General features: G+C 64.5%; 116 protein-coding genes and 2 tRNA genes (1 of these 118 only partly in view). 52 read left to right on the top strand and 66 right to left on the bottom strand.

Annotated features, from left to right (window positions below):
• The 11 genes in view from ACWPXE_RS32975 to ACWPXE_RS32925 are tightly spaced (at most 32 nt apart) and all read left to right on the top strand, a layout consistent with a single transcriptional unit that may run on beyond the window.
• Positions 1–43 carry the 3' portion of a hypothetical protein gene (locus ACWPXE_RS32975; RefSeq protein ID WP_454021245.1) on the top strand. Its footprint begins 365 nt before the window's first position, so the window shows 43 of its 408 coding nt (coding positions 366–408); its start codon lies beyond the left edge, outside the window; the stop codon is at positions 41–43.
• Positions 36–392 carry a hypothetical protein gene (locus tag ACWPXE_RS32970; RefSeq protein WP_454021244.1) on the top strand — a complete coding sequence of 119 codons (357 nt, stop codon included), beginning with the start codon at positions 36–38 and terminating at the stop codon, positions 390–392. Before ACWPXE_RS32975 ends, ACWPXE_RS32970 begins: the two co-directional genes overlap by 8 nt.
• Positions 389–916 carry a hypothetical protein gene (locus ACWPXE_RS32965; RefSeq protein ID WP_454021243.1) on the top strand — a complete coding sequence of 176 codons (528 nt, stop codon included), beginning with the start codon at positions 389–391 and terminating at the stop codon, positions 914–916. The genes ACWPXE_RS32970 and ACWPXE_RS32965 overlap by 4 nt, the downstream gene beginning before the upstream one ends.
• Positions 913–1,410: a hypothetical protein gene (locus ACWPXE_RS32960; protein WP_454021242.1), complete on the top strand. Its 498-nt coding sequence runs from the start codon at positions 913–915 to the stop codon at positions 1,408–1,410. The genes ACWPXE_RS32965 and ACWPXE_RS32960 overlap by 4 nt, the downstream gene beginning before the upstream one ends.
• Complete coding sequence (locus tag ACWPXE_RS32955) at positions 1,398–1,586, top strand: hypothetical protein (RefSeq protein ID WP_454021241.1); 189 nt, start codon at positions 1,398–1,400, stop codon at positions 1,584–1,586. Before ACWPXE_RS32960 ends, ACWPXE_RS32955 begins: the two co-directional genes overlap by 13 nt.
• 1 nt (position 1,587) lies before the next feature.
• Positions 1,588–1,812, top strand: coding sequence for a hypothetical protein (locus ACWPXE_RS32950; protein ID WP_454021240.1), 225 nt, complete (start codon positions 1,588–1,590; stop codon positions 1,810–1,812).
• Complete coding sequence (locus tag ACWPXE_RS32945) at positions 1,805–1,993, top strand: hypothetical protein (protein WP_454021239.1); 189 nt, start codon at positions 1,805–1,807, stop codon at positions 1,991–1,993. The genes ACWPXE_RS32950 and ACWPXE_RS32945 overlap by 8 nt, the downstream gene beginning before the upstream one ends.
• On the top strand, positions 1,990–2,271 hold the full coding sequence (locus ACWPXE_RS32940) for a hypothetical protein (protein WP_454021238.1): 282 nt from the start codon (positions 1,990–1,992) through the stop codon (positions 2,269–2,271). The genes ACWPXE_RS32945 and ACWPXE_RS32940 overlap by 4 nt, the downstream gene beginning before the upstream one ends.
• A 3-nt stretch (positions 2,272–2,274) precedes the next feature.
• Positions 2,275–4,491, top strand: a complete 2,217-nt coding sequence (locus tag ACWPXE_RS32935; protein WP_454021237.1) for a DNA cytosine methyltransferase — start codon at positions 2,275–2,277, stop codon at positions 4,489–4,491.
• Between the two features lie 6 nt (positions 4,492–4,497).
• Entirely contained in the window at positions 4,498–4,785 is a 288-nt protein-coding gene (locus ACWPXE_RS32930) for a hypothetical protein (RefSeq protein WP_454021236.1), read from the top strand.
• Positions 4,786–4,817: 32 nt separating this feature from the next.
• Positions 4,818–5,465, top strand: coding sequence for a hypothetical protein (locus ACWPXE_RS32925; protein WP_454021235.1), 648 nt, complete (start codon positions 4,818–4,820; stop codon positions 5,463–5,465).
• A 92-nt stretch (positions 5,466–5,557) separates the two neighbouring features.
• Here the strand turns inward: ACWPXE_RS32925 and ACWPXE_RS32920 are convergent, their stop codons facing one another.
• The 5 genes from ACWPXE_RS32920 to ACWPXE_RS32900 all read right to left on the bottom strand — a co-directional run bounded on the left by ACWPXE_RS32920 (position 5,558) and on the right by ACWPXE_RS32900 (position 10,645).
• The gene (locus tag ACWPXE_RS32920) at positions 5,558–6,241 is read right to left on the bottom strand and encodes a hypothetical protein (RefSeq protein ID WP_454021234.1); all 684 of its coding nucleotides are present in this window, start codon (positions 6,239–6,241) and stop codon (positions 5,558–5,560) included.
• Complete coding sequence (locus tag ACWPXE_RS32915) at positions 6,234–6,878, bottom strand: ParA family protein (RefSeq protein ID WP_454021233.1); 645 nt, start codon at positions 6,876–6,878, stop codon at positions 6,234–6,236. Before ACWPXE_RS32915 ends, ACWPXE_RS32920 begins: the two co-directional genes overlap by 8 nt.
• 147 nt (positions 6,879–7,025) lie before the next feature.
• Positions 7,026–7,946, bottom strand: coding sequence for a replication protein RepA (locus ACWPXE_RS32910; protein WP_454021232.1), 921 nt, complete (start codon positions 7,944–7,946; stop codon positions 7,026–7,028).
• Positions 7,947–8,936: 990 nt separating this feature from the next.
• Entirely contained in the window at positions 8,937–10,211 is a 1,275-nt protein-coding gene (locus tag ACWPXE_RS32905; RefSeq protein WP_454021231.1) for a Y-family DNA polymerase, read from the bottom strand.
• A 5-nt stretch (positions 10,212–10,216) separates the two neighbouring features.
• Positions 10,217–10,645, bottom strand: coding sequence for a LexA family protein (locus ACWPXE_RS32900; RefSeq protein WP_454021230.1), 429 nt, complete (start codon positions 10,643–10,645; stop codon positions 10,217–10,219).
• A 316-nt stretch (positions 10,646–10,961) separates the two neighbouring features.
• Here ACWPXE_RS32900 and ACWPXE_RS32895 point away from each other — a divergent pair, with 316 nt between their 5' ends.
• Together ACWPXE_RS32895 and ACWPXE_RS32890 are read left to right on the top strand one after the other, a co-directional pair.
• Complete coding sequence (locus ACWPXE_RS32895) at positions 10,962–11,594, top strand: recombinase family protein (protein ID WP_454021229.1); 633 nt, start codon at positions 10,962–10,964, stop codon at positions 11,592–11,594.
• Positions 11,595–11,941: 347 nt separating this feature from the next.
• A complete protein-coding gene (locus ACWPXE_RS32890; RefSeq protein ID WP_454021228.1) occupies positions 11,942–14,314 on the top strand; it encodes an SIR2 family protein in 2,373 nt (790 codons plus the stop codon).
• Positions 14,315–14,698: 384 nt separating this feature from the next.
• Here ACWPXE_RS32890 and fabF read toward each other — a convergent pair whose 3' ends face one another.
• Complete coding sequence (gene fabF, locus ACWPXE_RS32885) at positions 14,699–15,955, bottom strand: beta-ketoacyl-ACP synthase II (protein WP_454021227.1); 1,257 nt, start codon at positions 15,953–15,955, stop codon at positions 14,699–14,701.
• Positions 15,952–16,410, bottom strand: coding sequence for a winged helix-turn-helix transcriptional regulator (locus ACWPXE_RS32880; RefSeq protein WP_454021226.1), 459 nt, complete (start codon positions 16,408–16,410; stop codon positions 15,952–15,954). The genes fabF and ACWPXE_RS32880 overlap by 4 nt, the downstream gene beginning before the upstream one ends.
• 329 nt (positions 16,411–16,739) lie before the next feature.
• On the opposite strand from ACWPXE_RS32880, the gene aac(6') reads away from it, so the two are divergent.
• Positions 16,740–17,183 (top strand): aminoglycoside 6'-N-acetyltransferase, encoded by a 444-nt coding sequence (gene aac(6'), locus ACWPXE_RS32875; RefSeq protein ID WP_454021225.1) that lies wholly within the window; start codon positions 16,740–16,742, stop codon positions 17,181–17,183.
• Between the two features lie 116 nt (positions 17,184–17,299).
• On the opposite strand, the gene ACWPXE_RS32870 is transcribed toward aac(6'), so the two are convergent.
• Both ACWPXE_RS32870 and ACWPXE_RS32865 read right to left on the bottom strand, forming a co-directional pair.
• Entirely contained in the window at positions 17,300–17,833 is a 534-nt protein-coding gene (locus tag ACWPXE_RS32870) for a hypothetical protein (protein WP_454021224.1), read from the bottom strand.
• Positions 17,834–18,051: 218 nt separating this feature from the next.
• A complete protein-coding gene (locus ACWPXE_RS32865) occupies positions 18,052–18,846 on the bottom strand; it encodes a tellurite resistance TerB family protein (RefSeq protein WP_454021223.1) in 795 nt (264 codons plus the stop codon).
• 757 nt (positions 18,847–19,603) lie between these two features.
• Here ACWPXE_RS32865 and ACWPXE_RS32860 point away from each other — a divergent pair.
• Complete coding sequence (locus ACWPXE_RS32860) at positions 19,604–19,873, top strand: ribbon-helix-helix domain-containing protein (RefSeq protein WP_454021222.1); 270 nt, start codon at positions 19,604–19,606, stop codon at positions 19,871–19,873.
• Positions 19,874–19,899: 26 nt separating this feature from the next.
• Here the strand turns inward: ACWPXE_RS32860 and ACWPXE_RS32855 are convergent, their stop codons facing one another.
• From ACWPXE_RS32855 to ACWPXE_RS32795, 13 genes are all read right to left on the bottom strand, one after another.
• A complete protein-coding gene (locus ACWPXE_RS32855) occupies positions 19,900–20,205 on the bottom strand; it encodes a hypothetical protein (protein WP_454021221.1) in 306 nt (101 codons plus the stop codon).
• 468 nt (positions 20,206–20,673) lie between these two features.
• Positions 20,674–20,847 carry a hypothetical protein gene (locus tag ACWPXE_RS32850; protein WP_454021220.1) on the bottom strand — a complete coding sequence of 58 codons (174 nt, stop codon included), beginning with the start codon at positions 20,845–20,847 and terminating at the stop codon, positions 20,674–20,676.
• Between the two features lie 526 nt (positions 20,848–21,373).
• Positions 21,374–21,916, bottom strand: a complete 543-nt coding sequence (locus ACWPXE_RS32845; RefSeq protein ID WP_376998730.1) for a Panacea domain-containing protein — start codon at positions 21,914–21,916, stop codon at positions 21,374–21,376.
• A 244-nt stretch (positions 21,917–22,160) separates the two neighbouring features.
• Positions 22,161–23,006: an N-acetylmuramidase domain-containing protein gene (locus tag ACWPXE_RS32840; RefSeq protein WP_454021219.1), complete on the bottom strand. Its 846-nt coding sequence runs from the start codon at positions 23,004–23,006 to the stop codon at positions 22,161–22,163.
• A gap of 173 nt (positions 23,007–23,179) precedes the next feature.
• Positions 23,180–23,359, bottom strand: coding sequence for a hypothetical protein (locus ACWPXE_RS32835; protein WP_454021218.1), 180 nt, complete (start codon positions 23,357–23,359; stop codon positions 23,180–23,182).
• Positions 23,347–23,841, bottom strand: coding sequence for a hypothetical protein (locus ACWPXE_RS32830; protein ID WP_454021217.1), 495 nt, complete (start codon positions 23,839–23,841; stop codon positions 23,347–23,349). Before ACWPXE_RS32830 ends, ACWPXE_RS32835 begins: the two co-directional genes overlap by 13 nt.
• Before the next feature lie 97 nt (positions 23,842–23,938).
• Positions 23,939–24,628 (bottom strand): hypothetical protein, encoded by a 690-nt coding sequence (locus ACWPXE_RS32825; protein WP_454021216.1) that lies wholly within the window; start codon positions 24,626–24,628, stop codon positions 23,939–23,941.
• On the bottom strand, positions 24,618–27,578 hold the full coding sequence (locus ACWPXE_RS32820) for a hypothetical protein (protein ID WP_454021215.1): 2,961 nt from the start codon (positions 27,576–27,578) through the stop codon (positions 24,618–24,620). Before ACWPXE_RS32820 ends, ACWPXE_RS32825 begins: the two co-directional genes overlap by 11 nt.
• Entirely contained in the window at positions 27,575–28,465 is an 891-nt protein-coding gene (locus tag ACWPXE_RS32815) for a hypothetical protein (protein ID WP_454021214.1), read from the bottom strand. The genes ACWPXE_RS32820 and ACWPXE_RS32815 overlap by 4 nt, the downstream gene beginning before the upstream one ends.
• Before the next feature lie 6 nt (positions 28,466–28,471).
• Positions 28,472–30,046, bottom strand: a complete 1,575-nt coding sequence (locus tag ACWPXE_RS32810) for a hypothetical protein (RefSeq protein ID WP_454021213.1) — start codon at positions 30,044–30,046, stop codon at positions 28,472–28,474.
• Positions 30,046–38,481, bottom strand: a complete 8,436-nt coding sequence (locus ACWPXE_RS32805) for a phage tail length tape measure family protein (RefSeq protein WP_454021212.1) — start codon at positions 38,479–38,481, stop codon at positions 30,046–30,048. Before ACWPXE_RS32805 ends, ACWPXE_RS32810 begins: the two co-directional genes overlap by 1 nt.
• Before the next feature lie 124 nt (positions 38,482–38,605).
• Positions 38,606–39,367: a Rha family transcriptional regulator gene (locus ACWPXE_RS32800; protein WP_454021211.1), complete on the bottom strand. Its 762-nt coding sequence runs from the start codon at positions 39,365–39,367 to the stop codon at positions 38,606–38,608.
• A 271-nt stretch (positions 39,368–39,638) separates the two neighbouring features.
• A complete protein-coding gene (locus ACWPXE_RS32795) occupies positions 39,639–39,842 on the bottom strand; it encodes a hypothetical protein (protein WP_454021210.1) in 204 nt (67 codons plus the stop codon).
• A 593-nt stretch (positions 39,843–40,435) separates the two neighbouring features.
• Between ACWPXE_RS32795 and ACWPXE_RS32790 the strand changes: the two genes are divergently transcribed.
• A complete protein-coding gene (locus tag ACWPXE_RS32790) occupies positions 40,436–40,816 on the top strand; it encodes a hypothetical protein (protein WP_454021209.1) in 381 nt (126 codons plus the stop codon).
• A gap of 165 nt (positions 40,817–40,981) precedes the next feature.
• Here ACWPXE_RS32790 and ACWPXE_RS32785 read toward each other — a convergent pair whose 3' ends face one another.
• The 19 genes from ACWPXE_RS32785 to ACWPXE_RS32695 all read right to left on the bottom strand — a co-directional run bounded on the left by ACWPXE_RS32785 (position 40,982) and on the right by ACWPXE_RS32695 (position 54,902).
• Positions 40,982–41,251 carry a phage tail assembly chaperone gene (locus tag ACWPXE_RS32785; RefSeq protein ID WP_454021299.1) on the bottom strand — a complete coding sequence of 90 codons (270 nt, stop codon included), beginning with the start codon at positions 41,249–41,251 and terminating at the stop codon, positions 40,982–40,984.
• A 44-nt stretch (positions 41,252–41,295) separates the two neighbouring features.
• A complete protein-coding gene (locus tag ACWPXE_RS32780; RefSeq protein ID WP_454021208.1) occupies positions 41,296–41,784 on the bottom strand; it encodes a hypothetical protein in 489 nt (162 codons plus the stop codon).
• 165 nt (positions 41,785–41,949) lie between these two features.
• Positions 41,950–42,339 carry a hypothetical protein gene (locus tag ACWPXE_RS32775; protein WP_454021207.1) on the bottom strand — a complete coding sequence of 130 codons (390 nt, stop codon included), beginning with the start codon at positions 42,337–42,339 and terminating at the stop codon, positions 41,950–41,952.
• 11 nt (positions 42,340–42,350) lie between these two features.
• A complete protein-coding gene (locus ACWPXE_RS32770) occupies positions 42,351–43,553 on the bottom strand; it encodes a phage tail tube protein (RefSeq protein ID WP_454021206.1) in 1,203 nt (400 codons plus the stop codon).
• Between the two features lie 95 nt (positions 43,554–43,648).
• Positions 43,649–44,101 carry a hypothetical protein gene (locus ACWPXE_RS32765; protein ID WP_454021205.1) on the bottom strand — a complete coding sequence of 151 codons (453 nt, stop codon included), beginning with the start codon at positions 44,099–44,101 and terminating at the stop codon, positions 43,649–43,651.
• A gap of 2 nt (positions 44,102–44,103) precedes the next feature.
• Entirely contained in the window at positions 44,104–44,553 is a 450-nt protein-coding gene (locus ACWPXE_RS32760; RefSeq protein ID WP_454021204.1) for a hypothetical protein, read from the bottom strand.
• An 83-nt stretch (positions 44,554–44,636) separates the two neighbouring features.
• Positions 44,637–44,921 carry an HU family DNA-binding protein gene (locus tag ACWPXE_RS32755; protein ID WP_454021203.1) on the bottom strand — a complete coding sequence of 95 codons (285 nt, stop codon included), beginning with the start codon at positions 44,919–44,921 and terminating at the stop codon, positions 44,637–44,639.
• A gap of 14 nt (positions 44,922–44,935) precedes the next feature.
• On the bottom strand, positions 44,936–45,346 hold the full coding sequence (locus ACWPXE_RS32750) for a MucR family transcriptional regulator (RefSeq protein WP_454021202.1): 411 nt from the start codon (positions 45,344–45,346) through the stop codon (positions 44,936–44,938).
• Between the two features lie 171 nt (positions 45,347–45,517).
• Positions 45,518–45,766, bottom strand: coding sequence for a hypothetical protein (locus ACWPXE_RS32745; RefSeq protein ID WP_454021201.1), 249 nt, complete (start codon positions 45,764–45,766; stop codon positions 45,518–45,520).
• Between the two features lie 64 nt (positions 45,767–45,830).
• A complete protein-coding gene (locus tag ACWPXE_RS32740) occupies positions 45,831–46,424 on the bottom strand; it encodes a hypothetical protein (protein WP_454021200.1) in 594 nt (197 codons plus the stop codon).
• 68 nt (positions 46,425–46,492) lie between these two features.
• Positions 46,493–46,846, bottom strand: a complete 354-nt coding sequence (locus ACWPXE_RS32735) for a hypothetical protein (RefSeq protein WP_454021199.1) — start codon at positions 46,844–46,846, stop codon at positions 46,493–46,495.
• Between the two features lie 2 nt (positions 46,847–46,848).
• Positions 46,849–47,370, bottom strand: a complete 522-nt coding sequence (locus ACWPXE_RS32730) for a hypothetical protein (protein WP_454021198.1) — start codon at positions 47,368–47,370, stop codon at positions 46,849–46,851.
• Between the two features lie 6 nt (positions 47,371–47,376).
• Positions 47,377–48,333 carry a hypothetical protein gene (locus ACWPXE_RS32725; RefSeq protein ID WP_454021197.1) on the bottom strand — a complete coding sequence of 319 codons (957 nt, stop codon included), beginning with the start codon at positions 48,331–48,333 and terminating at the stop codon, positions 47,377–47,379.
• Between the two features lie 77 nt (positions 48,334–48,410).
• Positions 48,411–48,800 (bottom strand): hypothetical protein, encoded by a 390-nt coding sequence (locus tag ACWPXE_RS32720; protein ID WP_454021196.1) that lies wholly within the window; start codon positions 48,798–48,800, stop codon positions 48,411–48,413.
• Positions 48,801–48,841: 41 nt separating this feature from the next.
• Positions 48,842–50,311: a hypothetical protein gene (locus tag ACWPXE_RS32715; RefSeq protein WP_454021195.1), complete on the bottom strand. Its 1,470-nt coding sequence runs from the start codon at positions 50,309–50,311 to the stop codon at positions 48,842–48,844.
• Positions 50,312–50,412: 101 nt separating this feature from the next.
• Positions 50,413–52,221, bottom strand: coding sequence for an XkdF-like putative serine protease domain-containing protein (locus ACWPXE_RS32710; RefSeq protein ID WP_454021194.1), 1,809 nt, complete (start codon positions 52,219–52,221; stop codon positions 50,413–50,415).
• Positions 52,222–52,234: 13 nt separating this feature from the next.
• Positions 52,235–52,756, bottom strand: a complete 522-nt coding sequence (locus ACWPXE_RS32705; protein ID WP_454021193.1) for a DnaT-like ssDNA-binding protein — start codon at positions 52,754–52,756, stop codon at positions 52,235–52,237.
• 398 nt (positions 52,757–53,154) lie between these two features.
• Positions 53,155–54,297, bottom strand: coding sequence for a hypothetical protein (locus tag ACWPXE_RS32700; RefSeq protein WP_454021192.1), 1,143 nt, complete (start codon positions 54,295–54,297; stop codon positions 53,155–53,157).
• Between the two features lie 50 nt (positions 54,298–54,347).
• Positions 54,348–54,902 carry a phage antirepressor N-terminal domain-containing protein gene (locus ACWPXE_RS32695; RefSeq protein ID WP_454021191.1) on the bottom strand — a complete coding sequence of 185 codons (555 nt, stop codon included), beginning with the start codon at positions 54,900–54,902 and terminating at the stop codon, positions 54,348–54,350.
• 223 nt (positions 54,903–55,125) lie between these two features.
• Here ACWPXE_RS32695 and ACWPXE_RS32690 point away from each other — a divergent pair, with 223 nt between their 5' ends.
• Complete coding sequence (locus ACWPXE_RS32690; protein ID WP_454021190.1) at positions 55,126–55,338, top strand: hypothetical protein; 213 nt, start codon at positions 55,126–55,128, stop codon at positions 55,336–55,338.
• 29 nt (positions 55,339–55,367) lie between these two features.
• On the opposite strand, the gene ACWPXE_RS32685 is transcribed toward ACWPXE_RS32690, so the two are convergent.
• From ACWPXE_RS32685 to ACWPXE_RS32675, 3 genes are all read right to left on the bottom strand, one after another.
• Positions 55,368–55,958 (bottom strand): hypothetical protein, encoded by a 591-nt coding sequence (locus ACWPXE_RS32685; protein WP_454021189.1) that lies wholly within the window; start codon positions 55,956–55,958, stop codon positions 55,368–55,370.
• 74 nt (positions 55,959–56,032) lie between these two features.
• Positions 56,033–57,127 (bottom strand): hypothetical protein, encoded by a 1,095-nt coding sequence (locus ACWPXE_RS32680; RefSeq protein ID WP_454021188.1) that lies wholly within the window; start codon positions 57,125–57,127, stop codon positions 56,033–56,035.
• Positions 57,128–57,578: 451 nt separating this feature from the next.
• Positions 57,579–57,656: transfer RNA gene (locus tag ACWPXE_RS32675), tRNA-Pro, on the bottom strand.
• Positions 57,657–57,983: 327 nt separating this feature from the next.
• Between ACWPXE_RS32675 and ACWPXE_RS32670 the strand changes: the two genes are divergently transcribed.
• Together ACWPXE_RS32670 and ACWPXE_RS32665 are read left to right on the top strand one after the other, a co-directional pair.
• On the top strand, positions 57,984–58,886 hold the full coding sequence (locus ACWPXE_RS32670; RefSeq protein ID WP_454021187.1) for a hypothetical protein: 903 nt from the start codon (positions 57,984–57,986) through the stop codon (positions 58,884–58,886).
• A gap of 241 nt (positions 58,887–59,127) precedes the next feature.
• Entirely contained in the window at positions 59,128–59,412 is a 285-nt protein-coding gene (locus tag ACWPXE_RS32665) for a helix-turn-helix domain-containing protein (RefSeq protein ID WP_454021186.1), read from the top strand.
• A 325-nt stretch (positions 59,413–59,737) separates the two neighbouring features.
• Here ACWPXE_RS32665 and ACWPXE_RS32660 read toward each other — a convergent pair whose 3' ends face one another.
• The 4 genes from ACWPXE_RS32660 to ACWPXE_RS32645 all read right to left on the bottom strand — a co-directional run bounded on the left by ACWPXE_RS32660 (position 59,738) and on the right by ACWPXE_RS32645 (position 65,173).
• Positions 59,738–61,855, bottom strand: coding sequence for a phage portal protein family protein (locus ACWPXE_RS32660; protein ID WP_454021185.1), 2,118 nt, complete (start codon positions 61,853–61,855; stop codon positions 59,738–59,740).
• 31 nt (positions 61,856–61,886) lie between these two features.
• Positions 61,887–63,416: a hypothetical protein gene (locus ACWPXE_RS32655; RefSeq protein ID WP_454021184.1), complete on the bottom strand. Its 1,530-nt coding sequence runs from the start codon at positions 63,414–63,416 to the stop codon at positions 61,887–61,889.
• Positions 63,388–64,287: a hypothetical protein gene (locus tag ACWPXE_RS32650; protein ID WP_454021183.1), complete on the bottom strand. Its 900-nt coding sequence runs from the start codon at positions 64,285–64,287 to the stop codon at positions 63,388–63,390. The genes ACWPXE_RS32655 and ACWPXE_RS32650 overlap by 29 nt, the downstream gene beginning before the upstream one ends.
• A gap of 157 nt (positions 64,288–64,444) precedes the next feature.
• A complete protein-coding gene (locus ACWPXE_RS32645; RefSeq protein ID WP_454021182.1) occupies positions 64,445–65,173 on the bottom strand; it encodes a class I SAM-dependent methyltransferase in 729 nt (242 codons plus the stop codon).
• Between the two features lie 199 nt (positions 65,174–65,372).
• Between ACWPXE_RS32645 and ACWPXE_RS32640 the strand changes: the two genes are divergently transcribed.
• Positions 65,373–65,966 (top strand): hypothetical protein, encoded by a 594-nt coding sequence (locus ACWPXE_RS32640; RefSeq protein WP_454021181.1) that lies wholly within the window; start codon positions 65,373–65,375, stop codon positions 65,964–65,966.
• Positions 65,967–65,988: 22 nt separating this feature from the next.
• Here ACWPXE_RS32640 and ACWPXE_RS32635 read toward each other — a convergent pair whose 3' ends face one another.
• From ACWPXE_RS32635 to ACWPXE_RS32625, 3 genes are all read right to left on the bottom strand, one after another.
• Entirely contained in the window at positions 65,989–67,179 is a 1,191-nt protein-coding gene (locus ACWPXE_RS32635; RefSeq protein WP_454021180.1) for a DNA cytosine methyltransferase, read from the bottom strand.
• Entirely contained in the window at positions 67,163–67,756 is a 594-nt protein-coding gene (locus ACWPXE_RS32630; protein ID WP_454021179.1) for a hypothetical protein, read from the bottom strand. Before ACWPXE_RS32630 ends, ACWPXE_RS32635 begins: the two co-directional genes overlap by 17 nt.
• Positions 67,757–68,345: 589 nt before the next feature.
• Positions 68,346–68,570 carry a hypothetical protein gene (locus ACWPXE_RS32625; protein ID WP_454021178.1) on the bottom strand — a complete coding sequence of 75 codons (225 nt, stop codon included), beginning with the start codon at positions 68,568–68,570 and terminating at the stop codon, positions 68,346–68,348.
• A 142-nt stretch (positions 68,571–68,712) separates the two neighbouring features.
• On the opposite strand from ACWPXE_RS32625, the gene ACWPXE_RS32620 reads away from it, so the two are divergent.
• Entirely contained in the window at positions 68,713–69,318 is a 606-nt protein-coding gene (locus tag ACWPXE_RS32620; RefSeq protein WP_454021177.1) for a hypothetical protein, read from the top strand.
• A gap of 140 nt (positions 69,319–69,458) precedes the next feature.
• Entirely contained in the window at positions 69,459–69,614 is a 156-nt protein-coding gene (locus ACWPXE_RS32615; RefSeq protein WP_200529404.1) for a hypothetical protein, read from the top strand.
• A 205-nt stretch (positions 69,615–69,819) separates the two neighbouring features.
• On the opposite strand, the gene ACWPXE_RS32610 is transcribed toward ACWPXE_RS32615, so the two are convergent.
• Both ACWPXE_RS32610 and ACWPXE_RS32605 read right to left on the bottom strand, forming a co-directional pair.
• Entirely contained in the window at positions 69,820–71,472 is a 1,653-nt protein-coding gene (locus ACWPXE_RS32610; RefSeq protein ID WP_454021176.1) for a diguanylate cyclase domain-containing protein, read from the bottom strand.
• A 308-nt stretch (positions 71,473–71,780) separates the two neighbouring features.
• Entirely contained in the window at positions 71,781–72,152 is a 372-nt protein-coding gene (locus ACWPXE_RS32605) for a response regulator (protein ID WP_454021175.1), read from the bottom strand.
• Between the two features lie 78 nt (positions 72,153–72,230).
• On the opposite strand from ACWPXE_RS32605, the gene ACWPXE_RS32600 reads away from it, so the two are divergent.
• Positions 72,231–73,553, top strand: coding sequence for an MEDS domain-containing protein (locus tag ACWPXE_RS32600; protein WP_454021174.1), 1,323 nt, complete (start codon positions 72,231–72,233; stop codon positions 73,551–73,553).
• Here the strand turns inward: ACWPXE_RS32600 and ACWPXE_RS32595 are convergent.
• Entirely contained in the window at positions 73,536–75,254 is a 1,719-nt protein-coding gene (locus ACWPXE_RS32595; RefSeq protein WP_454021173.1) for a hypothetical protein, read from the bottom strand. The two genes, ACWPXE_RS32600 and ACWPXE_RS32595, sit on opposite strands and share 18 nt — an antisense overlap.
• Before the next feature lie 589 nt (positions 75,255–75,843).
• On the opposite strand from ACWPXE_RS32595, the gene ACWPXE_RS32590 reads away from it, so the two are divergent.
• Entirely contained in the window at positions 75,844–76,791 is a 948-nt protein-coding gene (locus ACWPXE_RS32590) for a hypothetical protein (protein ID WP_454021172.1), read from the top strand.
• 179 nt (positions 76,792–76,970) lie between these two features.
• On the opposite strand, the gene ACWPXE_RS32585 is transcribed toward ACWPXE_RS32590, so the two are convergent.
• Both ACWPXE_RS32585 and ACWPXE_RS32580 read right to left on the bottom strand, forming a co-directional pair.
• Positions 76,971–77,219 carry a DUF4167 domain-containing protein gene (locus ACWPXE_RS32585; protein ID WP_454021171.1) on the bottom strand — a complete coding sequence of 83 codons (249 nt, stop codon included), beginning with the start codon at positions 77,217–77,219 and terminating at the stop codon, positions 76,971–76,973.
• Entirely contained in the window at positions 77,216–77,497 is a 282-nt protein-coding gene (locus ACWPXE_RS32580; RefSeq protein ID WP_174450779.1) for a helix-turn-helix domain-containing protein, read from the bottom strand. Before ACWPXE_RS32580 ends, ACWPXE_RS32585 begins: the two co-directional genes overlap by 4 nt.
• Positions 77,498–77,762: 265 nt before the next feature.
• On the opposite strand from ACWPXE_RS32580, the gene ACWPXE_RS32575 reads away from it, so the two are divergent.
• The 6 genes from ACWPXE_RS32575 to ACWPXE_RS32550 all read left to right on the top strand — a co-directional run bounded on the left by ACWPXE_RS32575 (position 77,763) and on the right by ACWPXE_RS32550 (position 81,976).
• Positions 77,763–78,062, top strand: a complete 300-nt coding sequence (locus tag ACWPXE_RS32575; RefSeq protein ID WP_454021170.1) for an HNH endonuclease — start codon at positions 77,763–77,765, stop codon at positions 78,060–78,062.
• Positions 78,063–78,384: 322 nt separating this feature from the next.
• Positions 78,385–78,678, top strand: a complete 294-nt coding sequence (locus tag ACWPXE_RS32570) for a hypothetical protein (RefSeq protein WP_454021169.1) — start codon at positions 78,385–78,387, stop codon at positions 78,676–78,678.
• Between the two features lie 4 nt (positions 78,679–78,682).
• On the top strand, positions 78,683–79,546 hold the full coding sequence (locus ACWPXE_RS32565) for a hypothetical protein (RefSeq protein WP_454021168.1): 864 nt from the start codon (positions 78,683–78,685) through the stop codon (positions 79,544–79,546).
• Positions 79,546–80,127 carry a hypothetical protein gene (locus ACWPXE_RS32560; RefSeq protein ID WP_454021167.1) on the top strand — a complete coding sequence of 194 codons (582 nt, stop codon included), beginning with the start codon at positions 79,546–79,548 and terminating at the stop codon, positions 80,125–80,127. Before ACWPXE_RS32565 ends, ACWPXE_RS32560 begins: the two co-directional genes overlap by 1 nt.
• A 4-nt stretch (positions 80,128–80,131) precedes the next feature.
• Positions 80,132–80,653, top strand: a complete 522-nt coding sequence (locus tag ACWPXE_RS32555; RefSeq protein WP_454021166.1) for a hypothetical protein — start codon at positions 80,132–80,134, stop codon at positions 80,651–80,653.
• A gap of 261 nt (positions 80,654–80,914) precedes the next feature.
• Positions 80,915–81,976: a hypothetical protein gene (locus ACWPXE_RS32550; protein WP_454021165.1), complete on the top strand. Its 1,062-nt coding sequence runs from the start codon at positions 80,915–80,917 to the stop codon at positions 81,974–81,976.
• On the opposite strand, the gene ACWPXE_RS32545 is transcribed toward ACWPXE_RS32550, so the two are convergent.
• Positions 81,924–82,718 carry a hypothetical protein gene (locus tag ACWPXE_RS32545; protein ID WP_454021164.1) on the bottom strand — a complete coding sequence of 265 codons (795 nt, stop codon included), beginning with the start codon at positions 82,716–82,718 and terminating at the stop codon, positions 81,924–81,926. The genes ACWPXE_RS32550 and ACWPXE_RS32545 overlap by 53 nt on opposite strands.
• Before the next feature lie 204 nt (positions 82,719–82,922).
• Here ACWPXE_RS32545 and ACWPXE_RS32540 point away from each other — a divergent pair, with 204 nt between their 5' ends.
• The 3 genes from ACWPXE_RS32540 to ACWPXE_RS32530 are packed head-to-tail and all read left to right on the top strand — an operon-like array spanning position 82,923 to position 84,505.
• Entirely contained in the window at positions 82,923–83,129 is a 207-nt protein-coding gene (locus ACWPXE_RS32540) for a hypothetical protein (protein WP_454021163.1), read from the top strand.
• A 32-nt stretch (positions 83,130–83,161) separates the two neighbouring features.
• On the top strand, positions 83,162–83,407 hold the full coding sequence (locus tag ACWPXE_RS32535) for a hypothetical protein (RefSeq protein WP_454021162.1): 246 nt from the start codon (positions 83,162–83,164) through the stop codon (positions 83,405–83,407).
• A 33-nt stretch (positions 83,408–83,440) separates the two neighbouring features.
• Positions 83,441–84,505, top strand: coding sequence for a DUF5131 family protein (locus tag ACWPXE_RS32530; protein ID WP_454021161.1), 1,065 nt, complete (start codon positions 83,441–83,443; stop codon positions 84,503–84,505).
• Here the strand turns inward: ACWPXE_RS32530 and ACWPXE_RS32525 are convergent.
• Both ACWPXE_RS32525 and ACWPXE_RS32520 read right to left on the bottom strand, forming a co-directional pair.
• Positions 84,463–84,852, bottom strand: coding sequence for a hypothetical protein (locus ACWPXE_RS32525; RefSeq protein WP_454021160.1), 390 nt, complete (start codon positions 84,850–84,852; stop codon positions 84,463–84,465). The genes ACWPXE_RS32530 and ACWPXE_RS32525 overlap by 43 nt on opposite strands.
• A 104-nt stretch (positions 84,853–84,956) precedes the next feature.
• Complete coding sequence (locus tag ACWPXE_RS32520) at positions 84,957–85,268, bottom strand: hypothetical protein (RefSeq protein WP_454021159.1); 312 nt, start codon at positions 85,266–85,268, stop codon at positions 84,957–84,959.
• 257 nt (positions 85,269–85,525) lie between these two features.
• On the opposite strand from ACWPXE_RS32520, the gene ACWPXE_RS32515 reads away from it, so the two are divergent.
• From ACWPXE_RS32515 to qatD, 4 genes are all read left to right on the top strand, one after another.
• On the top strand, positions 85,526–87,328 hold the full coding sequence (locus ACWPXE_RS32515) for a P-loop NTPase fold protein (protein WP_454021158.1): 1,803 nt from the start codon (positions 85,526–85,528) through the stop codon (positions 87,326–87,328).
• A 239-nt stretch (positions 87,329–87,567) separates the two neighbouring features.
• The gene (locus ACWPXE_RS32510) at positions 87,568–88,083 is read left to right on the top strand and encodes a hypothetical protein (protein WP_454021157.1); all 516 of its coding nucleotides are present in this window, start codon (positions 87,568–87,570) and stop codon (positions 88,081–88,083) included.
• Positions 88,080–89,390 carry a Qat anti-phage system QueC-like protein QatC gene (gene qatC, locus ACWPXE_RS32505; protein ID WP_454021156.1) on the top strand — a complete coding sequence of 437 codons (1,311 nt, stop codon included), beginning with the start codon at positions 88,080–88,082 and terminating at the stop codon, positions 89,388–89,390. The genes ACWPXE_RS32510 and qatC overlap by 4 nt, the downstream gene beginning before the upstream one ends.
• A complete protein-coding gene (qatD, locus tag ACWPXE_RS32500) occupies positions 89,390–90,193 on the top strand; it encodes a Qat anti-phage system TatD family nuclease QatD (protein WP_454021155.1) in 804 nt (267 codons plus the stop codon). Before qatC ends, qatD begins: the two co-directional genes overlap by 1 nt.
• Before the next feature lie 438 nt (positions 90,194–90,631).
• On the opposite strand, the gene ACWPXE_RS32495 is transcribed toward qatD, so the two are convergent.
• Positions 90,632–90,706 (bottom strand) — tRNA-Met (locus tag ACWPXE_RS32495).
• A gap of 286 nt (positions 90,707–90,992) precedes the next feature.
• Positions 90,993–91,175, bottom strand: coding sequence for a hypothetical protein (locus ACWPXE_RS32490; RefSeq protein ID WP_454021154.1), 183 nt, complete (start codon positions 91,173–91,175; stop codon positions 90,993–90,995).
• A 236-nt stretch (positions 91,176–91,411) separates the two neighbouring features.
• Here ACWPXE_RS32490 and ACWPXE_RS32485 point away from each other — a divergent pair, with 236 nt between their 5' ends.
• The 10 genes from ACWPXE_RS32485 to ACWPXE_RS32440 are packed head-to-tail and all read left to right on the top strand — an operon-like array spanning position 91,412 to position 97,504.
• Positions 91,412–92,125 (top strand): hypothetical protein, encoded by a 714-nt coding sequence (locus tag ACWPXE_RS32485; RefSeq protein WP_454021153.1) that lies wholly within the window; start codon positions 91,412–91,414, stop codon positions 92,123–92,125.
• Positions 92,126–92,131: 6 nt separating this feature from the next.
• Entirely contained in the window at positions 92,132–92,728 is a 597-nt protein-coding gene (locus tag ACWPXE_RS32480) for a hypothetical protein (RefSeq protein ID WP_454021152.1), read from the top strand.
• Positions 92,715–93,146 carry a hypothetical protein gene (locus ACWPXE_RS32475; RefSeq protein WP_454021151.1) on the top strand — a complete coding sequence of 144 codons (432 nt, stop codon included), beginning with the start codon at positions 92,715–92,717 and terminating at the stop codon, positions 93,144–93,146. The genes ACWPXE_RS32480 and ACWPXE_RS32475 overlap by 14 nt, the downstream gene beginning before the upstream one ends.
• A 2-nt stretch (positions 93,147–93,148) precedes the next feature.
• Complete coding sequence (locus tag ACWPXE_RS32470; RefSeq protein ID WP_454021150.1) at positions 93,149–93,676, top strand: hypothetical protein; 528 nt, start codon at positions 93,149–93,151, stop codon at positions 93,674–93,676.
• A gap of 10 nt (positions 93,677–93,686) precedes the next feature.
• Positions 93,687–95,351, top strand: coding sequence for a hypothetical protein (locus tag ACWPXE_RS32465; RefSeq protein ID WP_454021149.1), 1,665 nt, complete (start codon positions 93,687–93,689; stop codon positions 95,349–95,351).
• Positions 95,348–95,848: a hypothetical protein gene (locus ACWPXE_RS32460; RefSeq protein ID WP_454021148.1), complete on the top strand. Its 501-nt coding sequence runs from the start codon at positions 95,348–95,350 to the stop codon at positions 95,846–95,848. The genes ACWPXE_RS32465 and ACWPXE_RS32460 overlap by 4 nt, the downstream gene beginning before the upstream one ends.
• Positions 95,845–96,072 (top strand): hypothetical protein, encoded by a 228-nt coding sequence (locus tag ACWPXE_RS32455; RefSeq protein ID WP_454021147.1) that lies wholly within the window; start codon positions 95,845–95,847, stop codon positions 96,070–96,072. The genes ACWPXE_RS32460 and ACWPXE_RS32455 overlap by 4 nt, the downstream gene beginning before the upstream one ends.
• The gene (locus ACWPXE_RS32450) at positions 96,065–96,355 is read left to right on the top strand and encodes a hypothetical protein (protein WP_454021146.1); all 291 of its coding nucleotides are present in this window, start codon (positions 96,065–96,067) and stop codon (positions 96,353–96,355) included. Before ACWPXE_RS32455 ends, ACWPXE_RS32450 begins: the two co-directional genes overlap by 8 nt.
• A 4-nt stretch (positions 96,356–96,359) precedes the next feature.
• A complete protein-coding gene (locus ACWPXE_RS32445; protein ID WP_454021145.1) occupies positions 96,360–96,566 on the top strand; it encodes a hypothetical protein in 207 nt (68 codons plus the stop codon).
• A gap of 11 nt (positions 96,567–96,577) precedes the next feature.
• On the top strand, positions 96,578–97,504 hold the full coding sequence (locus ACWPXE_RS32440; protein ID WP_454021144.1) for an Nmad3 family putative nucleotide modification protein: 927 nt from the start codon (positions 96,578–96,580) through the stop codon (positions 97,502–97,504).
• Here the strand turns inward: ACWPXE_RS32440 and ACWPXE_RS32435 are convergent.
• Positions 97,416–98,168, bottom strand: coding sequence for an alpha/beta hydrolase family protein (locus tag ACWPXE_RS32435; RefSeq protein WP_454021143.1), 753 nt, complete (start codon positions 98,166–98,168; stop codon positions 97,416–97,418). The genes ACWPXE_RS32440 and ACWPXE_RS32435 overlap by 89 nt on opposite strands.
• Before the next feature lie 483 nt (positions 98,169–98,651).
• On the opposite strand from ACWPXE_RS32435, the gene ACWPXE_RS32430 reads away from it, so the two are divergent.
• From ACWPXE_RS32430 to ACWPXE_RS32420, 3 genes are all read left to right on the top strand, one after another.
• Complete coding sequence (locus ACWPXE_RS32430) at positions 98,652–99,512, top strand: aldo/keto reductase (protein ID WP_454021142.1); 861 nt, start codon at positions 98,652–98,654, stop codon at positions 99,510–99,512.
• Entirely contained in the window at positions 99,512–100,192 is a 681-nt protein-coding gene (locus ACWPXE_RS32425; protein ID WP_454021141.1) for a DUF6064 family protein, read from the top strand. The genes ACWPXE_RS32430 and ACWPXE_RS32425 overlap by 1 nt, the downstream gene beginning before the upstream one ends.
• Positions 100,193–100,611: 419 nt before the next feature.
• Positions 100,612–104,892 (top strand): strawberry notch-like NTP hydrolase domain-containing protein, encoded by a 4,281-nt coding sequence (locus tag ACWPXE_RS32420; protein ID WP_454021140.1) that lies wholly within the window; start codon positions 100,612–100,614, stop codon positions 104,890–104,892.
• A gap of 10 nt (positions 104,893–104,902) precedes the next feature.
• On the opposite strand, the gene ACWPXE_RS32415 is transcribed toward ACWPXE_RS32420, so the two are convergent.
• On the bottom strand, positions 104,903–105,676 hold the full coding sequence (locus ACWPXE_RS32415; RefSeq protein WP_454021139.1) for an IS5 family transposase: 774 nt from the start codon (positions 105,674–105,676) through the stop codon (positions 104,903–104,905).
• A 230-nt stretch (positions 105,677–105,906) separates the two neighbouring features.
• Here ACWPXE_RS32415 and ACWPXE_RS32410 point away from each other — a divergent pair, with 230 nt between their 5' ends.
• Positions 105,907–106,398: an RNA polymerase sigma factor gene (locus tag ACWPXE_RS32410; protein WP_454021138.1), complete on the top strand. Its 492-nt coding sequence runs from the start codon at positions 105,907–105,909 to the stop codon at positions 106,396–106,398.
• Positions 106,395–106,655 (top strand): hypothetical protein, encoded by a 261-nt coding sequence (locus tag ACWPXE_RS32405; protein ID WP_454021137.1) that lies wholly within the window; start codon positions 106,395–106,397, stop codon positions 106,653–106,655. Before ACWPXE_RS32410 ends, ACWPXE_RS32405 begins: the two co-directional genes overlap by 4 nt.
• A 41-nt stretch (positions 106,656–106,696) precedes the next feature.
• On the opposite strand, the gene ACWPXE_RS32400 is transcribed toward ACWPXE_RS32405, so the two are convergent.
• From ACWPXE_RS32400 to ACWPXE_RS32390, 3 genes are all read right to left on the bottom strand, one after another.
• Entirely contained in the window at positions 106,697–106,927 is a 231-nt protein-coding gene (locus tag ACWPXE_RS32400; protein WP_454021136.1) for a hypothetical protein, read from the bottom strand.
• A gap of 343 nt (positions 106,928–107,270) precedes the next feature.
• Complete coding sequence (locus tag ACWPXE_RS32395; RefSeq protein ID WP_454021135.1) at positions 107,271–108,350, bottom strand: hemerythrin domain-containing protein; 1,080 nt, start codon at positions 108,348–108,350, stop codon at positions 107,271–107,273.
• A 227-nt stretch (positions 108,351–108,577) separates the two neighbouring features.
• Positions 108,578–109,027: a hypothetical protein gene (locus ACWPXE_RS32390; protein ID WP_454021134.1), complete on the bottom strand. Its 450-nt coding sequence runs from the start codon at positions 109,025–109,027 to the stop codon at positions 108,578–108,580.
• Positions 109,028–109,125 lie beyond the last annotated feature (98 nt).

Raw genomic sequence — 109,125 nt, 5'->3', positions numbered from 1 at the left:
CGCAACGCGGCGCACCAGCTCCAGGAGTCTGGCCCATGCATGAACCGGTTCTCGCCCTGCCCTATTACGGCCCCTCCCACCACTTGGACGTTCTGGAACGCCTCGTGACGCGGCAGACCTGCCGACTGGGCTGGCCTTGGCCGGACCTGCCGAACGATCACCGCAATGCACTCCTCGAGGAAGCCAACCACCGGCTGACCGGCGCGCTCCGGGAGCTTAACCGCGACCTGTTGGTGGCCGAACTGAAGATGTTCGGCTTCGACAGCGTGACCTCGATCTCGGAACTGAACAGTGTGGAATATTGGATCGGCGCTCTCCTGGAAGCCGCCCGCGAACAGGCATTCAAGCTGTCCGGCTATCAGCGTGATTTCGAGGGAAGGGAGAGCCGGTGACCGAGGCCGCCGCCCTGCCCCGCCGCCCGATCTCCGCCATTCCCACCATGCCGAACCGGGCGTCCCGCGCCTCCGTGGCTATGGAGTGCCGGCTCGCGCCTGAAGGCATCCGCCAGAACGGCGACGGCGGCTATCGTGTCGCGCTCGACTTCCACCCGCACGACCGGCCCGACCTGTTCTTGAACGCGTCGGCCGGCGCCTCGTTCATTCTGGTCGCCGTGGAGCTGGATGACGACGGCGAACCCAAACCGCCGGTCTTCCTCGGTCGCCCTGGTCAGAACTGGGACGAGATGAAGCCCGCGGCACAGGCAGCCATGCGGTGCCGCGATGCTGCATTCCGCCGCTTCCTCGCCCGCTGGGCCGGAGAGCCCATTGAGACGATAGAGGACGCCTCCGACACCGTCTGCCTGCACTGCGGCGTCAATCGCAAGCGGCAGATCACCCCCCGCTCACAGGCGGCCAGCCTGTGGGCCGAACTCGATTCCACCTTCCGTTATTGGCAACTCCGAGGAGACCTGCCGTGATCCCGATCACGTACGCCACCAACCCCAATCTCCAGGCCGTCAAGAAGGCTCTCGCCGCGGTGCGGGGAACCGAATTCAAGAGCCTGATGCTATCCCGGATCGTCGCCTATGCCCTGGGGGATGGTGACGCCACCAGCCGCAGTGTCTTTGAACGCTTCGGGCCGACCATGACGGAGCCGGGCGACAAAAGGCAGAAGTCGGGATGGCTGCCGACGGTTTGCTACGCCGAGCGTCTGGAAGGCGCGTCCGCCGCCCTGCCGAAGCCGAAGAGCAAGGAGGCCCCGGCTTCCGAGCGCTGGGCCATCATGAGCGGCGTCCGGCCCGATGGCCGGGCGTTCGCCAAGGCCTGGAAGGGGGATGGCGCCGATGCCGTGACGATCAACGTCACCAAGGCTCACAACGAGGTGCACGCCCGGCTGGACGCCGCGCTCCAGGCTCAGATCTGGGAGCTGGAGCGGCGCGCTGCGGCACAGGAGGCGACATGCGCCGCATAGCCGAGGCCGGCGAGCCGGGCAGGGCGGCGATGGGGCAGGCGCCCTATCCCCCCGTTGCCGGCGCAGTTCAAAACCCCGCCCAGATCCCGCGCCGCCGCACCCTCTTCGAGCGCCTTTACGCCCTACGGGAAATCCCCGGCCAAACCGAAATCACCCCGCTCTCCCTGGAGCACTGAAATGCGCTTTCCGATCCTATCGGCCCGCCCGGTGACGGCGGGCAACACCCGAGCTTTGCCCTTGATGGCCGACATGCTGCGCCAGCAGGCGGACCTTCTCGACCAGGACGGCGACCGCCGGACCGCCAATGCGGCCCCTGCCCGCGCCGGTCGGCTCACGCTTGAGGCGGCGGTGGCCAGCATTCGCTCCGGTGCCACCGTCATCGGGAGCGCCGGCCATGCGTGACGCCCTCGCCCGCCTGCCCCGCTTCCTGCTCGGCTGGCCGCTGTTCGCCGTCGGCTATCTGGCCTGCTGGCTCTCCCACCCCGTCAAGGCCGGCTACCGCACCGCCGAAGCCCACATCGCCGGCGCCGACGCCGATCGTGCGAGCCGGCTGGTCACCATCTCCGGAGAAATCGTCCCATGAGCCACCCGGCCCGCACCCTTCCGCCGCTTGCCTCTCCAGGCATCACGGCGCCGCCTCCGGTCCAGGTTGAGATCGCGCCGGCGGAGATCGCCAACGTGACCGTCTCGGATGCGCTGTCCGCCCTCGACCTCGTCATCCATGAGGCCCGCGTCGTCGCCAGCAACCCGACCCGGTACGAGGGAAGTGCCGAGCGGCAGCAGCGCCTTCACCAGCAGGATCGCCGCCATCTGGCGCGGCTTCTGGCCGTGCGTGACTTCATGGCCGGGCAGGGGGCGTGACCAATGCTGACCGAATATCGTGAGGTCCGCCATTTCCACGTCTGCGGCGGCATCGGCGGCGGTGTGAAGGGCTTCAACCGGGGCACGGCCCGCGTCGGCAACATGGAGGCTGTCTTCCGGTGCATCGGCTCGGTGGACGTCGATCCTGTCGCCACGGCTTCGCTGGAAAAGGTGACCGGTATCAAGGGCACCGTGCTGGACCTGTTCGACCGGCGCCAGTACGTCGCCTTCCATGGGAAGGGGCCGCCGGCAGATTGGCGCCCGGCGACGGCGGAGGACTTCCGCCGCGCCGCCGGCAACGAGCGCCCGCACATCGTCTTCATGTCCACCCCATGCAAGGGGAACTCGGGCCTGATCAGCACGAAGACGGCGCAGGCGCCGAAGTACATCGCGCTCAACGAACTGGCGCTACGCGCCGTCTTCCTGACGCTGGAAGCCTGGAGCGACGATCCGCCCGAACTGATCCTGTTCGAGAACGTGCCCCGCATCGCCCAGCGCAGCCGGGGCCTGCTCGACAAGATCATCAAGATGCTGCACCGCTACGGCTATGCCGTCGCCGAGACCGTCCACGACTGCGGTGAAATCGGCGGGCTGGCGCAGAGCCGCAAGCGGTTCCTCATGGTGGCCCGCCACATGGCGAAGGTGCCGCCGTTCCTCTACGAGCCGCCGAAGCGCCGCCTGCGCGGCGTCGGCGAGGTGCTGGAGCGCCTGCCCCTGCCCGGCGACCCGTTGGCCGGGCCGATGCATCGGGTGCCGTCCCTGCACTGGAAGACGTGGGTGCGGCTGGCCTTCGTGGAAGCCGGTTCGGACTGGCGGTCGCTGAACCGGCTGCGCGTCGAAGACGGCGTGCTGACCGATTATGGGATCGTGCCTGCCGGCCGGTGGCGGGACGACATCCTTGGTGTGCTGCCCTGGGAAGGGACGGCGCCGACCATCACGGGGAACGCCGGCACGACCACCGGACGATTCAGCGTGGCCGACCCGCGCGCCACCAGCACCCGCGAAGGCACCGGCTATCTCGGGGTTCAGGATTGGGCGCACCCGTCCGGCACGGTCACCGGCAATGCCCGCCCTGGCGCGGGCGCCTTCAGCGTGGCGGACCCTCGGCACCCCGAAGGCGCTGATCAGTATGGCCAGTACGGCGTCCGCACCTGGGACCAACCGACCGGCGCCATCATCAACGTGAAATCGCCCGGCCAGGGTCCGCATTCGGTCGCTGATCCGCGCTACAACGAGCGGGGGCGGTTTAACAACGTCTACCGCGTCGTCCGATTTGGTGAGCCCTGCGCAACGATAACAGCCGGGCAGGGGCCAACCTCTGGCGGCATGGCGGTTGCCGACCCCCGCGCGCCCGTCGGGAGCCATACCAGCAAGTATCGGGTGACCGGCTTTGATGAATACGCCGGGACTGTGATCGCGGCCAGCACTACCGGCCAGGGGGCTTTTTCTGTTGCCGACCCTCGGTGCCAGTGGAACCCGAACGCCCACACCAGCAAACTCCGCGTGATCCCCTACGGAGACCCGTCATCGACCATCACCGGGAGCGCATCGTCCTCCCACGGCTTCACCTCCGGTGCCCTGTCGGTGGCGGACCCACGCTGCTCGACCGACCGCCGGAACGGAGCGCTGGGGGTGCGGACCTGGGACGAGGCCGCCGGTGCCGTGGCGGGCGAGTCCCTGCCGCCCAACGGGGCCTTCTCGGTCGCCGATCCCCGGCCCGACTGCTTCCGGGATGGGAAGGAGGCCTACACGACGGGCGGGCATTACGGCGTGCTGGGATGGGATGAAACCAGCGGAGCCGTGACGGGCCACCCGAAGAACAACAACGGCCGCTGGTCCGTTGCTGACCCGCGGGAAGTCGCTGGCGAGCCGGTCAGCGGCCTGCCCGCCCCGGACCAGAAGATGGTGGCGGTCATCCAGGCCACCGATGGAACGTGGCACCGCCCATTCACGACGCTGGAACTGGCTGCGCTTCAGAGCCTCGTGGATCTCGACAATCCCTGCCTGACGCTGGCCGGCAGCAGTGATGCGGCATGGCGCGAGCACATCGGAAACATGGTTCCGCCCGATGCCGCCGCAGCCATGGCGTCGGTGATGGGCCGCACGCTCCTGCTCGCCTGGTCTGGTGAGAGCTTCATGCTCAGCAGCGACCCCATCTGGGTCCAGCCGCTGACCATCGCGCTCGCCGTCGACACCAGCAGCCAGATCGTGGCGGAGTGACCCGTCATGCCCAGCACCAACCCCGGCGCCACCCCGCCGCCGTATCATTACCAGCGCCTCGATGCCTATCAGAGCCGGTTCGCCGAGATCGAAGAGGATTTCCGGGCCGGACGCATCACCCCACAGGAGAGGCGGACCAGGATGGAGCAGGCTCGCGATCAATCCGGCATCACCAACGCGGCGCCACCTCCGGAATACAGGGTGCCGAAGGCGGCCCACCTCACCGAACTGGAGTACAGCAACAAGCGGCGATGCGAAGGGCTGCGATCCCGTTCCCGCCGGCAGGCTGCATGAGCCCACCACCCACATTGGAGAGGTCGAACGGCATGAGCATCAGCAGCTTGCACACCCCTGAGTTCATCACCTTCACCGGCCTGGACGCCAGAACGGACCTTGCCCGCGCGCTTCACATCGCCACGGTCTACCCGGTCGAGTTCGGCGTACTGTTCAGCGAGTCCCGGCAGGGCAGGGAGGCCCGGTATCCTGATCGAGGGACGATCACGCACATCGTGTGCGCGGGGTTCCCGCGGCTGGCCGCGCACCTCTGCGGAGCGCATGCCCGACGGATCATGGGCGGCACGCCAACCGGCCTCCACCTGACCCCGTTTCGGCGGGTGCAGGTCAACCACCCTTCACCAGACGCCGGGGCGATTGGGCGGGAGATGGAAGAGTGGGGTGGGCCACGTGGCATCGCCCAAACTCGTGACCTGGAGTTCCCAGCCGGCACGGCGGTGGACTGGCTGTTCGACCGCTCGGCCGGGGAGGGGAGGGCGCCGGACGAGTGGCCACAGCATCCCGGCGGAAACCGGTTGGTCGGCTATGCCGGTGGGATCGGCCCCGGCAACGTGACCGAGGTGCTGAGAAAGATCGCCGCCACGGGGCCGTATTGGATCGACATGGAAACCGCGGTCCGTCCCGACGACTGGCTTGACCTGGATAAAGTCGAAGCCGTGTGCCGGGCGGTTTACCGATAGGACAGGGCGGAAAGGGGAGGGGCTGGAGCATCACCAGTTGGATGCGCTCCAGCCCCACGGCTCCGGTTTAATCGATTAAACTCCGGCCCGGTTTAATTGATTAAACCGGCAAGCTCGTCGTCGATTTTCTGGATCTCCAGCAGCAGCTTCGCTCGACGCGCTTCCAGTTCCGCCCGGCGCGTGGCATTTGAAGGCGCCGGACCACGCAAGGCCTTCCAGAACTGCCGAACTTCGGACTGCCGAACATCCGGGCGCAGCAGGCCGCGCTCGGCCGCTTGCTGGCGCTCATCGTCGGACAGCCGGGCCAGCATGTAGACCGTGCCGTAACCCGCTGCAGCCACCTCGACCGGCACCACGTTGTCGCGGATTGCGCGATAGGCGCTCATGAGCTGGGAGCGGGCCGACTTCCCGAAGCGACGGTTCAGTCCATCGTACAGAGCCGCCCGGTCCTCCTCGCTCAGTCGGGTTTCCGCGATGGACAGCAGCTCTCCGATCCGAAGGAACCGCTGTTGGGCGTCTTCCCAGAGTTCCGAGATCCGGTTGATGAACTCATCAACGGTCTGGGGAATCCGTCCCTCCGGAAGGGGAGGGAAGACGTCGCCGTCCATCGCTTGGACCATCGGCGGGGGAGGGGGCTCAACCGGCGCGGCGACGGTGTTCATCACCGTTGTCAGGTAGGCCGATTGAGCCAGAGAGGGTGGGGCCTCCTTCGGCTTCCGAACTCGTGGCTTCCGCACCACCTCGAAGTCCTTCCCGGCAACCTTCTCTTTAGCCACGGAAGGTCTCCAGCAGGGCGAGGGCCTCGGCGCCGATGGCTTCAATGTCGTCGCCCATGGCGGAGTAGGGCGCCGGCTTCTGTGCGAAGCTGGCATGGTTGATTGAGGCCTTCAGCCCGAGATCCGCCTTCAGGGTCGGGATCGACAAGCCTTCGAGTTGCTTTCGGGCGATCTGATCCACCGAGGCCCGGCGGTCAACCTGCGACAGGACAGCGGCCGCGGGTATGTGCGCTTTCGGAGAGAACCGCCGCGCCTTCGTGATCGCGTTCACGACGTGCTGATAGGTGCGGAACGCCTCCACGACATCCTTCGCGTCGGCCTTGGTCGGGATCAGCACAAGCGACGAGATGTCGATCGCATTGACCAACGCCGTGCTGTTGGCGCCAGGCACGTCGACCAACACGAAGTCGTGGCTGGTGGAGACCTCATTCGCGACCTGGACCAGATCATCGGCCTGGACGATCCGGAACTCGACCATCGTGGTAGCGGCAAGCCACCCGCTCAGGTTCTTGTTCGGGTCGGCATCGATGCAGAAAACGGATGCGCCGCGGCGCTTGAGAAACTCGGCAAGCGCGTTGACGAGCGTGGTCTTGCCGACGCCGCCCTTGCTGCTGCCAACGGTGATGATTCGGCCCATTCCAACCTCTGCCGGTTTGGCCGGAGCGTCGCGTGAAAGGTCGCGAGCGGTACCGGTGAAATTCGGCTGAGGGTGCGCGATAGGGGAGGGCGGCGTCAAGAAGCGATGGGTGTGGGGTTAGGCGACCGGTCGCTTTACCCCACACCGTCATGCGGTCAGGCGGGCAATCGGAGGCCGGCTCGGATGCAGGATGAACCCTTCATCGGCCCCTTCGACTTTGGCGCCGGGGTAGGCCGCGAGGGCGTATTGCATGGCCTGGACGAAGCGCGGCTTGAAGTGCTTCATCTGGTCGTAACCGGCGCCGAATTGTCCGTAGAGGGACGCCCAGGTGATCGGCTGCGGCTTCTGGAGCGAATGCAGGCGGTAGGCGAGCCAGACATAGAGGTCCAGGCTCAGGCTACGATCTTTGAGCTGTCGAATAGCTTCTTCCAGCAATGGGACCGGATGATCTTGGAGAGCCTGGAAGAATGTCTCGTCGAGCTGGACCACATCTTCCCAGAGCGAGCCTTGACGTTCATCGGTGGCATTGTCGTGGAAAATCAGGCCGCGCTTTACGATGCCGCCCTTCTCGAAGGCATCAGCCTCAGCGCCGTCCCAGAAAAATTTCAGGCTGCACGCGGAGATGCGAAGCGACTGTTCCCGGAACCCTTTGAAGGTCTCCCCGCCGACGCTTATCCCCATGCGGGTCAGCCAGTCACGCATTGAGCGGCCGAGTTCGACTTCGCGGCGCCCGGTTCGAATCGCTTGCGTCTGAAGGTAGATCAGAATCATACGGGCGCGGGCACCGTAGGGTATGCCGAACAGCTTCATCTTGCCGTTGACCTTGAGGCGGCCTGGCTCGACAAGCAGAGTCACCTGATGGCCCCGCTTTTCCCACGGAGCATCGTCGGCGAGCTTTTTGTGTGGCAGGCTGGTAAGGCAGAAACCGGAGTAGGTGATGCCCAGGTTCTGGCGCTCATCGGCAAGGATTTCCGCAGCGATGTCGACCAGCGGTCGATCTTCCGGACGCACCATGGCCCGAGCGACTTCGCGCCCGTGCTTGATGACCAGTTCGTGTATATCGCCCATGACCATCCCTCACCATCTGGCAGCATGCTGCTGGGCGACTGTCCAAGAGTCAATGTGGGGATAAGCGACCATGCTATTTGTTGGTATTAGGATTCATAACTAGTTGATTCGTCGCTTTACCCCACGGGAAAAACCGAGTCGCGCCTCTTCTCCCCACAGTTTGGTCGCTTTACCCCATGGGACAATAGTACCTTGTCGTTCCCGTGGTCGCTTTACCCCACGGGATAACGGTGCTGGTCGCTTCTCCCCACGAGATGGAATTGGCGAATCGAGGGGCGAAGATCGGTCGCTTCTCCCCACACGTCGCGACTCGGCAACCAGGGTAGACGTTCATCCAATTAGAGATCAGTTGGAGAAATGCCTTATGAAATATGCAAGCGTTATGGGGCAAATGTTTAAGCATCATTAATGGGGAATCTTTACAATGTAAAATCCATATTGACCATAACAGCAATATGCTCCAACTTCGTTGGGTGAACTCTATTATAAATGTGAGCGATAACAATTATGATAAGAATAGTACTGTTGCTTGCATCGGCTGTGGGGCTGACTTTTTATGCCAGTTGTATATTAACGCCATTATCTGATGAATCACATACCACACAAAATGAATCAAAGGCGGGAGACGTTATAGATGAGGCAGGTAAAATTCGGTTAATATCTGCGAGGAAAGTTGGCAAACTTAATGATAATGATTTTAGGTCGGTAGTTTCGACATTATCCTCTAACCGAGTGCGAGGTTGTGGGGAAGTGTATGGAGTTCCCGCGAGCATAGATCGTTCAGAGTATCTTGTTTTTTGCGATGGCGGGCTGGCTGATTATATAAAAGAGGATTTTTCGCGCCCTGGATGGGATGTTTATACAGTCTATCCAATGGATAACAGGGTCATAACTGGCAACATGACAATGCACTGTAGCGTAGTGGAAAGCAAAATCTATGATTGTCCTTAAATACAGGATTGTCACAGATTCACACAATCTACTGCCGCCTTACGCTTGCACCACCGGCACGTCGTCCAGCTCCGTCGTGTAAGAGGGCGACCGGCTGTCCTGCCGCATCCGCCACGCCCGGCCCATGGTGGCCGCCGGCACCAGCGTGTCGCGGCCCATCCGGCTGTTGATCGCGTCCATCGCCGCCATGAGCCGCGCGCCGCGCGCCCGATCGGCAGCAGCCAGCAGGTCCGGCTGCACCTTGGATACGGGCACGAGCCCGGTCAGGATCACCCCGGCCTTGGACATGGCGAACCCATCGCGCCAGATCCTGCGGGCGCCGGCCGTCGCCGCGGCGATCAGCGTGAAGGTGTCGTCGGTCGCTGGTCGCAGTTCGACGGTCGCGACGTTGCTGTAGGCCGAGCCCGGCCGGAAGGGTGACGTGTGCATGAAGACCTGGAGGGCCTCCGCAGCCAGCCCTTCGGCGCGCAGTTTTTCCCCGGCCCTGGTCGCGTAGGCCGCCACCGCCTCCCGCATCGGCTCCCATTCTGTGACCGGCTGGCCGAAGCTTCGAGTGACCGCCGTCGTCTTGCGCGGCGCCGGCGCTTGATCGAGGGGCAGACAGGAGAGCCCGCGCAGCTCGTAGACGATTCGCTCCCCAACCACGGTCAGCACCTGACGGGCGCGCCGGGGCTCCATGTCGCGCAGGTCCGCCGCAGTCTTCACGCCGAGCATGCCCAGCTTCTCTGCCGAGCGCCGGCCGATGCCCCAGACGTCCTCGACCGGCACGACGCGCAGCACATGCTCACGCTCCGATTCGCCGCCCAGATCGCAGACACCGCTGTCGTCCAGCAGTGCCTTCTTCGCGGCATGATTGCTGACCTTGGCGAGCGTCTTGGTCGGCCCGATCCCCACGCAGGTCGGAATGCCGGTCCACCGGCGGACCGTCGCCCGGATCTCTGCGGCGTAGGCCAGCAGGTCCCGACCCTCAAAGCCGCTCAAGTCGAGAAACGACTCGTCGATGCTGTAGACCTCAAGGCGTGGGGTGAAGCCGCGGAGACAGTCGGTCACCCGGGCCGACAGGTCGCCATACAGAGAATAGTTGGAGGACAGCACCCGCACCCGGTGGCGCCGGACAAGATCGCGCACCTCGAACAGGGGCTGGCCCATCTTGACGCCCAGCGCCTTCAGCTCGGCGGAGCGGGCGACGAAGCAGCCGTCGTTGTTCGAAAGCACGCCGACCGGGACGCCTTCGAGCCGGGGATCAAAGACCCGCTCGCATGAGACGTAGAAGTTGTTGCAGTCCACCAGTCCGTAGACCCGCGGCGGCGCCATAACCATCACCGCCGATGCAGGCGGATGGTGCTCGTGATGACGCCCCAGATTTCAAAGTCGGGCCGGTCGGTGACCTCGACCGGACGGTATGCGGTGTCATCTGAATCCGGCACCAGCCACACGCGGGCGCCACGCTTCAGCAGTCGCTTGCACGTCAGTTCCCCATCCAACACTGCGACGATCACATCGTCGTGACGGGCGGTCAGCGATCGATCGACAATGGCAAGGTCGCCGTCATGGATGCCGGCCCGGACCATGGAATGACCGGAGACGCGCAAGGTGAAAGAGGCGGAAGGGTGGGGCACCAGCACCTCGGCGAGATCGATTCGTCCTTCTATGTAGTCGGCCGCGGGCGACGGGAATCCCGCCGGCACCACGGCCTCGACAGACACGACCGGGCATGACCGCATCACTATCGGCTCTGGCGCCTGCATGCTCCCCTCCACCCACCTGACCTTGTTGGGAGGATGGCGCGGGAAAAGAACTTTTCAAGAACAAAGAGTCGTTGACACCAAAGCTGGGATCACGGTGACCAGTTCCGCTGTCATGCCCATCCCAGCGCCGGGACCAGCGGGCTGGCGCTCAGCGACAAGGTCTCGAAGAGGCAGAAGTCGGACGCGACAGTGTGCGCCAGGAACATGGCGTTCATGGCATGTCTCCGTTGGGATTGGATGAAAAAGGAGCGGTTATGCGACAGGATCGGCGCAACCGGGAAGCTGTGTTGGCGCCTGTTGCAAAACCTGTCGCGGTATGCTGTCGTCAAAGGGCATGGACCAAACGCGACACAACAGCCCCGCGACGCATCTGATCGGTTACGCCCGCGTCTCGACCGAAGATCAGCGGCTCGATCTCCAGCTCGCCGCTCTGGCGGCCGCCGGGGTAGCCGAGGCCGACGTGTGGAGCGACAAGGCAAGCGGGGTGCGCTCCGACCGTCCCGGCTTGGCCGGCGCCCTGAAGGCATGCCGCCGCGGTGACGTACTGGTGGTGTGGCGCCTCGACCGCCTGGCGCGCAGCACCGCCGAGTTGCTGAAGATCGCCGACCAGCTCCAGGCGCGCGGCGTAGTGCTGCGCAGCTTGACGGAATCCATCGATACGGGCGGCGCGGTCGGTCGCTTGGTGTTCACGGTGATCAGCGCCATGGCCGAGTTCGAGCGCAACCTCATCAGCGAGCGGACCAAGGCCGGTATGGCGGCGGCGCGGGCCAAGGGACGGCGCGGCGGCCGACCACCCAAGCTGACCGACCGTCAGCTCGTTATGGCCGAACGGCTGTTGGGCGATCCGGCTGTGACTGGCCAGCAGGTTGCCGACCAGTTCGGCGTGCATCGGGGGACCTTGTATCGGGCGCTTGCCGAGTATCGGCGACGGCGCGAACCCAAATCGTGAAAGGGCGCTCTCGACCTACACGAGGCGCATCATAGAAATGCGCCATCAACTGCTTTTCAATGTCGATCGCCGGTCGTCGACGCAGTAGCTGGCAGCTTGGCCGACCGCCAGGAGCGGACAAGGTGCGTTCTAAATGACTGCGAGGTTTGTCCGGAAACTCGTCGCCGTGGTGGATTGGCCAACAGCCTGTAGTGTGGCCGTCAAAGAGCCGTTTTGCGGACTGCGGGGGCGTCTGCCTTGGGCCAGAAATAGACGGACAGCTTATAGATTTCAAAATTGCAAAAACTGCGGTTGAAGATTGCGATCTCGAGAGAATTATCACACTATCGCCTAAAATGGAGGGAGCAATGGCGCACGATATTGACGGAATCGAGGAGTTCGACCCTCAATCCTCAATCCTCTTCCTTGGGTCCGGGTTCAGTCTCGGAGCGACCAATATCTCGAATGAAAGTCCACCGAACGGCAAGGGGCTGCGGCGCCATTTCATTCAACAACTCAAGCTCCCAGCGGATACGGACTATGATCTGCAGGTCCTCAGCGAGGAGTTCGCCGAGGATAACCCCCGGAAGCTTCGTGACGAACTCTACAGGATTTTTCGGCTGACCGCATTAACTGCGGGACAAACGGCCGTACTCGACGAGCCATGGCGACGCATCTACTCAACTAACTACGATGATGCAGTAGAATTGCATCGGTTGAGCAAGAAAGCACCGCCGAACGCGTTCGATGTCTCGGAGCCGGTTCCGAACAAATTGCCTCATGGAGCAGTCGTGCATCTCCACGGCAGTATCCGGCTGATCACGCCAGAGAACGTGAAGGAGAGTCTCGTCCTCGGCGAGGGTTCCTACGTGAACCAGTACGTCATCCGCTCGCCGTGGTACGACCAGTTTCAGCGCGATCTCGCCTTCGCTAGCGCCCTTTACGTCGTCGGCTATAGCCTCGCCGACTACCATATCGCTGGCCTGTTGATGGCCAATCCGAAGCTCGCCGAGCGTACATTCTTCATCCAAGGGCCCACCCCAGACCAGACTTTCGTGCGCCGCACCGCGCAGTACGGGCGCACGATGTTCATAGGCACCGACGGTTTCGCCAAGGTGCTCGCGTGCATTCCGCGCCCAACTGCCACAGCACTCGAGAGCCTGCGGGCGTTCCGCTCGTTGACGCCAACGCCGGACAAGAAGGCAGGCGCCCGTCCGACCGCCCCGGAGGTGTTCGATCTGCTGGTCTATGGCGATTTCAGTGCCAGCCGTCTTGCTCGTTCGCAACCCAGTGAAGATTACGCGATCGCGCGGGCGGACGCGGTGCGCGCAGCGGCAGACGCCGTTGAGTCAAAACGATCGCTTGTTGTCGATGGCCGCCTCGGTAACGGCAAGTCGATCTTCCTTCACCTGCTTGCATTCGAACTTACGTCGAGAAACTGGACCTGTCTCCTGCTCCGGCCAGGCCATCCGGACCTCCAACGCGAGATAGCAACGCTAGCCAGCATCGACCGTGTTGTTGTGTTCGTCGATCAATATTCTACCGCCCAGGACAGTTTGCGCGGTCTTCGCGAAGCGCTCCCAAATGCTAAACTCGTACTGGAGGTTCGCACAGGGACGTTCGAGGTCCGGTTTCACGAACTCGCCCAGCTTCTGCCCAACCCGTTCGATCGGGTGAGCCTTAACGCACTTACGCGCTCTGAGGTGATAGCCTTAGGCCGATTGTGCGAGCGCGTCGGGCTCCGCGCGCCCGCCGCGGATCGCCGGGGGGACCTCCGTGATTTGCTGCTTGAACTTTTCAAGAACACGGCGATCCGCGACCGTGTACGGGCAGCCCTGGCGCCCCTCTTCGAGAAGCGAGCTACGCGGCGCATCCTGACCATGACGATGTTGATCGCCACGCATCAGGGGGCAGTCGGTGCTGCCTTCGTGCGATCAGTGGTGGGAGAGGATCCATTCGTGGCGCTCAAGCCACTTGAGGATTTGTCACATGAGATCTTCGAGACATCTTCCGATAACTTCAAGGCCCGCTCGGCAGTCTTCTCGTCATTCGTGATCGACGCTTTCATTGAGCCAGACGAGATCGCCGATGCAGTAGTCGAGGTGACGCTGGCCGCAGCCCGGCGCCGGATTGAGCGGCCGTACCGCATCCTTATGTCGAACATGATGGCCTATTCGAGCCTGCGGAGAACTTTGCGGGGCAAGGTAGATCCAGACGCGATCATCATCGGCATCTACGAACGTCTTCGTTACGATGAACGTGTAAACGCGGAACCGTTATTCTGGCTTCAGTATGCTATCGCGATGGCCGAGACGACACGGCTCGATACGGCCGACGAGTATATTGGCACGGCGTACCGGAAGGCGCAGGACCTCCCAGGCTTTCAAACCTACCAGATCGATACTCAGGCTTTCCGCATCGCGTTGTTGCGCGCGACACAGCAAAACCGAGGGCAGGCGATCTTCAACATTGACGTGATCCTTGAGGGGATCGAGCGGATTGATGCGATGCTCGGCGACGAGAGCCATAGGTATTATGCCGTGAAGGTACTCGATTACGTGCAGCCGTTTGTGGCGGCACGAAGCAGCGATCTCGCAGCCGGTGAGCGTACAGCGCTACAGTTCTGGCTACTGAAGGTAGCGAAGTCTCTCGCCTCGCTGCCGGCAGACTTCAGGGCTACCGCAGGTTCTGAGGCTATCCAAAAGCGCGTCGAAGCGGCCGCCGCGAGTTTTGTCAAATAACGGGAGTAAATATTTTTTGATAAGACTATCGAACACGAATGGAACAGCAGCATTTAGGATCAGGCGTTCCGAGCATAAACGGCAAACTTGGGCGCAAAGCTGATATTTGTCCCTATCCGTCAAAGGGAGGCTGGCGGATACACCGTAGACTAGTTTCGGGTGTCCGCTTCAGGGCTGAATCTCACTCAAGCTGCAGCCGAAAGGGGCGGGCTTGCCCGTCCTGGTGCTGTCGCGAAAGGGCGCGAAAGGTGGCCGGCCTGTTTGGTGGTGCCGGAGAGCATGCACCTACAGTTTCGGCCCCCCATTTCTTCCAAGTCGCAGTCGGCGGAGCGGTTCTGGCCCTTCATCAACGAACCACTCACACCGCCGGAATGGCAATATCCGTCAGAGCGCTGGGCTGAACACCAGTGCAGCGTTGGTGCCACCGAAGCCAAAGCTGTTGGACAGGACATGGCGGATACGCCGCTCCTTCGCCCGCAAGGGTACGAGGTCGATATCGCAGTCCTCTGATGGTGCATCCAAGTTTATGGTTGGCGGCACTATCTGGTCGCGCAACGCCAGGATGGCGAAGATCGCTTCCACGGCACCCGCCGCTCCCAGCAGATGGCCGGTCGCCGATTTGGTGGAGGACATGGAAAGCCCAGTCACCGCCGGGCCGAACAGGCGCTTGGTGGCTGCGATCTCCACCGGGTCGCCAGCGGGGGTGGAGGTGGCGTGGGCGTTGACGTAATCGATGGCGTCCGGTGCCAGCCCTGCCCGTCTCAGGGCAGCGCGCATAGCGCGGAAGGCGCCGTTGCCGTCCTCCGCAGGCGAGGTGATGTGGTAAGCGTCACCTGACAGGCCATAGCCGGTGACCTCGGCGTAGATCGTGGCCCCGCGCCGCATCGCATGCTCCCTCTCCTCCAGCACCAGCACGCCGGCTCCTTCGCCCATCACGAAGCCGTCGCGGTCGCGGTCCCAAGGGCGCGACGCCCGGGCCGGATCGTCGTTGAAGCCGGTGGACATTGCTCGGGCAGCGCAGAAACCGGCCAGCCCCAGTCGACAGATTGCCGCCTCACTGCCACCGGCCAACATGACGTCGGCGTCGTCAAAGGCGATCAGCCGCGCCGCGTCGCCGATGGCATGAGCTCCGGTTGCGCAGGCGGTCACAACAGCATGGTTCGGACCGCGAAAGCCGTACCGGATCGACACATGTCCAGAGGCGAGGTTGATCAGGTTCGATGGCACGAAGAAGGGTGAGATGCGACGAGGCCCCTTCTCATGCAGGGTCAGCGCCGCTTCGGCCAGTCCCGGCAGCCCGCCGATGCCGGAGCCGATCAACACGCCGGTACGCTCCTGAGCCTCCGCGTCGGTGGGACGCCAATCCGCATCGGCCACGGCCTCCTCCGCGGCAGCAAGAGCCAGAAGAATGAACCGGTCTATCTTCCGCTGGTCCTTCAGCGGCACCAGCGCGGCCGCGTCGAAGGCGCCTTCGCCGCTTTGCGGTACTTGGCCCGCTACGCGACAGGGCAGATCGACGACATCCATACCTGTCACCGCCCGAATGCCGCTCTTGCCGTCCAGCACCGCGCGCCAGCTCGGCACCACGCCGGCGCCGAGCGGGGTAACCGCACCCAAGCCGGTGACCACGACACGTCTCATTCCATTTCTTCCTTTGCAGGGATCGTCATCTCGGCCCGCAGCCGGTCCGGCTGGATAGGTTCGCCAGTGCTGCGGTCGACCAGCACCGGTTTGACGATCCGGCCAGTCTCGCCATCAACCAACTCGAAGGCTCCACTGGGTAGCAGCCAGCGGCGGCCCCAGTCGGCCATGGCGATGAGCACCGGCAGGAAGTCCCGGCCTTTGTCGGTCAGGTGATAACCGTAGCGTAGCGGGCGTTCCTGGTAAGGCCGCTTTTCCAGCAAGCCGGCCCCCACCAGCACCTGCAGACGGCGGGTCAGCATGTTCGTGGCGAGCCCGATGCTGCGCTGGAACTCGTCGAAGCGGGTCAGGCCGCGCATCGCATCGCGCAGGATCAGCAGGGACCACCATTCTCCGACCTCATCGAGGCTGCGGGCGATGGGGCAGGGGGCATCGGTCAGACGTTTGCGTCTCATATTGGAGACCATCGCATAGTAACTTGCGTTATGCAAGTTACTAACGCAGAAGCCTGTCCATGCTACAAACGTGAACCGCGAGGTTCATGCTAAGCCGGGGTAAAGGTGTGTCGATAGGTCAGGCGCGTTGGCCGCCCTGGTGCTGTCGCGAAAGGGCGCAGAAAGGAGCGCTGGAGCGCGGCGGAGCTCATGCTCATCCCGCGTTCTCACATCTCGGACAGTTTGCGCTTTCGTGTAGTGACCCCCAATAGACATTATGCGCCTTGAAGGCCGTATCATCGCTTCGCAACTCACCCGACTGGATGATGGACAGAGAAAGGGAGCGCCGGATGCGCGTCGAGCGATGCACGCACGAGACGCTTGATGATTTGGTCGCGTTGCGATGGAAACTGTGGCCGGAGGCGCCGATCGCGACCCACCGCAGAGAAGCTGCCGATGACCTCTGTTCTCCAGATCGAGCGGTCGCTTTCATCGTTCGGGACGAGGACGGGGTAGCTGTAGGCTTTGCGGAGGGCTCGTTGCGCCAGGACTATGTGAATGGATGCGAGACCTCGCCCGTCGCGTTCCTGGAGGGGATCTACGTGCGGGCGGAGCAACGGAAGCGCGGCGTCGCCCGCCTGCTCATCCAGGCCGTCGAAGGTTGGGGAAAGGAGAAGGGCTGTTCGGAGTTCGCCTCCGACGCGGACATACGGAATGATGCGTCCCGACGCATGCACGCCGCGCTCGGCTTTGAAGAGACGGAACGCGTCGTTTTCTTCCGCAAGTCGCTGTGAAGAAGTGGCCGATCCGAGATAGTGACCGTGCTCAGGTGGTCTGAGCCAAGGCCACCAGCGCAAAGCCGGTGACCCCGGCGAGGTCGGAGAGGAGGGGAACAGTCACAGCGAATCCCTCACTTCCGGAGCAGCTTGTCCTTCGCCGCGGACCCGGCGCTGGAGCCGACCCAGTAGGACACCACCGCCGAAGCCATGGTGGTCAGGGCGCCGAGCATCAGCGTGGCGTTCTGATCGATCGCGCCGGCCGGCTGACTCAGCACCCGGTACAGGACGATGCCGAACGTCACCAGGACGATGGTCGAGACGATGGGCGCGCCCCAGGAGATGCGGCTGCCGGACTGGGCAAGCTGGACGGTGTGGGCGCGAGCATCGGCCCGGTCCTCGTTGTCCAGCCGCAGCAGCGCCACGACGTGGTCGCCCTGCTGGCGGTACAGCTCGGCCAGCTTCGCCGGATCGGTCTGCACCGCGGCTACAGCGCGCTCGGCATCCGCCGGGGTGCTGATCGGCACTCCGGTCACGGCGGAGACGACGGACACCGCGGCCTCGCCGACCTTCTGGGCGGTCTCGCCGCTGCCGAGGGCGGCCTTGGCGACCTCGGGCAGCAGCACTGGGGCCATGGCGGTGAGGATCGGGATGAGCAGTGGAAGCATGATGGGTGCCCCTCCTTCGGGCATGAAAAAAGCCGCCTCGGCGGGGCCGGGCGGCGGGGTGATTGTCAGGGTGGCGCGTCAGGCGCATCCTGTTCAGATGCGCAGGTCATCAGAGCTTGGCGTGCCCGAGCCCCAGTACCACAACTGGATCAAATCCTGTTTTTGCCGACAGCCGATCTGTGTACTGGGGAGATCGATGGCCTGCGTCGGTCAGAACATCAGATCATCGAATCGAGTTCGCGACGGCGCGCGTCGGTCAGGCCGAGACGAGAGGCAAGGTAGGCAAGATACTGCCGATCGACGTCGTTGCCGCCGCGCACCGCCAGTTCGGAGGCGAGATAGACCTGTTCGGCTGTCTCAGGGTCGCGGACTTCACGGATGATTTCATCCATGGGCCGCGGCGTGCGCAACTCGGCTTCGACGATCCGACGGTCTTCCGGTTCGGCTTGGGCAGCGTCGAGGCTGTCGAGTATCCGCCGCTGCTCATCAATCGAGATGCGGCCATCGGCATTTGCCGCCGCGATCATGGCGCGGATCAACAGAAGCGCCTTTGCGTCACCGAGGTCAGGCTCCGGCGTGCCACCACGCAGAACGTTGGCCAGACGGTCGCCGAGGCCGCCGACGGCCCCTCCCGCCGCCGCGCCGCCCAGAACACCGCCCAGCGCCCCTCCGAGGCCGAACCGGTCGAGAATGCCACTCAAGCCCCCGCCGCTCACCGGTCCGCTCGGCTGGGCCGAAGGATGACCGGCGGCGGTGGGGCGCTTCTGGTTGTCCTGATACGCCTTGTAAGCGAGGTAGGCGAGAGACGCGAGCCCCGCCTTCTGGAACAAGCCCATGCCACCAGCCGGCGCCTGCGGAGCGCCGTAGCCATGGCCGTAATGGCCCTTCTTCTTCTTTTTGCCTTTCTTGCCAAGGACCAGAGGCAGCGCAGCGGCAAAGGCTGGTCCCCGGCCGGTGCGGCCGGCCAGTCCATTGGCCAGGATGACACCGAGAACTTTGCTCAGGTTGCTCATGGTTCCCTTCTCTGCTGGGGCTGGGGACTCCTTTCCCCGCCGTGACCGGGTGCCGTAGAGATGGGAGCGTTTCCCGCCGGTGAAACCCGGTATGCCGTCATAAGCGTGCCATTGGCACCGGCACCAGGGCGGAGATGATGGGGATGAGCAGTGGCAGCATGGGGATCGCTCCTCCTCCAGGAATAAAAAATGCCGCCTCGGCAGGGGCCGGGCGGCTGGTGGGTGAAACCTCGGTGCTGTAAGCTCTGGGCAGTCTGCGAAGACGTTTCGGACGTTGGGTGGCGGGGGAGCCTTGGCTCAGCACGTACACGTCGCGGACAGTGACCGCTGTGTGGACCGGACAACACGGGCCGGCGTCGGCCCATCTTCGGATGGCTCGACCGAACGTAGGGGGTGACGTCCCTACCCGGCGGTCACGCCCTCAATCCAGCTCGTCCGCCGGGATGTCCGGAAGGTCCACCGTCTGGCCGGCGAGCGCTTGCGAGTTGTCGCCGCAGCCATGTTGCTCGGCAGCCCGTGCGCGGAGCGCCGGGACGCCCTTGTCATCAGGGAGCCCGAGGACGAGGTGCGAGCGGCCTTTGAGGCGCGGGCGCGCCAGATCGGCCAGGGCGATTGCGGGCTGTCGGGGATACCGCTGTGGCGTTGCCAGCCGCGGAGCGAGCCTCCTCGCTCTATGTGAAGTCCATCACATGTATTTCGGCCCCGACTCCGCGATGGTGAATACACGAGAGTGCAACCAGACACACGGCGGGTGGCCATGTCTTCGAAGAAGCTCAAGAATGTCTGTGTCGCCGGGAAACGCACCAGCATGCGGCTGGAGCCGGCCTTCTGGGACGCCCTGACCGAGATCGCGCAGAGGGAAGGGCTGACGGTCGGCGCGCTGTGCACCCGCCTTGCCGAGCGCGTGGAGGCGCTGGACACCAACAGCCTGTCCAGCGCCGTGCGGGTCTACGTGATGGAGTATTTCAGGTCGGCGACGCCGAGGCAGGAAGAGGCCCGCTGCGAGATGGCCGTGGCGGCGGAGTGACGGGCCGGAAGGCGGGTTGGCACTGGTCAGGCAGAAAGGTCGGTCAGGCTGTTGACCTTCCCGGCGAACCAGTCGGTCAAACACCGCTTCGAACAAAAGCACGCCTCGGCCTGGGCGTGGCTGGTATCGATGCCATCCAGCAGATCGACGGAGGCCGTGCCGGACAGCTCCGTCAGGCCGTGGTCGTGAAAGCTGATGTCGGCGGAAAGCGTCACCGGCATGTCGGCTTCATCGACCATCACGGCGCGATCAGCGGAGACCACCTTCATCGCGGCGATGCTGAGAACGTAGGACTTGGCGGCGAGGGGCTTGTGGCAGTGGTGGCAGGACATGGTGGGGTCTTCTTGCTGGGCGAGCGGCGCAGACGGGTGATGGCGCGCGGGGGTGACGCAGCCAAAAACGCTCGTAAGACTGTAGCAGAACGCCCGATAAATTGCGCAAACCTCTTTAGATGCGCCTAGCAAGAGAGTTTCGTCCTTTGATCGCACGGTCGTTGGTGGAGCTGAGAAATGTCAAAGAAGCGCGCTAACATACCCTTGTTCATTCAGGGGGAGCTAAGGAAAACCATAGCCCTCGAAGAAGACGTCAGAGGCTACATGCCATCCATTCAATTTAGCCACCAGAATGGACAGTACGGTGCGTTTGTTACTTTCCACCACAAGGAGTATCGCTCACTTCCTGCGGTTTACGAATATCGCGAAGACCGGACGAAGGGCGCATATTTCTGGCGACGCTCAAGTGACTGGCTAGACTGAATGGCGACACGAGGCTGCCCCCTAACCGGGGCGGCCCTTGCCGTTTCACCGGTTCCGCGCGTTGCCGACGTTGAACGCCAGCATGTCGAGCACCTTCCGCGCTTTGGCGGCCCACTCGTCATCCTTCGGCGTCGGGGTGACGGAGGCGATCACCGCCGCGGTGCCGATGACGGACGAGGCGACGATGAAGATGGTGCCGATGTTCTCGATGAGCCACATGATGAATGCCCCTCCTTTGGGCACAGAAAAGCCGCCGGGCGGGATGCCGGGCGGCTGGTTGACAATTCGAGGCGTGGTTGACAAACCGGCGCGCTGTTGACGTTTTGGCGGATTTGCCCACGTTGACGGTGCTGGGCTTTACGGAATCGGGTGCGGATTATGCGCGCGGCTATGCGTGGCGGGTTGGACTATTAGAAAAGCGCACATTCATCAGGGTCCGGCGGGCGATCACCGAACAACCTCCCTCGCTCAGGGAAATGAACGCCAACAATTGTTGCGTAAGCCGGATACAGAACAAAGTGCACAACCATTCTTGTGGCGAATGGAATAGGCTCCAAAGGCCCACGTCGAGCTTTCGGCGCGTACACAACAATCCTACGCGTATAATCCTCTCCAAGATTAATACCTTCATAGAATCGTTTAGCAGCAGACACCATGTCCCAAAGACCGGCGATCTGCTGATCTGCAGCTTTAAGCTCACGCCGAAGAGCGTCAGAAATATTGATAACGTGCGATCCAGCCACGATTATGCATGCGCCCAAGCTCGAATTTCTTCGGGGCTCGCGTCGATGACCTCTTGATTGTCAGGCTGCAGGCCTTCATCCATGACCGCTCGAAACCACGCCTGCATACGCTCAGCGTCAATGTGATCGTCACAGTAGCGAAGGCGCGGAACGTTGGCTTCAGAGCGTACTTGCTCCCATGGCGCACCTGGAATGTGCGTCATTCCGACCAGCGTTCCTGGTTCCATTCCGCCATATGTACGATAGACCTGTTCAATCAGATCTATGACTCGTGGCGCAAGAACATGCTCAGGCTGAGTATCTACTATAGAGTCCGGAATGTCGCCCTGGCCAAAGTGCTTCATCCTTCGATACACACTTGGTAGAGCTGGACCGTTCGCCCACGCCTGAAACTCTTCATCAAACAAAGGCGCGCCCGTGATCGCGAGATGCCAGCCCTCGACAAAATACAGCAACTTCTGAAGCGGCAGAGGCGAAAGAGGTTTCCCCGCCTCGTAGCTCAGTTGGATCAGGCGATCAGTCGCTGCTCGGATCATATCGGTCATGTCCGAATTTGAGCATACCAGCGGAAGACTGTCCAGAAATGGCGGGAATGCTTTGTCTACACATATTGTTGCGCCGCCCCTGATAAGGAGGAAAACGTGTTGAGTATGAGGCATATCAGCCACAAAGGAGTGAACCATTTGAGAACATCCGACGGACGCGAAGGACGGTGCCTCTCCCGCTTTCGAAGGCGTTTCTCCGGAAAATGCAAGCGAATCGAGCGAAGCTGATCCTTTCCATCCCCCCTCACACCAGCCCCAGCGCGATCGCCGTCCGCGTGTCCACCCGCCCGGTGATCGGCAGCCGGTGCACCGCCTGGACCTGCTCGACCGCATTGGCCGTGCGCCGCCCGAAGTCGCCATCCTCCACGATGGCCGGGAAACCGCAGCGCTGGAGCGCACGCTGCAGGGCCGCCACGTCCGGCCCGACGTCGCCGATCCCCAGCACGCCGTCACCCGCTGCGCCGCGAACCCTCTGATAGGCAGCGGCCAGCTTCTCGTCGTAGGCATTGGCCGCGAATGCCGTCCCGTTGTAGCCACGGGCGAAGTCGGACCAGCGCTTGCTCCGCAGGGCCGGCAGCAGCCCGCGCGCCACGACGAAGGCGTTGAAGGCGGCGAGCTGGGCGGCGGCACTGTCCGCCATGGCCCGGACGAAGGACTCGACGTCGCCGAAGCCGCACATGGCGTGGTTGCTGCCCAGGATCTGCGGCATGCCCCAGGACGCGGCCTTCAGGGCGACCGCCGGCCCGATGGCCCGGTGCTGGCAGGCCCGGTTGAGCCGGTCGTATTCGCCGGCCGCCGTGCTGGAGTAGAGGCCGCGGTCCCAGCTTCGTTCCGCCAGGCCGGGCACCGTCACGCCGCCGTTGAGGCGGTAGGCGATGTGGGCCTCGAACAGGATCGGCATGCGGCCATCCGCCCGGAAGGCGCTGCGGCCGCCGGTCTCCACGATCAGAACGGCGCGATAGGCCGCCTCTTCGACGCCGAGGGCGGCAGCAGCGGCGGCAATGTCGTTCGGGACGAGCGGGCGCGCGGCGCCGACGACGGTGGGCAGGCGCACGGCTTCGGCCGCGCTGGAGGGCGTGGTGATGATCATCGGAAGGGTTCCTTCATTCGATAGCAAGGGAGGCGGTGGCAGCCCGTTTCCCCGGCTGGTCGGGATCGGGCGGGGCCGGTAGGGTGGCCGTTCATTGCAGCGGGCTCGCGGCCAGCCCGAGCGAACCAAGCTCCGACAGAGGAGCGGGCCGCCCATTCTTCGTCAGGATCGGATCAGCGGGTTGCGGCGTTCGCGCCGAGCCGCAGGTGGCCGGCGCTCATCCCCCTGCGGGCGACGATGAGCTGGTGCGCCAGAAGCAGGCGGGCAGCGGGTTCGTTCCCGCCGCAATCGGCCAGGGCCTGCGTGGCGACCTGCTGGGCGTCGTGCTGGCCCGGCTCGTTCAGCTTTTCCATGGCCGCTCTCCGGGCACTTGCCGCGCTGTGGGCTTCGAGCCGGCCGGTGCCCCACGGGCTTTTGCTTCAGCGACCGCGGCGTCTTCGACCAGCCGCTGGTTCGTCGCCATCAGGTTCTCGTTCTCCTGCTGGACCCGAACGAGCGCGGTCCGGGCCTCGTCCCGCTCGGTCCGCGTCGCGGCAAGCCGCTCCTCCGTCATGCCGATGCGGGCTTCGAGCTGGCCGCGCACCTTCACTGCCTCGTTTCGCTCGTGGGCCATGTCGGCGATGTTGGCCTGGAACTGCACCACCTGTGCTCGGAGGTCGGCGATCTGTTGGCGGAGGTCGGCGCGGATCTCCGCCTCCATCTTCGCGGCCCGGTCCTGGCGCCCGAAGGACACCAACAGCCGCCACGCGACGAGACTGCCGCCGACACCGGCGGCGACCTGCGAATAGATGTTGGACAGGACACCGCCGTCGGCGGCGGACGATGGATCGGGCATGGGACCTCCTGCAGCCCAGCGCGGTGGCGCGGGCATAGAAAAGGCCGCTCTCGGCGGCCGGGATCGTGGACGGGGTTGGGAGTCTTGTCGCGGGCGGTCAGGCCCGGAGGTGGGTGCAGGCTTGGAAGACCTGGACGGGCGTCTCGGCGGCTTTGACGGCCTCCACGGCGGCGCGGCGCTTGCCCTCCAGGTCGGCGTTCGTCGCCGTCCAGGCGGAGGAGGTGGCGCGGACCAGCGCGGCCACGTCTTCCAGAGTGGAGCCAGTGGCGAGCGCTTCGGCCTCCAGATACGGGAACGGCCCGGCGTCGCCCGCGGCATGCCGGGCCGCCTCGTCCTGCTTTTCGAGGTACGTCGCGCTCTGGCCGGTGGTCACGGTGATGTGCAGGCCGCGCAGTTCACCGACGCGCTTGTTGATGAGGTCCACCGCGGCGGCTTTCAGGTCGGCCAGCGGAACTACCGGGGCGGCGGGCGGCGCGGGGATGACTTCGCGTTCGGCGGTCACGTTGCCGTCGGCGTCGAACTCCCTGACGATGATCGGCTTGGCCGGCGGCAGGGCCGCAGCGGCAAGCGCCCGGACCTCGACATTGCCGGCCAGCACCCTGGCGATCTCCTCCGGCGTCGCGTCGAAGACGTCCAGCGGCGCGTCCGGGCAGCGCGGGCCGAACACAGCGGGCTCCAGCTCGTCCCCGGTCAATGGGTCCAGCATCGCCGGCTGAACCTCAACCCAGTCCCACCGGTAGAGCAGGCGCCCGCCCTTGTAGCTGTCGGGCATCTGGTCAGGCTGCATAGCTGGTCTCCTCGCTGATGCGGTTGATGATGAAGGTGGCCTCCCAGCGGATGCGCTTGCCGGACACCCCGGTCACGCGGGCGGACACCCAATCGCCGACAATCGCCAAGGTGGCGTCAGCTGTGCCGGTGACCTCAGTGTCCGTCCCTACCGGCTGGACCGCCCCCTGGAGCGTGATGGCGCCGCCCGCGTCCCGGTAGTAGGTCGCCCGCCGACCGTAGCTCCCCCGCTCGGTGTCCGCAGCGCCGACGACGCGCCCAATGATCCGGGCCTCAATGATGACGGTCTCCCGCTCGCCGACAGGGACGCGCGGAGCCAGATCGAGGGCCGCCCCATCGGTGGTCGTTCCACGGGCCACGAAGCCGCCGCCGACCGGGCGCGGGCCGCCCACGGCGATGGCCTCCTTGCCGCCGATGGCGTCACCCACGAAGCCAATCTCCGCCGCGGTGCCGATCAGCAGCGAGCCGCCGCGCAGGGAGACGGACCGCACGGTGTCGGACGTGGTGGCCGCCAGAACAGCCTCGTCAAGATAGGACACCCGGCGCAGACCCTGGAAGACCGACACCCCGTCGCCGGTCCCTACCGCCAGCCGGCCCGTGAGCGGGTCTTGGCTGAGGGCCGACACGGCGTTGCTGGTGCCGCCCAGCAGCGCCTTCGCGCCGGGCTGGAACAGCGCCGGCTCGTCCACATACATCTTGCGAATTTGCGCGGGGGTGGGGGCATAGGCAGCAAACCGATGGAACAGCATCGTGGTGTTTGCCGCGGGGTTGGTACCGTCCGGGCGCACGCCGATGCGGGTGACGGCAGCAGCGTTGTTGACGTTCTGAACGTCTGCAATGGTTGCGACGCGCACGCTGTCCACCCACAGCTCAAGCACACCGGATCGGCGCACCGCCATGATGAGGTGCAGTACGCCATCGTTGAGCTGGGCCGGCCCGGTCAAGACATTGGTGCCGACAATGGCGCGGGGAAAACCGCCACCGAAGTCGATGGCGAGGCGCATCCCGGCCCCTGCGGTGTCCTGCCGCCACCACAGCGCCTCAGTGCCCGGCACCGTAATCTTGGCCCAGCACGCAATCATGAAATCGCCCGTACCAACGTCGTAATCGGCGTTGTAAGGCTGTTCCAGATAGTTCGGGACGCTGAACCCTGACCACGCCACCACGTCGGAGCCGGTCGCCACCGGGTTACGCTGGAGCGTCCCGTAAACGGGGAACCCCTTGCCCTTGTAGCTGCGATCCGGGGCGGCGAGATTGCATGAAATATTATCGAATTCGACGTACGCGCCAGCCGCCGACTGCTGCACAAACACCCACACCGCCGTCGTCATCGACGTGGCGGTGAACTGCATAAGCCGACCCGACACGCCTCCGGCCGATACATAAGACTCAGCCAGGAGCAGCCCCAGATAGCCGTCCTGCCTCACCTGGATGGACGCCACAGCCCCAGCGTAACCGCTTGCGTCCACGTCGATCTTAAGCAGATATGTGCGGCCAGCTACCGTCGGCAGCACCTGATACGCTCCGGCGTTGGCTGCGCCAGATGACATACAGCGCAGCCGGCCCGACATGACCGACAGAGACGCGCCATTGACTGCCGTCCAACCCGCCGTGCCCCCGACGAAATCCCCGTTCGTGACCAGTTCGCCCGAGCCACTGATACTGCCCGTCGTCGCGTCGCAGAGTGCGGCAAGCCTGATATCACCCGGCATCCAGCCGGTGGCGTAGGCGGGCGTGGAATAGGCCACCATGCCTGCGGCATCCAGGCCATAGTCTTTGGCGAGGAAAGTCAATCCACCGCCATTCCGCCCGCCGACCGCGCCGTCGCCCATGATGTAGGCCGCGTTGGCGCTGCTGTTGATCGGCAGGCCGCCATAGGTCGTGCGGTAAGCCCCAAACCGCTGAACCACCGTCGGCGCGCCGGTCGCGTACGGCAGCGCGACTTCCACCGCGTCGAATCCGAGCTGTTCGCACATGAGCGTCCCGCGCTCGGTGAGGTAGACGCTGGCACAGTTGGAGAGGCCGGTGGCCGTCGCCACCGTGCCGTTCGGGTGGATGACTGCGACAACGCCGCCCGCCCCGCATGCCACAGCCACCGTGGGGATTGGCATACCGGCGGCATCGAGGGGGGCGCCGGGGTAAACGCGAGCATGCACAGCGTTGATGGCGTTCGCTGGCAGGGCGCCAGAGGCAATGACGACGCCCTCCTGCAACACCGTGTTGCGCTGGGCGATAGTGCCGAGCCGCCGCCGCCGCCCGCTGTTGTCGTGCCTGTCGCACCAGTCACCGGTCAGGCTGACGATGTGCAGGCCCGTGCCGACGCCGAAGTAGAGGTACCCGTTTCTTGCGTGGACGCTGGTGATCGGCCCGGCGGGGCCGCAAAAAATCAGCCCGTTACCGGTTGGATTGGACGCCGCCCACAGGCGCGGTGCCCCGGTCAGCGGGTCGGGGTCCAGCGCATCGAAGATGTACCACTGCTCCCGCAGCGCGACGATCAGTGCCACCGCCGGGAAGTCACGCTTTACCCCACGGTAGACACCCTGCGCCTCGTGCCAGTACGACAGGTGCGAGCACCGGCCCGGCTCGTTCCACCGTCGGCCATCCGCCGTCAGATCATCAAGGCGGGTGTCGTAGACGAAGACCTGCGCAACGTTCGGCGTCGACAACAGCAGCTTGTCCACCGACGGGAAGGCGAGCGCTTCCGTGCTGCCCTTGGTGATCTGTGCCACCAAGGCCTGACACAGTTGCAGGATGGTCGCCACTGACGCCTGGGCGGCTACGAAGTTGGCTGCGGACAGGTAGGTCGCCATGTCGTCCAGGCCCTGGGCGATCAGCCCCAGCGCCTTCGGAAAGTTGGCGTCCATCCCGCCGGGTCCATCCAGGCCGCCGGGATTGGTGCTGGGATTGTAAACGTCGCCGTTGATGGCGCGCAGTTCGGTCGCAGTGGTCACGTCGTGATCTCCTCAAGAGAGGTCGTGGAGGAGGTATGGGAGGAGGCAAACCAGCGGTTGGTATGGTCGCCGCGCCGTTGGAAGAGCCCGCCATACCGAAAGCACGCCGCCGGATCGTCGATGTTGGGGAGCCAGACCACCGGCTTTGAAAAGTCCACGCGCTTGGCGAGGTCGAACAGGCTGTCCCGCATCTGGCGGTTATTGGCCTGCCGGGGGATGGTCACGGTGCGGTAGCCGGTGCCCGGCTCCACAGAGACGCCGCCGCCGGGGAAGCGTGTCACTTCGTCGGTCGAGACGTAGCCGTCCTCGGCGTCCAGAGAGCGCCAGAACTGGAGGCTGTCGCTGAGCCAGCCGTAGCCCAGACTGTAAGCGTCCGCGTCGGTCCCGTCCGGCTGATAGGAGGCCCCATAGAAGGTCCAGCGGCAGGAGCCGACCCGGCAGAGGGGAAAGGTGACGTGCAGGTTCGTCGGGTAGAGAGCGAAGTCCTCCGCCGGCAGGTCGCCGCGCCAGAGGTTGGAATCGCCCCAACGAAGCTGCCGCCAGTCCAACAGCGACGGCACCACGGCCCGGTCCCGGCCTGTGGTGGGGTTCCGCGTGTCGAACAACAAGCCGGTGAACGTGGTCGAGGCGAACAGCTCCAGCCGGTACCGGGCGGCCTGTCGGAAGCTGGTGCGGAACCAGCCGGCGTAGGTGCAGGCGTAGCGCTCCGGGAACACCGCCTCGATCACCACCGGGTCCGCGGCGGTGCCGAGCCGCTCCGACACCGCCGCGGTCAGCAGGGGGAGAGACTGGCAGGACGCGAGCGGCGAATTGGGCGACCAATCGGCATTGCTGGTCAGCGTCGCAGCCGGCCAGCGGTTGCGATCAGCGAGAAGGCCATAGCCCATGGGCTGCTACTCCCGAACGACCAGGGTGGGGATTTTCGAGCGGGCGTTGTTGATCCGCCCGATGACCGTGACGAGGCGCCCCGCCTCATAACCGGCCAGATCATCGAAGACCTGCAACACGGCGCGCCGGTCGATGCCGGGGGCGCCGTCCTGGGCAACCAGGTCGTAGACCCGCCGAACCTGCTTCAGCTCGGCCAGAAACTCCGCCTGCTCGGCCACCGCCTGGGTGCGGTCCCACAGCAAGGTTTCGACCGTGGGCGTCCGAGCGCCCGGATAGGCCGCTGCGGTCGCCTCGTCGGTGTCGGTCACCTCGCGCCACAGCGCCTTGTGCAATTGGACATCTTCATCCAAGGCATCGCCGACGATGGTCTGCGTGACCTTCGGCAGCCCCGCATAGCGCAGGGTCACCGTCTTCGCCGGCAGCCCCCGATCATTGGTGTTGCGCGGCGTCAGGCCGGGCGTGTTGATCCCGCGCCGGTAGACGCGGGCCGCAGGCGCCGCGGGCGCCAGCAACCGACCAACGGTCAGCAGATCATCGGCGGTCACGATCCAGTAGCCGCGCGCCAGCGAGCCGAGCACCTTGTCCAGCGCCTCGCGCAGGGTCGGGCTGGAGCCGGTCGGGATCGCATAGCCGACCTCGCGCGGCACGGCGTCCAGGGCCGCGACCGACGCCGTGTCCAGGCGGGCGAGCGGCACCTTGCCGGCAACTGTCACGGCCAGATGCTGGGCCACCTCCCCAACGTACCGGCGCCAGACGCCGCCGGTCTTATCGCCCTTCACCTCGCACAGGATCTCCGGCGGGCGACTGCCGGTCACGATGATCCCGGTGGCCGGGTCCGCCTTGAACTCGTTGCTCGCGGGGGTACCGGTTGTGCGCGGGATCAGCCGGAACCCACGGTCCCAGAGGGTCGGCACGCCTTCGATGGGGTGCCCGCCGTTGACGCTCCAGTGATACAGCCCGCCGATGATGCCGAGATAGGTTGGCTCCATGTAGCAGTGGCCGAAGGCCCGCTCCTTCGTCCTGTCAGCCAGGGATTCGCCGTCGCTCGCGCCGTACTTGTCGGAGAGCAGGGGATCGTCAAAGTCGGCCTCCCGGCCCCTCACCGACAGGTTGATGGTGCTGCGCTTGGAATCCGGGTCCGGCATCTCCATGGTGACGCTGGCCACCACCTGGGCGGTGCTGTAGGCCGCCCCCTCCTCGATCACCTTCTCAACCAGCGGCCAGCCAGCCAGGGCGTAATCGGTCAACAGCGGGTTGAGTGGCCGGGCCGGCAGCGTGACGGTGATCCAGGCATCCGCCGTCACGTCGTAGACCCGCACCTGTCGGCTCCCCTGCCAATCGCGAGCGTTGTCCAACTCGATGGAGCCGAGCGTGACCCGCGTGGCACCCATCGTCTCGCCAAGGCTGGCGATGGACAGCGACACGTCGGAGGGCTTGCCGACCAGGGGCAACCAGGGCAGCGATTTCGGCGTGTCACCGGGACCGGACCGGTAACCCGGCTTGGTCGCCAGGAACCAACGGTGGGTGTGGCCGGACGCCAGATGATAGGCGTCCAGCTCGATCAGGTGGATTGTCGGCATCAGAACCCTCCGGTCCCGGTGATTTTCTTGTCCATGCCCTCGGCGGCATCGGCAATGCGGTCGAGCAAGTCCGCATGCTGCTGGGCGATCTTGGCGCGCTGCTCCTGGTCCATGTCCTCGTTTCGCTCCAGGATGCGTGCCAAGCGCTCGACGGCTTGCCGAAGCAGCCGCAGCTCAGCCGCCGTGCGCTCGTCGCTGCCGGACCGGCCCTGCGCCGGGGCGTAGTCCTGCCGCCGGATCGGCGTGACGTTGGGCGCCCAGAGGTCGTTGGATGGTGGCGTGATGCCCCCAGCCTCGTACCCGACACGCCCCCAGCCCGGCAGGGCGTGGTGCTCGTTGATGTAGTCGATGGTCGGCTTGCCACCGATTGCAGCGGTGGCAGGCGCCGTCAGGATGCCCTCCAGCCCGGCCAGCCAGATCGGCATGCCGCCCGGCCCGCGGGCGACAACGCTGTCCCGACCGGGGGTGCCGTTGGCGACGATCCCACCATTCTCGTAGCCCGGCACAACGCCGCCCTGTTCGAAGGCCACCCACTGACGCGGGTCGCCGGTCGGGCGGGTGCGGACCATGAGGCCGTCACCGTCCACGGCTCGCTCCAGCAGCTTCTGCATTCCGGCGGCGGAGTCCTTGGTCCCGACCGCGGCTTCCTTGATGGAAGCCAGGATGCCCGACATCTTGTCGTCGATGCTGCGGCTGATCTGCACAGTCTCTGTCGTCTCCACCGACTGCGTGACCGTGCGCGTGATCGTGCCACCAGGAACCAGAACGGCGCCGGTCGCCGGGTCGATCTGCTGGCCGATGGTCCGCTGCACCGACCCGGGCAGGATGATCGCTGCCTGCTCGGCGGCCGTCAGCGGGCGGCCAAGCTGCTGCTCGACGCTGCGGATCACCGTGGCCGCCGTGACCAGCCCTGCCCGCTCCTCAATGGTCAGGTCCCGGCCAAGCTGCTGGGTGACCATCCGCTCGACAGCGCCGCCAACCACCAGCGCGGCAACTTCCGGGGCCGACAGGTTGCGGGCGAGATGCTGGCTGATGTCCCTGGTCACGGCCCCGGCGCTGACGATGGACGCCGCCTCCGCCGCCGTCAGGGTGCGCCCAATCGCCTGCTCAATGGTGCGCGACACCGACCCTGACTGGACAATGGATTCCACCTCAACCGCCGTCAGCGTCCGGCCAAGCTGTTGCTCGACGGTCCGCAGCACATCACCGCCGCCCACCAGCGCCGTCCGTTCGGCGTCGGTCAAGTCCCGGCCCAGCGTCTGCTGCACGTCGCGGGTCACCAGGGCGTTGTCCACAAGCCGCCCCAACTCGGCGTCGGTCAGGAAGCGGCCAATCCGCTCTTCCACCGTGCGCAGCACCACTGCCGCCTGCGTCAGCTTGGCCTTGTCGACGTCGGACAGCGCCGAAAGCTGTTCGGTGATGACCCGCACCGTGGTCAACTCGACCTGCACGTTCACCGAGCCGCCGAGCTTCCGCAGTTCCTCCAGCATCTGCTGGTCGTAGCTCTTGGTCGCCGGCAGGTTTTCCAGGCTGGACATCACCCACGCCCGCATCGTCTGCGTCTCCGTCCCGGAGGCCGTCAGCGCCTCCTGCGACAACAGCAGCCGGTCGGCGGCACCGGTCAGGCGGCCATAGGCCTCCACGTCGCCCCCACGGGCCAGAGCCAAGTCGCGGGCAAATTGCGCCTGCGCCGCGTCTCGCGCATCCTGCGGAGAAACGCTGGTGCCGGCGGTCGCCCGCTGCTGGTCCAGCCACCCACGGACGGTGCCGCCAGCGCTGATGAGCGCCTGCTGTTTGGCGGCCAACTCGGCCTGCGCTTTCGCTGCCTGCTGGGCAGCGAGTGCCTGGCGCTCGGTCGCCTGCACCTCCAGCAGCTTCGCGCGGTAGACCGCATCGGTGACGCTGCGCAGTTCGCGGTCCTGCTCCAGCAGCAGGGCGCGCATGTCGTAGGCGTCCTGGGCTGCCTGCTGCTGCGCCGGGTCGCCGGCCAGCATCTGCACGCTCGCCTGCTGCTGCCGAAGGTCAAGATCACTCAGGAGCTTGTCGCGGACCTGCCCGGCGCGCGTGTCCGCCCACAGCGCGGCCACCGGGTCCGTACCCCGGACGGCGTTCGCCAGCCGGATGATGGCTTCCAGGCTGGCCGCGGTGTCGCCCATGCTGCCCAGCAGGGACTCCATCTGCGCGCCGTAAAGCTCGACAGCCTTCTGTCCGTCCTGACCGGCGGCAAGAAGCTGTTCGGCGACCTTCGTGAAGGTCTCGCGGATCGCCAGGGCGGACGAGACTTCGTTCTGCCCACGTGCGGACCGGATCTCGGCGTCAATCAGCCGGTCGGTCGCCCGCTTTTGGCTCTCGGCCAGCCCGTCGACAGCAAGGCCCAATTCAATCGCGCGGTCGCGCATCGCCAGGAAGGACTGCGTGACCTCGGTCACCGCCCCAGCGACCTGTGCCGGCTGGGCCGCGCCCACAGCGTCGAACGCCTTGGCGAAGTCGGTGCTGGCGAGCTGGAGATCAGCGACGAACTGCTCGACACCGCTGGTCACGCCGCGATCCAAGACGACCTGGAGATTGTCGGCCACCTGCGCCGGTAGGTCGCCGCGCTCGAACCCAGCCTTCATGTCGGCTGCAAACTGCTTAGCGAACCACGCGGCCAGCCCAGCGCTATCCTCCTCTCCAAAGCTCTGGGTCTGTCCACCATATTCCGCGCGCAATCCGTCCCGGTCGCCGACCGCGATCAAGCCGCGGCCCTTGATCTGTTGGCCGGGCAACAGCGCTTCCAAGGTCGCGGCGAGCTGCTGGATCTGGCCGCCGATGCCCTGCGCGGCCTGCCGGTTCTCGGCGGAGAACTTCTTCCCCTCCTGCCCTCCGACCGTGGCAGCGCCGGTCTCGAAGTTGATGCTAACGTTGCCCTCGCGGTTGCTGGGCTTCTGCCCACCGAACAGCCCGCCCAACAGGGACGAGCCGATGGCGACCAGCGGGGCGAATGCCTGCGCGCCAGGAATGAACATCATCGCAGCGGCGGCGGTGTTGCCGATACCACCGACGACGTTGCCCTGCTTGAAATTCATAAAGGCGTTGACGCCATACCCGACGGTGGACAGCGCATTCCCGACCGTGAACCCCGGAGCGCCGCCAGCCCCCTGCGCCGTCATGGCGCTTTCCGAGCCGCGAATCATGCCGTTTGCCGCAGTCGGAGCGCCACCCAGATTGAACAGCTTTGCGTCCATGATGCTGCCGGTGCCGCTCAGGCCGAGCGATTCCAGCGGCTTCTTGGCCCACTCCCCAAGCGCCGAGCCGAACTGCTGGACTGACGCCATGATGCCCTGCGGTCCGCCCGCGGCGACCACCTGCCCGGGGATGCCGCCGCCCTTGATGCCCGACAGGGCGCCGACAATGGACAGGATGCCGCCCACCGCCTGCTGAGTGCCGCCCACCATCATCATGGCGGACTGCTGGGACGCCTGCGCCATGTCGCGAGCGCTCTGAACGTTCAGCTTGGCGGCCTGCCCCTGCGCTTCGGCAGCGCTGATAGCATTCTCACGGAGCTTGTCCATGGGCCGGGCAACGACCTCAATGGACTTCGCGGTATCATCATTGGCCGCCGTGAGCCCGAGGGCGGCGTCGATGGTCGCCCGCTGGGCGGCCGTCCATTCAGCCTGTGCGGCGGTGCTGGAGCGCTGGACCGGCACGGCGTCGAGCCGGGCCGCCATCTCGTCTTCCATCGCCCGTGTCACGCCCGTCGCCTGGGTGCCGGCCTCCTGCATGGCCCCGGTGAACTTCTGGATGTAGGCGACGGTTTCCGCCGGCAGCGACGCATCGCCGCGCTGCCATGCCTGGGCGCGGGCCGGGCCAGTGTTGTAGGCGGCGGCGGCCATTGTCCAGTTCCCGCCGAACTGGCGGCCCAACATCGACAGGAATTTCACCCCGCCAGCGATGTTTTCGCGCGTGTTTGTGCCATCAACGCCGAGCCAATCAGCGGTACCGGGCATCAACTGCATGACGCCCTGTGCGCCGGCGGAGGACGTCAGAACTCTTCCGTCTGCCGCGTGCTGGCGATACCCGGATTCGATCTTGGCAACGGCCAGAGCGACTTCCTCCGGAACCCCCTGCGCGCGGGCTTCGGCCCGGATCGTATCGACGATGGCGCCGCCATTGGCGATGGCCACCGGCACTGGCCCGGACATCGCCTGGGCTGCAATGGTGGAGACGTCCAGGGCGGTGTTGCCGGCGGAGGCGACACGAACCCACATGGGGTTGCCCTGCGACCCAACCGCCCCAGACTTTCCGCCGGTCAGCCCCTCGAAAAGCGCGCGATAGCCGCCGGGGTCGTTGTCGTTGACCGGCTGCACGAAGTTGTCGTTGGCCGGCGCCGGGGCAAGCACCTTCGTCATGGTCCCGGTCAGCCAGTTCTCCAGCGGCTTGGTCACGGTCGCGCGCAGGAAGATGCGCTCAATGTCGGACTGAAGCCCCTTCAGGATGTCGCTCAGCTTGCCGCCGGCGAGGACGGCGTCCTCGAATCCCTTGCCGATCACGGACGCAAAGTCGCGGGATGCCTCCGTGGCATCGGCGACACGGGACCGGTACTCGGCAACGGCGCCAGCCTGGGCAATCCATGCGTCACGGGTTTCCTGCGGCACCTGTGCCCAGTCCCCAGAGTTCTGCACCTCCAATTGGGCGCGCATGATGGCGACGGAGCGCTCCCGCTCCGCGTTGCTCATGCCGAGCATGTCGTACTCTGCACGGGCCAGCGCGAGGTCCTGATTGCTCTGACGTATGGAAGAGTTCACACGCCCGGCGGCATTCTGCGCTTCGAGCGCACGGGTGCCGGCTTCAATGGCCTGGGCGCGGGCGGAATCGAGATCGACGCCTTCCTTCAGGATCTGCGCGCGGATTCGATTCTGGATGTTGGCTTCGGCGACGGCGGCGCCGGACTCCGCCTCTGCCTGGGCCAGCCGCCGGGCGGCGTCGATTTGGTCCGCGATATCGCGGTTCCATGCCCGCTGCTGTGCGGAGAGGTCGGCCAAGGACTTCTGGTAGTCCAGCGCGGCCAGGGTGAGAGCCTTCATCCGGTCCACGCCGCGGGCCAACTGTTCCGCTAGCACGTTCTCCGACCGGGCCCGCGCCATGGCGATGTCGCCCCCGCGCGCCTGCGCGTCGGCAAGACGCTGTGCAGACGCGACGGCAAGCTGGCCGTTTGCGATTGAGGCGTCCACCTGGGCGTTGAACTCGATCATGCCCTTGGTGAGCGCATCCTGCTTTGCCTGCTGTGCGGCCTGCACGTCGCCGAGTGGGTGCGTGGCGTCGGTCGTCTCCCGGATGACCTTGTTGTAGGCAATCTGCGCTTGGGCAGCGATCACGGCTGCCGACGATGCGGACGCCTGCGCTGCCGCCAGAAGCCGCGCGTCCTGAATGGCTTCTTGGGCAATCCGGTGGTTGTCCTTGGATTGCGCTGTGTACTTGGAGTCCAGACCAATATTGATGTCAGCCATCTCCTGCGCAGTCAGCTGGTCACCCGGCTGAGCGCCGCGACGTTGCAAAATGGCCTGACGCTGCTGTTCGAAATCGCGCGCCCGGCCCGCGGCGGCCTCCGCTACTTTGCCCTGTCGCTCCATTTCCAGGGCGAACGCTTTGGCTGGGTCCATCGCATCCAGGAGTTGGGCCTTGAAAAGGGCCAACGCCCGATTCCCCTGCTCTTGGAGTTCCGGATACTTCGCCACCGCATCATTGACAAGTTTCTGGGCGTTCGCGAAGTTGGTCGTCGCGGCTTGGGCCGGATCGACTGAGCGCGCGAAGTCACCAACGGTGTTGCTCGTCCTTACGAAGTCTGCGCGCACCCCCGCTGCCCACGCCTGGATAGAGTCGTCCCGTTCAAGCTGTTCCAGGGCCGCAAGCTCTTCAGCGTCGGACTGGCGCATTCCGCTGGTCAGGTAGATGCCGCCGGCCTGCTGGAGTTGCAGCGTCTCGATGCGCTTCTGGCGGGAAGGCTGGCCCGCAGCCTCACCAACCCATTCCACTCCATCAGCCGCTTGCTTCTTGATCCACTCCCATGCCTTGCCGAGATCCGACATGCGCTCGGCTGCCGCCTTGGCACGATCCTCAATCCCCTGAAGGAGGAGGGCCTGCGCGCGCTCCAGGTTACCCTGCGCCTGGTAGTTCTTGATGAGCTGCCGCTGAGCGTCATCGAAAACACCGTACTTCGTCGTCAGTTCGTCGACGGCCTTCGACGGATCAGAGAACAGTTTGGCAAGATCGTCGCTGGCAGACTCGACGTCCTGCGCGGTGGCGAGAGCCCAGCCCTTGGTGGAGGCCGTCAGATCGGCCAGCACGGCCCCGCCGATTTTACCGGTGCCTAGGTAGGCGTTTTGAATATCGCGCGCGGTGTCGGTCGATATCCCGGCGGCGTCGCCGACAGCTTCAGCCTGTCGCAGCAGGGCGGTCGTCGTCATCCCCGCCGATTGTCCGACAAGTGCATTAATGCGCTCGACTTCCTTGACCTCTGCCCGGTAGCTCTGCACGGCATAGATCACGCCGACGAATGCTGCTCCGATTGCAATGATTGGAGATGCCATAAGAGCAAAGCGGGCAGCGGCAAGCGCTGCCTCCTTCCCGGCCAGCAGGAACACGTCGACGATCTGCGGCCCCTGCTGGATCAGGATCATCAGTGGGTCCATGCCCATTGCGGCGGTGGTGAATACATCGCTCAGCTGCGGCACGAGAAGCTGAGCAGCCCTCATATGGGTGACGGCGCCGCGCGCGGCATTTTGATGTGCCGCACCTTCCTCATTCAGCACCTTGGTCAAGGCAGCGTGCCGCTCCGGGGACAGATCGCCGCGGTCGCGGGCGCCATCGAGACGCGCCTGCTCCTCGGCCATACGCCGGGCCGCTGCGCCGGACTTGTCCAGACGGTCCTCAAGGGCCTGTAGCGCCGCGGCTTCTTCCCGAGCGGCAACAGCCGCTGGCGACAGTGCGGCCTTTACGTGGTCCATATCGGCGGCCATTTCCGCTGTGGAGGAATGGACGCTCCGATGGTAATCCAGCACATTCTTCAGTGCTGCATCGTACCGTTGCTGGGCCGCCACCGCGGGGTCGATACTCGCCATCACCGATTTGTAGGAGGCGGCGAGCCGGTCGTTCTCCACAGCCGCCCGTTCGGCGGCCTGGGCCTGCTGCCGGGCTGCTTCTTCCTCGCCGGTGATACGGCGGCGAAGGCGTTCGTAAGCCTCATCATCGTCGATGATGTTCTTCTGGCGGAGAAGGCTCAGTTTTTCGAGAGCATCGTCTCGTCGGTCGAGCGCGAGGGTTTCCCAGTCATAGGAAGCCAGCAGTTTCTGACGGATGGCGAGGAGGCGCTCGATCTCCTCCGGGTCTTCGGGTGGCGGGCTGGGGGGAGTCGGCGGTGATGGCGGTGCCGAGATGAAGGAGGATGCGAGGCTAGCATTGGAAACTGGGGCGTATCCATTCGGAATCTGGAGCGCCATCTGCTCCTTAAGCGACGTGGTGGTGGCGTCGATTGCGACGGTCTTCTTTTTCTCCCGCTCAACGACCTGACCAGCCAAATCGTTAAGCCGCTTCTCGCTCGCCTCCGTGGCCACCAGCATCGCGTTGCGCTGCTGCTCGGTGGCCAGCAGCCGATTCAGCGAGCCATCAAGTTCGGTGGTGGTCCGCTTCAGTTGTTCATCGGCCCGCACGAGGTCCGCCGCGACCCGGTTCTCCTCCTTTTTGATTGTGATGAGCTGGTTCGAACGGGCTTCCATGTCGGCGATGATGCCGGCGCTCGCACTCTTCGCTGCGGCGACACTGTCCGTTGCGGCCTTCGCGGCAATCTCAAGGGCCTGTTCGGCAGCGGCGCGCTCCTGGGCGGCGATCTCGGTCTTGGCGCCCTTGTGCAACTCCTTGATCCGCACCCACTCCGCCTGGGCGCCAGCGATGCGCTTCTGCGCTTCCTCCTTGACCAGCGCGAGCTGTTGGTCGAGGTGCGCCCGTGCGTAAGCGAGCATTTCCTTCTGGGCTGCACGGGCAGCCGTCACCGCTCCCTTTCCACCGGCATCCATGATACGCGTCATGTCGGTGGAGAGGCGGTTGATGTCGGCAACGATGTCGCCTGTAAACTTCGTCTTTCCGATCTGCTGGAGACCGGCAACGACATCCTTCGCGGCGCTCCGCACGATGTCGAAGCGGAAGTTCAGCTCTTCGACCGCACGGGACTGCGCCCTGAAGGCATCGTCCGCAGCCTTCACCTGTGCTTCCATCACCTTCATCTGGCGCTGGAAGATCTCCGCCGCCGACGCGCCTTTCCCGAGGGTCGCGTTGTAGCGGTCCATGGCCGACATGCTGCTGTTGGCGGACCGGTCGATGTCCTCCAGCGAGCGGCGGACGACGCGGGCACCTTGTTCAACACCGGACGGATCAACAGCAACGGAGAGGACTGCATCGACCATGGCGATCTCCTAAAACGACGAAGCCCGCTTCCGGTCGGAACCGGAGCGGGCTTCATAGGGAGGCGTAGGAATCAAAATGGCGCCTCGCGGCGCCGTCGTACTGGAAAACCGAAGGCAGAAACCTTCAGGGGTTGGACATTCTCCCGCTCTTCCGGAAGGGCAAGACACCTTGGCCGCTCACACGCGCGATGTGCTCGGCGATGAAGCGCCGCCCTTCCTTCTCCAGCCAATAATCCACGACATGGGATGGGAACATGCGCCGGCCGGTTACCGGACAGAGCTTCACTGGCACCTCCCATTGGGCGCAGATGTGAGCGAGGCGATTGCCCATGCCCTGGGTGAACCGGCGCCTGCCGCGGACTGGGACGCTGAACTTCTTCGCGATGGTCAGCGGGGCGATGTACTCCTGGACCGCGGCACGGGGGTCGGTGGCCATCTTGGCTTCGACGGTCTGCTCCACGACTTCCGTCACCATGTCCTTCAGTCCCATCATCGCGGCGGTCATGGCTGCGCCGACCGTCTTCGTCACCAGGGATTCCAGGGTCGCCGGATCGAAACCGCCGACCTTCAGCATGGTCTCCATCCGGTTGAAGGCGTCGATGTAGCATTCCTTGAACGCCGCCGCCGTCTCTCCGGTGAACCCCATGACGAGGAACGTAAAGCCATCCTTGGTCATGTTGATCGACGTGAGCGTTTGGCCCAAGTGATTGATTTCCCGAACTTCCTCAAAATTGAGGGAGCGGAAACGGGCGGAGCACGACAGCCCTTCAATGGCGCGGGCCACGTTGTCGTGACGCTTGCCAAAGCAAGCCGCCACATCGCGGCTATTGGTCCAGATGGTTCCGTTCCGCTCAAACACCAGCGGCGTCTTTCCTTCGAAGCTCATGTAGATGGTCTCCAGTGTGGCGGCCGTTGGCCCACCCGGCACGCACGGGGATCGCTCACGCGATGCAGCCGCCACACTAAAGTTGGCGAAGCTCAATCGCATGCTCCGCGGGGCCAACCCGCGGGGGCCGAACTTTCAGGATGGTGAAAAAGCAAAACCCGCCGCGGAGGAACCGGGCGGGCATTCAGCGATTTGGGAATCGGAGGGGGTGCGATTTGGGCAGGCGCACCGGTCCCCCTGGGAACTTATAGGACGCGCAATGGAATGCGGTCTACGCCCAGGAGTTCGGATTTCCCATTTTCGGCGAGGTCGCATTGTCGCTGTATCCGCACTTCGGCGTGTCGCGGACAGGCGCCTGGGTTTCCTGGATGGTCCGCTCGCCGTCGGGGCCCATCACCGTGCGGCTCATCAGATACTCGACGCTGGCACCGCCCGAGGGATTGGCCGGGCAGGTGTTCTGGCTATGGTCCATCATGAGCGGCTACGAGACGGAGCCGTTGGTGCTGATCTCGGATAACGCGGTGATGGTCTTTAGCACCAGGGTGGGGATGATGGTAAGAACCACCTTGCGCATGCGTGGTCGACATTTTTGCACCGACATGGCACATTCGCGTAACTCACTTTAGCTAGGCACGGCCTTTTAACAAATGCGGAAAAATGCGGCCAAAGCACTTAAGTTTGTGATTGGAAACCCCACTTGTAGGTCAGTCGTTACGTCGCTGATGAACATACTAAACTCTGCATTTGCTGGGTTTTTGGTGTTTGAGATGACGTCGGCTGTAGTAAAGACTACAGAAGATAAAGGAGCTGTCGCTACGTTGACCATGAACTGGGGGAGTTACTCGGATGCGCGCTCCTTCTGGATACTCTTGTTTAGCGTCATCGTTACAGGATTATATATTTATGCTTCTGATAGATATGATCGAGGAGTTATGAGATATGGAGACATGAAATTTATTAGAGCTTTAGCGACACAGAGGCACATTGAGGATTTAATTGCCAAGACAAGCGATGACATAAAACAGGGAAAGATTAACAGTCTTTCCGATGTCCTGAAGAGGTACGAAGATGACGGCAAAATTTAAGTTTCGTAGATTTATTGGTGCTCCTATTACCGGAGAGGCTGGGAAGGTCCTCATAACCGATCATGCAATGTCACATTTGAGCGAAATTGATGATCGCGACAAAGTCGAAAACCTGCTGCGCCACGTGAAAAATCTCGAGGTCGCGCCAGAGAAGGCGGGCGCTAAGTATGTCAGGAATTCATTGGGGAAAGATATTTTAATGATTAAAGAGGATAATTTTAGAGCTTACGTTCTAAAATCAAGCGATCCGAAAAACAATAAGCCTGTTTACTACGTAATGGGCGTCGAAAAGAAAAATAACCCAAAAAACGAACAAAAAGATACCCACACCTTTCATGCGGGATATCGCAAAAGAATGTTTTGAAGCTTATCTACCGCCCAGGGGGTGAGCGCATTATAAGGTTTATAATGCGCATAAAAAATATTCTAAATTTGAAATCAGCCGTGTGTTATGGATATTTTTCAATAATCAAAAGAGACTTCGCTTCAAGGATACCATCATGTATCCTACTTCGGGGGAAGGGCGGTTTTATGGTTCCGCCCCGCCCTCTTTCGGCTTCAGGAACTCCAGGTCCATCGCATGGATGAGGTCCCAGAAGTCGTCCAGGTCATCGGGATCGTCGATCCCGCATTGCTCCCGCCCGTACTGAGCGACCGCCGTCCATGGGATCTGTCCCGGCGCCATGCCTACGCCCCGGCAGGTGGTGAGCCGCCAGAAGGCGGCCCACACCCAATCGAGGGAATGATCGTTCTCCGGTTCTCCGTCCAAGGCATTCGGGTCGAGGCCGGAGGCGACCAGACCCTCAAGTAAGTCCCGCTTGGGCTCCCAATCGAGAGTCCACCTCAGGCGGTCACGGAGTTTCCCGACTGGTCCTCCACGACCTTCTTGCGGAAGTTGCCCATTTCGGCCGCTTCCTTGTAGAAGTCGTTGAAGCTGTCCGGCTGGAGCGTGAACAGGGCGACGGCGTTCTCGACGCTGAACGGCGCCTCGGCGTTGGGGTCGATTCCTTCGGGGACGGTCTCGTAGATGTCGGCCATGACGACACCCTCCCACTTCGGGAGGAGCAGCTTTTCCGCAGCGGCCTGGATCAGCAGCTTCTGGAAGATGTCCTGCTGCTGCTGGGCCAGCGTCTCGTCATTCGCGCCGACCTTGGCGTTCAGGAGGCGCTCATGCGGCTTACGGAGGACCGTCATGCGGGCCTGGAAGGCGGTGTTGGAGCCACCGGCGCGCTTGGACCAGAAGATCCAGTTGCCGATCTCGATGCGGATGCCGGTGGCGGACTCCAGGTCACGGTCGGTGCGATAGAATTCACGGTTGGTCAGAACGGTCATGATCTCAGCTTTCCAATGTCGGTTGGATGGGATGGGGTAGGGCGGTGCCGACACACCGCCCCGTGACGCTCGCTATGGACGAGCGCCATTAACCCCGCCGGCCAGGGGCAGGCAGGTTTCCCGGCTGTCGGGCCGGGGTCTCGGTGTTCTGTTCGGGTTGGCCGCTCAGCTCCGGCGGCGGGTCCGCTCGGTGCTGGGGGGCGTGGTCTCGGCGGTCGATTCCGCTTCCGTGACCGGCTCCGGCTGCTCGCCCAGATCCTCGACGGGCACCGGTTCAACGGTCGCCTGTTCAGCGGTCACTTCCGGCTCCAGCTTGGTCCACATCTCGGGGTGGGAGATGGACAGCACCTCGGCGTCGGCCTCGAAGGCATCGACCTTCTGGAAGCCGTCTGGAAGGCCGGTGACGACGACGCTCTCGACGTCACCACCCTCGGTGCGCCGGAAATCGGAACGATCCGGGTCGGTCCAGATGAGGCGGAAGCCGGTGTCCTCGACTCCATTGATGGTGATCGTCCAGGTGTGGCCCTCGGCCCGCTTGATGCGCGCGGTCTGCATCGTCACTTCCCTCACGCCGCCAGCCGGTCGAGCTGGAAGGTCTTGCCGGTCACCGGGTCCGGATTGCCCTCGATCTCGAACTTCGCGACAACCGGCTGGTTGCGACCACCGGCCACGATCTCGGGGTTGTTCAGGAAACCGTTCAGGACGGTGAGGACATAAGCCTGGCCGGCAGCGTCCACCTGCCGGAAGGAGAGCGGCCCCGTCGCCTCGTTCCGGTACCGGTCGTAAAGGTCGAAGGTCTTGAAGTAGATTTCCGCGGTACCGTTTGCGGAGAGGTCGCCGCGGATCATCCCCTCGGCGCCGGTCGCACCCATGCCGTAGTAGGCGGCGGCACCTTCCTTCTGGAAGTTCAGGTTGAGCGCCCGCACCGTCGCGGCGACGACGGCGCCGTCCAGCAGCAGCCCCTGGAAGCCAGCGACATTGTCGATGACCTGCCCGGTGGGCGCCGGCATGACGCCCCCCGTCGAACTGTCGCCAATGGCCTTGGCTTCCTGCTTGCTGAGGGCGTTGAAGCTGCCCGAGGTGAACTGGCCCTGCTGCGCGTTGATGCTGCCACCGGTGAGAAAGGTGCCCGGATAGGTCAGGTAGCCAGCGCTGCCGAGCTTCTTCTGCACGAACAGCGTCTGGACGTCGGCGCTGTTGCGAATCATGGAGCCCTTGATGGTCACGGCGGCGGCGGCGGGGGTTTCATCCACCAGCGTCTTGCCGACGACGACCAGGGTCTGGTTGTCGGGCTTCGACCAGACCTGGACGTAGAACGAGGGGCCGTTCCCGGCGGGGCCAACCGGGTTGCAGCCCTTCACCTTGATCCACTGCCGGACCTGCACGTTCTGGAACTTGTTGGCGGTGGTGCTGGTGATCTTGTTGCCGCTGGCGGCGAAGGAGATATCGCCGCTGGCCCCGGTGATGTTGAGCTGGGCGCTCCACGACGCATTCAGCAGCGAGCACCAGAGATCGTCATGCGTGCCGAACGACATCGCGAAGTTCAGCGAGCCGTCCGCCGATTCCTGCGTCGTCACCGCGGCGGAGACCTGCGCGGCATCGTTGATCTCCTCCGGCCGGCGGCGCTCCTTCTTGCCCTTGAAGCCTTCGCCGGTAAAGCGGACGGCCTGGAAGGTCGTCGCCGGGGCCTCGCCCCAGACGGTTTCGAGTCCGTAGGACAGCTCGACATTGCTGGTCTCGACGGCACCCTGGTAACCACTGGTTCCCATTGGTTCACCTCATTGTGGATGTGGAAATGCGAAGGGCCGCCCGGATGAGCGGCCCTGGTTCTGCGTCTGCGAATTGCTGTGTGGTGTGGCAGGCGTCAGTAGATGGTCTGGCGCAGGAAGGTGATGGTCACCGATCCCTGGTACCAACCGCGACCGTCCGGCCCGACGTCCGTGTAGACCATGCTGCGGAGGGCGAGCGGGCCGGGCTGCCGGAAGAAGTTGGCGAAGTCGGCCAACACCTCGTCACCGTAGAGGGATGCCAGCGGCGCGCCGTCGGCTTCCGGCACGAAGGCATCGACAAGGGCAAGGCCGGTGCTGCCGACGTTTACGATTCCCATCTCCATCGGCTGGCCGCCGGCCGCCTTCCTGGAGAGGCGGATGTAGGGCTTCACGGCGCCGGTCACCGGGTCCTTGCAGGCCGTGTCGATGTCCAGCTTCTCGCCCCAGGGCTTCGCAATGGGGATGCCGGGATGGCGTTGCGCCCAGCCGCCTTCCAGGATGCTGAACAGCGTCTCCAGTTCGGCGGCGCTGCCGTAAGGGATCGCCATGCTCAGCGTCCTCCGATGCCGTTCTCGCGCGTCGCCTGGGCGACGATCTGGTCAAGCTGGGATTGCACGTCGGCCATGGTGACGCGGACCATGCCCTCAGGAGCCTGTGCCGAATGCCCATACTCCAGCCGCTTAATGTAGGCGGCCCCGTTCGCGATCAGGATGGTCCCGTGACCGATGACGGTGTAGCCGGCGAGCGACGCGACATCGGCGGCGGTGTGGTCACCGATCGGGCGCACCGCGACCTGATCGCCGCGGACGAGGATCTGCCATTGGCTGCGGGCGTGGCCGGTGTCGATCGGGGTCCTGCCGATGACGCCGTTGTAGATGGCCAGCGCCAGCCGCTTGGTGAGATCCTCCACCGTCGCGTCGAGTTGGTCGGCGAAGGTGCGCAGGTTCCGTGAGAACTCGAAGAAACCGCCTCGGCTGCCGGACGCGGCTTTGAAGGGCATCGGTGCCTCCTGAAACGGGATAGGGCGCCACCAGCAGCCTTGTGCCGGGGCGCCCTATCCAGGTCGATGATGGGTGGCGAGGGTCAGTCCGCCAGAAGCGCCGTGGCCTGCCTGAAGGACACCTTGGTTTTCGCGCGGACCGTGACGGGCTCGCCGGTGCGGGGGTTGCGTCCCGGACGTTCCCCGGTGTGCTTCACGGTGAAGTTGCCGAAGCCGTGAAGCTGGAGGGAGTGTCCGTCCTTCCCATCCTTCAGGTCCGCGCCGATGGCGCCCAGCACCATGTCCAGCGCCTCCCCGGCAGCCTTCTTGGTGACGCCGTGCTTCTCGGCGATGGCGTCGATGATGTCCTTCTTGCCGTGCGTGCTCATGGTCGTGGTTCCTTTCACTTCCTCTTGCCGAGGCCGATGTTCTTCGCGAACTCGGAGCGCTGCGCTGCGTAGTTCGGGGCCGTCATCGGATAGTCCGCGGGCAGGTTCCAGCGCGCCCGGTATTCCTCCGGTGTCAGGCCGTAGGCCGTGCGCAGATAGCGCTTCAGCATCTTCAGCTTCTTGCCGTCTTCCAGGCAGACGATGTAGTCCGGCATGATCGACTTCTTCACCGGCACGGCGGGACGCAGTTCCACCGGTTCCGCTTTGGGGGCTTCGTGGCCAACGGTGGAGAGGGCGCCGAAGGTGATGGACACCAGATTGGGGATCTTGTCCGGGGCGACGTTGTGATTGCCGACATAAGCGGCGACGACTTGGGCGGTAAGGGCCTGAAGGCCGGCGTTGTCGGACGCGGCGGCAGTGTTCACTTGATGGGCCTCATGGATGTTTGGTGGTTGCTGTGCATCCACCGTAAGTCCGATGAGTTCTGCCGAACAATACGGTTTCTTGTGCTCAACGGACGCGAATTCTATTTTTGTTTTGGAGAATTCGCGGCACCGATATTTTCGGTTCCAGCTATGCCGCTTTACGGCACGCGATCAGCCCCGGATCGGTGTGGCGTCGGTCGGGGCGACGGCCCGAAGGCGCGGCCTCAACGCCCGCCCGTAGACGCGACGATAGAGGTCCGCCACGGTGGGACGCTGATCAGGCTGGAACGGGCGCCGGTGCACCAGGGGGAATGGCTGGCCGAGGCAGGAAGGGCGGCTCACGGAACCGGAGCCGGAGCCGGAGCGGCGGACATCGTAGGACGCCGCCTCCGTGAAGAACGGGGACGTGAAGTCGGTCATGGTGGTGATCCGCGATGGTCGAGCTTGGGGTCTACTCTGGATGGTCGAGGCTGAGGTCAGCCTCTCAGGCGCAGCGGCACTCGAAAGCCGCGCTTGCAGGATCGGACTGCACCGGAGGAGCGCCAGCGGTCCCCGCGGGCACGATGCTGATGATGCCTTCCGGGGTCGTGATCCGGTCGCCGGGCCGAGGCCTGACACCATCCGGCAGGGTGGCGCCCAGGATGATGGTGCGCTTGTCGGTGGCGCGGGCAATGCCCCCGGCGATGACGTGATCCGAGTACTTGGTCACCAGCCCCTTGCAGGGGTGCGCGACAGCGAGGGCGGCGAACTCGACGGAGCCGCCGTTGACCGGGGCGGAGGGAAGGGGAGGGGCGAACTCCACACCGGCCAGCTTGCCGCCCGCTGCCACGGTGGTGTTCGTCACCGTGTAGGCGGTCGCGGAGGCCCCGATCCGGAACGTGGCGCCCGGCGCCAGGCTGGGGATGGAAGCCGGCACGTCCTTCAGGCTGATGCTGGTCGCGCCCGCGGCGAACGAGCCGTCGATCCTGGCGCTTCCTCCGTCCAGTTGCCGGTGGAGGGTCAGGCCGTAGGCGGCGCCAGCGGCGGGCAGGGCCTTGGCCGCGATCTGCGCGACCCGGCGGAGAAGGCGGGTGGTCATGGCGCGTTCCCAGAACAGGAAAAGGCGCGGCCCCGGTGAGGGGGCCGCTGTTACGATGCTGAAGGGTGTCAGGTGAAGGTGCGCGCCACCATGAAGGCCGCCGTCGAGACGCCACTGTTGAACGAGAGCTGACCCGCCGTGGGATTGACCCACGTCACCTCGATGGTGTCGTCGGCGGACACCCGAGCGGTGGTCGGCTTGAGGTGGCCGGCCACGACGGGGGGTTGGAAGCCGACCACGATGTCACCGGCCATGACGCCCTCGGCGTTGACGGTGCTGGTCGCCGTAGCGTTGGCCGCAACGTTGCTGACGGTGATGGGGGCGTGGAAAATGGTCAGCGCCTTGAAGCCGGTACCGCCACCGACCTGAAGGCCACCGACACCGACACCGCCCTGGTAGCGCTTTTCAACGTTCATGGGCATGCTCAGCCCTCCTTGTTCTGCTCGGCCGCCAGAGCGGCGAGCTTGTCACGGACACGCTGGCGGAGCTTGTCGTCGCCCAGGGCCGGAGCCGGTTCATCGCCGGTCCTGATAAGCCATTCCCGCATCTCCTTGCGGTCGGCCGTCTCCGGGTCTATGGGCGGCAGTGCAGGCTCGGCACCATCCGTGCTGTTGCCGCCCTCACCATCCGTCCCTTGGCTGGTCTGCCCTTCCTCCGCCGGGCCAGCCTGCGAGCCGCCCTCGGCGGTTAACGGCTGACCCTCGGCGCCCGGGCGCGGTGCCGGCTGCTGGTCGCCGTCCGTGGTTGTGGTGGCCGCATCGGTGTCAGGTTGCGGCGCCGGATACCAGAACACATGCTCCGTTCGCGCCATCGCCATGCGATTTTGCTTCGGCCACTTCATGGCCTTTTCGGCGGTGATCTCCGTTCCGATGCAGAGAACACCGCCCGCGGTGCGGAGGGGCTTGCGCACCCTCCCACCGTGTTCGCCGAAGGCTTCCTTCATCATGGCCGATTACTCGACGATGTTGGCGAAGAAGAAGCCCAGGGGCTGGCCGGTTACCTTGGCGTTGATGAACAACTCGCCCTCGATGCGCTGGGTGCCGATGCCGAGTTGGTCCATCGGAATGCGGGCCATGCGGACGCCCTTGTCGACCCCTTCCACGCCCGAGCCCTTCTTGGAAAAGGTGTAGCCGCAGGACGGCGTTTCTTTCGCGGGCTTCGGCGGGGCGTAGGACAGGAGAGCGTGCTTGCCGGCGATGAAGTCCCCGGTGCTGCTACCTTCCGGGCCCATACGGTGGACGCCGCCCGCGACGAGATAATCGTCCACCTCGAACAGCTTGGCGAGCACCTTGTCGTCGATGGTCTCTTCGGTGCGATCCAGGATCAGCGGGTGGTTCTTCAGGATCTCGTGCGTCGTCGGATCGACGGTGAACTTGTTCGGCTTGCGACCGGTGTTCTTCCAGATCCACAGCCGGGCATCCGCGACATCGGTGATCGGGTTGCTGGAGGCATAGTCGCTCCAGTGGGCGATGTTGTCGCCGCCCGTCTTCTCCCCGCCCCAGACGCCGGGCTTAAAGAAGTTGCCGACCCACTCCTCCTCGGCAGTGACGAGGATGTTGTGCGTCACGAAGTCGGTGGCGTTCTGATCCGGATCGAGCGGACTGTCGGCGTTGTCGCGCTCCCGGCTCGTCACGTCCTTGTGGAACGCGAACGGGTCGCCCAGCGAATAGCTGTCGGTGGACAGCTTGTAGCCGCCGCCGGCGGACTCGGTGCCGTCGGCACGGCGGCGGGCGCGACCCCGCAGGAAGGTCTCCAGGTCGAAGACGTAATACTTGTCGCTTTCCTTATCGACATAGACGGTGGGAAAGACGCGGTTGAACACGAATCCCGCCGCCGACTGCATGTAGGCGATCGACATGTTCGTCAGCGGGCGGTCCACATGGGCTTGGCGCAGAGTGGGCGAGGGCATGTCGGAAAGTCTCCTTGTCCGATTGAAGTGTCAGATTGTTCCGGAAAGAGAGGCGCCCGACTTGCGGGCGCCGCCGCTCAGGCGAGCGGCACGAGATGCGGCTGGACGATCATCGACTGTTTGGCGCCATCGGTGACGCTCTGGGTCAGGATGCCCAGCACGTAGTCGCCGGAGCTGGCGGCCCCAACCTCACCGTCCGCCGCGTTGACCGTGACGGGGTTGCCGCGCGTCACCGAGGCGCCGCCGATCACCGGGGAGATGCCGGCGATGCAGATGTCGCACTGCTCGCCGACCTTAGGGGCGTTTTGCAGGATGCCGATGCAACGGACGCCCTGGCCGCTCGGCTTGACGGCGGTGTCGTCGGCGGTCGTGGACAGCGCCACGGCCTTGTATTGGTGATCGCTCATGTCCTCGCCGGCAACGAGCGTGCCGATGCGGGTCATGTTGGCTTCATAGGCGAGACCCATGGGTCAAGTCCTCCTTCGTCTGCGTAAATTGCGGGTCCGGATCAGGCGGTGCGGCTCTCGGCCTGGACGCGGGCGTAGAGGTCGGGATGCTCGGCGTAGACCTTCGAGATCGCCTGCTCCTTAGTCAGGTTGGGCTGGGCCTTCCGCAGATCCTCCGCCTTGACGAGCACCTGGGTTTCCGCGTCGCCCGCCGCGGCCCCGCCGCCGCCGGACTTGCCGATCTCGCCGGACAGCACGTTCTTGCCCACGGCCTCGTTGCCGGCCTTCAGCACGGCCTCCAGCGTCTTGCGCACCGGCTCGTCCATGGTCTCCATGGCCTTCAGGACGCCGGCCATCTCGACCGCCGAGGCGGGCAGGTTGCCGAAGTCGGTGCCGGCCTTGGCGACGCGGGCGGTGTGCTCACGGGCGTCCTTCTCGGCCTTGGCGAGGGCGGTGGCGTCCGCCGCGGCCTTCTCCAGCGCCTCGAAGCGCGCCTTCAGGATGGGGTCGCCGGCGATGGCCTTGGCGATGGGGTCCTCCGCCGGGGCCGCGCCCTTGGCGATGGCGTCGGTGATGATCTTGGCGGCGCCTTCCGGCAGAGCCTTGATGACGTCCTCGACGGTCGCGGCCTTGGCGAGCGTGTCGGACAGGGTCGGGTTGTTGTTGCCGCTCACAGCGGGGTCTCCCTTGTTGACGTCGGAGGGGGTGGGGTTCGGGGCGGGCGCCGCGCCGCCGGCCGGGCCGGTCTTCAGCAGGGCGTTGGTGGCGGCGTTCGCGGCGGCGATGGCGGCGGCCATGCGCCGGGCGATGGCGTTCTTGAACTCCTCCAGGCTGGTGACGACCATCTGGAGCTTGGTGTCGTCCGGCTCGGACGATTCGAGGATGGAGCGCAGGGCGCTGTAGAGGGCGTCGTTGAAACGCCACCAGTCCTGCATGGCGAGTTCGGCCGGCAGCACCTGACCGAAGGTCTTGGCGTCGTCGTCATCGGCCTTCGCCACGGCGGCGGTGCCGGCGGCGATGGCGTCCTGGGCCTTCTTGACCTCTGCGGCGCCGATGGCCTTGGCGTCCGCGATGGCCTTCACGACCCCGGCATAGAGCCCGACCGGCGGATTGGCGACGCCCTTGAACAGCCCGTCCATGATCTCGGCGACCGACTTCGCCAGCGGGTCGGCGGTGGGCGCGGTCTGGGGGACGACGAGCGGCGCGCCCTTCGCGACGGGCGGCTTCTGGGACGCGCAGCTCCCGGCCTTGGTGCAGGCGTCGTTGGTGGTGCAGTCGGGACAAGGGGTGAAGGCGGGCGGCGTGCCGGCCTTGGTGACGGGATCGCCCGTGGTTCCGGGCGACGCCCCTCCTGGGGCAGGGGTGCTCATGGGATTGGCCTCGCTGGTGGTGGATGGGGAAGGGGAGGGCGGACCGGCGCCGGTATCTGCCTTGTGGAGGGCGACCGTGGCGCCGGGGTTCATCCCGCGCCGACAGACAGCGACTTCGCCGATGGTCATGTTCGAGAGGTTGGCGATGGGCTTGTCCGGCATGGGCTGGCCTCATTGGGGAAGGGCGGGGGAGGCGGAACGCAGAAAGGCCGCACGGGTGGGGTGCCCGGCGGCCTGTCGGTGGAGCGGCGATGTGGAGCGGATCAGCCCGCGGCGGGCGTCCTGGTGCCGGTGCCGCCGATGCTGAAGGAGACGTAGTTCCCGGCCTTGATCTCGGCCCATACCTTGTCGTCGGTGATGTAGTAGCCGCCCCACCAGCCGACGCAGTGGAGGTCCATCACCGCCGGGATGCCCATGGCGATCAGGCTGGCCACCATTGCCTGCTGCTTCTCCACCGTGAAGACGCAGGACTCCACCAGCTTTCCGACACCGATCAGGACGTGGGTGTCGGACGCGACGCGGGCGTTCAGGACGTGCCCATAGGCGGCGGGCTCCAGCTCGTCAGGCGCGATGCGGTCGCCCTCCCGGTCGGTGACCGGCTTGCCGTCGATCTCCACGATGGAGAACCAGCCGAAGACGAGGCGCTTGTCGTCATCGACCTTGCTGATGTTGGCGGAGAGGGTGAAGCGGTCGGTGCTGGTGGCGGCGGTTCCCTTCGACACGCCGTCGGCGCTGGGTTGAGCCTGCTGGTCATCCGGCTTGCCGTGGACCGACCAGACGACCTTGCCGCTGGGTTTCGTCCACCGGTCTGCCTTGGCCTTCTTTGTGACGGCAGGCCAGTAGATCGTCTCCAGATCCTCCGGGTAGCCGTCTCCAAAGTTCACGATGATGGTCTTGCTCTTCGGCACCACGAAGGCAACGGTGCCGCTGGCCGGTCCCTTGTCGGTGAAACGGTCATCATCGAAGTCGATCAGGTCCCCGACCGCCGGGATCGTGGTGGCCTTAGTGATGTCCTGCCCCGGGCTGGCCACCACCTCCACCTTCGCCTTCGCCGCGTCCAGGCCCCGGTACATGCCGCTGATGCCCGGCGTCAGCCACTCGACGGCCAGTGCGACCTTGCCAGTGTTCTCACCCGCCTGAACGATCCACGAAGCGATGACTTCGCCCAGCGCATCACCGACCTGTTCCAGGAACCAGTTGTCGGCCCGATGCTCCTCCTTCACCCGTACCAGCGTCCCCGGCGCCACCGGCATGTCCGCCTTCAGCACGTTGGTGACCGGGGTCAGGTCGGCGAAGCGAACCGCCTTCTCATCCTCCCCGCGCAGCCAAGCGGCGGCGAGGTCGTGATGCCCGTCCGCGATGTGCAGCCGGCCCGGCTCCAGCATGACGACGATGGGCTCGTGCCCACCACCGCCATTCTCCACCTTCGCCATCACCTTGCCCGTGTCGACCCTGTTCTGCATCGCCAGGAGTTGGTCCAGCTTCACCGTTTGGAGCGGCCAGCGCTCCCGGTCGGTCAGCACGCCGAGGAAGCGCGGCACCTGATCCGGACGGATGCGGGCGAACACCGTCTGGTCGTAGGGGAAGGGCGGGTAGCTGGTCTTGTCGTCGATGGGCTGGAGTGCGCGAGGCGGGGCCGGTGCGACCTGTGCGGCGCTGCCGGCCTTCCCGAACGCTTCCTTCACCTGGGTGAGCCGAACCGGAATCGTGGCCTGTCCGGTCTTCCGTGCCGCGGCCAGCCGCTTCTTGCCGCGAACCAGCACCCGGTTACCTTCCGGGTCCACGGCGATGTCGATCGGCGGCGGCACCTCGCCGGCCTGGAACTTCGCGACGGCATCGAGTAGCCCAGCGTCATCGTCCGGCACATCGGCGGCGATGTCCTCCAGGTCCGCCAGCGCGACGGGGGTTCCGACGCGGAACTTGCCGTCGGCGTGGCGGAAGTGGCCCTTTCCGACAGTCTGTGCGAGGGCCTTGCCGAAGGTGAGCGGGGAGTTTGCCGTGGTGGTCACAGGAGCGGCGGAGCCTTCCGCCTGCGCCTTCAGGGCATCAAGGAAGGAGAGCGGAGCGGGCATGGGGTGGATTCCCTCAAACTGCGGGCGGCTTGGTGGACGGGACGAAGATCGGGGCGGCGTCCAGCGTGTTGCCGGCGCGCAGCAGAGGCGCCAGCAGCGCCTCCGCCTCCGTGTAGCTGGTCGTCAGCGTCTGGCCCGGCTCGAACTCCACGGAAACCGGACCGGCCTTCACGGAGCGGATGCCGGTGTCGCTGTCCTCCAGCAGTGGACCGGCCTGCGCCTTCAGCGCCAGGAGGCACGCCGCCTCCTGGTACCGCCACGGGATATCGGAATCGCCGATGGCCGGCCCGCCGGTCTCGTTGCAGCCGGTGCGCGGGAACGGGAGCCGCCCCCGCGCCGCGCCCTTGAACGGCAGCCCGGCAAGATACCGGGTCGCCGTGCGGATCGCGGCCTCCTTCGTGCCGGAAGCGGCCAGGAGCCATGCCGCCACCCCCTCCGTTAGCGGGTTGTCCGCGGCGAACTGGTCCACGTTGTCCACGGAAACGGCGGCGTTGGCACCAGCGGGGAGGGAGCCGTCTTCAACGATCAAGGGCATAAGAATCTCCCTTCAGAGCAGTTCAGGGTGCCGTGCATAAAACTCGGACGCATTTCGGCGCAGTCTCATTTGGCCGGCGAAAGGTCCGGCTTTCCTGAGGTCAAGACGATGGACACTTTCATCCTTACCCCCAACAACCCCAATGCCCCCGAGTGGAATGCCAGCCGCTATAGGGAGCCAATGCGAGTCCGCGCACAGAACGAGGACCAGGCCCGGCGGGTTGCTGCGAGGGGGACCAAGCTGGCAAGCGGCAAGGACATTGCCGATCCTATACCCGTCTCGCCTTGGCTTGATCCCTCCCTCGCCTCCGTAACGCGCGTTCCCTGCACGGACGATGATGACGGCTCGGAGGAGATCCTGGAGCCCGCATGGCTGACGGAGGTTCCTTACCGCGCGCCCTAAACAGCGGTGATCACACCGTTCGGTTCCCGGTGGAGCACCACGTCGTCATTGCGGGCGTAGCCCACCGGGTCCGGGCTGCCCACCCCGTAAACCGGGATAGGGTCATCTCCCGGCATGCTGCCGGTGGTCAGGTACTCGCGGGCGAAGGCAAAAGCTCTGTCCAGCGTGGTTGCGGTCAGGCCGACGCAGGTGCCGTCCGACGCCGGGCCGGTGTCGGCGGTGAAGCTGGCGCCGGTACGGCGGATGGTGACCTCCGCATCTGGTCCGCCCGCCAGCGTCGCCTTTCCGCCAGAGGCCCACCCCCGCTCCAGCCCGGCCACCATGGCGTCCAGGTCGGCGCCGTCGATGCGCGCCGGGCGCAGCGCGGTCCAGAAGCTGAGCGGCTTCACCTCCACCGGCTGGCCGTCCAAGCCGGTCAGCGGCTCCGTGGCGAGGCCGGCGGCCAGATCCGGCGGAATCTGCGTTGCCTTCAGCCGCAGATGGAAGGCGATGGCCTCGCTCATCACCTCGATGGTCACGTCCTCGCCCGGCGCCGGCACGTCGTCACCGAACAGGCTCTTCGCGACGGCGTGCAGCATGCTCCGGGGCTCGAAATCCAGCTTCAGCGTCATGGTGACGTTCCGGTCCTCCGGCTCGCCGGCGGCCTTGAGCGCGACAGCGCCGATCTCCCGCATCACCGCGGCGTAGCGCTCCGGGTCAGCGGGGTCGAGCAGGCCCAGCAGGTCGTGAATCGTGTCGCCATAGGTCGGCTCCCCGGTGCGCACCGCCGGAGGATTGACGGCGAAAACGCGGGAGGCGCCGCGCTCCGTCGCCCAGGTCAGAAGGGCCTGGAACTGGTCGGCGGTCAGGCGCTCGGCGTTGCCGATCAGCAGCGCGTCGAAGGTGATGTCGGTCTTGCTCAACAGGTCCTCGACCGGGAACCCGGCCAGAAAGGTGACGTGATGCGACACCAGCGGGCCGAGCCGCTGAACGGAGTTCGGGAACTCTTCACGGTCGAGGATGAACGCCGGGCTTCCACCGTCGTGCACCAGACCATCGCAGATGTGGATCAGGGTGGAGGACAGGGCGTGTGTGTCGGCGGGGCCGGTGATGGTGAAGACGCGCGGAAGCGTCCGCGCCGCGGTGGGCGTGTCAGTCATGGCTGAAAACCTCATGTCGGTGACGAGGAGAAGCGCAGATGGTTGCTCGGTTATGCCTGCCCGAGCGGGCGACTGCCGAACAAGTCGAGCTGACGGCGCAGCACGCGGGCCTTCATGCCCCCCGTCGACGGCAGGCCGAGCTCAATCCACATCTCCTGGAGTTCCGCCTTGCTGAAGCCGGAGAGCCGGGCTTCACGGACCAACACCAGCTTCTGGGTAAGAGACACCGGAACGCCGGCCGCCTTGCCGAAGAAGTGCGCGAACAGCACATCGGCGCATTCGGTCTGGTATTCGATGACCTTGGCCTTGGTGGCCGGATTCTTAACGCGACCCGGCTGAACGGTGGCAAGCCAAAAGTTCACGCGGGTGAGCGGCAGGAACGCCCATTCACGGCGCTGGTCGTCGCCCGGCATCTGGACCGTGGCAAACGTGAGGGCAGATGCCAGGACCGGGTGACGGTGCAGCTTGCGGCGTTGCTCCTCCCAATCCAGCCCCATGCCTTCGACAACGGGCTTCATTGCTACCAGCGTCTCTGCCGGGGTCTCGCCGCGGACAGCGATCAGGGTTGCGCCGTGGAACTCCACGGTCGTCAGTTCGTGCTTCATTTCTCAGGATCTCCAAGGCAGTGCCGGTTGGCTCACCCGGCAGCGCGTTCGGGGAATCGCTCACGCGACACCGGCACCGCCCTGGAGAAGGGTGAAACCGCATATCGCGCTGCTTGCCGCCAAGCCATCGGCGGGAGCCAGGGAATTCTGAAAGGAATGTCGAAAACCGGTAGGCCGGATTGGACGTGGCGCCGGAATGGCGTCGTGTTACGGTCGGGGCCTGATGGACGACGCCACCGACACCCCACTCTCTGACGATGATGCCCACGAGCGCCTGGTGCGGCTCGCGGACGAGCTATCCGCCGACGCGGCCCGGTGCGCGAACCAGCGCGGCCGCACCGCACTGACGGCAGGCGGGGAGGCGCTCTACCGGGTGGCGGAGCTGTTGAGGATCGGTATCGCGGTGGCCGGAGAGGGGAAGACGCCGCCCCGTTGATTGGGGCGGCGCGGGCCGATGTCGGGTGATCAGGTGACCGGGGTGAAGGTCACCATGTAGTCCATGCCCTCCTCGAAGCGCTCATAGGCCGCGGGGTTGGTGATCGACAGGCTGACCTGCCCTGAAGGGGTCGCCTTCGACCACGCCGCGTTCGGCCCAGACGGGTCGTTGTCGTAGACCGGATGCAGGTGGACCGTGCGGCACGTGTCGGACGTCTGGATGTAGTGGCAGCGCAGCTTGGCGGTGACGGTCGGCGGCGCGTCCCCATCGCCCTGGGCCGTGGCGTTGCCGATGGCGCTGGTCACCATGTCGCCTTCGGCGCCGGACTCGACCAGCCGGTAGCCCTTCTCGAAGACGTCCTTGGGCGACCAGCTCATGTAACCGTCGGGCTGGTAGATCACGAGATAGTCGCCGGCGACCGGCTGGTTCTCCGGCTCGGCGAAGAAGCGCGCCGGGGCGGTGACGGAGTGATACTCGCCGGTCGGCAGGGCGACCACCACGGAACTGGTGCCGGGATCGGCGCTGGCGATGGGAGCGGCGAACACGGTCTTGTGGCAGACGAAGAGAGACAGCGCGACGCCGATGGCGGCGCAGAAGGCGGTGCGGGTGTTGCGCAACATAGATCAGCCCCTCCTTCAGGGCAGTAAAATGGCCGCGGGCGGGATGCCGGCGGCCTGAAGGTTCAATCGCTGGGTCAGCCGGGAACCGGAAAGGCCAGCATGTCCAGCCAGCGATTCCCTGAACCCGTCAGCCGGATCTGCATCCAGCACCGGCATTGAATGATGTTCTCTGCATCCCCCTCCGGGTCCCGCGGGTGGAGCAGCGGGCCGAGCGGGGTCACGAAGGGCTCCTCCAGACCGACACCATCCGGGTTCAGGTCCGGAATTTCCTTGTGCCACACCCTGGTCCGCTCATCATCGGTGTCCATCCAGAACCGGCGGATGCTGTCGTAGGGCAGGGCGCCCGTCGCCACGGCGTTCAGCAGGGCGGCATGCTGGCCGACGCTGGCGCTGCGGAGGCTTTCGGTGCGGCTCACCACCTCTGCCCGGTAGCGGAGATACCGGTTGCTGTAGGCGGTGCCGGCCTTCTCCTGGATCGCTTCCGGGATCGGTTCGCCTGACCGGATGGCGCGCAGCACCGCGGCGTCGTACCGGCGGTCACGGAGTTCACGCCCGAGATATCGGCGCAGGGTAGGGGCATCGGTAGACGCCAGCTCGTCCCGCGCCCGCTGGACGCTGCGGGCCTGGGTCTCGGTCAGGCCGAGGATGCCACCCTCCCGCTCCCCGCTCTCCCCAATGCGGCCGCAGAGGTCGAGGGCGGACTGCACCGGATTGCGCCCGGCCTCCATCCCAGCCTCGAGGAACGTCCGCACCCCGTCCCGGGTGTTGTCGTTGATCTCCCGGATCAGCCCCATGTCGTAATCGCGCAGGGCTTTCTCGGCCGGCAGGTTCCGGACGCTGAAGGAGGCGAGCAGCCGGGCATCGGAGCCGGGCGGCAGGATGTCTTGCGCGATGGCATCTATGATGAGCGCGCGGACCCCGGCGTGGGTCTCCTGGCCACCGGCAACGAAGCCCTCGGCCATGGCTGCGCGGAAGCTGTTCAGCCAAGCCGGATCGTTCAGCCCGATTGCATCGAGTACCCCGTCGACGTCGCCATTCTCCAGCAGCGCCGCGATGCGGGCTGGGTCAGTTTGGGAACGGAGCGCTCGCACCGCCTTCAGGAACGCCTCGCGGATGCCCGGCTCCAGGCGCGCGGCGATGTCCTCCAGGTAGCTGTGAGGGAGCGGCATCGGCGGGTTCCTGGAATGCGACGGGGCGCTCCGGATGGACGCCCTTTCGTTGGATAGCAGAAGGATTCGGGTGGGAGACTTTGGTCGGGAGGGAACCGGAGAACAGTCCGGTTAAAATCCCATAAGTCCTATTATGAAAAATACCGGAATGAGGTTTTCCAACGGCTTCCCGCAGGGTCACCGCACCACCCCCATTCCTACGCTACATCTAGTGGGTCGTTTGGGCCGGTTTCGGCTGTTCTGCCGTCGTCACCGTTCCTACGCTGGGAACGAAAGCCGGGCCTGCCCCGTCACAGATCGGTTCAGCAGCGGCGCCTCGACTGGTCCAGGTGGCGGTCCCAGGCCGCGCTCACCACCCGGTTTCCGCACGGACGGAAGAGGGACAGTTGCTTCCGTCCGCACCTCGTCGCCGTTCCATGACGGGGCAGGCCCGCATTTTCGCACGAATGTATGGTCGGTGTGGCGGGATTCGAACCCGCGGCCTCCAGTACCCAAAACTGGCGCGCTGACCAGACTGCGCTACACACCGTTGCCCGCTGGGCGAAACTGCTTGGGGTCACGACACAGAAGTGACTAGATCGTCCGGTTCGTGAGAGTGGACCGTGAACACAGGGCCACAACGGCCCCGCCATTGTCCGGAAAATTCGTATTCGATCCTGCCGTGAACGCGATTCGCGGCGGCATGGCCTATTGCCGTGGCGCATATGAGATCTTATCCGTCCGGATAGGCGCTTACACTTATACCGGCATTGCTGTTTTTGGGCACATCAGCCTAACATTTAAGTAGGTAAACGATCTTGTAGACTTTGACATCTTGCACGAATGAGCGTTTAGAAAAACCAGGGGGGGGGTTGTTATGGCTAGTTACGAGACGCTACTTGACCTCCAACAAGATGCGCGAGAGCTATACCTTAAACATAATATCCTGCCGCAGCGCACGGAGCATGGTTACGTCCGGGACGCTAGGCCACTGAATATGACGCTTGACTTTGATGCCGGTAGTATTCGCGATATCTTGGACAATCTCAATGACACATTTCAAATTCCCAATAAAAGAATGATTTTCCTTGAAACAACGGCAATAGCATTGCTGGAGAAGGATGGTGTCGGCAATGCAAAGGAAGTATTTTACGACCTAAGGGATACTGTTGCGCGAGAGCAATATGGGGCCACCGCGGCCACTGTTGCCGTGTCTGATTCCATAATCGGACAACGAAATCGGTTACCTAAAATTCAATATGATACCTTGATCAGATTAGCATGTCAGGTGCGCCCTGTCGGGAATTGGTATCTGATGTTCGCTGACTTGGCTGGGGACCTAAGAAGCGAGACGCTTCTTTGCAAGAGTGTTCCTAGAGTGGTCGCCTCACATCCGACCTCTGTAATTGGGAAATTGGATGGAGCGCACGCAAGCATTTTCATTAACGCGATCGATGCGGCAAGGAATGATCTTAAAGCTGCTTATGAAAGTGCTGCTAGCAGGGTAGTCGATCCTGTAACTGGAAAACTTGATCCGATCATTAAAGCGTTAAAGTGGGCATGGGACAACCTCGACAAATTGAGCATCGCCTACACGATAGCTAAAGAGCTATGGGATGAGCACGAGCGGCGGCGGGAGGCCGAAGAGGCGAGAAGAAGGGCCGAAGAGGCACAAAGAAAACTCGACAGAGAAATCTCACTATCTGCCCCGTTAAGGGGTGCAGAACATCATGTAGATAGCTTTGAGAAGAACCGCGATTGGATTAGCAGAACAGCTTGAGTATATCGTCGGGTGGGGCATGTTTTGTCAGCGACGGAAAGGGGGGCGTCATGGGTTGGCCCTGAAGGGGCGCCCTCCCCTGCCAAGGATTGTGAAACGGCGACGGTCCAGGACGCGTTCTTTCCTCGCTACGTGCCGGCGGCCACAGTGCGCCACTATCCGACCATCGAGGCTGCGGCTCTCCCGATTTCCCTAAGGTTTCGCCGTGCCGGCCTTCGGAGGAACCGAATACCATCCACCTATGCCGAAGCTGCCCACCACCCGACCGAAGCGCGATCGTGATGCTGACGCCACCGCCCGGTGCCGCGCCGCTGTGGAGTTCCGGCGCAAGCTGAAGGCGTCCGGCCTCTCCCAAGCGAAGCTGGCAACGGCGCTGGGCGTCCAGCCGTCCACCGTGTCCTCCTGGGCGACCGGCACGGTGATGGTGCCGGCCTACGCCCTGGCCTATCTGGACCTGTTCACGGAGCTGCTGGCGATCCGAGCCGTGGTCAGCGCCGCCGTGGAGCAGGTCCGCAAAGCGGCGTGACCTTCGGGATTTCCGAATGATCGTGCGCGGGAACGTTCGGCTGCTCCGAAGATGGTCAACAGCGTCACGCCCCTCGGGATCGGCTCCTTGAGGCAGTGCTCGCGGCGAGTTAGTATCGCGCAGGTGGCGGCGTACTGTAAGGGATGCCGGGTAGCCTTCGGGTCCGTGGGGCGTGTTTCCCTCCCCAGCCGCCACCGCTCGCCCCAGCCCGGCTTGAACCGAAGTCGGAATGAGGTTATATTTCTATCAGACGCCGGCGAGAATTTGGCCATGCCGGGAACCCTTCGGGGCCGCTGGGATGTGTTGGCTCCCAGGCCGGCGTCTCTCACTTTCCTACCGGCTTCCTTATCATCTCTCCACGTTGGTAGAACCGTGGGAGGTCGGCGGGACGCATCCGCCGGAACGATTGCAAATAAACTTCCTTCTGATCCTTGGTCACCTTGAGCGCGGCATACCACCACTTATCATTGAGGTGGGCGACGATAACATGGTGCTCGCGGTCTGCTCTGACCTCGCCTCGATCAAGCACTTCCTGAAGGTTGGCGAAATCTTCCGCCGTCCAATTGTGATGCCCATGGGTGTCGCGCGTTGACGATGACAGAAAGACGCGAGTGGTCTTTGCTCCGAAGTGCGTTTGAATATCAACTGGCAGCCGGGCAACGACTACGATGCCTGAACCTTGAGATTCGAGAAAGTCCTTCAAGCTGCCACCGCCGCTACCACTTCCGGATTCCGGCCCGAAGGTAAACCGGCCACGGGCGTCGTGGTAGGGATTATGCTTGGCGATCTGCCCGCCAGTATCAAAAGGGCTTTGCCCGGCGCCGGGCAGGCCCCCTTCCGCCTTCTCGACGTTCTCCGGGATCGTGCCGCCGGCCAGCACCGCCAGCGCCTCTCGGTAGACCGGATCATCGGGACCCAGCGCGCCGAGGGCGGTGATGTCGTCGGGAGCCGCTTTGCCGACACCTGTCCTGGCGCTGGCGGCGCGCGGTCGCTTGCCGCCCGCTGGATCGTCCGGCGCGGCATCGACCAGCCCGTCGTCATCGGCCGGGGCCTTCGCGGGCTTCTGCCTGGGCGCTGGTGCTGCGCCCGTCCCGGGCCGCCCGACCGCTGAACCACCTTCAGCCCCCTGCCCTTCCAGCTCCTTCGGCTTCAGCGGCAGGTTGGCCGCGGCGCGCAGGGCGTCCTCCAGCGTATCGTCCATCACCATCCCGGCGCCGGTCATGGTCGTCAGGAAGGCGCCGAGCACCTGCAGGTTCACCTTGTCGAGATCGCCCGGCACCGCCTTCGGCATGGTGTCGCGCGGCAGACCGTTGACCGCCCAGAGCCGGGGGATCACCACCCTGTTTACCGGCGCCGCGATGCCGCGGATGTAGCTCATCACCGCGTCGCGCAGCAGGTTCGTCTTGTCGGTGGAGAGGTTCAGGGCGCCCTTGTTGTTGTGGCCGAGGAGGATGAAGTCCGCCAGCGCCACCGACGCCATCTCCTGCTTCTTGCGCCCGATGATGGGGGAGAAGTCGCCGCTGCGGCGGCCGTCCGCCACGGTGTAACCGACTTTGTAGGCCTCGACCTTCTTCTTGTCGTTGTCGAGAACCGTCGGCAGGAGGATGAAGCCGGCGCGGTCGTCCGCCATCTCCTTGGCAAGCTGCTCCCAGGAGGCCCGCTTGATCGGGTCGTTGTAGTCGCCGACCGGGATTTCCAACGTCACGATGCCGCCGGCCCGGACCGCGACGGAGGCCTCGGCGTTCTCAAACATCCGCAGCGCCGTGTAGGGCCGCACCGCAGGCTCCAGGATCGACTTGCCTTCCGGGTTGCCGCGGTTCGGGGTGGTGCGGATCAGCACCAGGCGCTCCATGGGGATCGGCACCTCCCGGCCCCGCACCGGGTCGAGCTGGTAGAGGCCGAGCAGGTCGTCGCTCTGCTCATCAAACCACCACCGCGCCACGGTGTCCTGTGAGCGCAGCGCGATCTTCCGCAGCCCGATCTTGCCGTCCTTGTACTGGCTGCCGGCCCGCGGGTCGGCGCCCTTCGGCGTCCCGGCGCGCTTCCGGTAGACCATCTCGAACGGCGCAAACCCGTAGGGGAACATCGTTACGGAGTCCGCAACGAAGTCCTCCCAGGTGTGCTCCATGTCCTCGAACAGCACCCCTTCCACGAAGTCCCGAGCCTCGCGGTGCGCCGGCGTGTCGCCGCTCGCCTCGATGCGCCAGGACACCGACCGGAACAGTGCCGTCAGCGCGAACAGCATCGCCGCGATGGTCGGGTCCTTGGTCATCTCCCGGTACTTCCGGATGGCCTGGAGACCACGGAGCTGCGGGTCCTCGTCGTCGTAAATGTAACCGCCCCAATGGCGGAGACCGCCGCGGCCAACCTCGGTCAGCAGGCTCTGGCCGGAAGCGCTTCCCGCGTTCGAGCCCGCGGCCTTGGTGATCTGGTCATCGGACATCGGCAGGCTCTATCTGGTGCAGGTGGGTGGGTTACGACAGCAGGCCGGCGCCACGGCCGCCGAAGACGGGCGTGACGGAGGGCATCACGAATTCCTCGATCGGTTCCGGCGCATAGGTCAGCACCAGCGCTTCCGCGAAGTCGGGCGACGGGATGCCGCGCCGGGCCAGGGACAGCTTGGACTCGATGCCGATCCGGCCCTTCTCGTTCTTCAGCCATTTCGGGACCGGAAGCTGGCCGGTAAGTTCCTTGCTGTCCGGCAGGACGATGATGTCCTCCAGCGGGTGGTCGCAGCCGCCCTCCTGCCCTTCGAGGAACAGCAGCAGCTCGTGGGAACGCTGAAAGGCGCAGCGGACCATCCACCAGAGTTCCGCTTTCAGGTTGGCGAACATTTCCTTCGCCTTCCGTCCATCCTCCCATTCGGCATCGGTCGGCAGATTACCGACGTTGATCGGATAGACCTTCAGCCCGTCCGTGTTGGCGTGCTTCAACGTGCTGGTGACGGTGTTGCCAACCCCGATGGGGTCGTAGTTCATGATCCTGGCGCCAGCCGCGCGCGTCTCATCGAGGGCAGCGTGCGTCGTCGTGATGTTGTCCGGCGTGTTCCAGGACTTCGGCACCCGGACCACCGGCCCCTTGCGGATGACCAGGACCGTCTTGCCTTTGCCGCCGCCACCGACGTCCATCCCGGCCACTCCCGGCGCCGTTGGCGATGCCCAGCGCGCCAGCCGGTCGCCCAGCAGCTTCCCGAGCTTGACGGCGGCCTGCACCCACGGGCCGGGGATGCAGACACCTTCCGCCGAGGCGCCGTAATCCAGTTCGTATTCCTGCGCCCAGGTCACCGGGTCGGTGGACGCCTTCTTGCGCGCGATCCATTCCGGCGTCTTGCGGGGATCGTCCTCCAGCCGGAACGTGAAGACCTTCACGCTGTCGTTCTGGCGCTTCCGGTAGAACAGGTTGCCCATGCCGTTGACGGAGGAGACCCAGCCACGGCAGTCGGCGTTGCCGATGATGGCCGCCTCGACCTTCTCGGCCTGATCGATGTGGGCGCCCTCATCCACGATGTAGATGGAGCTGCGGCCACCGCGCCCCATGTTCTTGCCGCCCTGCCCGCTGATGACGCTCCCGTTTGCCGGGTTGATGAGGCGCATGTACAGGCTGTGCCGACGCTCATCGAAGCCGGGCGGCAGCATCCATAGCGGAAGCCGTTTCAGGATGATCCGGGCCTTCTCGAAGATCGAATCCGGATCGCCGCCCTTGTCGACGGCATCCTCGACGCGGCTGCCGAACGTCGCCTTGAAGGCATCATGGAACAGCCAGCGGTGCATGCAGAACGCAACCGTCAGGTAGGACGCCCCGGCGTCACGGCACTTCTCGACGAGCCACTCGTCCCCATTCTCGACGCATTCCTGGAGCCACCACAGGAACTCGACCTGCTTCGGGAACAGGTCGAACGGCATGAAGGGGGACTTGTCCTTCCCGATCTCGCGGGGGTCGTAGGTCCAGCACCAATCGTTGACGAAATCGACGACGTTATGGGCGAGGTGCGCCTTTGTGAGCACCTGGAGCTTCCTGTCCCGCGCCGTCCTCTGGGCAAGCTCTAATCGCCTCAGCATAGAGGCGTGCAAGCTCGGACGGAGGGAGCTTGTCGTAACCGGAGTTTCGGACATCGACGCTGATCTCCGCATCCACCTTCACCGGCGTTCCTTCCGGCGAGCTGAGGCCCTGGTTCTCCGTGGTCTGGCCCAGCGCCAACCGCCCGATGCGCTGCGCCCGCTCCAGTGTCCCGGCAAGGCTCAGCAGGTCCTTCGGCGCCAGCGGCTGCGCCTCCTTGTTCCCGGCGTTCCCGGCGGCCGGCTTCCGTGACCGCTGGGACCGCTGGATCGTAACCGCGACCTCCGCCTGGAGCGCCTTGGCCAGGGTGAGGCTCGTGGTGTCGAACTTCGCCCGCTCGCCGACGATGACGTGGGTGCGGAAATCCGGGGTCGGTCCGGGCTGCTGAGCGGCTGCCGGTTCACCAGGAGGCGGTTCGACCGCCGCCGGTTGCTGGGCCTCTTCCTCCGGTTCCGGCATCGAGGCGCCCCGCTCCGGCGCAGGCTCAGCGGGTGCCGCTGGAGCCGGGCGGACCTCCACCCCATGCTCCTTCAGCTCCTCAGCCAGTTCCGCGGTGCGCTGGTCCAGGCCCGGCGCATTGGAAAGCTGGCGCGCCTTCTCGGCGTCCGTCGCCTCCTGCATCCGCTGCTGGTGGAACGCCCGGTCCGTCTCCCAATGCTCGCGGTTGATCCAACGCGACACCGTTTCCCGGGCGACGCCGAACTGCTCCGCGAGCTGGATCGTGGTCGGGTAAACGAGGCCGCCGTCCGGCAACAGGATGCCCTCGACATAGGCCCTCTTCACCGCGGCCTTCGGTACCTCACGCTTGGCCCGCCCCATGTGACTCACCTGTGACTTGCTGTGATGACTGCGGCGGTCACACGATCACACCGCTTGTGACAGGGCACCACCCTCATCGCCCCAGAATTCAGCGATATCAGTGCGTTGCGAATTTCGTCGCCGCGTGATCGTCGTGTGATCCCCGCCCATTTCGCCCTTAACCCGGCGCGGCACCGTGATCCGCTGTGATGCCTTCCAAAAGCCATCCGGCAAATTCTCCGAACCGGAACCACTCGATGGCGTCGCCACCTACAATGTCCGCGGTGATCGGGCGCTGGACACCACCGAGGCTGAGTTCCTTCGCGACGATCTCAGCAGGATCAACCCCAGCGGAAACCTTCCCGGCGAGCGTCAGCCTCCACAGCACCGTGGCGGGGTAGCCAGTCGCCGCTTCGCACTTGTCGAAGACGATGAGGGCGCCACCGGGCTTGATCCGTTGCCGCAGCTTCTGGACGAACGCAGCCCGGCGGGATACCGGCAGGAACATCAGAAGGAGGAAGCAGACGCCGAGGTCGAAGGGCTCGAAATCGAAAGCCATGGCATCGGCCTGCATGACCTCTCCAGGGCCGTCGTACCGGGCGACCATTTCCGCCGCCGCCTCAATGGCGACCAGCCTGGCCCTGCGATCCTTCAGCGTCTCGGAAAGTGCTCGCCCGATGTTTCCGGTGCTGGCCCCGATGTCGTAGACGAGCCCGCCGGTCGGGATGTAGTGGCGGGCGATGTGTGCGATTGCTCCCGTGGCGAGATCATACCAGGGAAGCTGTTCCCGGACGTGGCGGTCAAAGGCAGCTGCAATCTCTGCCTTCTCAAAGGTCCAGTTCCGGGGAATGTCGATAGGAGATGGTGAACCGGCGCTGAATGCTCCGGAGTTTTGTTCTTGGCTCATGGCACGATCCGTTTTCCGTAGCGGATTTGATCGTGCGCGCTTACCTCGCGCGGTTATCAAAGGACGCGGCTACGTCCGAATTCAATTTCCTGGAGGCTCGTGATTTCCAGCGGAAACCGCTGCATTCCTCTGTACAGCGCAGCGGGACACACCTCAAAGTCGCATCATCAAGATGTTTTGCACCGAAAGGAACCAAGCGATGATCGACTTGACGAAGCTCTCCACCCGTGAACTTGTCGCCCTCTACAATCAGATCACCTCCGGCACCACCCAGCGCTTCGAGAGCCATGCCATTGGTGTCGAGCGGGTCGGCCGGAAGATTTCCCAGCTCCAGATGATGCAGTCCGATGTTTATGCCGCGATGACGGCCTGCGGGATCGAAACGCCTCCGATGCCGAACTGCGGTTCCGATCAGGAAACGGGGACCGAGAGCACTCAGGAGGCCGGGGTTTCCAGCGAAGACTCGTTGCCCGCGACGGAAGCGATCATCATTGAGGGCGCCTCCGTAGGGAGCGTGGAGACGGACACGGCCGAGGACAGCCGCGCTCCCGACGAGACGCCGAAGACCAAGGAGGGGCAGGATCTCGTGGACCGCCGCATCCTCGACATGCTCAAGGCGCTGGGCCCCTGCAAGATCGGAGCGATGCGGGAGCGCTGGAAGGCGGAAGACGCGAATTTCCGCACCCTCGCCCCGACTCAGCAGAAGGGCGTCATGCGCCGCGCCGTCCGCCGGCTGGAGGAGAGCGGGAAGATCAAGAAGGATGGCCAGACGTTCTCTCTACCCCCCGTCTGACCTTCCCCCGGTGCCGGGGCGCTCACGCGCCCCGTTCCGCTGGCCTTCCCTTCCCTTCCGGTAGCTTCCGGAGGACGCCATCACGGACCGCGGCGGCGATGTGCATCATCATCACCGGCGGGACAGCACGCCCCATCCGCTCCCATTGCTGCTGATAGGTACCGGCGACTTCGAAATCATCCGGGAATCCGCAGATCCGCTTCAATTCGGCGATGCTGAATTTCCGCTTCTCATAGGGATGAACGACGGATGCCGCGGATGGATTTCCGCCGGCCTGGAGAATTGTCGGGCATGGCCGGTCCGGATCGACCTTCACGAGATTGAATCGTTCCGGGTGCTGGCCTCCCGGCTGAAGCTCGTCCCATTTTTTCCCGATGTCGAACCGGGAAATATCAGCTTCTGCCTCAACCTTGAAATGGAGGCTGTTCACGCTCCGGACACCGACGGTGATGGTTGGCGACGGCCGGTCGGTGACGTCGCCCAGGCTCCGGTCCCCGCTGGTGTCATGGACCACCCTGTTGATCCAAGGAATGGCATCCCGGATCGTATAGCGGTACGGCAGCGGGCGCGGAAAGACCGGCTCAAGCCCGAGATCCTCCCGAACGCCGATGAAGATCAATCGCTGGCGAGCCTGCGGAATTCCGAGCCATTGGCCGTCGAGCACCTTCGCCGTGACGCGGTAGCCGCGCTTCAGCTCCTTCAGGATTTCCAGGAAATAGCCTTTGGCCGTTCCCTTGACCAAGCCGGAGACGTTTTCCGCGACGAAGGTTTTGGGCCTGATCCCATCCCGGAGGCGGATGTACTCGAAGAAGAGATCATCCGTGCGCTGGACGGTATCGCTGTAGGCCTTCGCCCGGCCCCATCCCTTTTCCCGCTTCCCCGCCGTCGAGAATGATGCGCAGGGCGGGGAGCCGTCGAACAGATCCAGTTCCCCCTGCTTCATGCCGATCGCGGACAGGATGTCCTCCGGCTTGACCTGACGGATATCGCGCGGGTCCAGGACGGTGTAGGGAGCGGCGTTGGCCCGGTAGGTGTCCCGCGCCGCCTCGATGAATTCCGACGCCCAGGCAACCCGGAAACCGGCCATGCGGTAGCCCAGCGAGGACCCTCCCCCACCGCTGAAGGTCGAGGCGGCTGTGAAGCCGTTCCAGGGCAGCGCGGCGATCTCCTCCATGCTCGGGACACGGTAGGACGGCTTACTGATCTCCGCCATCTGCGCCCCCTTCTGCAAGACCGCTCCCGTCGGCTCCACCGGCATCCGGCTTGCCGGACCAGCGGTAGCCGCATTTCGGGCAGCAGAACTGCGTCGGGATGTCCTCGCCATAGGACGGGAAATCCTCAGGAGGCTTCCCATCCTGGGCAGCGCTGTCCCCGGCCGCCGGCGAGGAGTCATCGCTTGCCAGGTCATCCAGGGCCATTAACCCTGCATCGGCGCCGATCTCAGTCAGCAGCTCCATCAGCGTGACGTCATCGACCGACACCTCCTGGAGCAGCCGCTGAAGCGCTTCGGCATCGACCTCCGCCAGTTCGGAGAGCGGGTCCAGGGTCGCAAGGACCAGGGCCTCCTCTTCCTCGCTGAGATCGACGATGATGACCGGGAGCATTTCCTGACCATCGCGGCGGGCGAGATCGAGACGTGCCGCACCGTCAACGAGTCGGTTGGTCCTCTCGTTGAAAATCAGCGGCTTCACCAAGCCGACGTGATCCAGGGCCGCCCGGAGCGCGTTGCGCTGCTTCTCCGGATGCTTGCGCCAAGCCTTTGGATTGTCGAGGATTTCCGATACCGGCATGACCCGGTATGCAACGATGCGGATGCGCCAGGGGGTGCTGGCGCTATTTGTGGTACTACTTTCGTGTGACATTCGTACACAGCTCTGCGACTATGCCCCGTCGCCTGCAGGCGATGACGGGATGGCCGGGTCAACCGGCTCTGGTCTGGCTGTGCGTGCTTACCTCACGCGGCGAAACGGGGCGGCTACCCCGCGGTAGCCCCCGTCTCCTAACCTTCGTGAAGGCGACGGGAGCTGAAGGCCGGGCCGCCATTCTGCGACCCGACGTGAATTCCATAGCTGCTGGTCAGGATTGAAGCCGGGGCCGCCCGATCCGCACCACGCCGTCCCCGGCGCCTATGCGCCGGCTCTGCGGCTTTGGCTGTTGGCGGGACTGCCGCCCCTGCTTCGTGAACCTTCCGGCTTTGCTCTTTCCCCGCTGGTGCCGACACGGATGCGACGCTCCGGTGGGGTGCTTTCGGTGATGATCGCGGCGAACCTGCGCGCGCCACGGAAAAGGAATCGATGATGCTGCGGGCGCCACCCGCTCGGACTACAGCATGACGCACCTCCGGTTGGAGTGAGGGAACAGGCCAGACGCCACCCTGCCCTATTGGCGGGCCGGCGGCAGGCCGTTGACCAGATTGCTTTGGATCACCCAGATCACGGGACGGCTCTCGGGATCGACGACCTCCGCCCAGACCTTCACTGTGGTGTGGCCGAGGCGATGCCAGTGGCCTTCGATGCGGGTGGCCAACGCCTTGGCCTCGCCCTCGGTCATGAGGTCGCGCGGTGCGGCTGCGGTGCCGGTTTCGGCGCCGTTGATATCGGGCATTCGTGTTGTCCCTGGCGGAAATGGTCCGGCGCGGACAGCGCTGTTTCAGCCGGCGGCCTGAGACGGCCAGCGGGGCGAAACCGAGTTGGAATCTGGAGGGGATGAAATTTGTGCAGGCACACTACGCCCGTCAGGAATCGATATGTCATTTCCGCCGGATCGCGTCAACACGCATTCCGAGTCCAATTTCAATTTTACTCGACTCACGATGAGTCGTTCAGAAATCCGGAGCGCCTTTCCCACCAAACGACGATTTGTCGATAATTGTGGGGATGAGCCTTTTCTCGCGTTGTGCTACGATTCCGGGATGCCGATCCGCCGTGAAACCCGCTGGCTGTACCCGATCGACTGGCCCCTGATCTCCAGGCGCATCCGCTTCGAGGTCGCCGGCCCCCATGGTGCTGGACGGTGCTGGAAGTGCGGGCGCCCTCATGGGCAAGAACTGCGGGTGATCCCTGACGGGCGGTGGTTCGATGCGGAGTTGCACACCTGGAGGGACGCCCGCGGCAAGGAGGCGGCTTGGCCGGATATGGTCGATGCTTGCCGGATGCGGAAGACCAGGGTGATCCTGGCGGCCTGCCACCGGGATCATGATCCTCCCAACGTGAAGGCGAAGAACCTCGCGGCGTGGTGCCAGCGGTGCCACATCCTCAATGACCGGGAACATCATCGCCAACAGTTTCGTCTCACGATCCTGCAGCGGCGGGCGATGGGCGATCTGTTCGAGGGGACGTATCGGCGCTGGTAACTCCGCATGCCTCGCCGGAAGTCCAGGTAAGGTGCGGCGCGGCCTCATTGACGATGATCAAGGCCGATCACCCTCTCCACGCTCAGCTTTCATGTTTCGCCAGAACCGTCACCTGAACCAACAGAATCGATGGGTGTCCCATGAACCAAGCCCAGATCGGACTACTGATCGTCACGCCGCTGCTGATTGGCATGGTCGTGCTGCTGCATCGCCAAGGCGTGATGACGCGAAGCGGTGCAGCGCTCGCCGCGCTGGCTTCTCTCGGCACAGTCGCCTGGTTGTTCTTCACTCAATAGGATCTGTTTGTTTTCGAGCGCTTCTGGTCGACCCTAGGAGGGATGGTGGACCTTGGGGCGGTGGTTACGCCGCATTGCCGATGTGAAGGAGGTGAGCGCTCCGCCGGTGATGGAAATCGCCTAGCCGGCTCTCGTCGGCGGTGCCGATCTTGAGTGGAAAACGAGCAACTGGTTGGGCAAGCCTGCGAGCCAAGCGTAATGCACCTCAGACGAGGCGCAAGGTTTCAGTCTTATAGACCAAGTCCTTGTATGCGAGCGCCCGGTTTCGCCCCGCTCTCTTTGCGGCATACAGAGCTTGGTCAGCATGCTCGAGCACTTGGAGAACCGCCCCTCCATGCTCCGGCCAGGACGCAATGCCGATGCTGCACCCCACTTGGACCGCACGGCCGGAGATGATGATCGGCTCGTTCACCGCGGTGATAAGGCGGGCGGCAATGTCGTCGATATGCGGTGGCTCCTTCCCCGGGACGGGATTGATGATCACGGCGAACTCGTCGCCACCCAGCCGGGCGATGACGTCGTCGGTGCGCAGGCAGGAGGCCAACCGAGCGCCAACCTGGCGAAGGACGGCATCGCCAGCCTGATGGCCTAAGGTGTCGTTTACCGGCTTGAAGCCGTCCAGGTCCAGGTACATGACCGTGAACGGCTTGGTGCCGGGCCGGTTCGCCAGGGCCTCGGAATACTGTTCGAAGAACCGCCGGTTGGGCAGAGCGGTCAGCCGGTCCTGGTAGGCGATGTCCTCCATCCGGGCCAGCGCGCTTTTGGAATCCGTCAGCGCGGCGATCAGATCCCGCAGGGAGCGTGACAGGTCCTCGACCTCCGCGGCACCGCCGACCACCGGGATCTCCACGCCGGGTTGGCCGTCGCGCAGCCGTCTGGCGGCGTCGGCAATTCGGTGAAGGGGACGAGCAATCCAACCTGCGGCGAACCACGCTGCGGCGGAGAACAGGCACGCGAATGCCCCACCCCACAGCAGGATCTCGCGCTGAAGAGCATCCGCTTTGGCGTAAGCAGCGTCGACCGGCTGACGCGCCAGCACGGTCCAGCCCAGCCCCCTGTAGCTGGCATGGCCTGGGCTATGGGCATAGCCGGTCAGGTACCGGTGAGCATCCGGCCAGGTTTCGACCGTCCAGCCGATGCCATTCACCTTGGCCGACGCGACGCTTCCCACCGAGAGGGGCTGCCCCAGCGTGCCCTCCGGCCCCAGGAGGACGGTTCCGTCGGCGCTGACGATGAAGGTCTCGAGCCCACGCCGCTCGCGCATCGGCTTGAGCAGGGTTTGCTGGACCTCACGGGCCCAACTCCACGAGAAATGGGTGGCGAAGACGCCGACCACGGTGCCGTTGTCATCCTTCAGCGGCGTCGCGACGTCAACGAACTTCATGGGCTCGCCGCTTGGGTTCGGCAGCAGCTTGGCGAGCATCACGGCATCATGTACGTCGCCGACGAAGTGGCCCTTCAGACCCTCGCGGTAGACCGGGCGGGACGAAGCGTCGACCCCGAGCAGGATGCCGCCGCTGGAGGCGACGATGGTGCCCTTGGCATCGGTGACGCCGACCCAAGCCAGGGTATGGTCCTTGGCCTTGAGCTCATCGACGACCTTTTGAGCGACCGCCCAGTCGCGCACGGCATCAATCTTTGCCAGCACGCTGACTTGGTTCGAACGGGCCCACATGTCGGCATCGAGTTTCTCAGCCATCTGGTAGGCGGCCTCGGACAGCGAGCGGCCAATCTCATGCTCAAGCTGTGTCCTGGACCGCTCGCCAACGACGGCGCTCATCAGGAATGCCATTCCAACAATGAGAGTGGCGCCGGTGACCGCAACGATCCCCCGCAGCCCTTTGCGCACCACCGCCATATCACCGCGCCTTCGCCAAAATTTCCTTAGAAGTTTACTCAATTTCGGCTGGGCGGGGAATGAGGTAAGTCAAAGAACTCACATGGCTCCGCAACCTCTAGTAAACCCCATGAGAGAACAAATACCAGCGGATGCGAGCTACAAGGGGGCACTAGACGAAAGTGCCCAAATTGTCGGGGATGTGACAGAGCAGGGTGAGCGAGAGCTCCACCGCCCACCAGCGCTCGTTTCCACTACGCGCCAGAACCGAGCGGTTCCAGCACGGGCCGCCATCAACGGCGGAACACATCTCCCGCGAAAGCAGAGACTCATTCCGCGCCAAAAATGCCGAGTCGAATCGCTTCTGCTAGCTGGTCGGGAGTGAAGGGCTTGCAAAGGTAGTAGACCGGATTGAGCGCCTCGGCATTCCGTCGGGTCGGTCCGTCGCTCTGCCCGGTGACGAAGACGATCGGACAGCCATGCCGCTCCCGTAGGCGGCGGGCGGTCTCAATGCCGTCGAGGTCGCCGCGGATATGAATGTCGACCAGGGCCAGCGCGGGCGAGGTGCCGGCCGCCAGAGCCATCGCCTCGTCGCAGCTCTCAGCCGGTCCGATAACGTCATAGCCTAGTGAGTTCACGATATCGACCGTCGCGAGCGCGACAACCGCCTCGTCCTCGACGACCAAAATGGCCTTAGTCATCCTAAGTATTACCTATTAAGTGGTGTTCCCCTCACTGGGCCTGCTGTCCTAACGTGCGCGGATAGAAGGAGGGTTTCGATGAGTGAACTGGCCTATTCGGGCATCCCAGCGGTTGGAAGCATACCCTGGGGAAGTCACTTCTGCCAATTCTACGAAACGGCAAACGATTTGGCCGACACGCTGGTGCCCTACTTCAAGGCTGGGCTGGAGGCGAACGAGCAGTGCATGTGGGTGACGTCGCCGCCATTTGGCGCGGATGACGCACTGGCCGCTCTGCGGAACGTCGTTTCCGACGTCGATGCGCGGATGCACAAGGGTCAGATCGAAATCATCGACCACGGGGACTGGTACCTACGCACGGGCAAGATGGGGGCTGACGACGTGATCGCCGGTTGGCTTCAGCGCAAGGAACGGGCCCTCGCACACGGCTACTCCGGCTTTCGCCTTACCGGGAACACGTACTTTTTGGAAGCTGAGGATTGGGACTCGTTCACCGAATACGAGGCCAAGGTCAACGATTGCTTCTGCAATCACCGTGTGCTCGCGCTGTGCAGCTATTGCCTCGCGAAGAGCTCGGCTGGCGATGTCATGGACGTGGTAAAGAACCATCAGTTCGCGCTCACTCGCCGGCATGGTGATTGGACCCTCATCGAGCACGGCGCGTTGAAACGCGCCAAGGAGGAACTGCGCCGCGCCAATGAGGTGTTGGAACAGCGGGTCGAGGAGCGCACAGCCGACCTGAGCGCCGCGTTGGCCGTGCTTCAGGAGACGACCGCCAATCTCCAGCGCGCCCTGGCCGACAAAGACGTCCTGCTGCGCGAAGTCCATCATCGCGTCAAAAACAATCTTCAGATCATCAACAGCCTGCTGACCTTGAAGGCGCTGCGGTCGACCGATGCATCGATCCGGGAGGCCTTCAACGACACACTGCGCCGGGTCACCGCGATGAGCCTCGTTCACGAGGCGCTCTACCAGCACGAGGTAACCAGCGCGATCGACTTCGGCTGCTACCTGAACACCTTGTGCGAGGCGCTGGTCACGAGCTTCGGCATGGTTGAGAGAATCCGCGTGGAGGTTGCTGCGGACGGACCATCCGTGCATTTGGACACGGCCATCCCCTTGGGCTTGATCGCCACCGAGGCGATCAGCAACGCCTTGAAGCATGCCTTCCCCAACGGCGCATCCGGCTCCCTGTCGGTAACTTACCAGGGCGTGCGCGACGGCACGTCAGGAACGCTCCTGGTGTGTGACGATGGCATTGGCGCGCCGGACATATCTAGCACCGGGACAGGAAGCGGGACCGGGCTGCGGCTCGTGCACGCCATTGCCAAGCAGGTCAGTGGTCAGGTGAGGATCGTTGGTGGTCAGGGGACCACGTTTGCCCTAACCTACGGTTCTTGAATGCGCTCTGCCGCTCTCACTGACCACGGAAACCGAGCTACATGAGCTTCCGGGCAGGTGCATCTGCAGCCCGCGACCGCTTTGCATACGCGTTCTAATCGGAGGCGGGACGGCAGGAAGGCTTGCCGAGATCGCGCTCCGACAGAATGCAGCCGCAGCGGCGGTTGCCGCCTCCGCGAGTGCGGCAAGATTCACCGCCTTCACCGACCAGTGCCGGAACTCCGTGGGGGTCTTTTCTCCTTCACGGAGCTTTCGCGGCGCCATCCTATGCCCCACCCACGCCTTCAAGGTCGGCTCATAGGTCGCCACCACCTTGAACCGGCGGCTGCCGACCAGGAAGGACAGTTCCACCGTCCCAACCACCCTGACCTTCAGCCCACGGCGGCGGTGCTGGTGCTCGACCGTCGGCGCGGCGAGATAGGCTGCGAGCGCGGCCAGCCCCTGGCGCAGAACGCCCTCCGCCTCCTCTACCGAAAGCCAGCGCTGGCCGCCGGGCATGCGGAAGTGGCGGGAGGTTGCGAACCTGTCGAGCGCGGTCTGTGCCCCTACCACCGACCACACCGCCATCGCCGCCGGCGAGGCGCCGCCGCCCAGCGCTTCCATCGCGGCGAAGATCCAGTGCCGGGCTTCTTCGGCCTCGGTGCCGGGGAGCTTCTCACCATTCGACGCGGCGGTTCCTCTGATCTGGCTGTAGTCCGTTCCCTTCCCAAGATCGAAGTGGGCAGCGGCGAAATGCGCGGCGAAGAGGTCGCCGGCCGCGGCGAGCAGGCCATCGATCCGGTGTGTGGAGTGCAGGATCTGGAGCGGGCTCTGCGTTTCGCCAGCCGGCGCGCCAATCTCCCCATCGTCGGCAATCACGGTTCGGTGCCGCTCGCCGCTCTTGCCCTCCCGCTGGAAAGGGACGATCACCTTCTGCCCCCCAACTTCCTTGATCTTAAAGAGATCGAGCGGGTTTGTCGCCGCGGCGTCGGCAAGCCGCTTCAGGTCACGCGCGGTCGCAAGCTGGGCGTCGGCACGCCGTGCCTCTGCGCGGTCGCCGAGCGCCACCCGGACCTCCTCCGTGACTTCCACCACGCGCGGCCAGTCACCGGATGCATCGAGGCGGAAGAAGCGGCTCCAGCGCCGGGCGTCGGAATCGCCTTCGTGCTCCGGGTCGGTCAGCTCGAAGGTCGGCGGGAAGCCAAGATCGGCGCGGCGATGCGCCAGCCGGTCGGCGTCGGGGATGCTGATCGCGGACAACGTGTCGACGGCCAGCCGGTCACCGCCGGTCCACTCCCCGTCCCGTTCGGTGGCGGCCTCGGCGCGCTCCAGGATCTCTGCCGGCACCATGAACGGGCCTGTGGGTTCGACGTTCAGATCGCCAAGAGAGGCGCGGGCATAGGCGGCACCCTCCCGGCAGACCGCTGCGGCGGCGCGAAAGCTGATCGCGTCGAGGCGGGCGGCATTGCGGGCGCCGTGCACCCAGGGGAAGTCTCGCGCGGTCCAGACGTTCAGGCTGGACGAAATCCCATCCCGGCGCGCTGCTTCCAACTCCATCTCCCGCGCCTTCCGGCGAAGCCGATCCTGCATGCTCCGCCAGAACGTGAGGCACCACTGCACCGCATCCGGTTCAGCCGGGACGAGCTGGTCACCCGCCGGAACCTGAATCGTTGTCGCCTCGCCGGCGGGCTCAGCCTGGACGTCGAGAACCGCCATCGTCACGATGCAGTCCGCTCCTGCCCGCGCCGCAGGCCGATGTAGATGCCGGTCCCGATCCAGGGAGGATTGCGAGGCTGTTCGCTTCGGGTGGAGGCATCGGCGGAACGAGGATCGAGCGATGAATAGGCGCTCTTAGAGTTCTGCACGTCCGCGTGCGTCTGATCGCTTTTCATTCCTGGCCTGCCCAGCATCTGGTGTGTGTCCTATAGCCTGGACACTATACCGGGCTCGGGATTACCCCAGAATGGGCAACAACTTTGCGCACCTCCCGAAATTCAATTTTGTTATGGAATCCCGATGCGAAGCTGAAATTCCCCCACTTACATAGAAGGAGGCAAGTCACAGAAGTTGTCAGGCCGTCCGGCTAAAAAGCAGGACGTGAATGCGAGACCTCATGGCCCTGCGGATTTCCTTGGAAGCCGCTCCCTGATGAAGGTGTCCACAGAAAGGGGCCATGACGCGGCAAGCGAAGAGCACCTGACACATTGCCACGCGCTTTCACACAGTTTCAAATGACATCCGAAAGTTGCTGTGCGCTCCTATCCATTGGGTGATCGGCGCACCGGGTGCGCCACCTTCAAGGAGGCCATACGTGTCTGTGGATGTTCAAAATGCAGCGACACCCCCATCTCAGCGCTCACGTCTGCGTTGGCGCGGCTATGGAATTGGGATTGTGCTGCTCATCGTAGCCCTAGCAGCTCTTGTGCAGACATCATCGGGCAAGACGCTACTTCCCCCATTCCTTTCATTCGACCAGTCGGCGAGCGAGCACGTAACCAGCATGACCGTACGCGCATCGGTCGCGTTCGTGTCTGCCAAGTCGATCAATGCTGCCCTCTCGGTCGCCAAGTCGGCTCAGTTCAGCCTTGGCGTTGTGCTCTCGGGCTCCATCAGCCCAGCCCAAATTTTGGACCCGCTGGATGAGCTAATCAGCCAGTTCTCGACAATTCTGCTCTATGCCTCGGCGTCAGCGGCCGCATTGCGCTTCGTGCTCTCGACGATCACCGCTCCCTGGGTCGAACACTTGGCGCTCGTCGGGTTGGCGCTGATGGCTATCGGATATGCTCGGCAACCCGACACGCTACGTCCTTCAGGGCGGCTGTTTTCCGTCGGCCTATTTGCCCTCAGTCTGGCTGTCACGTTGCGCATCGGCCTCCCGGCTGTGCTCGCACTGAGCAAGTTGGTTTCTGAAAATTACATGACGCCGGAGTTTGATCGGGCCGCCGCTGCTCTTGCTCAAGCCGCTAGCGATTTGGCGCCGCCAGTCACGCAGGGTTACGACGCCATTGCGGACTACGCCCGGCGCATCAGCGCTGAACACGTGTGGACCAGACTCGGTATGCTGTTCGACCACACAACCACGATCATAACTGTAATGTTCCTTGATATAGTGGTCTTTCCCCTGGCCCTGGGATGGCTGGGATTGCGTCTTTTTAAGCATTTCTTCGGTGGTGTGGTGAAAAAGGAGGGCGCCGAAGTCCGCGGGGTTTTGAATGCAATTGAGAAAAGATTAGCAGCGCTCTCCGATCGGAAGGCTTAAGAGCTTATAGGTGGTCTGAAATTATCAATCTATCGTGGATACCAGGGCCTTCAACGACCGTCATCGCTAGGACAAAATCTCCCGTAGCCCTCGCACCTTGGTCGGCGCTTGGCGGCCCAATCAACCCAAAGGGCGTTAAGGAAACGCCCCTTGCACGGATCTTCCTGGCCGCCCCCGCTTCACTCCTGTCCACGGGATACCCGGAACCAGTGTTCGGCATACTGCCGGCAAAGTTCGGCCTGCACGCTGTCGCCGGAGCGCTCCGCTTCATCGGCGCGGGCGAGCCATTGGGCGTGCTTCTGCAGGGCGGAGCCGTTGACGCGTGGCTGCTGTCGTGGCGCACCATGCGGTTGGCCTGTATTCTGGCGTGGCTTGCTGAACTGTGGACGCGGGGGCCGGAATCCGGGTGGTTGCCCAGGGCGCGTCATTCCGATGCTAAGCCTTCAATCGTCTCGGAGACACCATCATCAGATACCTGCTTCCGCATCCGCACGCCCGGCCCCTCGCCGTTTTCTGGGATAAAGATGACGCCAGCGGCTTCGAGGGCGTGCTGCATGGCGAGCAGATTGTTTTTCATCGGTCGAGTGTTGCCGGACTCGAACGACTTTACCGTCGAAAGACCGACGTTGGCGGCCTCCGAAAGCTGCGCCTGTGACCAATCAATCAGCGCACGTGCGGCGCGGCACTGTGGGGGGGTCATCTCCATGACCGGAATCTACCCAGGTCAAATTTTATGGGCAAGGGCAAACTTAATGTTTGACCTTTGGTTTGTTGACAGCTAAAAAGTTTGCTGTCGGCTCTTTCGTTTGCGCGAGGCTAATGATGTTTAATCTTCCTCATATTGGCGAGTGCGACCGTGTTTGCGCCATTATCGTCTACATGAACGGGAGCCCGCAGGATCGTGGGCCGGGCATTCTGACCGCACTCGGCTACGCGATGCCGAAAGCCGTAACGCGACCGGCCTGACAAGGATGTCACGTTCAAAGTCGGCGCGACGCCGGCAACGCCTCGCCAAATTCCAGGATAGTCGTTGCTTCCTCTGCGGCGATCCTCTGGGAATAGAGGATGGTGGGTTGGACGCGCCAAGCACTCACCATTTCATTCCTCTTTCAAAGGGAGGGCCGAAAAACGCGCTGGTAAATCAAGTCGTAGCTCATCGGCGGTGCAACCAGATGATCGGCGACCGGATGCCAACGAGGGAGGAGTGGATGTGGTACCTGAGAATTATGTGGGCGCGTGGTTTTGTAGGTACTGAGGGCGACGCCGTATAGTTTCTACCACAAACGCGATTTTAAAATAACTGCACCAACAAAATTGAATTTCATCATTGCTGAGCCCTTCATCGAATGGGCGGCAAGAGGTAGATTCCCTTCTGAGGCAAGCAATGCCTCGATAACAGCAAGTCTGCCCGAGTGGGGTGTGCGTGTCATTCGCGCGCCAACGGAGGAGGCTTGCCTATAGCCCGGCCCGCCAGCCGGACGAAATGGACGCGACCATTCGGAACTCCCCGATCTTCTCGGGTCCGGTGGGTCGCGGAAGTGACCACCCTGATCGCGTCTGGGGCCTGGCGGCTCCGGACCCGAGGAGACTTCAATGTCGAGCTTGCTCACCCGCTGCGATGAAGCGGCCCGCGGCCATGAGGCCACCCACGGCCCCGGCGCCCGCTGCCTGTTCCACGACTTGGCTGACGAACTGCGTCGGCTCTACCCCATCGAGCGGGATGTCCACACCCTGCTGACCTACAGCGGCAAGGCCGTGCCGGGTGGCGGCTCCTTCCAGGGCCGCTATTACGATCCGATCAAGAACGATTACACGACGTTGGAGGGGATCACCGCGCAGCGCCTCGAAGCCGGCAAGCGGCTCATGGCCGCCGTGAAGGGGGCGTGACGGCATGACCGACCCCACCCTCACCGCGGCGCAGCCCATCGAACTCTGCGGCCACGTCGGCAAACTCCCGCCCAGCCCGCAGAGCTACCGACACAACTACCGGGTCGACAGCCCGAGCATGCTCCAGCTTCTCGCCAGGGCCGACGCTGCTCTGGAGGATGCCTTCGCGAAGGACAAGGCGATCCATGAAGCGAACGCCCCGGCCATCGCCCATAACAAAGCGCTACGTGAGCGCGTCGCCGCCATGATGAAGGCGGCCGGCGTTCCGGAAAGCTGGTCGGACCTGGAGTTCCCGTCGTCGCGCTCCCGCTACAAGAAGCGAATCACCAAGCGCGCCGGGTACCTCACCGACCTGGAGCGGTGGATACCGATCGCCGACGGCTTCGCGCATCAGGTCACCCACTACGAAAGCGCCAAGCGCCGGCACGCGGAATACCGGGTCAAGGCTGAGCAGGAACAGCAGCAGGCTCAAGCCGCGAAGGAACGGGAAGCGCAGGCGCGCAAGGCGAACCTCGACCTCGCCAGGATCATCGTGCGCTACGGCCGGCCCGAGGAATCCGATTGGAGCGAGGTGATGTCCGAGCTCCGGAAGCGGAACAAGTATCTCGACCTCGCTGTGGCGATGTACCAGACCCGCTGCGACTGGAGCGACGGGCCGCGCGCCGTGCGCTACGCCCTGGAGCGCTTCACCATCGAGAACGACCGGGACAAGGACATCGCCGCCGACGTGGCGGACAGCCTCGCTCATTGGGATGGTGACGGCCGGATCTTCCGGGACACGACCTGGAGCTATGGCGCGCTCTGGCCGCTGGTCGGGGATGTGCAGCTCGTCGCCGATGTCCAGCGCGCCATGCAGGAGGACGATTGATGCCTGCCCCCTTCTCCTTCTACGTCGAATCCCGCTCGGGCAAAGTCGTCACGGCGGCGTTGATCACCGAGCCCCTTCCCTCTCTGGACGGCATCCGGACCGTCTGGGACGAGTGGGAGGATTCCGACCATGTCCCGCAGGTCAACGAGTTCATTGGCAACGTTCTGCTGACACATGCCGACGGCAGCCGCCGGATCGTCGATTTGGCGGACCTTAGTGCCGGTTTCCTCCCTGGTGGCTGCGGCCATGGCCGCGTCTGGACGCCGGAGTTCCGCTGCCTGGACGGCACGCTCTGCTTCATCGCGACCCAGCGCTGGATGTGCTGCAGCGAAGAGGCGGCGGTCCTGCTGGGAGCCCGGTGGCATTCGGTCCCCGGCGACTCCTTCATGCTGTATCCGTGCGGCCCACAGCCTACCGGAAAGGCCGTGGAACTGGACTGGTCGGAAGACGGGAGGATGACCCTCGTCGGTTCCAACAAGCCTGCACAGGGCGGCACCTGGAAGACCTCTCTGGGCAGCGGGCTGCGTCTCGGCATCGTGGCGCTTCCCGCCGCGGCGTCTCCCGAACCGGAGGAGGGCTGAAGCCATGGGCGAATGCACCTGCCATCTCGGCGCTCCTCCCTGCGGCTATTGCGTGAAAGGAACGGAAAATTACCAGGAGGCCGTCGCCTATGCCGAGGGCCTGGACGACCGCGAACTGGACCGGCTGTACGTCGATATCCGCGACATGATGGAAGAGCGGGGACTGAGGCGGGCGAAGGTCGCCGCGCTCGCCCCTGTAGTCCAACCGTCGCCCTGGTCGGCACCAGCTCCAATTCCCACGCCGCCCTTCGCTCAGGCATCCTTCCCTGCTCTGGTCCCGGCGCCGACCAAGGCGGAGTGGGTGGCCCGCATGAAGGCCAATGCCGCCCTCGCCGGCGCGATGCAGCAGGTCGGCGGGGCCTTTGCCCGAGCGGCGCGGCTGCCGATCAACCGCGGCCTCTGGGACACCCTGGACAGGGCGGACGCCGCTTGCTGGCGGAACAGCAAGTTCTGCGGCCCCAACGGTGACGGGTCCCGGCACGACAATCGGCGGGATGGCGGTGGACAACGGCGTGCCGGAGGGTGATCCCGCTTTGGCTCTGTGCCGGGACACGTGAAGCGCACCGACCTGTTCAGCGCACCGGCGCCAACCACCGATCTGTCCATGGCTCATCCTGGACCAACAACCGAAGAAGCAACGGAGTCACCGATGCCCGCTCCCCGCCTCCCCGTTCTCCGCAAGGAAGCTCGAAAGCCCGTCACACGGGAGCGCAGAACCCTGTCATTCCGATGGCCGAACCGCGACATGCTGGCGGGGGAGAAAGCACGGGCTGCCCGCTCCTACGCTATGCTGACCAGCACGCTCGCCGCCGCCGCAGGGCTCACCGTCGCCGCCGGGCAGATCGGGCTGGACCAGCAGGCCGCTGCCGCCATCCTGCTGTTCGCGGTGGCACCGCTGGCACAACGGGCATTCCCACAGGGAGACGGGCCTACCCTGCCTTCGGCGGAGCGCACCACGCCCACGGCACCCTCTACGGCATCTTCGTCTACGCCCCTGGTGGCAGCCTGCGACGTCGTGATCCTGGAGACCGGGCGCCAAGTCCAAACCTTGGACCTGCCCCGCCACATGGGCTACGAGAACCCGGATTTCGATCTGGCCGGATATGCGGTGCGGAATCGCGGCGCCATCCAGATCCGTGGCCGTACGATCCGCCTGCGGCCTGACGGAGCTTCGTCAGCCGCCATTGAGGTCGCCTGCGGCATCGTCGCCAACATGGAGGACGGCCCCGTCACGCTGTCCACCTTCACCGATGGCGCATGGCGGTTCGCGAGCTACGGGTCGCCCATGGCAGCAATCGATGGTCTGCTCGACGTGACCGGCGCCCACATGTCCTCGATGTTCGAGGCGGTGTCGGAAGGGATGCATGCCGCCGAGGGTCACATGCGCGCGGCATTCCAGACCTGGAGGGATTCCGCCGGCGAACTGAACGTCGGCAGCATCGAGCGACTGCGCGAGACCGGCGCCTGGAGCCGTGCCGTCGCTCTATGGCCGACAGGGTCGCAGGGAACCGGCTTCGCCTTCGTGCACATCGGCGACGGGATCACGGCTTTCGGAGAGCGGTGGCGCAAGGAGATGATCGGCAAGGTCGATGACGGCCAGCCGGACCCCGACTATGCCGCCTTCGTCTCCGATCTCTATCGCCGGAGCATCGATGGCGAGATGCCCGCGGTGAACCGGATCAGCGCCAGCCTGCGGCTGGACAGGCGGGCGGCACCGTCGCGGCTCCGCTACCGGCAGCTTCTGCTGCCGTGGACGGTGCGTGACGGCGCCAAGCGCCGGACCATCATCACCAGCGTCACGCAGCGCCACGCGGTTGGTTTTCGCCATGCCGTTGCAGGAACTGCGTGAGGTTCGGGAGAAGCTCAGCCTCGGTCATCCGGAGCATGTGCATGCGGACGGTCTCCCCGTACCGGCGCCACTCGATGCCCGGCTCCGCGGTGGTGACGCCATAGGCCGGGAGGAGGTGCGGGACCAGCGGGTCATCCACCAGGCTGATCCATTCCTTGACGTCCCACATGGTCAGCGCCAGCGCCTTCACGATGCGGGACGAGATCGCGGAGAGCCCCTTGCCGCGATAGTCCGGATGGTGCCAGCCGCCGGCCTGGAACGAGGTCAGGCCGTGAAGCTGGTGCGCCGACGGGCAGTCGCAGAACAGCAACTCGTCGGGTGCTCCGCCACCGATGCAAGGTTCATAGAACAGGCGCAAAGAGGTCAGTTCGTCGTGCAGGTTCCCGCTCCCGAGATCCAGGCGCCGGCACGCCCTGGTGAGGACCACCCGCCCGGCGGCGTCGACGCCGCGGAGCCAGAATGCCTCATCGGGGCCGAAGCGGTGATAGCGGGGGTCCACCGCGGGGAGCAGGGATTCCCATGAAGCCCGGTTCGTCCGGTTCACGGCCAACAGCTCGTCGAAGTCGGTGCTGATCGACAGCCGCACGCCCCGTTCTCGCGCCAGCCGGTCGGCGGCCAGGAAGAAGGCGGACAGCAGGTCACGGGGGCCATGCTGAAGGGTGACCTGATCGGGGAGGCGCGGGAGCGAAGGCGGATCATGCGGGCGTGCGACGGCGCTCACCGCGTGGGTGCCGAGCGACATAGGAGCCTCTTGGATGGTGGATTAATGATGCGCAGAATATACGCGCACTTGATTTCGCTCAAAGTACGTCGGTATGCGCCAATTCTTTTTATTCGCGAAAATTCGCAAAGCAAATTGAATTTCAATTTGCGCCATCTCTTCGGCCATCAGGTCAATGATTGTAGGCTTCCTTGCATCCCGCAACCGGTTCGGAGCACCTGGAGGATGAAGAGGTTCATGCGCTGGGCGGCGGCCGCCTACATCACCATCGGCGTCCTTTATGCCGGCTTGTGGGTCAACGCCACGAACGCCTCTCTGCTGTGGTGCGCGTTCCTCGTCATCGGCTGGCTGCCCTGGCAGGTCGCTCCGGATGCCACCGGAACAGCGCTGATGGCCATGGGGCTCGGCAAGCACCTGTTCGCTCCCCGCTGACCGCCGATGACCATCAACCCAAGGAAACCCTCATGGCAAAGAATGACCGCACCATTGAAGTCACGATCCGCATGACCGTGCGCGGCACCACGGAGCGTGGGCGCCTGAATCCGAAGCGCGCCGTATCCGGCGAGGACGCGGAAACAGTCGCCCGCCTCGGCGCCGCGGCCCTGTCCAAGGATTGGGTGATGATGAAGGTGATGGACGGCTCGGACTGCCTCGCCACCTGCATCAAGAGCGAGGTGGTCAGCACGACGTTGCTGGCCGACGCTGGCTGATCCCCCCGCCTCCCTTTCCGAGAGACCGCCGCCATGGCCGAAACCGAAATCTCCTGGACGCACCGCTGCGTCGGTGACCGCATCATCCCCGGCTACACGATGAATCCATGGATCGGCTGCGAGAAGGTCGGGCCGGGATGTGCGAATTGCTACGCCGAAGCGTTCAATGACCAACGCCTGAAGCGCGACCTCTGGGGGCCGCACGCCGTCCGGCAGACGGTCAGCGATGCCACCTGGGCGAACCCGTTGCGCTGGAACCGGCTGGCGGAGAAGGACGGCATCCACCGTTTCGTCTTCTGCGCATCCTGGGCCGACGTCTGGGACAAGAAGGCGCCGCCGGGCGCGCGGGAGCGCCTGTTCGAGCTGATCCGCTCGACGCCCTGGCTGATCTGGCTCCTGCTGTCCAAGCGCATCGGCAACGCGCCGGGGATGCTCCCGCCGTTCTGGGACGAGATCAAGGACCGCTGCGTCATCATGGCGACGATGGTCAACCAGCCGGAGGTGGACCGCGACATGCGCAAGCTGCTGGCGCTGGACGCCGGCGCCTATGGCATCTCGATGGAGCCGATGCTGGGGCCGATCGTCCTGCCGCGAGAGTTCCTTGACCTGGGCCGGCGGGCTTGGGCCATCGTCGGTGGGGAGAGCATCGGGCGGGAACGCCCGCTCCACCCGGATTGGGTGCGGGGCGTCCGAGACCAGTGCGTGGCCGGCGGAGCGAACGGCCCGGTGCCGTTCCATTTCAAGCAGTGGGGGCGGTGGTGGCCGGCGGCGCCGGTCTATCCGGACGAAGACACGACGTGGAAACGGCTCCACGTCACGCAGCAGCACGGCCCGAACGCCGACCCGGATGAATGCGAGGTGGACGCATCCGACGCCGTGAACCACACGCTGAAGCGGGAACGCCTCTGCGCAATGGATCGGGACGGCGGTTTCTCTTGGCACCCGATCTACGCAGGAAAGGTGCAGCCGCCGCCAGCCGCCGGATCGTGGTGGTTCGAGGATCACGGGACGAAGGGGGCAAGGAAACGGCAACTTGATAGGCTAAATCATGATGGTCAGCCAGATTTATCCATCTTCGACTCGCCCAAATCAACGTAATATAATTTTGTCTTCCCGTACCTCCTTATTTTCCCATCCCTGATGTAACCAATAGCAACAATTGACAATAAAGCCATATCAACCATTAATATGCATGGATAACGAATCATGCTCTCGAATGTACTTGCTTGATTGATATTATACCTCCTCATCATTCCGCGATGCTGTGTACATACCGATAGACGTTTGGCATTCTTGTATCCAACAATTCTTAGATGTTCCAACTCAGAGCCAATACAATCAATGAAATCTTCATACGGAATCTTAGCCATCCTTAAACTAACGCCAATATGAAGGCCGCGAAACCAGACCATCAAGAAGCCTTCATTGTTCAGCTTGACCGGCATCACCCCAAATCTTTGTAATCTTGAACATACCATTGATATCGTTCTTCCTAATAGACTGACACTTGATATCGAGTGGACGACCTCACTAAACCAAAGACGTGCTGCTAAATAAAATGATAATGTAAAGAAAAAAATAACGCAATTATGATAGACCACATAGCAAATTCGCTAAAGTGGCTTAATTTATAATTTATCTCATCGCGCAAATCATACCCATTAATAAATGACTCAACAGCACCAGTGGCGACAATAATTAGGGCCGATGGCATGATGGACATGGCAGAAGCAAGAAAAGCGCACTTGATTGTTCTATAAATAGCGATTCGACCGTTTTTAGACGAAATAAGTAACGAAATGAAATTTTTAAATGATGCCTGATTATTCAAATCACTAGTTACGCCAGCGCGCGAACCCATAGCTCGTCTCCTCGTCTTTCTCTTCGCCCATAGTTCTCACCAACCCAACCCCAGAACCACGTACAGATCCGAGATACCCCCTCACCTAGCCACCGGATCAAGTTTGATCGCCTACACAGCTCCCTCCCACGGCCCACCACAACCGACTCTAACACGGCGGCGACGTATTTATTCGACCTTTGATACACTTTCGCCTAATCTTCTGATAAAGCAACACCCCGAAATCACCACCGATGGATGAGCGGAGGCAAGGGCGGATGTGGGCTGACGTCGACACAAAGCAGGACTTCCTGAACTTCTCCGAGGTTGCGGACTTAGTGGTGAACGTGGTCAGTTCGCCAGCGATGCGGCCGGTGTCGGTTGGTGTGTTCGGTACCTGGGGCACCGGCAAGTCCACGCTGCTGAACCTGATCGAGGACGACCTTTCCACCGTGGAGAGGAAGGGCGAGTTCATCGTCGTCCGCTTCGACGCTTGGCTCTACCAAGGGTTCGATGACTCCCGCGCGGCGTTGATGGAGGTCATCGCAACGACGCTCCTTGAGGCGGCCAAGGACAATGAGGGCCTCTTCAAAAAGGCCAAGAGCCTGCTCGGCCGCGTGAACAAGATGCGAGCCCTCGGTCTGGCTGCCGAGGTCGGCGCCCTCGCCATGGGCGTCCCGACAATGGGCTGGCTGAACAAGGCATTCGGGGCAGTCGGCGACTTCATCTCCGGCGACGGTGATGCGGAGGACCTCGATGCGGTGCAGGAGGCCGGAAAGACGGCCAAAGAGCGCGGCAAGGGGCTTCTGGATCCCGAGAAGCAGAGAACACCACCCAAGGAGATCGCCGCCTTCCGCACTGAGTTCGAGGAAGTGCTCCGCGGCCTTGGGAAGACCCTGGTGGTCTTCGTCGACAACCTGGACCGCTGCCTGCCGCCGCAGACCATTCATACGCTGGAGGCGCTCCGCCTGTTCCTGTTCATGGGGCACACTGCGTTCGTGGTGGCCGCCGACGAGGAGATGGTTCGCCACTCGGTCTCGGAGTTCTTCAAGGATCCTGGCAGACGTCACGTCACCGACTACCTGGACAAGCTGATCCAGGTGCCGGTGCGTGTCCCCCGGTTGGGCGTCCAAGAAGTCCGGGCCTACCTGTTCCTCCTCTTCGCGTCGGCCAGTGGTAACGTGCCTGCCGATAAGGTCGAGGTTTTGCGCGTCGGCCTGGAGGATAATCTGCGCAAGGCGTGGAAAGAGGAGCCGATCAGCACCGAAGCGGCGCTTGCGCTGCTTGGCCAGACCCCGCCCGCCGAGGTCGCCTTGGGATTCAGCATCGCGGACCGGATGGCGCCGATGCTGGCCAACTCCACCTTGGTGCAGGGCAACCCCCGCATTGTCAAGCGCATGCTGAACGTCGTGCGGATGCGCTCGCGCGTTGCCAAGCGTCGCCAGATGCCGGTAAACGAAGCCCTGGTCGCCAAGCTGGCCCTGTTCGAGCGCTGCACTGACGCCACCGCGGTCGCCCACTTGTACACGGAGATCAACTCCGCGGCAGCAGGCCAACCCAAGGTGTTGGCGAAGCTTGAAGGCTTGCTCGAGGATCCGTCGGGGTTCAAGGATGCCTGCCCGGAGCCTTGGGCCTCGAAAGTAGAGTTCCTCCGAGAATGGCTCTCGTTGGCCCCGTCTCTGTCGGGGCAGGATCTGCGTCCGCTGGTCTATCTGAGTCGCGAAACCATCCCTCTGCGGGTACTCAAGGGCGGCCTGTCGGCGCCTGCCGCTGAAGCTCTGACGGTTCTTCTTCGAACGACGTCCGCCACGTCGCGGTCCGGACAGGCCGCTATGGCCACCATTCCAGCGGCTGAGCATGCGGCCGTCATGTCGGCGATGATCGAGACCTTCCGGCGCCATAACGACTGGACAGAGGACCCTGCCGGGTTCTCTGGCGCACTGATTCTGGCCGACCATTCAGGCGACGCGGGCCGATTGCTTGCCGCCTTCATTCGGACGGTCATGCCGGGCAAGCCGCGGCCGTGGCTCAATGTCCTGATCAAGGACAAACCCTGGTTCAAGACTGCGGAGAGCCGTTGATGGGCACCTCGACATCTAGCCGTGGTCCCGGCAGCAAGTCGCCGCTGGTTCCGGCGTGGGCCGACACGGACGGCCAAGGCCCCGGTCCCGATCCCGCACCACAGCGGTTCAGAGGCTTCCGGACGAGCCTGGGCAAGTTCGTGGCTGGTGGGAGCCAAGACGACCTTCGCTCCGCGTTGGGCAGGTACGCCAAGACCGCCACTGGCGGCAGGGCGGTGGGACCGCGTCGGTTCGGGTCCATGGTCCGGGCTGGCGGCGCCCTGTTCGACACCATGGCGGCATTCCGTGACGGGCAGAATGCCGCCGGTCTCGACCTCGCCACGCTCAACGGGCAGGACACGGACGTGGTCATTGAGGCCATCGTGCGTGTACTGGTGACCGCGGACGGCGACGCCGAGCGTGTTCGTGTCGCGATGAACGAGGCCCTCTCGGAATGCCTGAAGGGCTTGGACGAGTTCGACTTCGCTCACATCACGGACGACATGATCGTCGACATGATGCTGACCTATGTCGCCCACTGCATCTTCGAGCAGATCATGCTCGATTCCCGTAACGCATTCGCCAAGGCGGCTGCGTCAGGCCGCCTTGAACAGGCGGAGAGGGACCTGCGGGCATTGGTTCGGGCCGCCACGGGCAAGCACATGGGACCGATGCTCTCCGGCAACGTGCGCACGCTCAACGGCCTTCAGGTCGAAGGCGTCCAACTGCGCGCCATTCAGGAGATCTGGGCGGAGTGGGAGACGTACGAGCCATGACCGAAATCATCTGCCATCACGACGCTGCCCAGCTTCCCGTCGGCGGGCCAAGTATTGTTCCAACGCTGATGTACGGCCGCAGACCGCCGCGCGCAGGGACGGCCTCTATCGGAGGCCCGGTTTGCGCTGCGGTACGGCGCCTCGGCGTGCCTGCGCATCGCTGCGCCTTCGACCTTCTGACCGTGGCCATGGCAGTTACGGCCGCCGACACCTTCGTCGACAGGAGGGCATCGGCGGACGGTTGGGCTCGAGAGCTCAGCTTGCGGGTTCCACTCGCCGATCCTGCCCCATGGCGACCAATCCCCCCGCTGCTGGAGGAAGCGCTTCGCTTCCTGAGCGGGGATCTGTGGACCATAGAGTTCCTTCCCGGAGGACCGGACCGACCAATCCCGCAGAGCCGAGGGCGCCTGACGAGTCTCGCCGGTCACGACAGCGTCAGCCTCTTCTCGGGAGGTCTGGACAGCGCCATCGGCGTCCTTGATCTCATGGCACGCGGCAGGAAGCCGGTGCTGGTCAGCCACTCCTACCGAGGCGACGCTGAGCGCCAAGGGATCGTCGGCGCGCGCCTTCCGATCGCCGTATCCCGCTTCGCAGCCGTCGCGAATCCCCTATCGAAACTGGACGACCCCAACGATGTCCAGATGCGGACGCGCAGCTTCAACTTCCTGGCCTATGGCGCTTTGGTCGCGGCTACCATGGCCGAACGCAGGATTGCTCCGGCGCCGGTGGAACTCTTCGTGCCGGAGAATGGTCTCATCGCGCTGAACCCGCCCCTTACGGCCCGCCGCATCGGAGCGTTGAGCACCCGAACCACGCATCCCCATTTCCTCAACCTGATGCAGCGCATCTTGGACACGCTCGCCATCCCGGTTCGGATCACCAATCCCTACTCCTTGAACACCAAGGGGGAGATGCTCAGAGGATGCGCGAACCAGGCGATTCTGGGCACCGTTGCTAAGCGCACTGTGTCCTGCGGGAAATGGAAGAGGACGGGAATGCAGTGCGGCAAATGCGTTCCGTGCCTGATCCGACGCGCTTCTTTCCACGCTGCCGAGATGGCGGACACGACTGATTACGACCCCGACGGTCAGAACCTTGCCGCGGTCATGACCAGAGAGGACGCTAGAGATGACTTGGTGGCGATGGTGCTGGCGGCCAACAGGCTCCCGACTGCGGACTTCGCCCGCTGGGTGCCCCAAGCAGGCCCCCTACCCACTGACCGTGCCGAGCGCGACGCCCTACTGGACGTCGCCCGCCGTGGCATGGCAGAGGTGAGAGCCTACCTGACCAGCATTGGCCTGATCTAGTGAGCGTCCCAGCCGTCGACCTTCATTGCCACCTTGACCTCTACCCGGACCCCACAGACGCCGCCCGGCGCTGTGGGGCCTCGGGGGCTTACGTCCTGTCGGTGACGACGACGCCCAAGGCGTGGCGCGGGACGGCGGCGCTTGCCAAAGGCCATGACCGCATCCGGACGGCGCTCGGGCTGCATCCGCAGATCGCCCATGAGCGCATCGGTGAGTTGCCGCTGTTCGACGCCATTCTGCCTGAGACCCGGTATGTCGGTGAGATTGGGTTGGACGGCAGCCCGGAGTGCAAGCCGCACTGGCGGGAGCAGGCCCGCGTCTTCGACCACGTCCTGGCCGCCTCGGCACGAGCGGGTGGGCGCATCTTGTCCATCCACAGCCGTCGGGCCGCCACCGAGGTTCTGGACATGCTGGCCCGGCACCCAGACGCAGGAGTCCCTGTGCTGCACTGGTTCTCTGGTACCAAGGCCGAACTCCGGCGAGCCGGAGACATGGGCTGTTGGTTCTCCGTCGGCCCGGCAATGATGATGGGTAAGCGCGGGCTCGACTTGCTCGCTGCCATGCCCCGAAATCGCGTGCTGACCGAAACGGACGGCCCGTTCGCCGCGGTCAACGGCAGGCCGCTTTTCCCCGGCGAGGTCTCTACTGCCTGTGACGCGATGGCGGCTTGCTGGGGTGTCACCGCCGACGATGCAATGGCAGAGATCCTGGTGACCTTCCGCAGGCTGTCCGAATCGAAAGTTGGTGGCCCGTCGGCCACCTCACCCGGCCCAACTGCCCATCGGCATGAAGGCTTCTCGTGAACTGGTTGCCGAGCCATGCTCCCGGCTGGCGGGTCTTGGACACCCGCTTGTCGCTGCCCGCTCATTGGGTCATGACCCTCGGATTGCCGGCGTCCGCCGCGCTGTAATCCGCCTCCTCCGGTGCCCAGCGCGGCAACACTCGGGGAAGCCGGGGGCTCAGCTCCGGCCCGACCATCACCGCCACCCTCTCCGTGACGGCTACCTTCGGACCATCAACACCGTCCCCCGTCGAGGGGTGGGTTTGCGGCGGGGCGGGTGTCCAATCCGCCAGGGCCGGTGTCTGGAGTCACCGACCGTCCCTCCGCCGCAACTCGGCGCTCGCCGAAGCGGGCAGAACTGAATGCAGCGGGCCGGGCGTCCACCGGCATGACCACCCCCGCGGGATAAGGAGCGACCAAAGCTCCGCTGCAACTCGATGCCCGTCGAAACGGGCGAAACTGGTAGCGGGGGACGGACTTGAACCGCCGGCCTCGTGGTTATGAGCCACGCGAGCTACCTCTGCTCTACCCCGCATCAGGTGCCGGCTCCCTCCGGCTTGGGCTGTCGGCACGGGCACAGCAGCCCGTTGAATCTCGACCGACAACCTATTCCCTGTTGGCTCCCCGAGGGACGCGCTCCACGCGCCGGGTACCACGCTCTCCCACTGCCGGGCCGTCCCGATCCTGCGATCGGCGTCCGGTTCTCCCGGCATCTGAGCTACGCCGTTGATCCCATCATCGCGTTGCCTGCGCTCAGGGCGGCGGCGGGGGTCGAACCCGCGACCTCGACTTGGCGCCCCGATATGGGGCGAAACTGGTGATCAGGCCGCCGCCTTGGCCGACGCCGCGGTGCAGGCGCCCGGACGGACCCGTCGCTCCTTGCCGTCGTCGCCCTTGGTGACCAGAAAGGCGCCCTCGATGGCGCTGACGGTGGCGGTCACGTTGCCCTTGGCCTTCGGGCCGGGCTTGAACGACACTCGGTCGCCCTTCTTGAAGTCGGCCATGCTGCCCTCCTGTGCGCTGATTGGTTCGGCGCCCGGAGGGCGCGGATATTGCTGTCTCGTGAGCGGAGATATGAAAACGAGTCCACAGCATCGTCAACCCGGTCATTTCGCAGAATTCCAATTTCTGAAAATGAAATTCACGTAGATATTTTGAATTTCAGAGTTCTACCTGTGTAGGGCGGCCAGTTCATAGCTGGTAGACTTCGCCAACTCAATCTCCATGCTTGGCGCCGACGATGCTGACCGACCTCGGCCAACCACCCAGCATTGCTGGGGGACAACCCCGCGTCTCCCCTGCCCTCTACATCGAGATCCGCGACTGGCTGCTGGCCAACGATCCGGACGGGCGAGAGAACTACGAGTGGGCGCAGTCGATCACGCCGCCACAAAAGGCGGAACACCTGGCTGGTGACGTGATCTGGATCATCCTGTGCGCCGGCCGTTCAGCCCAGGCCGCACGGACCCTGGAGAAACGGGTCTGGGCGGCCATCCGCGCCGGCCAGCCCGCGGTGACGGCCTTCGGCTATCGCGCCAAGGCGGCCGCCATTGACCGGGCGTGGGCGGAACGGGATGCGGACTTCGCCGCGTTCCAGGCGGTCCACGCCAAGGGTGACGTGGACGCCATGCTGGAGTGGTGCGGCGCCATCCCCTTCGTCGGCGCCATCACGAAGTACCAGCTCGCCAAGAACGTCGGCTTCGACGTCTGCAAGCCGGACATCTGGCTCGCCCGATGCGCCGGGCTGCCGGAGAAGACGCCCTCAGCGCGGCTATTCCCGGCCTGCCAATCCCTGTGCGCCGGGCTGGCCGCGGCAACCGGTGACCGGATCGCCACCGTCGACTCCGTGCTCTGGCTGGCCGGGAACAAGCAGCTCCTGGACATCGACGCGGCGGGCGTGCGGTTCGTGCCGCGGGTGGGTGTGCGGCGGTCAATTTTCGAGACGGCGGAGTAAGCGGACGTGCCCATTTCCCTGACGTTCGACCCTATTGGAACTGTAATCCAGGCATTCCAGAACCTGCATTCTGACCGCTCCGTCACGGTGTCGTGGTCCTCCAGGCCCCGTACCAAGGGTGTGGACGGCGTGACGATCATGGAGCGTCGGGAGCCTGACGGCTGGATCGACCCGGCGCAGACCTTCGTCGTCCTGGTCGAATCCGAACTGCCGATCGAAGCCGCACTTGAAGTCCTCGCACACGAACTGGCGCATGTCGTCGTCTGCGATAATGACCGGCACGGCCCGGACTTCGACGCCGCGCTTTCTGCCATCCATGCCGAATACATCCGGCTGCATGAGCAGCGGAAAGGTGCAGACGACATTCTGGATGGGATGGAAGCCGCCGACCCGGAGGACCACGACGCCACCGAGGGGTCCCCGCTGTTTGCGAAGGCCATCGAGCTGCTCTCCGGCACGCTGGGCGTTCCGCCGGAACGTGTAGATGCGGGGCTGCAGGAGATCTACCGGCACGGTTACATGCTGAGCTGCTTCGACAGCAACGCGCAGATGCACGCCCAGACCTCGGCGCCGATGCGGGAGGTGGCCGATGCCGCAGACTGATCCGTCCGCCCCGGTCTCAAGCGCTGAAGCCGCCTTCGCTGAGACGATGGCGGAGACCGGCAGCACCCGCGCCGCTGTGATCGCGGCCGTCCAGGCCTACCAGTTCGCCGAGGCCGCGGCGCAGGATGCCGGCGCAAGCGCATCGACCTCGGACCTCCAGTTCCCGACGCAGGAAGACGCCGAAACCCTGTGGTCCTGTCTGACGGTGATGCGCACCGTGATGGAGGAGCAGCACGACATCTCCTCCTTCATGTTCGCCGCCTCCTGCCTGGAAATCGCCGTCGCAGTGCTTGCGGAAACCATGGCGCCCGAACTCATCGCCGCGCATCTCCGCAGCACCATCCTGCGGGTGCAGTCCGGCGAATTCGACCCATCCGACATCGCCAACATGCAGCCGGCCTCGGCTGCGAGGAACTGACCATGACCGAATCCAAGTTCGTGCGCCGCTACGTGAAGCGCTATGACGAGCCGGACAGGTACACCTGCGATGTGGTGTGGACCGACCGGAAAACCGGACGAGAGGTCCTGTCGTACGACGGTGGAGACCCTGCAAGCACGAACCCCGCCTATGGCGGCAAGTCGGATGCGGACAGGTTCAAGAAGATGGGCCTGGACATCTTCGCCGAGATCCCAGTCGAGGACTCCAAGCTGCCCGTTGAGCCGGGAGAGGTTGAGCGCTGTACCGCCGCCCGCGCCGCCCGTGAACAGCGTGAGCGCGAGGAAGCCGAGGCTGTCGACCTGCTCGACTTCCTCGGGGCCGATGCCGAGAAGTTCCGGTTCGAGGATTGGGAAGAAGGCGAAGACCAGATCCTCCGTCCGGCGCTGGAGCGGCGCGGGTTCACCGAAATCAGCTTCTCGATGGGCGAGCAGGACAGCTTCGGCCCGCTGTCGCGCTGGTGCGTCGCCACCGACGGCGACGGTAAGCGCCGCCGCTTCATCTACGGCTGAGGACGCGAGCATGCCCCGCATAGCTCCCCAGCACGCCGCCGATCCCTGGCGCCCCATCCTCGCATGGCCCGACGACTGCCTGGTGCAATGGGGCGGCAAGGGCGTCGTCCTCTCCGCATCCGGCTCCTATGGCACCGCGTTCTTCGAGGCGTTCCCCAACGACGGCAGCGGGGGTTTCCTGCGCGGTGAAGGGAAGACCATCGATGAGGCGGAAGCGGACTGCTTCGGCCAGTGGCAGCGGCAACATGCCTGCCACACGACTGGCGGTCACCGATGGACGCGGACGCGCCGGCTGAAGTCTCGTGGTGACGGCATGGACCCGCGCCCTCGTCGCGGCCATGTCGTCCGCGTCAGCACCTACACCAACGGCGGCTGCTTCTGCCTGAAGTGCATGGCCTTCGCGACCGCGATGGCGGAGGTGGTGGAGCTGGGGGCCTGGAAGGCGCCGCTCTCCGTCTCCGAGTTGGAGACGATCGCGGACGGAGGCCTTCGGCAGGAACCATGGGAGCGCCGCGATCCTGTGCGCTGGGCGAAGTATCGCCGGCGCCTCGCGCTGCGTGCAAAGCTGCATGGCCTGAAGCTGCCAAATCCGAACCACCCCGCGCACGCCCTTGCGCCGGATGCCGACCCGTTCGAGGACGACGTCTATCGCATGGCCTGCCGGGAGGCAGTGGTCCGCTTCTACGCGAAGGAGCACCTGAGGTTCCGGGCGGCGTCCAGCGCGCAAGGCGCCAGCATCACCGGATTCTTCGACGGGCTCCACCTCGCCTCATTCCACCGTGACGCCGTGAGCATGGGCCTGCTGCCTGCGGCGGGATCGCTCTTCCAAGCCCTAGCTCCCAATCCAGCACCAGGAAACGACATGCCCCATTTCATCACCGAAGATGCACCCGTTGTGCGGCAGTCCACGAACACGGACACGGCCGCCTCTTCGCTTCCCGCACCAATCTCCATGCTGCTGTTCTGTCCCCGCTGCGGCACTCAGCACGTCGACGCGCCGGACGAGACGACCGGCTGGACCAACCCGCCTCATCGCTCTCACCTCTGTGCAGGTTGCGGCTGCGTCTGGCGGTCGGCCGACGTACCGACCAGCGGTGTGCTGGCCATCGCCACTTCGGGAAAGGCGGACAACTGGAAGGGCGCCGATGCCGTCGCCGCGGCAGAGGCGAAACTGCTGCGGACGTTCAAGGACATCATGACGCTTGCCGGTGCTGCCCGCGAAGACGCAGCGCAGCTTCCCGGAGTGACCGACATCCTGATCGGCAAAATCGCAGGCCTGTCGCGCGCAGCCTCCATCGTCGCAGCCGCGATGGACGACCCCGCAGAGTGCAGCATTCAGGTTGGCGCCTTCAGGGAAGCGTCAATGCATCCTGGCGCGCTTGATCCGTTCCAGGTGGTTGAGCAGGTCGGCCAAGTCGTCGGCGTCCTCGATGCTGAGCGAGGACATCTCCCGGTCCCCGACGCGGGCGACGTCGCCGGTCGTCGTGTTGATGACCATCCAGCCATTTCCGGCGGGGTTGGGGGCGATGTCGTAGATCGCGTTCATAAGCCGAGATTGGTTCTCGTCGGCGGTCCACGCCATTGCGATGAGGGGGTAAACCGGAGAGCAACCGGACAGGCCCCTTTGACGGCCGACGAGAGCGCCCTCACCGTGCCGACGGGAGACCGGCCATGAAGACGATCTCCCTCTGGCAGCCGCACGGCTCCCTGCTGTTCATCATCGACCCCGCCACCGGGCGCCCCTTCAAGCTGCACGAGACGCGCCATTGGGCGCCGCCGGCCCGGCTGATCGGCCAGCGCATCGGCATCCACGCCGCGAAGAACACCGCGGACCTGGAGGGGTTGCAGGACTATCTCCGCGACCGGGACGCCGGGGGACCTGAGTTCGCCTGTGACGAAGCGTTCCGCATCGCGCTGCGCCAGCGGTTCGAGAAGCTGGTCGACATCCCGCGCGGCTGCCTGCTCGGCACCGCCGTGCTGGTTGCCGCGCACCGCACGGAATCCCAACCGATGGCGGAATGGAGCCACTTCGGCGACTTCTCCCCGGGCCGTTGGGCTTGGGAGATAGGAGAGGTCCGCGCCCTTCCGGAGCCGGTTCCGTGGCGCGGGGCGCAGGGCTTCTTTGACGTGCCGGACGAGGCGTTCGCCACCGCTATTGGAACTGCAGCATGAGCCGCCCCACCCTTCCAATCACAGAAGCCGAGGCACGGCGCACCGATCCCGCCGTTGAAGCCGCCGCCCTGGCGCTCCTCAAAGCCATGGCCGAGGCCGGCCTTTCCGGTGAGTTCCTCGACATCACCGCCGTGTTGACCCCGCGGGAGGGCGGCGTCTGCCGCCGGGTGCGCGCCGGCATCTCGGTGGTGATCGGCGATCCGGAGGAGTTTGAGGATGCCTGATCCGGTCACCACCATCACCGCGGTGCTGCGCGCCGTGCTACCGCCGGGGGTCCCGCCTTCCTTCCGCCGCGTCCTGTGCGCCCGCTTCGATGGCGCCGGGCAACGGCGCATCGTCGTCGCCGACCTGGAGATGGCGGACGGTCTCACCGCAACGGTCGAGGCGTGGCGCTACGCGCCGGGCGGCTGGGCGCATCGGTGGCTCGCCATGGCGGGTGGGCCGATGTCCTGGAATGGCCGGCGCTGGGTCCGAGACGATCAGCAACTACGGCTTAAGGGGATCTGACACCATGGCATTGACCTTGGATGACATCAGCGACGCCAGCCACGGCGAACGCATGGCGCACTTCCTCCATCAGACCAGCGGGAAGACCGGAAGCAGCCCGGACCTCACCCCGGCCGAAGTGGATCATGCCTGGTGCTGCGCCACCGAGGAGATGCTGAACGAGGCTCACTGCATGCTGCGGCACCTGACCGGCGTCACGCCCAGCGTATAGGAGGAGAACCCGTGAAGCTGATCCTCTCCCGCAAGGGCTTCGACTCCTCTGCCGGCAGCGTCCCCTCCCCGATCTTCCCGGACGGCTCAATGGTCTCGCTGCCGATCCCGAGCCGTGATCCGGTGACCTATTCCCAGATCCGCTGGAAGGACACCAACCTGGGTGAGATCGCCGCCGCGCTCACCGGGCGCCCGCTGTTCCGCCGCATCCCGGCCCACCTCGATCCGGACCTCGCTTTAGACGCCCGCCCGCGCCTGCCCGGCTGGCGGCCTGCATTCGGCCAGACCGGTGCCGCACAGACGCACCTCGCCAACCAGGGCGTCGGTGTCGGCGACCTGTTCCTGTTCTTCGGGTGGTTCAAGGAGGTGGAGGAAGACGGCGCCGGAGGCTGGCGCTACCGCCGCCGGGCGCCGGACCTGCATGTGCTGTTCGGCTGGCTTCAGATCGAGGAGCTGCTACGGCTTGGACCCGACAGCGCCACGCTGCGCGCCAGCCGTCCGGAGTTCGCCGAGCATCCACATTTCAATGGCCGCTGGGACGCCTCCAACACCGTCTACGTCGCTTCGGAGCGGCTGGTGATCGACGGGAAGGATCTGGGCGTGCCGGGCGGCGGGACGTTCCCGCGTTTCCATCCCGGACTCCAACTCACCAAGCCGGGGGAGAACCGGGGGACTTGGTCCCTGCCGGGCTGGTTCCTGCCGGCGGACGGGCCGGTGCTGTCCTACCACTCTGACCCGGCCCGGTGGGCGCGGGATGGGGAGCGGTGCACGGTGCGGACGGTTGGGCGAGGGCAGGAGTTCGTGCTGGACGTGCCCAGCACGCGAGACGCGGTAGATTGGCTTGCAACCCTCATCCAAGTGGAGCGCCAAGCGCCTCCATCAGAAACGACGCAATCTCAGCGCCTTCCTGCCATCTCGGCAGGTAATGATCTGTATTAGGAAAGATCACCAGCTTTGAAGAGCAACCGCATTGACAAAGTTTCTCATGCAAATCAACGGCGGTCCTCACGCTTACTCGGTCATCCTTATCGCCGTGCAGTATGAGGGTCGTAGTTTTAATTTTCTCGGCGTGATACAGGGCGGAACGCTCGATCCCAGCCCTTTCGGTACCGCCAGATTCCTCAACAAATGCGGTGTGGATGCCCTTTATGAGAAAGGTGCTTTCATCGACCAAGTCATAGGAGCCCGCCGCCAGCACAAGCGCCCACAGGGACGGCTCGGCGGTGGCCACCATGGCCGAAACGACAGCTCCACGGCTCCAGCCGCACAATGCGATCCGGCTGGAATCTACGCTCGGCATGGCGCGAAGGTGCGCCAGCCCTGCCCGAACTGCTGCCTGAGACCGCGGCCCGCAGAAATCCGGAAGGCCATCGGTCGCCCCATAGCCGGGCATAGATACAGCCGCCGCCACGTAGCCCATGGCGAGAACCGAACTGAAGAGGCCGGCTCGAACCGCCCATTCCGCACCGGGCCTGGGTTCATCCTGATGACCGTGCATGAGCATGACCGCTGGGCGGGAGCCGCCGCCGGGTGGGCACTCGATGATGAGTTCCACCTTGGCGCCGCCCATGTCGGTCGGGGTGAGGAACATCCGTTCGTGCATGCCGCCTACTTCACCGCTGATCCGGACAGGTGCGAAACCTCCTCCGCCCTGACCTCGCTTTTCAGATCATCCGACAGCAGGGCATAGGCGCGGAGCAACCTCGCAATTCCTATCAAATCTCTCCCGACATCAGGTTCCGGCGCAAGCACCTCTGCCCGCTGCGCTGACGACAGGCGCTCCAGGCACGCCACCATGGCATCCAGGATCAGATCGACCGGGCGGCGCGCATGCCACCTTGCATTGACCGTCGTTCCGTCAGAGCCAAGATTGGGGGCTATAAGCAAAGCTGTCTGCGTCAGGCCAACTCCATCGAGCCGCGACCGCTTCAGTCCGGACGGCCAGCACTTGGATCATGCCGACGCATTTCGCCGCATATTGGGGTCGAATCCGTCGAGAAGCGCGGGGACACGGATACGAAAGGGAGAGAGCATGAGAGCGACACGACGCGCCGTTCTTCACAGTGTTCTGGCCGGGGCCGCCCTTATGATGCCGCTGCGCGTCCAGGCACAGATTGCAGAAACGCCGGTTCGACGCATTCCATCCACGGGAGAGGCCATTCCTCCCGTGGGCTTGGGCACCTGGATCACGTTCAATGTCGGCGACGATCCTGAACTGCGCGCCGAATGCGCGGCGGTCATGCAGGCATTCTTCGAAATGGGGGGCCGGATGATCGACTCCTCGCCCATGTACGGCTCCTCCCAGGAGGTGGTCGGGGATGGCCTCCGGAAGCTGGGGCACCCCCCTGCCCTTTTCGCGACGGACAAGGTCTGGATTTCTTCGGGCACGCGCGGGCCGTCGCAGATCAAGGAGTCGCGCCGCCTGTGGGACGTGCCCCGCTTCGACCTGCTTCAGGTGCACAACCTACTGTCCTGGGAAGACCATCTCGAGACGCTGTTCGCCATGAAGGCGGCAGGTCAGCTCCGCTACGTCGGCATCACGACGTCGGAGGGGCGGCGCCACGACCTGTTCGAGGAGATCATGCGCCGACAGCCTCTCGATTTCGTGCAGCTTTCCTACAACATCGTCGACCGCGAAGTAGAGGAGCGCATCTTGCCGCTGGCAGCGGCTCGGGGGATGGGTGTCATCGTCAACCGCCCATTCCAGCAGGGCGTGCTGCTCCGCAGGCTGTCGGGCCACCCCCTGCCCTCCTGGGCCACTGACATCGACGCCTCCAACTGGGCACAGTTCGTCCTGAAGTTCATCATTTCCCATCCGGCCGTCACCGTAGCCATCCCGGCGACCAGCCAAGTCGCCCATGTGCGGGAGAACATGGCCACAATGGCGGGGCCGATGCCCGATGCCGCGATGCGGCGACGCATGGCCGATTATGTAAGGGACCTCTGATGCCGGAATGGTGGACCTATTCGGCCGAAGACTTTCTGCTCTTCAGCCCGCGCACCTACTGGCGGCTTATCGAACGGCACAACGAGGCACTCTGGCCGGCGCATGTTCTGCTGCTGCTCGTCGGCGCCGCCATTCTGCTGGGTCTCATCCGGCCTCGCCCCTGGTCGCATCGGGGAGTCGCCTGGACCTCGGCCGTTCTGTGGGCGTGGTTGGCCTGGAGCTTCCTATGGGAACGCTACGCCACCATCAACTGGGCGGCATCCTATGTGGCGCCGCTGTTCGCGCTTCAGTCCATCCTGCTGGCCCTGATCGGGAGCCGGCTTCGCTGGTCGCTCTCATGGAACGGACGGGCGCTCGCAGGGCTCGCGCTGTTCCTCTATGCGCTTGCCCTGCACCCCCTCGCGGCATTCCTCGTCGGACGGACCCTGCGTGGAGCCGAGGTCTTCGGCATCACTCCGGACCCAACCGCAATCGCTACCATCGGCTTGGTTATGATGGCGGAAGGACGATGGTCGTGGTTGCTGCTCGCCATGCCGATGGCGTGGTGCCTCGCCAGTTGGGCGACATTGCACAGCTTGGGCGCACCGGAGCAATGGGTGCTTCTGGGGGCGGCACTGGCTGCCCTCATTCCGGTCGCACGTCGGCGCACGGCCTGCCCGCCCTCGAAGGAGCATTCCTGACTGATACCGTCGAGCACAAGTCAAGCCTTACGCTCGACGGTAATGGTCCCGACGGCTGCCCAAGAGAGCCCGCTGAATTCAAACGCTTTTCGATCGACCCGCCATAGTCCTGGAAGCCCAACACCTCCCGGCCCACCGCGTCTGGTAATTGGGAGCAAGCACGTCGCCCAGCTATGGCCGGATCATCGCTGACGAACAGTGCACGCTCAGAGTGGAAGCAAAATTAGCCTTCACGTGAACTGCTTTCCATTTTTAAACGCGCGTTTTCTTTCGAACATAAATTTCCTATTCCGTTCTGTGTGTTCGTTGTCCACTCAATAGCACCACCGTAAAATCAACCATCACCGCCCGCTCTACTGACCCGGCATCCGTTTCGCGATGCCGGGCACACCCCGTTCTTGCCCTCATGGGGAACCCGCATGTCCGTCTCCGCCCAGGTGCGCGCTCCGCAGCTTGCCGACCTCTCCGCCCAGATCGGCGCCGGTACCAAAATCTCCCCGCAATTCCTGATCGGCATCGCCAACCAGCACTTCGGCGGCACCATGGCCGCAGGCACCTACACGACGGCGGACGCCTACGACCTTGCGGAACAGGCGCTCAATCGAGTGATCCTGGAACGCCGTGTCATGCTGGCCCCCACGGTCGGGCTGGTGTCGGCCCAGGTCCGGGTCAGCGACCTGGAGGCCATGGGCGCCCTGCTGCCGACGCGCACCCGGCGGGATGATGAAGTCGAGGCTTTCGACCAGTTCAGCACGCCGCCGGCCCTGGGCTTCGCCGCGGCGTGGCTGGCGGACCTGAAGCCCGGCGACGTGGTGCTGGAGCCGAGCGCCGGTGTCGGTGGTCTCGCTGTCCATGCCCGGAACGCCGGCGCATCGGTGGTCTGCAACGAACTGTCGGAGCGCCGCGCCGTACTGCTGGAGGGGCTGGGGTTCGCTCCGGTCTTCCGTGAGAACGCGGACCACCTCCATTCCGTGCTGCCGAAACAAGTATTGCCCACGGCGGTACTGATGAACCCGCCGTTCAGCGCCACCGCGGGCCGGCTGGGCGACAAGGCAGACCCAATGACCGCCGCCCGCCACGTCGACCAAGCGCTGAAGCGGCTGCTGGTGAACGGACGGCTGGTGGCGATCTTGCCGCCGGGCATGGCCTTCGGCGCCGCCCGGTTCCGGGACTGGTGGCGGCAAATCATCCAGGTCTATTCGGTCAAGGCGAACGTGCTGCTGGACGCCCGCGCTTTCCGAAAAGCCGGGACCGACATCGCCGTCCGGGTCGCGGTGATCGACAAGACCGGTCCGACGTCCGCAACGAACCGCCCCATCGTGGCGGAGCTGGACTCCATCACCAGTATGCTGGCGGTGCTGGAGAGCGTCCGGCTGAACCGGCCGCACGTCGTTCCCGCCGCAGGTCCGAAGATGCCGGCTGCGGTCGCCCGCCCCGCGACGCCGACACCGGCCCCAGCGCGCCGCGCCGATGACGCGGCCAAGCCCAGCGCACCGTTCACCGAGCCGCAGCCGGCACCCGTCCCACCCCCGGCCTCGGCCATCGCCGTCGAGCAGACCAAGACGCGCGACCGCCACGATGCCCCGATCACCGACACCAAATACGAGCCCTATGAACCGCAGCGCCTGAAGGTGCCTGGCGCGCGGCCGCACCCGTCCAAGCTGGTCGAGAGCGCCGCGATGGCCGCCGTGCTGCCACCGGAGCCGCGGTACACCCCGCACTTCCCGGAGAGCGTCATCCTGGAGGGGCGGCTGTCGCTCGCCCAGCTCGAAGCCGTGATCTATGCCGGTCAGGCTCACGGCGAATTCCAACCGGCCGCGCCAGGGGAGACACCCTGCCGAGCCGGTTACGCGATCGGTGACGGAACAGGCGTCGGTAAAGGGCGCGAGGCCGCCGGCATCATCTTCGACAACTGGCACCAGGGCCGCCGCAAGGCGCTCTGGATCACCAAGAATGATTCCACCCTGCTCGGCGCCGCGCGACGGGACTGGTCCGATCTCGGCGGCGATCCCTCGATTATCTTTCCGCTCTCCAAGACACCCGCGGGCGAAGCCATCAAGGCGCCGCACGGCATTCTCCTGGTCAGCACCGGCACCCTGCGCAGCAAGCCGCGAGAGAAGATCACCCGTCTCCAGCAGATCCTCAACTGGCTGGGCCCGGACTTCGACGGCGTCGTCATCTCCGACGAGCATCACGCCGCCGCGAACGCGGTGGAGACGGACGGCAGTCGCGGCAAGACGAAGGCCAGCCAGACCGGGCTGGCGTCGGTGGACCTCCAGAGGTCCCTCCCGCTGGCGCGCATCGTCTACGTCTCGGCAACCCTGGCGGATAAGGTCGAGAACCTGTCGAGTTGCGACCGCCTCGGCCTGTGGGGCTTCGGCACCCCCTTCGCCACCAAGCTCGCCTTCATCGACCAGATCAAGTCCGGTGGCATCGCCGCGATGGAGATCGTCACCCGCGACCTGAAGGCCCTTGGCCGCTACGGTGCCCGCTCCCTCTCCTACGAGGACATCCGGTACCGGCGGCTGGTCCACGACCTGACGCCGGAGCAGGTCGCGCTCTACGACGAGATGGCTGAGGCGTGGCAGATCGTGCTGGCCAACGTCCACCAAGCAACCAAGCTGGTCGGCACCGCGAGCGACGGTCAGGCGATGTCCAAGACAATGAGCGCCTTCTGGGGAACGCACCAGCGCTTCTTCAATCAGGTTCTCACGGCCATGATGATGCCGACGATCCTCCAGGAGATGGAGGAGGATGTCCGGGCCGGGCGGTCGCCCCTGCTTTACTTCGTCAACACCAACGAGGCCGCCCAGGAACGCGCCCTTGCCCGTGAAGGCGCCGAGGAGAACCTCGACGATCTCGACACGTCGCCGCGGGAAAGCCTGATCCAATACCTAGAACTCTGTTTCCCGGTGAAGCAGCACGAACCCTATGTCGATGAGGCCGGAAACATCCGGACGCGGGTCGCCACCGACAAGGCCGGCGCCCCGATCGTGAACCAGGAAGCTCTGGAGATGCAGGAGAACCTGCTGGGCCGCATCGGGTGCCTCCGCGTCCCGAACGGCCCGCTGGAGCAGCTTCTGGACCGCTTCGGCCCCGACATGGTGGCGGAGCTGACCGGGCGAACCAGGCGCATCGTGAAGAGGCCGGACGCCAGCGGTGTTGTCAGGCCGGTGATCGAGCCACGCGGCAAGGCCCACATGATGGCCGACCTGATAGCCTTCCAGGAAGACCGGAAGCCCATTGTCGCCTACAGCAACGCCGGGAACACCGGCATCGACCTCCATGCCGGTCGGAAGTTCAAGAACCGCCGGCAGCGGGTGCTCTACATCGCCCAGGCCGGGTGGAGCGCGAAGGAGGCGACCCAGGCCGTAGGCCGCCCACACCGCTCCGACCAGGACTCTGCCCCGGAGGTCGTGCTGTGCACCACCAGCCTGAAGGGGCACAAGCGGTTCATCACCTCGATTGCCCGGCGCCTCGGCCAACTCGGCGCCCTCACCAAGGGACAGCGCAACACCGGAGAGCAAGGGCTGTTCAGCGAACGCGACAACCTCGAAGGCGAATATGGCTCCGCCGCCCTGTTCCAACTCATCAAGGATCTGGACTCCGGCAAGGAGGTCGGCGGCCTCAACATCGATGAGTTCCAGCGGCAGTTGGGCTTGAAGCTGTTGAACGACGAAGGCGACCTTCTGATCGCGAAGCTGCCGACCGTGAAGCAGTTCCTGAACCGTCTGCTGTCGATGCGCGTCGATCCGATGAACCGCCTCTTCGATGAGTTCGCCTCCCGGCTGGATCAGGCCGTGGAGGCAGCGGCCGAGGCCGGCCTGCTCAACGTCGGGGTGGAAACCGTCATCGCGGACAGCATCGAGGTCATGTCGCCGCCGCGCGTCGTCTACACCTGCCCGCGGACCGGCGCCGAGACCACCTACACCGAACTCAAGGTCTGGCGCCGGAACAACCCCGTCACGTACGACGAGGTGATGGAGAAGCACCCCGACATCCTGCGGTTCGTCAAGAACCGGAAGACCGGGCGTGTCTATGCCCTCCGCCCGGCGCACAACCGAACCGACCTCAAGGATGGCTCCGTGGTACCGCAGTACCGGCTCGTCGGGCCGCTGCACACCCATTATGTCGACGCGAAGCACATCGATGACCGCTTCGCGACCTACGACCGCATCGGCATGGAGAAGGCCCGCTCCGCCTGGGCCGCAGAGGTCGGACAGAGCGAGCCGTTCCAAGTCGAAGCCATGCACGTCATCTCCGGCATCCTGCTGCCGATCTGGGACAAGCTGGCGGACAGCGGAGAGCCCAAAGTCTATCGGCTCCAGACCGATGACGGCGCCCGCCTTCTGGGGCGCGTGGTTCCGGCGGTGCAGATCCGTCAGGTTCTCGCCAAGCTGGGGGCCAGCTATGGGAAGCCCTGGTCACCGAAGGAGGCCATCGAGACGGTTCTGGCCGGTCATGACCTCCAGCTCGCCAACGGCTGGCGGGTGGTGCGTGCCAAGGTCTCCGGCGAGGCCCGCATCGAACTGAAGGGGCCGTACTGGGCGGACTATCACCAGGATCTGAAGAAGGTCGGAGTGATTCAGGAGATGATCTCCGGCGCCACCCGGTTTTTCGTGCCGCACGGCGGGCCGGGGGTGATGGCGAAGGTGATCCAGTTCCGGCCCGTGGTGGATGGAGGGATAGCGGGGCGCTAAGGGGCCGTTTTCAGAACTCCACGAGGCGAGCCGCGACGAAAAAGATGCAGGCTGCGGTGAGCAGCGCATCGACGATGGCGCCCCGCCTGACATGGCGGCGATCCAGGCGTTTGTTGGCGAGTAACCAAGCATTGACGTGCTCGACGATACAGCGGACCTGGCCGAGGCCGGAGCCGTGCGGCTGGCCGATCTTGCGGATGATGGGTTGGATACCTTCACGCAGGCAGAGCCATCGGTTGTCGACGCTGTCGTATCCGGCGTCCGCATACAGGCGCGCGATGTTGGCGCAGACCACCATGGCCAACCGGAGCAGGTCGGGGAGGAGCCGGGTATCGTGAACGTTCGCCGCGGAGGGCAACGCCGCCAGCGGAAGGCCGTCCGCCGTGACGACCAGGTGGTACTTCGTACCCAGTTTGCCGCGGTCGGTCGGGTTCGGGCCTGTGAAGGCCCCACCGCGCTTGGCTCGCACAGAACAACTGTCCACCACGATGTTCCATGCCTCAGCGGCGGCCTCAGGGCCGGAGCGGACCATGCGGGTCAGCATGGCATGAACCCGGCGCAGGACGGCGGTCGTGCTCCAATTCATCAGCCGACGGCGCAACGTTGACCCGCAGGCTCGGTGCGGCGAGGCCCGGAGTTCCCGCCACTGCACGCCCTCGCGCAGGAAGAACTGGAGCGTCTCAAGGACCATGCAGGTCGGGATCGGTGGTCGCCCTGTTCCCGCCGTGACCCGCTCGATCTGGTCAATGACGCCTGCCACCAATTCGACCTCGGTCGGCCCCATCCTCACTTCCCCATGCCAAAGGCAGGGAAACCGGTGCGGGATCACCGAATGTCGGAGCGTTGTGAGTAGGGTAAAGGCAACCGCATGCCTGAGCGACACCGCCGGGCATCGCTCCACCTATGCCCTTTACCGACTATCGCCAGCCCGTACTTTGGATCACCATATATCAGGAAAATATAAATCTGACGCCATAAGTGAAATCCATCGCACTATGATGCAGAAAGGGCGATATGACGCCAATATCCCGTCTGAAAGAAATGATACCAAATCTTCGATGCTATTCCAGGGCGCTGACTGGAAATTGGGATCTCGCCGATGAGCTAGTGGCAGAATGTTTGCACATTGCCATGGAAAATTTAGATGAGATCCCCCATGACGGTATGCGCGTTTGGCTGTTTACCCGTTTGCATAATTTGATCGCCCACATGGCTCCTAGTGGTCAGCAACCGCGAAAGACGTCGGCCCTGGCACGCGGTCCGCCCAGCGACGCTCACGTTGCAGATAGTCGTGAACCCGGACTGCAATTGGCCTTTCATGCACTCACGTTTGCGCAGAAAGCCGTTCTCTTTCTGGTGGTCATCGAGGAGTTTTCGGCCCAAGAGGTGGCGATCATCACGCGCATGACGGTGCGCAACGTAAGGCAGTCCCTTCGCGAGGCGCTCGATCAACTCAGCGCATTGCCCTTGGGCTTCCTTGCCCTCAAGGAAGGGGGAAGCGGATGAGCGAACAGGCACCAGGGATCTCTCGCCAGCAACTTGATGACTACGTCAGGGGCAAACTCGACGCGGCGAGTTCTGGGCGTGTGGAGGCTTATTTGGCTGACAATCCTGACGTCACGGTGCAGATCCAGCAGGATTGCAGGGTGCAGGAACGTCTGCGCGAGATGTTCGCTCCTGTTCTCTCCGACCCAATTCCGAAGCGTCTGCTCGACATTCTCAGGTCGGTTCGGTCCAGGGTTTCTCGCTCCGGTAAGCCTTGATGGAACTCTTCGTTCCCTGATCCTGTCCGTCGCTGCTGGCGTCAGAGATTGACCAACTCGCGGTATCGGCGGGCAATGGCAAGGATGGCGTGCAACTCTCCGCCATCAGTGTGGATTTCTACCTGGTCCAGGTCATGGGATGGGGCAAACTCCATCACGAAGATAACCGCAGCATCAAAGGTTTCGAACTCGCGCGGACTGATAGGCCAAAATTCACTATCGACGCTCGATGCTGAGGGGTTAAATCGGGGCCCGTGCACGCGGCAGACCATGGTCTCCTCCGTCGTGCTGGCGATCAGTCATGCTGACAACATGTCACTCTACGCCGATACCAAGGCACCACCTAACTGTTTCGACACGACACATTTGCCAATCAGATGCTCGCGCCCTGGTAGGCGCCGATCGGCCCGTTTTACGCAGAATGATCGTTACGGAAAGCCGCAGGCGGTGATCAGCAGATCAACTACAGGTACGTGCGGAGGGCTTCGCCCGAGTTCTGGAAACTGCCCCTAAGCTCCGCTTCAAATTTGGGATACCGTGAGCCGTCTCGCCAAACAGCTTTGCCTTACACGGCGGCTCGCCCCCGTTGGAAAGCCGCCGTGATAGTCTGCGCGCCTATCGCCGTGAGCGCAGACCGTTACCCTTTCCTTGTGCCCGCTCCCCAGCATCATGAGCGCTGCGCGTCATGTCTTGCATGGCTCGCATGGCGATCTGGCTCAACCGCGAGCCCACTTCCATCATGGCCTGCATGTTGTCCTGCACATATCGGCTCTGCACCTCGGCGAGCTGCATCGGGGTGGCGCTATGCGCGAAGGCCTGAGACGCACGTTTGCTCGTTTCAACAGACTTGTTCATCCAATCCATCCAGGCATCAACCACCTCACGGGTGGCGTCGGCGGTCGCCATCGGCAGGGCGGCCATGGTCTGGATGGCGGCGCGAGATGGCAGCGCCGTATCGGCGTAGCTTCTGGCCGTGCGAGCCATGGTCGAAGTCGTCTGTTGCGCCGCTTGGCCGATGAGGCCCGCCGCTTGGCGCGAAGCTTCCGTAGCGACCTCGGCTCCGGCCCGCGCCATCGTCCCACCGGTCTTCAGCGCCTGCACGCTGCCCTCCGTCATCGCCTCCGCTGGGCGCGTCAGCGCGGCACTCGCTTCACGGATGCGTTGCTTTTCGGCCTCCGCTTCAGCCTCCACGCGCTCCGCCTCCTCGCGTTCGCGGCGTGCGGCGGCTCGACGTTCTTCGGCTTCGTCGCGCTTGGCTTCTTCGATCCTGGCCCGGCCAGCCTCCAGCTTCTCGGTGACCGCCTGCGCCTCTTCCTCACTCAGCGCTTTGCGCACGGCCGGCAACAGCTCTTTGCGCTCGTCGCGTACGTGCTGCTGAAAGACCTTCTTCAGTGCCGTAACCTTTTGAGCGAAGCCATCATCGTCCTTGGGCGTACGCTCCAGGTCGGTCAGCAGCGCACGAACCTGCTTGTTGTCGTTGATTGCGTCCGCCACCAAGTCCTTGGTTTCTCTGTGTTTCTTTAGAACCGGAAAGAGATGTTGCTCTTCCAGGCGCGCTTGAACTTCCAACTCTTCCTTCAACTCGGCCAGCAGCTTTTCGCGGGTTTTCACCGCGCCGCTGGAGGTGTCGGCCAGTTTGGCGAACAGCTCGTTTGCCTTGGCGGGACTGTTTTGAAGCAATTGCGTGATGGTCATCGCATCCTCCCAACCTGTCGGTGCGTCACACTTGCAGGGCAATGTTGCATCGCAACAAAAACCCAACTCGGGAGCCTTCCAATAGTTCCCACCTCCAACGGGGAGCGTGCCTCCCTTCGGTCGAGGGTGAGGAGTGGGAAACACCCGTCGTCGTACTCTCCATCAGGGACTCCGCCATTCTGTCACCACCGACTGCGGGTTCCCGCCGGCGATCAGCCAATGCAAGATCAGAATAGGGAAAGTTGAATGGCTCTGCCTATGACCTTCTCGAACGTTTGGCTCACGGGGGCTGACGCGCGCTCGCCCCTCCTGACAGGCTCAATCACTTGGATTTCCAGGTCGTTCGCCTCGAACAGGCCGCGCACCACCCCGTCAACAGCCACGCACTCGTTGATGTGGCCGACAGCCTTCCCGCGCTCGTCCAGCAGGCAGATGGAAAAGCACGGGTAGGAAGGGCCGGGGTCAGCGTAATGGTAAGGACCGGAAACGGACGAGACCGTGAAGTGATCGACGTGCAATCCTCCCCAGGTGCGCCGAACCTCGATGCGGTCACCCGATCGCAAAAGCTCTGGCACCATCGGTTCTCCGGGCGGCGTCTGCCGGAACTTCAGATTCCACCCGCCTTCAGGCGCCGTGTAGGCGCAGTCGCGGAGAAAGGCATTGCTGGGCTCACGCATGAGCGCCTCCTTGTGACAAGGCAGCAGCGCCGGCCGGTGTGAGGAAGGCCAGCCCACCTTCGACATCAATCAGCCCGGCGGACATGAAGTCATCGAAA

The sequence above is a fragment of the Azospirillum sp. Marseille-Q6669 genome (genome assembly GCF_965111635.1).
The sequence above is the reverse complement of the archived record's forward strand: the minus strand, read 5'-3'. Positions and strand labels throughout refer to the sequence as shown.

Excerpts from the sequence above, each read along its gene's own strand:
- ACWPXE_RS32925 (WP_454021235.1), top strand. The coding sequence starts at position 4,818 with ATGAGCATCAGCAGCTTGCACACCCCTGAGTTCATCACCTTCACCGGC.
- ACWPXE_RS32880 (WP_454021226.1), bottom strand. The coding sequence starts at position 16,410 with ATGAGACGCAAACGTCTGACCGATGCCCCCTGCCCCATCGCCCGCAGC.
- ACWPXE_RS32435 (WP_454021143.1), bottom strand. The coding sequence starts at position 98,168 with ATGCACGAACGGATGTTCCTCACCCCGACCGACATGGGCGGCGCCAAG.
- ACWPXE_RS32730 (WP_454021198.1), bottom strand. The coding sequence starts at position 47,370 with ATGATGAAGGAAGCCTTCGGCGAACACGGTGGGAGGGTGCGCAAGCCC.
- ACWPXE_RS32720 (WP_454021196.1), bottom strand. The coding sequence starts at position 48,800 with ATGGGTCTCGCCTATGAAGCCAACATGACCCGCATCGGCACGCTCGTT.
- ACWPXE_RS32670 (WP_454021187.1), top strand. The coding sequence starts at position 57,984 with ATGGCTAGTTACGAGACGCTACTTGACCTCCAACAAGATGCGCGAGAG.
- ACWPXE_RS32550 (WP_454021165.1), top strand. The coding sequence starts at position 80,915 with ATGCTGACCAGCACGCTCGCCGCCGCCGCAGGGCTCACCGTCGCCGCC.
- ACWPXE_RS32825 (WP_454021216.1), bottom strand. The coding sequence starts at position 24,628 with ATGCAGCCTGACCAGATGCCCGACAGCTACAAGGGCGGGCGCCTGCTC.
- ACWPXE_RS32525 (WP_454021160.1), bottom strand. The coding sequence starts at position 84,852 with ATGCCGGTCAAGCTGAACAATGAAGGCTTCTTGATGGTCTGGTTTCGC.
- ACWPXE_RS32970 (WP_454021244.1), top strand. The coding sequence starts at position 36 with ATGCATGAACCGGTTCTCGCCCTGCCCTATTACGGCCCCTCCCACCAC.
- ACWPXE_RS32760 (WP_454021204.1), bottom strand. The coding sequence starts at position 44,553 with ATGCCCTTCAAAGCCGCGTCCGGCAGCCGAGGCGGTTTCTTCGAGTTC.
- ACWPXE_RS32840 (WP_454021219.1), bottom strand. The coding sequence starts at position 23,006 with ATGATCATCACCACGCCCTCCAGCGCGGCCGAAGCCGTGCGCCTGCCC.
- ACWPXE_RS32810 (WP_454021213.1), bottom strand. The coding sequence starts at position 30,046 with ATGCCGACAATCCACCTGATCGAGCTGGACGCCTATCATCTGGCGTCC.
- ACWPXE_RS32530 (WP_454021161.1), top strand. The coding sequence starts at position 83,441 with ATGGCCGAAACCGAAATCTCCTGGACGCACCGCTGCGTCGGTGACCGC.
- ACWPXE_RS32715 (WP_454021195.1), bottom strand. The coding sequence starts at position 50,311 with ATGCCGGACAAGCCCATCGCCAACCTCTCGAACATGACCATCGGCGAA.
- ACWPXE_RS32940 (WP_454021238.1), top strand. The coding sequence starts at position 1,990 with ATGAGCCACCCGGCCCGCACCCTTCCGCCGCTTGCCTCTCCAGGCATC.
- ACWPXE_RS32890 (WP_454021228.1), top strand. The coding sequence starts at position 11,942 with ATGGCGCACGATATTGACGGAATCGAGGAGTTCGACCCTCAATCCTCA.
- ACWPXE_RS32585 (WP_454021171.1), bottom strand. The coding sequence starts at position 77,219 with ATGACGCGCCCTGGGCAACCACCCGGATTCCGGCCCCCGCGTCCACAG.
- ACWPXE_RS32430 (WP_454021142.1), top strand. The coding sequence starts at position 98,652 with ATGATGCCGCTGCGCGTCCAGGCACAGATTGCAGAAACGCCGGTTCGA.
- ACWPXE_RS32665 (WP_454021186.1), top strand. The coding sequence starts at position 59,128 with ATGCCGAAGCTGCCCACCACCCGACCGAAGCGCGATCGTGATGCTGAC.
- ACWPXE_RS32680 (WP_454021188.1), bottom strand. The coding sequence starts at position 57,127 with ATGCCGCTCCCTCACAGCTACCTGGAGGACATCGCCGCGCGCCTGGAG.
- ACWPXE_RS32845 (WP_376998730.1), bottom strand. The coding sequence starts at position 21,916 with ATGACCGATATGATCCGAGCAGCGACTGATCGCCTGATCCAACTGAGC.
- ACWPXE_RS32560 (WP_454021167.1), top strand. The coding sequence starts at position 79,546 with ATGCCTGCCCCCTTCTCCTTCTACGTCGAATCCCGCTCGGGCAAAGTC.
- ACWPXE_RS32800 (WP_454021211.1), bottom strand. The coding sequence starts at position 39,367 with ATGAGCTTCGAAGGAAAGACGCCGCTGGTGTTTGAGCGGAACGGAACC.
- ACWPXE_RS32705 (WP_454021193.1), bottom strand. The coding sequence starts at position 52,756 with ATGCCCTTGATCGTTGAAGACGGCTCCCTCCCCGCTGGTGCCAACGCC.
- ACWPXE_RS32910 (WP_454021232.1), bottom strand. The coding sequence starts at position 7,946 with ATGGGCGATATACACGAACTGGTCATCAAGCACGGGCGCGAAGTCGCT.
- ACWPXE_RS32395 (WP_454021135.1), bottom strand. The coding sequence starts at position 108,350 with ATGACCATCACGCAATTGCTTCAAAACAGTCCCGCCAAGGCAAACGAG.
- ACWPXE_RS32630 (WP_454021179.1), bottom strand. The coding sequence starts at position 67,756 with ATGCCGGTATCGGAAATCCTCGACAATCCAAAGGCTTGGCGCAAGCAT.
- ACWPXE_RS32775 (WP_454021207.1), bottom strand. The coding sequence starts at position 42,339 with ATGCAGACCGCGCGCATCAAGCGGGCCGAGGGCCACACCTGGACGATC.
- ACWPXE_RS32490 (WP_454021154.1), bottom strand. The coding sequence starts at position 91,175 with ATGGCCGACTTCAAGAAGGGCGACCGAGTGTCGTTCAAGCCCGGCCCG.
- ACWPXE_RS32610 (WP_454021176.1), bottom strand. The coding sequence starts at position 71,472 with ATGGCGGTGGTGCGCAAAGGGCTGCGGGGGATCGTTGCGGTCACCGGC.
- ACWPXE_RS32855 (WP_454021221.1), bottom strand. The coding sequence starts at position 20,205 with ATGTCCTGCCACCACTGCCACAAGCCCCTCGCCGCCAAGTCCTACGTT.
- ACWPXE_RS32410 (WP_454021138.1), top strand. The coding sequence starts at position 105,907 with ATGACGCCAATATCCCGTCTGAAAGAAATGATACCAAATCTTCGATGC.
- ACWPXE_RS32615 (WP_200529404.1), top strand. The coding sequence starts at position 69,459 with ATGAACCAAGCCCAGATCGGACTACTGATCGTCACGCCGCTGCTGATT.
- ACWPXE_RS32475 (WP_454021151.1), top strand. The coding sequence starts at position 92,715 with ATGCCGCAGACTGATCCGTCCGCCCCGGTCTCAAGCGCTGAAGCCGCC.
- ACWPXE_RS32415 (WP_454021139.1), bottom strand. The coding sequence starts at position 105,676 with ATGGGGCCGACCGAGGTCGAATTGGTGGCAGGCGTCATTGACCAGATC.
- ACWPXE_RS32930 (WP_454021236.1), top strand. The coding sequence starts at position 4,498 with ATGCCCAGCACCAACCCCGGCGCCACCCCGCCGCCGTATCATTACCAG.
- ACWPXE_RS32950 (WP_454021240.1), top strand. The coding sequence starts at position 1,588 with ATGCGCTTTCCGATCCTATCGGCCCGCCCGGTGACGGCGGGCAACACC.
- ACWPXE_RS32765 (WP_454021205.1), bottom strand. The coding sequence starts at position 44,101 with ATGGCGATCCCTTACGGCAGCGCCGCCGAACTGGAGACGCTGTTCAGC.
- ACWPXE_RS32580 (WP_174450779.1), bottom strand. The coding sequence starts at position 77,497 with ATGGAGATGACCCCCCCACAGTGCCGCGCCGCACGTGCGCTGATTGAT.
- ACWPXE_RS32935 (WP_454021237.1), top strand. The coding sequence starts at position 2,275 with ATGCTGACCGAATATCGTGAGGTCCGCCATTTCCACGTCTGCGGCGGC.
- ACWPXE_RS32895 (WP_454021229.1), top strand. The coding sequence starts at position 10,962 with ATGCTGTCGTCAAAGGGCATGGACCAAACGCGACACAACAGCCCCGCG.
- ACWPXE_RS32815 (WP_454021214.1), bottom strand. The coding sequence starts at position 28,465 with ATGGGCTATGGCCTTCTCGCTGATCGCAACCGCTGGCCGGCTGCGACG.
- ACWPXE_RS32420 (WP_454021140.1), top strand. The coding sequence starts at position 100,612 with ATGTCCGTCTCCGCCCAGGTGCGCGCTCCGCAGCTTGCCGACCTCTCC.
- ACWPXE_RS32600 (WP_454021174.1), top strand. The coding sequence starts at position 72,231 with ATGAGTGAACTGGCCTATTCGGGCATCCCAGCGGTTGGAAGCATACCC.
- ACWPXE_RS32405 (WP_454021137.1), top strand. The coding sequence starts at position 106,395 with ATGAGCGAACAGGCACCAGGGATCTCTCGCCAGCAACTTGATGACTAC.
- fabF (WP_454021227.1), bottom strand. The coding sequence starts at position 15,955 with ATGAGACGTGTCGTGGTCACCGGCTTGGGTGCGGTTACCCCGCTCGGC.
- ACWPXE_RS32835 (WP_454021218.1), bottom strand. The coding sequence starts at position 23,359 with ATGGAAAAGCTGAACGAGCCGGGCCAGCACGACGCCCAGCAGGTCGCC.
- ACWPXE_RS32850 (WP_454021220.1), bottom strand. The coding sequence starts at position 20,847 with ATGTGGCTCATCGAGAACATCGGCACCATCTTCATCGTCGCCTCGTCC.
- ACWPXE_RS32780 (WP_454021208.1), bottom strand. The coding sequence starts at position 41,784 with ATGACCGTTCTGACCAACCGTGAATTCTATCGCACCGACCGTGACCTG.
- ACWPXE_RS32545 (WP_454021164.1), bottom strand. The coding sequence starts at position 82,718 with ATGTCGCTCGGCACCCACGCGGTGAGCGCCGTCGCACGCCCGCATGAT.
- ACWPXE_RS32515 (WP_454021158.1), top strand. The coding sequence starts at position 85,526 with ATGTGGGCTGACGTCGACACAAAGCAGGACTTCCTGAACTTCTCCGAG.
- ACWPXE_RS32510 (WP_454021157.1), top strand. The coding sequence starts at position 87,568 with ATGGTCCGGGCTGGCGGCGCCCTGTTCGACACCATGGCGGCATTCCGT.
- ACWPXE_RS32445 (WP_454021145.1), top strand. The coding sequence starts at position 96,360 with ATGGCATTGACCTTGGATGACATCAGCGACGCCAGCCACGGCGAACGC.
- ACWPXE_RS32565 (WP_454021168.1), top strand. The coding sequence starts at position 78,683 with ATGACCGACCCCACCCTCACCGCGGCGCAGCCCATCGAACTCTGCGGC.
- ACWPXE_RS32710 (WP_454021194.1), bottom strand. The coding sequence starts at position 52,221 with ATGCCCGCTCCGCTCTCCTTCCTTGATGCCCTGAAGGCGCAGGCGGAA.
- ACWPXE_RS32635 (WP_454021180.1), bottom strand. The coding sequence starts at position 67,179 with ATGGCGGAGATCAGTAAGCCGTCCTACCGTGTCCCGAGCATGGAGGAG.
- ACWPXE_RS32640 (WP_454021181.1), top strand. The coding sequence starts at position 65,373 with ATGATCGACTTGACGAAGCTCTCCACCCGTGAACTTGTCGCCCTCTAC.
- ACWPXE_RS32390 (WP_454021134.1), bottom strand. The coding sequence starts at position 109,027 with ATGCGTGAGCCCAGCAATGCCTTTCTCCGCGACTGCGCCTACACGGCG.
- ACWPXE_RS32470 (WP_454021150.1), top strand. The coding sequence starts at position 93,149 with ATGACCGAATCCAAGTTCGTGCGCCGCTACGTGAAGCGCTATGACGAG.
- ACWPXE_RS32575 (WP_454021170.1), top strand. The coding sequence starts at position 77,763 with ATGTCACGTTCAAAGTCGGCGCGACGCCGGCAACGCCTCGCCAAATTC.
- ACWPXE_RS32570 (WP_454021169.1), top strand. The coding sequence starts at position 78,385 with ATGTCGAGCTTGCTCACCCGCTGCGATGAAGCGGCCCGCGGCCATGAG.
- ACWPXE_RS32795 (WP_454021210.1), bottom strand. The coding sequence starts at position 39,842 with ATGATGGACCATAGCCAGAACACCTGCCCGGCCAATCCCTCGGGCGGT.
- ACWPXE_RS32790 (WP_454021209.1), top strand. The coding sequence starts at position 40,436 with ATGACGGCAAAATTTAAGTTTCGTAGATTTATTGGTGCTCCTATTACC.
- ACWPXE_RS32955 (WP_454021241.1), top strand. The coding sequence starts at position 1,398 with ATGCGCCGCATAGCCGAGGCCGGCGAGCCGGGCAGGGCGGCGATGGGG.
- ACWPXE_RS32745 (WP_454021201.1), bottom strand. The coding sequence starts at position 45,766 with ATGACCGACTTCACGTCCCCGTTCTTCACGGAGGCGGCGTCCTACGAT.
- ACWPXE_RS32450 (WP_454021146.1), top strand. The coding sequence starts at position 96,065 with ATGCCTGATCCGGTCACCACCATCACCGCGGTGCTGCGCGCCGTGCTA.
- ACWPXE_RS32740 (WP_454021200.1), bottom strand. The coding sequence starts at position 46,424 with ATGACCACCCGCCTTCTCCGCCGGGTCGCGCAGATCGCGGCCAAGGCC.
- ACWPXE_RS32650 (WP_454021183.1), bottom strand. The coding sequence starts at position 64,287 with ATGGGGCGGGCCAAGCGTGAGGTACCGAAGGCCGCGGTGAAGAGGGCC.
- ACWPXE_RS32555 (WP_454021166.1), top strand. The coding sequence starts at position 80,132 with ATGGGCGAATGCACCTGCCATCTCGGCGCTCCTCCCTGCGGCTATTGC.
- ACWPXE_RS32460 (WP_454021148.1), top strand. The coding sequence starts at position 95,348 with ATGAAGACGATCTCCCTCTGGCAGCCGCACGGCTCCCTGCTGTTCATC.
- ACWPXE_RS32735 (WP_454021199.1), bottom strand. The coding sequence starts at position 46,846 with ATGCCCATGAACGTTGAAAAGCGCTACCAGGGCGGTGTCGGTGTCGGT.
- ACWPXE_RS32860 (WP_454021222.1), top strand. The coding sequence starts at position 19,604 with ATGTCTTCGAAGAAGCTCAAGAATGTCTGTGTCGCCGGGAAACGCACC.
- ACWPXE_RS32455 (WP_454021147.1), top strand. The coding sequence starts at position 95,845 with ATGAGCCGCCCCACCCTTCCAATCACAGAAGCCGAGGCACGGCGCACC.
- ACWPXE_RS32695 (WP_454021191.1), bottom strand. The coding sequence starts at position 54,902 with ATGAAGCACGAACTGACGACCGTGGAGTTCCACGGCGCAACCCTGATC.
- ACWPXE_RS32905 (WP_454021231.1), bottom strand. The coding sequence starts at position 10,211 with ATGGCGCCGCCGCGGGTCTACGGACTGGTGGACTGCAACAACTTCTAC.
- ACWPXE_RS32770 (WP_454021206.1), bottom strand. The coding sequence starts at position 43,553 with ATGGGAACCAGTGGTTACCAGGGTGCCGTCGAGACCAGCAATGTCGAG.
- ACWPXE_RS32605 (WP_454021175.1), bottom strand. The coding sequence starts at position 72,152 with ATGACTAAGGCCATTTTGGTCGTCGAGGACGAGGCGGTTGTCGCGCTC.
- ACWPXE_RS32725 (WP_454021197.1), bottom strand. The coding sequence starts at position 48,333 with ATGCCCTCGCCCACTCTGCGCCAAGCCCATGTGGACCGCCCGCTGACG.
- ACWPXE_RS32805 (WP_454021212.1), bottom strand. The coding sequence starts at position 38,481 with ATGGTCGATGCAGTCCTCTCCGTTGCTGTTGATCCGTCCGGTGTTGAA.
- ACWPXE_RS32540 (WP_454021163.1), top strand. The coding sequence starts at position 82,923 with ATGAAGAGGTTCATGCGCTGGGCGGCGGCCGCCTACATCACCATCGGC.
- ACWPXE_RS32660 (WP_454021185.1), bottom strand. The coding sequence starts at position 61,855 with ATGTCCGATGACCAGATCACCAAGGCCGCGGGCTCGAACGCGGGAAGC.
- ACWPXE_RS32535 (WP_454021162.1), top strand. The coding sequence starts at position 83,162 with ATGGCAAAGAATGACCGCACCATTGAAGTCACGATCCGCATGACCGTG.
- qatC (WP_454021156.1), top strand. The coding sequence starts at position 88,080 with ATGACCGAAATCATCTGCCATCACGACGCTGCCCAGCTTCCCGTCGGC.
- ACWPXE_RS32685 (WP_454021189.1), bottom strand. The coding sequence starts at position 55,958 with ATGTTGCGCAACACCCGCACCGCCTTCTGCGCCGCCATCGGCGTCGCG.
- ACWPXE_RS32915 (WP_454021233.1), bottom strand. The coding sequence starts at position 6,878 with ATGGGCCGAATCATCACCGTTGGCAGCAGCAAGGGCGGCGTCGGCAAG.
- ACWPXE_RS32900 (WP_454021230.1), bottom strand. The coding sequence starts at position 10,645 with ATGCAGGCGCCAGAGCCGATAGTGATGCGGTCATGCCCGGTCGTGTCT.
- ACWPXE_RS32625 (WP_454021178.1), bottom strand. The coding sequence starts at position 68,570 with ATGCCCGATATCAACGGCGCCGAAACCGGCACCGCAGCCGCACCGCGC.
- ACWPXE_RS32700 (WP_454021192.1), bottom strand. The coding sequence starts at position 54,297 with ATGACTGACACGCCCACCGCGGCGCGGACGCTTCCGCGCGTCTTCACC.
- ACWPXE_RS32425 (WP_454021141.1), top strand. The coding sequence starts at position 99,512 with ATGCCGGAATGGTGGACCTATTCGGCCGAAGACTTTCTGCTCTTCAGC.
- ACWPXE_RS32690 (WP_454021190.1), top strand. The coding sequence starts at position 55,126 with ATGGACGACGCCACCGACACCCCACTCTCTGACGATGATGCCCACGAG.
- ACWPXE_RS32465 (WP_454021149.1), top strand. The coding sequence starts at position 93,687 with ATGCCCCGCATAGCTCCCCAGCACGCCGCCGATCCCTGGCGCCCCATC.
- ACWPXE_RS32520 (WP_454021159.1), bottom strand. The coding sequence starts at position 85,268 with ATGGGTTCGCGCGCTGGCGTAACTAGTGATTTGAATAATCAGGCATCA.
- ACWPXE_RS32620 (WP_454021177.1), top strand. The coding sequence starts at position 68,713 with ATGTCATTTCCGCCGGATCGCGTCAACACGCATTCCGAGTCCAATTTC.
- ACWPXE_RS32755 (WP_454021203.1), bottom strand. The coding sequence starts at position 44,921 with ATGAGCACGCACGGCAAGAAGGACATCATCGACGCCATCGCCGAGAAG.
- ACWPXE_RS32945 (WP_454021239.1), top strand. The coding sequence starts at position 1,805 with ATGCGTGACGCCCTCGCCCGCCTGCCCCGCTTCCTGCTCGGCTGGCCG.
- ACWPXE_RS32830 (WP_454021217.1), bottom strand. The coding sequence starts at position 23,841 with ATGCCCGATCCATCGTCCGCCGCCGACGGCGGTGTCCTGTCCAACATC.
- ACWPXE_RS32485 (WP_454021153.1), top strand. The coding sequence starts at position 91,412 with ATGCTGACCGACCTCGGCCAACCACCCAGCATTGCTGGGGGACAACCC.
- ACWPXE_RS32870 (WP_454021224.1), bottom strand. The coding sequence starts at position 17,833 with ATGCTTCCACTGCTCATCCCGATCCTCACCGCCATGGCCCCAGTGCTG.
- ACWPXE_RS32865 (WP_454021223.1), bottom strand. The coding sequence starts at position 18,846 with ATGAGCAACCTGAGCAAAGTTCTCGGTGTCATCCTGGCCAATGGACTG.
- ACWPXE_RS32400 (WP_454021136.1), bottom strand. The coding sequence starts at position 106,927 with ATGGTCTGCCGCGTGCACGGGCCCCGATTTAACCCCTCAGCATCGAGC.
- ACWPXE_RS32645 (WP_454021182.1), bottom strand. The coding sequence starts at position 65,173 with ATGAGCCAAGAACAAAACTCCGGAGCATTCAGCGCCGGTTCACCATCT.